The organism is Kitasatospora sp. YST-16 (genome assembly GCF_026802215.1).
GTDB classification, from domain to species: Bacteria; Actinomycetota; Actinomycetes; order Streptomycetales; family Streptomycetaceae; genus Kitasatospora; species Kitasatospora cineracea.
The window spans coordinates 5,920,063-6,032,564 of sequence record NZ_CP113837.1 but is presented as its reverse complement, the minus strand read 5'-3'; the positions used below and the strand labels follow the sequence as shown (position 1 = coordinate 6,032,564).

The window sequence follows — 112,502 nt, the reverse complement described above, 5'->3', positions numbered from 1 at the left end:
TCCTGGACGTCAACGCGGGCAACGACCTGGCCCGGATGTCCGGCGACAGCCCGGCGATCGAGGCCGCGGCCCGCCCGCTGATCAAGCAGATCCTGGACAGCACCCCGATCGTCGGCAGCGGCGGCAGCCTGTACGTGCACACCGCCTACCAGGCCACCACCTACGACAACGGCCAGTGCGGGTACTACGGCACCTGCAACCTCCCCGCCAAGCTCGCCGACGCCGTCCTGCCCAACGTCCTGGTCTGCGACAACAAGACGCTGCGCGCCCAGGCCCTGACGGTGGCCCAGCTCCAGCCGGTCTGCGACAGCCTGCGCGGCGAGGACGCCTTCTTCCACAACCTGGTCAAGGACAACGGCCCGGTGCCGAACCAGTACGGCAAGACCCTGGTCATGCCGGTGTTCGCCAGCTCCGCCGACTACCAGACCTACTCGTGGGCGATCTACGGCAACTCCACCGACAACGGCGGCCAGACCGTCATGGACGTCACCGACCCGAACAACCAGCCGGTGTGCGTGATGTACCAGAAGTCGTGGAACGACGACTTCGCGGGCAACGTGTGGAACCTCAACCACGAGTACACCCACTACCTCGACAACATCTACGACATGAAGGGCGACTTCGCCGCCGAGACCTCCGTCCCGGACATCTGGTGGATCGAGGGCGTCGCCGAGTACCAGTCGTACGCCTACCGGGGCGTCACCGACACCCAGGCGATGGCCGAGGCCGCCAAGCACACCTACAAGCTGTCGACGGTCTTCCAGAACACCTACGGCAACTCGGACTCCACCCGGGTCTACCCGTGGGGCTACCTCGCCGTCCGCTACATGGTCGAGAAGCACCCGGCGGACGTCCACACCATGCTCGGGCACTTCCGCACCGGCGACTACCAAGGCGGCTACGCGGTCTACAACGGCCTCGGCACCTCCTACGACGCCGACTTCGACGCCTGGCTGACCCGGTGCGCGGGCGGCGACTGCTTCGCCACCGGCCCGACCGCGCTGTTCGACCAGTCCGTGAACGGCGCCACCGTCACCCTGACCGACCGCTCCGTGGTCACCAACTCCCCGGCGCAGATCACCGGTTGGCACTGGACCTTCGGCGACGGCTCCTCCTCCGACGAGCGCAACCCCGCGCACACCTACGCCAAGGCCGGCACCTACACCGTCGCGCTGACCGTCACCGACGCCAACGGCCGCTCCACCGCCACCCCCGCCTCGGTCACCACCACCGTCGACGGCGGCAGCGGCCCCGTCGTCCTGCCGCTCTGCACCGACCAGCGCACCGACGCGATGGGCCAGAACTGCCGCCGCACCGGCCGGGCCCGCACCGCGGGCGGCATCGACTACCTGTACGTCTACCTGCCCGCCGGGACCAGCACCCTCAAGGTCACCACCAGCGGCGGCACCGGCACCGCGTACCTGTACTACAACGACGCCACCTGGGCCTCCCCGAGCGCCTTCACCGCCTCCTCCACCAACCCGGGCACCACCCAGTCCGTCACCGTCACCAACCCCGCGGCCGGCTACCGCTACCTGAGCCTGTACGCGGCCACCGACTTCTCGGACGTCACCGTCAGCACCCAGTTCTGACCCACCGTCCCCCACCGCCCGGGGCAGTCGCGGCCACCCGCCACGACTGCCCCTCCGGCGTGTTCGCCTGCGTTCGCCTGCGTTCGCCTGCGTTCACCCGGCCAGGCGGCACACCGCGTCCGCCCGCAGTTCGGCGGACTCCAGCGGGCTGTCACGCAGTTCGGCCAGCCGGTCGGCGAGCCGACCGCCGCCGGGGGCCCAGCCGGTGGCGGCGGCCCAGGGTTCGGCGACGGCGGTGACCAGGTCGACCACCGGGTCCTTGACGTCGGCGTAGGTGTCGAGGTCGGCGACGGCTTCGGCGAGCAGCTGCTTGAACCGGGCGTAGCCGGGCACCGCCTCGGGGTGGGCCCGGAACCAGTCGCGGAACAGCAGCGCGAGCCGCTCGTTGGGCGAGCCCAGCAGCCGCACGTGCAGGTTGCAGTCCGGCCCGGCGGCCGGGTCGCGGCGCAGCCACAGCCGTTTCGCCCACCGCGCGGGGTCGTCGTCGCTCCCGGCCGGGACGTGGTCGTGCCGGTGCGGCGAGCGGCGGAACCCGAGCGCGGTGAGCGGCCCGTCGAAGTCCCGCCCGACGGCGTCCAGGTCCGCGACGCCGATCTGCACGTCCAGCACCGGTTTGGCGGCCAGGCCGGGGACGGCGGTGCTCCCGATGTGCTCGACCCGGACCGCCGCGGGGCCGAGCGCGGCGCGCAGGTCCGCGATGAGCGCGGCCGCCCGGCGGGGCCAGTCGGGATCGTGCGGGAGGACCAGGACGACGGGGTGCGGGGCGGTGGACATTCCGCCGAGTGTAGGTGCGCGGTGGCGGCGGGGCGCCCGTTCTGCCTCTGTCACGACCCGTCCTGAGCCTTGCGCGTCCCGGCGGGCCGTTCGCGGCTCAGAAGGCGTGGCTGCCGAAGCGGCCCCAGGCGACGACGACGGCGAGGGCGAACAGGACCAGGTTGACCGGGAGGGACTTGGCCTCGCCGCGGCGCAGGTGGACGGCGGCGGCGCCGACCATGGTGACGGCCAGGCCGGTGGCGGCCCACGGGACGAGGACGGGGGCGATGTCGGTGGCGGCGGGGAGGATCAGGCCGAGGGCGCCGAGGACCTGGGTGGCGCCGAGGGCCTTGATCGCGCCGGGCGGGACGTCGGCGGCCCAGCCCATGCCGGAGGCGACCAGCTTCTCCCGGGGCTGGGAGAGCTTCATCAGGCCGGAGGCGGTGAAGGCCAGGGCCAGGACGGCGGCGATGATCCACAGGGTGATGTTCATCAGGTGCTTCTCTGCTCGATGACTTGAATGTTCAACCAGAAGGTAGGCGGGGATGACTTGAAAGGTCAAGTCATTCGACGGCCGACCCAGGTTGAACATTCAAGTCAAACCCGGCGTTTTCGGTCGACCGCCCCCGTACCATGGCCCCCATGAGCACCGATGAACCCCGCTGGCTGGACGCCGAGGAGCAGGAGACCTGGCTGGCCCTGGCCGCCCTGCTCGTGCGCTTCCCGGCCGCCCTGGACGCCCAGTTGCAGCGCGACGCCGGCCTGTCGCACTTCGAGTACCAGGTCCTCGCCGGGCTCTCCATGACCACCGGGCGCACCCTGCGGATGAGCGACCTCGCGGAGTTCGCCGCCTGCTCGCTCTCCCGCCTCTCGCACACCGCCAAGCGCCTGGAGGGCAAGGGCTGGCTGCGCCGCACCCCCGACCCCGAGGACGGCCGCTACACCCTGGCGGTGCTGACCGAGGAGGGCTGGGAGAAGGTCCGGGCCACCGCCCCCGGCCACGTCGCCGAGGTGCACCGCCTGCTCTTCGACCCGCTCACCAGGGCCCAGTACGGCCAGCTGAAGTCGATCAGCCGCCGGGTCAACGACGCGATCGGCCCGGGCCGGGCCTGCCCGCCCGGCCACGGCGCCTGAGCTTGTTGTTCAACCTCGCAGGTCGAGTGACCTGCGAGGTCAAACAACAAGCTGAGACGGGACAGCACTGGTCAAACTTCGGTGGGACGGGTCAGCTGTCCTTTGCCAAGTGACCTTGACCGATTGACAAGCGATCTTGACCGATAGCCGCGCGCCAGGTGCGGGAGCGACGGTGCCCCGTCCCGGAGCCGAGCGGCTCACTCTGCAGCAGGAGACGAAGAAGGCCCAGCGGGACCACGAGCGGCTGCTCAATCACACGACCGAGGTCGAAGCCGCTTCCGAGGACATCCGGCACGCGCCCGCGTACGGCGGCGACGCCGTCCACGCCCGCGACCACCACCGCGCCCTGCCCGTCGCGGCCACCACCCTGCCGCTGCTGTGCCACCACGGGGCCGGCGCCCCGCCCTGGTACCGCTTCGGCCGCCGCGACTGACACACCCTCACCGACGTGCTCGGCCTCAAGTATCTGCAAACTGAAAGAGTTTCAGCCATAAGGCGGCCACGATCGGCCTGCGGGCCAGCTGCTGGTACTGCCATTTTGTGAGGATAAATCGCCAAAATCGGCTGGGATGGCGCCATCGAAACAAGCCATGCCACCAGTTGATCATTTTCACTAAAGATTGACTGCCTTTGAGTTTCGAGTGAATGATCGGTCTGCGTGACCAACCGTCAGGTCCGGCGGCCGACTTCGTGTGTGCACTACCGGACCGGGCTATGGAGAGCCCACCGAACGGCGGGTCCTGCGCACTCACCCATCCATCGTCCAAGGGCTGGATCTCTCATGTCGACTACGCACGTCCTCTCCCGTGCCCTGGCCGTCACAGCCGCCGCCGGCCTCGTCGCCGGCATACTCACTGCTGCGCCGGCCTTCGCCGCCGATTCGGCCGCACCGCCGTCCGCAGCCGCCATCGCGGCCAAGGACAAGGGCGGAGCCGGTCAAGGTCGGTCCGTCGCACCCTCCCAGCTGGCCGCCAGCACCCAGATCAGCCGGAGCGAAGTGATCAACCGCGCCGCATCGTGGGTCGGTCTCGGCCTCGAGTACAGCTGGGACAACACTTACCAGGGATACCGCACGGACTGCTCCGGCTACGCCTCGATGGCCTGGCACCTCGGCACTCCCGGACTTGACACCACCAGCTTCGTTCCGAACGGTGTCGCGTCCTGGATCAGCAAGGCGGAACTGAAGCCCGGCGACGCCCTGCTCAACGACGCGGCTGGGGCCTTGGGGCACATCGTCATCTTCGCCGGTTGGACGGACTCCTCGCAGTCTTCCTACGACGCCTACGAGTTCACCGGCTCGGGCGTGCAACACCGGGCCATCCCGTACCCGTATTTCTCGGGCCACGGCACCTTCAAGCCGGTCCGCAACAACAGCATCGTCGACGATGTGACCACGACTGGTGACGAGCCGGTGGCCGGGAACTGGGATGCCGGCAACGGCAGCCCGGCCGGGAACGTCGGCGTCTTCCGCCCTTCGACCGGGCAGTTCCATCTGCGCATGGACGACGGCAGCCTCAAGATCCTCGACTGGGGCCAGGCAGGAGACATCCCCGTCTCCGCGAACTGGGACGGCGCGGGCCCCGACAACATCGGCGTCTTCCGCCCCTCGACCGGGCAGTTCCATCTGCGCATGGACGACGGCAGCCTCAAGATCCTCGACTGGGGCCAGGCAGGAGATCTCCCCGTCGCCGGGAACTGGGATGCCGGCAACGGTGCCCCCGCCGGGAACGTCGGCGTCTTCCGCCCTTCGACCGGACAGTTCCACCTGCGCATGGACGACGGCAGCCTCAAGATCCTCGACTGGGGCCAGGCAGGCGACATCCCCGTCTCCGGCAACTGGGACGGCGCGGGCCCCGACAACATCGGCGTCTTCCGCCCCTCGACCGGGCAGTTCCACCTGCGCATGGACGACGGCAGCCTCAAGATCCTCGACTGGGGCCAGGCAGGAGACCTCCCCGTCTCCGCCAACTTCGACGGCGGCAACGGCGCCCCCGCCGGGAACATCGGCATCTGGCGCCCCTCCACCGGCCAGTTCCACCTCCGCAACGACGACGGCTCTCTCACCGTCCTCGACTGGGGCCAGCCAAGGTAACGACTTCTCCGGGGTGCGGTGGACCGCCGCACCCCGGCACTCGCGGCAGACGACCCAGAATCGGCCCATCTTCGAACTGAATCAGGGACACCCATAGCATGAACCGCATCGCGCGACCTCGCCTCACAGCCATAGCCGTCGCCACCGCGCTGGCCTCCGCCATCCTCGCCGCCGCACCGGCTGTCCATGCCGAGGGGACCGATCTTTCCGACCCGGCTGCGGTGACGCTCCTGGCCGACTACTCCTGCGGATCTGTCAGCGGCAGTGACAACGTCATCGCCGCGCGGCTCAGCCCCGCGCTCACCGGTTCGCTCAACAACTACCTGACCGCTTACCGGGTGTCCTGCGCCCGTGCGATCATCAATGCCGTACAGTCCCGTGGCTTGTCCCATCGGGCCGCTGTCATCGCCGTCACCACCTCCATCGTCGAGACCACCCTGCGAAACGTCCCCGGCGGTGACCTGGACAGTGTCGGCCTCTTCCAGCAACGCGACAGCTGGGGGTCCTTCGACCAGCGGATGGACCCGACCTGGTCGACCAACGCCTTCCTCAACCAGATGCTCAAGGTGAGCAACTGGCAGACCATGCCGGTCGGTGACGTCTGCCAGGCCGTCCAGATATCCGCCTACCCCACCCGGTACCAGGCCCAGGCTCAGGACGCCGAACAGATCGTCGACGCGGTCCTTGCCGACACCACGACTGGTGACGAGCCGGTGGCCGGGAACTGGGATGCCGGCAACGGCAGCCCGGCCGGGAACGTCGGCGTCTTCCGCCCTTCGACCGGGCAGTTCCATCTGCGCATGGACGACGGCAGCCTCAAGATCCTCGACTGGGGCCAGGCAGGCGACATCCCCGTCTCCGCGAACTGGGACGGCGCGGGCCCCGACAACATCGGCGTCTTCCGCCCCTCGACCGGGCAGTTCCATCTGCGCATGGACGACGGCAGCCTCAAGATCCTCGACTGGGGCCAGGCAGGAGATCTCCCCGTCGCCGGGAACTGGGATGCCGGCAACGGTGCCCCCGCCGGGAACATCGGCGTCTTCCGCCCTTCGACCGGACAGTTCCACCTGCGCATGGACGACGGCAGCCTCAAGATCCTCGACTGGGGCCAGGCAGGCGACATCCCCGTCTCCGGCAACTGGGACGGCGCGGGCCCCGACAACATCGGCGTCTTCCGCCCCTCGACCGGACAGTTCCACCTGCGCATGGACGACGGCAGCCTCAAGATCCTCGACTGGGGCCAGGCAGGAGACCTCCCCGTCTCCGCCAACTTCGACGGCGGCAACGGCGCCCCCGCCGGGAACATCGGCATCTGGCGCCCCTCCACCGGCCAGTTCCACCTCCGCAACGACGACGGCTCTCTCACCGTCCTCGACTGGGGCCAGCCAAGGTAACGGGCCGTACGGTCAGCCGATGCGGTCCTCGCCCGGTGCCTCCCCCACGTGAGCGCCGGGCGAGGACTTCCTCAGGCGTTCGGCTGCGGCATCCACCTCCGGTGCACCAACCTTCGCGGCGACCTCCGCGAACCACGCGATCTCGGCATCCAAATCCAGGCCGTCCGCCTTCAACCGGCACCGCTCGCTGGACTGGATTTCGCTCCCCGACAGTTCAGCCGCGACGGCATACGTCAGCAGCGCCGCCTCCACAGCGACGGTCAGCCGCTCGCCGGACAGGCCAACCGCACGCAGCTCCTCCTCAGCGGCCAGTGCATGGGCCGGGCCGAAATGACGCTCCAGGGCGAGCATGCTGTCCCTGATCTCGATCACCTGCCGGTAGAGCCGCAACCGGGGGTTGTGCCGCCGCACTTCCTCAGGCAGCGGCAACGCCACCTCGGGTGTCGCGTGCTGGAGTAGCTGCCAGAGGGGTGTGAGGCGCCGGACGTGTCGCGCGGCCGTGGTCTTCTCCCTGCGCTCCGCCACGGAAGGCCAGAGCACCGCCACGGCGAACAGCAGCATGGTGAACGCCAGCAGAACCTGCGTCGTACCTGCCACCGCCGCCGGTTCGCCGATGTTCCAACGCATCTGTCGTACCGTCAGGTAGTACGCGCGATGGGCCAAGTACACCACGCCAGTCACGGATGAGGCCCGCATCAGCCACAATGAGGTGCGCACTGGTCCGGGCGTTGCGTGTCGACCGTGGACCCAGCACAGGACTGCCGAGGCCGTCAAGCCAACCGCGGTATAAGCGGTGAGCACCATCCAGTACAGATAGCCGGCCCACGATCGGTCGCTGTATGTCAGAAGGTCGACATTTCCGTCCGGTCGCGGCATCACGGAAAAGGCAGCGGTGAGGGCGGCCGCGGCGAACGCCAACCCCGCCAGATTGAGTCTCGAAGTCCGGTCCTGCGAACGTCCCGTCATCGCCCTGACGAATTCCACCATGAGCGCGACGGCGGCCAGCCCGGACAGCTGGACCAATAGGTTGGTGCCACTGGCGATCCCGGTCGCGGCGTCGATCGCCCGGCGGATCCAGGGGACCCCGACCGTCATCGACACCGTCCAACTGGCCCACACACCCCACAACACGCGGGTACGCCTCGGCGCGTCCCGCAGCTTTCGCAGACTCCACAACGTGGGTATCCAGACCACCGGCAAGAGCGCCAGATCAATCGGTCGCATCCGTGTGCTCCCACTCGTAGGCGGCCGAGAAGGTCGCCATCACCAGGCTGAGTGTGTCCGCGCTCTCGCGCGACGCATGTGGCGACGCGGCCGGAGTGGTCGCGAAGTATTGCCACATCAACGAGGCGAGCAGCTCGGTCTCATGCTCCTGACTGGTCGTCGCCCGGGTACGTCCCCGCGTCAGCAGTCGGGCGGCCATCGCCGGGTCCAGGTCCGGGAAGAGCCGCCGCAGCCATTCGTCGTCAGGCTCACCGTGCTGGTGATGGTCGAGCAGCATATGTGCGAGCTCGTGGAGGATGATGTGGGTCTGATGGACCGGGCTGGTGCCGCTGGCGTAGTAGACGTGGTCCACATCGGCGAAGGCGATCCACACCCCGCAGACCCCCGAACGGCCAGGGTCCCGCCCGGACAGCGGCATCAGCTGCAGACACCGCCCGCGTTGCCGGGCCACTGCCTCGGCCAGGCTCTCGATCGTGAAAGGTCTCGGGGCATCCAGCTGCCCGATCAGCTCGTGACAGCGCGCACTGAACCGCCGCCACTCCCTTTGCTCCACACCCGCCCCCGTGTTCGCCCCCCGCCGCGTGAACAGTCGGCCACGCGTGCCCCAGAGGAGTCTAGACGGACGGTTGTTCGTACGGGGAGCCCGGCGCTTCCGCCTGCGAAGCCACCCCCGGGGGCTCTTTCCCGACCAGCCCGCTCCGCTCGATCAGCGACCGTACGGTGTCCACACCGTGCGTCGACATGGTCGCCACGGCCGCAGCGCGAAGTGCCACCGATCGGACGTCATTGGCCCGCATCGCGGCGATCAGCGCGAGCTGCGCCGCCACCCGGTCGGCTACCTCGTCATCGATGAAGTAGGCCTGCGGGACGCCGAAGAAGTCGCCCAGTGCCCGTAGCGTGCCGACTGTGGGATTGCCGGCCCGACCCTTGACAAGTGCCCACAGGCGCCCGGTTGAGAGCGTCGGGTCCCCGGGCTTCGCCGCTGCTCGAATACCGTCCACCACCTCGTTCAGGGTGTAGCGTCGACCGAACGGCTGAACGTACACGAACAGATACTCGAGCCGCTGCCCGAGCCGCTCCGCTTCAGGATCGTGCCTGTTCTCCTCTTCCGCTGCCGCCCCCTCCCGCTCGCTCATCCGTACCCCATCCCTTCGCGCGCCTGGCAGTGACCACCATATTGTCGACTGTCCCGAGTGCCCTGCGCTACAGCCGCTTTCCCGGGCGGCTGACGCTACCCTGGTACCCACCCCCCTCGGGGCCCGCACGCCGCTGGCTCCGCACCGGGGTGGGTGCGGGCCGCGCGGCGTCATTCGCCGCGGACCAAAATCGCCTGATGAGGCTTCGCAAAATCGGCTCCGAGCTTGACTCTGCCGGGGATCTTGGAGCTTCCCGGTGTGCTGGCCCGGCCAGTGGGCATGCTCGGGCTGATCGAAAACCGCGCAGTTGTCGAGGTGTCAGTCGTCGCTCCGTCCCCGTCCGGTGAGCAAGTCCCGTCCTTGACCGCGCAGATCGCACGGGCGAGCAACCCGGGTGGGACGACAGCGATGTGGGCAGAGACCGGTTGGACGGGCTGTGGCGCGACGAGGACTTCGCGGGCCGGTACTCGCGCGACGGACGCCCCGGTATCTCGCCTGCCCAGCTGGCCACCGTCAGCGTGCTGCAGTTCCTGCTCGGTCTGTCGGACCGGCAAGCGGCCGAGGCGGTGCGCTGCCGCATCGACTTCAAGTACGCGATGGCCATGGAACCGGACGATCCCGGCTTCCGTCACAGCGTGCTGGCCGACTTCCGCGAATGCCTGACCCTCGACGACCGAGCCGACCGGCTCCTCGATCTGGCCCTTGCACGCCTGAAGGAGACTGGACTCGTACGCGAGCGCACCACTCAGCGCACCGACTCCACCCACGTCCTGGCCGTGGTGCGCGCTCCGACCCGGCTGGAACTGGTCACCGAGGCCGTCCGCGCCGCGCTGGAGGAGGTGGTCCGGACTGCTTCGCACCTGCTGACCGGCCTGGTCGACGAGGACTGGGGGCGCCGCTACGGCCGCCCGGTCCGCCTGGGCAAGAACCCCACCCGGCCCAAGACCAGGATCCTCGCCGCCGGTGACGACGCCTGCCGCCTGCTGGAACACCTCCACCACCACGCACTGGCCTACCGGCCCGGCCCACAGGCCGAGGCCCTACGGCAGATCCTCGTGCAGCAGTACTACCGGGACACGGCGGGCCGCCTGCGCCGGCGCGCTGCCGACGACGGTGGCCTGCCGCCCTCCTCGGCAGCAATCGTTTCCCCCTACGACACCACGGCGCGCTACGTCCGCCACGGGCACATCATCAGCTGGAAGGGCTTCGCCGCGCACGTCACCGAGAAGTATGCCCCCGACAGCGTCAACGTCATCACGGACGTGGCCACCACCTCGGCCGCCACCAACGACGGCCAAGCCCTGCCAGGCATCCACACCCGCCTGGCACGCCGCGAACTGCTGCCCGCCGAACACCTGGTCGACGGCGGCTACACCTCCCTCGTCCACCTGGAACGAGCCGCCCGCGAACACCGGGTCACCGTCAGCGGGCCCCCTGCCGGGCAACCCCACCCGCCGGCACCGCAAGAACGAAGGGTTTCGACCGCGACGACTTCCACATCGACTTCGACCGCCGACAGGTCACCTGCCCGAACGGCCAGGTCAGTGCCAGCTGGCACGGCCCCTACCCGACCTCCTCTCCCACCGCGGCACCCCTGATCGTGGCACGGTTCACCAGGAGCCAGTGCCAGCCGTGCCCGGACCGCCCCCGCTGCACCACCTCCAGTGACGCCCGCAACGTGGGCTTCCCACCGCGAGAACTCCGTGACCTGCAAGTCCAGGTCCGAACGGAGCAGCAGACACCCGAGTGGAAGGCCCGTCACCGAGACCGCCGACCGCCTTCCAGACCTTCCTGGACGAGAACGACATCCCCCGGACGAAGTCCTGGCGCACCCTCGGCACTTGAGCCCGGTCATCCAAGATCCCCGACAGAGTCAAGCTCAGCCCCCGGCGCCCCGCGGGCCGGGCCCGGGGACCGGCGTGCCGGGGCGGGGGACTGCCCTGCCGGGGCGGGGGACTGCCCTGCCGGGGCGGGGGACTGCCGTGCCGGGGCGGGGCGGAGGTGCGGGATCATGCTCGGCATGACCCCCGTTCTGGTGTTCGGCCTGGCCGCGATGATCATGCTGCTGACGCGGCGGCGGCCCGGCGGCAGCGGGCCGGGACCGGCCGCGACGGAGGTGGCGGAGGCGGCGGGGTTCGACCCGGTGGCGCACGGGCTGGTCCCCTCGGCCGAGTTGGACCCGGGCCGGGCCGGGCCGCCGATGCGGCTGCTGCGGCGCAAGGAGCTGGAGGCACTGGCCGACTCCTGCCTGGCGGGCGGCTGGCGGGCCGCCGAGGCGTACGTGGCGGCGGCCGGGGAGGACTGGGACGAGCGCTGGTCCCGGCTGGACTTCCTGACCCGGGTGGCCGCCGAGCGGGGCGCCTGGCTGACCGCCTGGGAGGAGTCGGGGGCGTCCGCGTGCGCCGCCGCGACGGTCCGGGCCCGGCTGCTGGTGCAGCGGGCCTGGGAGGCGCGCGGCAGCGGCTTCCCGGCGCAGGTCGCGCCGGAGCGGATGGCCGCGTTCCGGGCCCAGCTGCCCGCGGCGTACGAACTGGCCCGCCGGGCCGCCGAGTCGGACCGGCGCGACCCCGGCCCCTGGGTGGTGATGATCACCGCGGCGCGCGGGATGCGGCTGCCCCGGCGCAAGTTCCGCGCCCTGTGGGCCGAGGTGACCGCCCGGGCCCCGCACCACGTCGGCGGGCACTGGCAGGCGATGCAGTACTGGTGCGCCAAGTGGCACGGCAGCGACGCGCTGATGCTGCGGTTCGCGGTGCGCGCCGTGCACACCGCCCCGGCCGGGTCGCCGCTGCCCGGGCTGTACCTCCAGGCGCTCACCGAACTGGAGTTGCGGCACGGCCCGCGCGGACTGCCCGGCGGCCGCCGCCACCGGGACCTGCTGCCCCGGGTCGCGGCCGCGCTGGACGGCTCCCCCGCGTCGAACGAGCAGGTGCCGCTGCTGCGCCACCTGCTGGCGCACTTCGCCCTGATGTCCCGGCAGCCCGCGCTGGCCCTGGAGCAGTTCCGCCGGATCGGCCCGTGGTGCGGCGCCCACCCCTGGTCGACCGCGCCCAACCCGGTCCGGGCCTTCGACCGCGCCCGGGCCCTGGCCGCGGCCCTGGCCGGCCCGGACGAAACGGACGACGGCCGAACGGCCGCGCAGCCCGCCTGAGCCACCCGGGCCGCCTGGGCCACCCGGGCCGAACGGGCCTCCGGCGCACCGCGATTCACCGGTATGTGTCATGGCGGAGGGGGTGGCGCGGCGGGATCCCGCCCCGTCCGGTGCGAGCGGCGACGAGTGCCGTGACCGCCCCCGGGTTCGGTCGTTATCCCCGAACGTGAGTGCCGACCCATGGGCCCCTATGGGCGTCCGAGACGAAACGATTCAGCAGGCTCCCATCTACGCACGGCTGGTGACCATCTGGCACCAGTCCGGCCGCACCGTGCCCGGCCGCCGGGACCACGAGTGGTCCCGGCTGGTCACCCCGCCCCGGTTCTCCGCCCACCCGGCACCCGAGCGCGAGCCCGAACGGGAGCGGGAACGGTTCTCCCCGCACCCGCCACCCGATCCGGCCCCTGATCCGGCCCCTGATCCGACGCCCGATCCGGCCCCCGGCCCGGCCCCTGATCCGATGCCAGCGGACGAAGCCACCGGGAACGCCGCCACCGCACCGAGTGCCACTGCACCGGGCGCCCTTGTACCGGACACACCGGCACCCGACACACCCGTGCCCGACACGCCCGCCGCTCTGTCCCTGTCCGCCGTCCCGTCCGACACCCCGCCCAGCACCCCGTCCGGCATCTCGCCCGACGCTCCGTCCGACATCCCGTCCGACATCCCGCTCAACACCCCGTCCGTCGTCCGTCCGAGGGAGGCCCGGTGACCCACCAGAACACCCCGCACACGTGGTTGCGGCGCAAGGGCGAGCCGGACTGCGTGCTGCTGCTGGACGTGACGGTGTCGCCGTGTCCGGGGCTGCGGGTCTCGGTGCCGGCCCGGCTGCGGTACTACCGGGCCGATCCGTACGCCGTGCACCTGGACTGCCACGTGGACCTGGAGGAGCCGATCACCTGGCTGTTCGCCCGCGAGTTGCTGGTGGTCGGGCTGGAGGGGTGGGCCGGGGTCGGGGACGTGACGATCCGGCGGTCGACGGCGGACGAGGACCTGCTGGCGATCGCGCTGAGCACGCCCGGGCAGACCGCGGTGCTGCACACCCCGGCGGGGCCGGTCCGGGAGTTCCTGGAGCTGAGCCACCGGCTGGTGCCGGTCGGGACCGAGCACCGGTACCTGGACACCGGGGGGATGCTGCGCCGGATCCTGGCGGAGGCCGGGGACCCGGAGAAATTCGAATAACACCGGGCCGATCAGACCGATCGTATTTCTGTCGGGTCATCACATTCCACGAGGTGCGGCCGCCGGGCGGCCACACCGGGAATAACTCCTTCGCCACCGAACGGAATCGGCCACCGCAGGACCGATTTCCGCCCCCGTCCGCCGAAAAGTCGGCGTTCGCCGGAAATCGGCAGGGACAATCGACGTCGCCCGTTATTCTGGGGCCAACCCCTTAGGTGGTTCGCACGAGGAGTCGCCGATGCCACACGCCCGCGGTCCGAACGTCGCACTGCGCGGCTGCATGGCGGAGGCCGGGTGGAACGGCCCCGCGCTGGCGGCCGCGTTGCAGAAGGTGGCCCGGGAGAGCGGCTTCAGCGTGGGCTACGACCGGACGACGGTGGCGCACTGGCTGTCGGGCACCCAACCCCGGCCGCCCGGGCCGCAGTTGCTGGAGGAGGCGTTCGCCCGGCGGCTGGGCCGCCCGGTCTCCCGCGGCGAACTCGGCCTCCAGCCGGCCGAGCGGGCCCCCGCCGAGGAACCGGACCACGAGCCGACCGACGCCTTGACGGGGCTGCGCCGGCTGCATTCCTGGCCGAGTTCCAGCGAACCGCCGGACGAGGCGTTCCAGCCCCCGCTGTTCCAGATCCGGATGCTGCCCTCCCCCCGCCCCCCGGTGAAACCGGCCGCGGGCCCGGCGCCCGGCCCGCCGCTGGTCCCGGCCGGCCGCCGCCCCGGCCCGGAGCGGGTGGGGGCGCGGCAGGTGGAGGCGGTGCGGGAGATGACGGCGTTCGGCGCCCGGCACTACGACGGGTACGGCGGGGCAATCGCCCGGAGCCTGCTGCTGGGCTACCTGCGCGACCACGTGCTGCCCTGGGCGAAGTCCCCGTCGGGAGACCGCCAGCACCGCGAACTGCTGGTCGCCGCGTCCCAGTTGGTCCGCCTGGTCGGACGGACGTACACCGACGACAACCGGCACGGGGAGGCCCAGCGGCACTACCGGCTGGCGTACCAGCTGGCCGCCGAGGCGCAGGACGGGCAGGCCCAGGCGATGGCGCTGCGCGACCAGAGCACCCAGGCCGGGGCGCTCGGGCACCAGGCGTACGCGGCCCGGCTGGCGGACGCGGCGGCCGAGCACCTGCCGGCGGACGCGGCCCCGGGCGTGCGGGCCTTCGTGCTGGCCCAGCAGGCGGTGGCGGCGGCCCGGCTGCGCCAGGCCGCCGAGGCGCTCAAGCACCTGGAGAGCGCGCAGCAGTGGGCCGGGCGGGCGGCCGCGGAGGGCGGCCCGCACCGCTACCCGGAGCCGGCCCTGCTGTACCAGGCCGCACAGGTGCACCGCTCGCTGCGGGCCACCGACCTGTCGCTGTCGTACCTGCGGGCCTCCCTGCGGGCCCGGCCGGCCGGCGAGCACCGGACGATCGGGGTGTCGCTGCTGCAGCTCGCCCACCTGGAGCTGGACGCGGGGAACATCCACCAGGCCCGGCGGGCGTACGCGAACTTCCGGGAGCGGCAGGACGCACTGCGCTCCCCGGCCACGACGCTGCAACTGACGCGCCTGGAGGGCCGGTTCGCCCGGCTGGGCGGGTAGCGCGCCCCGGCCCGGGCAGCCGGAGGTCCGGCCCGGCCGCGGGGTGAGGCGTCCGGGCCGGGTGCTTGGCGGGCGGGGCGCCGGGTGATCAATGGGGGCATGAACGATCCCTCGTACTACCCGCTGGTGTCGCCCGCTCCCCCGTCGCCGCCGTCCCCGGAGGCTCCGGCCGCGGCCCGCACCGCGGCCGTGCCCGCCGTCCCGGTGGCGGCGGCCGTCCCGGTGGCGGCAGCCGGCGGTGACGGGCCGTCGCCGGAACCGGCCCCGGCCCCGGGCCGGGCGGGGTACCCGGGCCGGGGCCGGCGGGAGCCCTCCCGGGGCGGGGAGGGGTTCCCGTGACACGTCCGGCAGACGTGCCCGGCAGACGTGCTCAGCAAGCACGTTCAACGGACGTGCTCAGCAGGCGCGTTCGTGCTCGCGCTCGTATTCGCGTTCGCGTTCGCGTTCGCGCTCGCGTTCGCGCTCGCCGAGGACGGGCACCCTGATCCGGCCGGTGGAGCGCACGGGGACGCGGCCGACGGGTGCGACGGGGCCGGTGGGGCGGACCCGGTAGCGGTTGAGGTGCTGGCGTTCGGCCTCGCGCAGCGGGCGGCTGCGCCGGGTCGCGGCGTCGGTCGGCACGGTGACCGTCCGGGCCTGGAAGACCATCTGCCCGCGCCGCCGGGCCTCGCAGGTGGTGCTGATCGAGGACCGGCCGAGCCGCTCCACCCAGATCTGCACGGGCAGCGGAGTGGGGCAGTGGTAGAGCGGGGAGCGGTAGTCGATCTCGTGCCGGGCGATCATGAACCCGTCCTCGAACAGGTCCTGCCCCTCGGTGTCGTCGTACAGCAGGCAGTAGACGGCCTCCTGGACGTACTGGAGCACCTTGAGGTTGTTGACGTGCCCGAAGGCGTCCATGTCGCCCCAGCGGGTGCGGCACATGTAGGTGTACAACGGTCAGCCGTCCGTTCGGTGCTCGGAGCGGAAGCCCAGGCTGCGGCGCAGGTATCCGTAGGCGTACGGGGAGCGGTGCAGGGCGGTGTCGTGGCCCTGTTCGTAGACCTCTGCGGCGGTGTCCAGGACGGCCCGGCCGAGGGCCCGCTCGGTGCGGCGGCAGAGTTTCTCCAGTTCGGCCAGCCGTTGGGCGGCGGGCAGCCCGGCGAGGGCGGCGCACTCCCTCTCCACGTGGTCGACCCCGTCTCGGTGTTCAGCCATCGATTCCTCGTTTCCGGTCGGCTCTGGTGCGCGGTTCACAGGCGCGGTTCACAGGAGGGTCCAGCAGGGAATTCGTCGTTGAGGGGGAAGGAGCAGCGGCCTCGTTGACGCTGAATGCCCTTCCGGTGATCAAACTCGATCAGGAACCAGCCGGAAACGGCGAATTGCGCGGTCTTCCGTTGAAGATCGCGCCTTTTCCGGTGGCTTTCAACGCCCGCCGCCGGACACCCTCAGCACACCCCCCGCGCACCCCCGTCCACCGCCGGGGACCGACCCGGACGGCGGACCTCAGCCGACCCGGACGGCGGACCTCAGCCGACCAGGGTCAGCCCGAGCACCGAGCCGGGCAGCGCGGCGACCACCAGCCCCTCGGGGGTGACCGCGAGGGTCCGGACGGCCGCACCGAGCCGGAGGTCCGCGCCGCGGTGCCGCTCGCCCCAGCGGCGCAGCCGCAGCAGGCCGTCCGACCAGGCGGCGGCCAGCAGCAGCCCGGCCGGGGTGGCGGCGAGGGCGACCGCGGTGACCGGCCAGGGGCGCCGGTCGACGGGGGCGGGCAGCGGCGGGCGGCCCGGCATCCAGGTCCACACCCGGCCGTCCTCGCCGCCGCTGGCGACCAGGGTGCCGCCGTCGGCCGCGGCCGCGCCCAGCGCGGTGACCGGGCCCTCGTGCAGCGGGACGTCGGGGCGGTGGGCGGTGCCGGTGGCGGTCTCCACGCAGTGGGTGAGGCCGTCCGGACCGCCGAACACCAGCACGCCCTCGTGCCCGGCGACGGCCGTGCACGCGCCGGGGAGCGCCGGGGCGCCGTCCGGGAGGGCGGGCGCGCCGCGGACGGCGAGCGGGCGCAGTTCGCCGGAGGCGTTGAGCAGCAGGGCGCCGCCGAACGGGGTCGAGGTCAGCGCCCGCGGGTGCGGCTCGACGTCCGCCCCTGCCCCTCCTGCGGTCAAGGGCTCGACGGGGCCGAGGAGTTGGCCGGTGGCGGGGTCGGCCAGGTGCAGTCCGGCGCCGTCGGTGAGCAGCAGGTGTCCGGCGTGCGGGCCGAGGCCGAGGGCGGCGGCGCACGGGCCGGTGGCGGGGAGGTGCTGCCAGACGGCGTGCCAGCGGGTGTCGGTCTGCCGGGCGAGGTCGGCGCAGTGCGCGGCGGCGGCGTCGTGGCGGCCGGTGAGGTGGGCGTGCAGGACGGCGGCCCGGTCGGCGGGGCGGGCGGTGGCGGCCCGGTCGGGGGCGGCCCGGCGCCAGGCCGCGGCGAGCGGGGTGGGGGGCAGTCCGGCGTCCTCGGCGTGCTGGAACGCGGCGGTGACGGTGGCGGGTTCGGCGTGCAGCAGCAGGTCGATCTCGTCGAGCATCGGGCTGCCCGGGTCGCCCGCGGAGGCGTGCCGGACCAGCAGGGCGAGGCGTTCGGGGTCGCTGGCGGCGAGGTCGGGGCCGCCGTCGGCGCGCACCGGGATGCCGCCGGCCACCTCCCACATCATCGCGGCGTGGTCGACCGGCGGGCTGTCGGCGGTCACCAGGTCGGCGAGCGGGGTGGGGCGCAGCCGCCAGCGGTCGGCCATCGGGGGCGGGGGCAGCAGGTCGGCGGCGGCGGCGACCCCGGCCGGGTCGGCGCCGGGGAGGGTGGCCCACAGTTCGGCGCTGAGCGGGCCGTCGGCCCCGGCCAGTGCGGTGAGGGCGGCGCGTTCGGCGTCGGGGACGGCCTGCCACCAGGCGGCGGCGAGCGCGGCGACCCGGTCGGCGGGCGGCAGGGCCGGGTCGGGGGCGGCGCCGGGGGTGCGGGCGGCGAGCTGGGCCAGGCCGGGGCTGGGGTGGGTGGCGGCCGGGTCGACGGGGTGGCCGGCCAGGCCCGCGCACCAGGCGGCGTACTGGGCGGGGTCGGTCCACTGCGGCTGGTCGAGGTCGAGGACGGCGCCGGTGGGGGCGGCGTCGGCGAGCAGGTCGGCGGCGGGGCCGTGGGCGGCCTCGACGACCAGCAGCAGCCAGGGCACCGACAGCAGCGGGACGAGCAGTTCGCGGGCCAGGCGCTCGGGGGTGCCGGGCAGCCGGGGGCCGCCGGCCCGGTCGAGGTCGGTGACCACGACGGTGCGGGGGGTGCCGTCCTGCAGCGCCTCCAACAGGTCGGCGGGCTCGCCCGCGGTCAGGCCGAGCAGGTCGGCCAGCCGGGCGGTGGCCGAACGGACCGTCAGCCCCTCGGCGTCCAGCAGTGCGTGGACCCGGCGGCCGGGCCGCGGGTGGTCGGGCGGGCAGGCGGCGGCCAGCCAGGTCAGCAGGTGGGTGCGGCCGCTGCCGGAGGACCCGGCGATCCGGCACAGCCGGGGCGCGCGGCCGTCCTCCAGCCAGGACAGCAGCGCCCGCCCGGCGGGCCGCCGCCCGGCCCCGAGCGGAGGCAGGCCGGGGGCGGGCGCGTCGGCGGGGACGTCGGCGGGGACCGGTTCGGGCAGCGGGCGGCCGTGGCGCGGGTTGGGACGGTAGGCACCGGGCCGGCCGGCCGTATCGGCGGGCGGGGTGCTGCCGCGGACGGCGTGCACCGGGATCCGCCCGGCCGGGTCGAGGCCCTCGTCCAGCAGGTACTGCCAGGCCGCCGGCCCGTCCGGCCCCCGGGTGCCCGCCTCCGCCCGGTCCGCGAGTCCGACGCCGGCGCGGTTGTCGCTGTCCACGTGTGCCTGTCCTTCGTGTCCGTCCCCGTCGGCCGTCCCCCTCGGCGGGCGCCCGGACGCAGCCGGGTGTTCCCCGGCTCGTCGCGGCACCGTCACTTCCGGCCGCGCACAGCGTACTTGAGGTGCGCGGACATTCGTTCGGGGGCGGTACACCGGTATGATCCCGGCCACGAGCGGCACGGCGACCACGGCGACCACGGCGACCACGGCGACCACGGCGGCAGGAGAGCCACGATGAGCGGGCACCCGGCACGGCCGGCGGACGAGGCGGCGTCACCTGCCCCTACCTCTACCCCTGCTCCTGCCCCTACCTCTGCCCCTGCCGCCGCCTCGGAGCGGGCGACGCGGGAGTACGCGGAGCACCGGGAGCTGCTCTTCGCCCTGGTCTACAACCTGCTCGGCAGCGTCGCCGACACCGAGGACGTCCTCCAGGACACCTGGCTGGCCTGGGCGGCCCGGACCGCCTCCCCCACGGCCGGGGCGGTCGAGCACCCGAAGGCGTACCTGGTGCGGATCGCGGTGAACCGGGCGCTGGCCCAGCAGGCCGCGGTCAGCCGGCGCCGCGAGACGTACGTCGGCCCGTGGCTGCCCGAGCCGCTGTTCGGCCCGGCGGCCGCGGCGGACGGCGGGACGGACGGCGCGGCGCAGGACGTGGCGCTCGCCGCCGAGCGGGCCGAGTCGGTGTCGATGGCGCTGCTGGTGGTGCTGGAGACGCTCTCGCCGCTGGAGCGCTCGGCGTTCGTCCTGCACGAGGTGTTCGGGTACAGCGGGGCGGAGATCGCCGTGATCCTGGGCCGCAACCCGGCCGCGGTACGGCAGTTGGTGAAACGGGCCCGCGAGCACGTCCGGGCCCGCCGCCCCCGCTACGAGGCCGCCCCGGACGTACGCCGCCGGGTCACCGAGCGCTTCCTGGCCGCCGCCCTCGGCGGCGACCTGGCCGCCCTCCTCGAACTCCTCGCCCCCGACGTCACCCTGGTCGGCGACGGCGGCGGCAAGGCCCCCGGCGGCCGGCGCCCGCTCACCGGCCGCGCCAAGGTCGCCCGCCTCCTGACCGCCCTCTCCGCCAGGCCCACCCCCGCCCTCCACCTCACCTGGCGCGACGTCAACGGCGCCCCCGCCGCCGTCCTCTCCGCCTTCGGCCGCCCCTTCGCCGTCCTCGTCCTGGACCTCGCCCCGGACGGCGACCTGGTCTCCGGCATCCACGCGGTCTCCAACCCCGACAAGCTCCGCGGCCTGGCCTGAACGGACAGACCTCTCAGCGGTACTGCGGGACGGCCCGCGCCGGGGCGTCCCGCCACGGCACGGCGCCCTCCGCCCTGACGGTGAGCCCGAACCGGCCCGGGCCCGGCCGGCCCCGGCCGTGCCACCAGGCGAGGGCCCGCTCCACGAGCTGCCAGAGCCGACGGGGCCCGGCCTGGTACACGACGGCCTCCGGCTCCCCGGCCCGCCGCACCGCCGCCGCCCACGACCGGTCGGCCAGACCGTAGCACCACACCACCGCGGTGCCGTCCTCCTGCCGGTGCACCAGGTGCGTCACGTCCGGTACCGCCAGCCCGACGACGAACCGCTGCACGGCCCAGCGGTCGCCGAGGTCGTCGGCGGTGAGCGCCGTGCGGTGCCGGACGTCGGCGCTGCCGGGGAACTCCGGCACGTACACGGCGTGTTCGGGGAACGCGAGGCGCTGGTCCCGCGCCTTCATGAACTCCACCAGCCCGGTGAAGCGCCCGCAGGCCGTGCCGTCCGGCCCCACCGCGAGCTTGACCACGGCGTCCAGCGGGCTGAAGTCCGTGCCCCAGGGCACGAGGACGACGCCGCCCGGCCGGGACTGCGCGATCCACGCCTGCGCGATCTCCCGGACGCCGTACGTCACGACGACCCGGTCGTACGGGGCGCCGTCAGGACCGCCGAACTTCCCGTCGCCGACCAGCAGTTGCGGCGCCAGAGCGGCCCGTTGCAGGTGGGCGGCCGCCAGCGCCGACACACCCCGGTCGCACTCGACGCTGACGACCTGCCGCGAACCGAGACGGTGCGCCAGCAGCCCCGTGTTCCAGCCGCAGCCCGTCCCCACGTCGAGCACCCGCAGTCCCGGCCGCACGTCGAGGTCGCGGAGCATCGACGCGACGACGCTCGGCATGCTGAGACTGCTGGTCGGCACCACGCCCGGTTCGGGCCCGCCGTGCGCACCGTCGTCCCACTGCGTCACCAACGGGACGTCGGCCTCCGTCGCGGCCCGCCAGGCCGCCGGGTCCGCGTCCCGGTCCACCAGCACGCTGCGGCCGCTCGCCATGTCGTGCGACCAGACCCGCGGCGGAGTGAACAGCGCACGCGGCACGGCGTCGAACGTGTCGACCCAGTCCGGGGACAGGTGCCCGGTCGAGAGCAGGAACCGCCCCGGTCCGAAGCCGGAGCGGCCCACCCCCTCCGTCTCCCGGAGGCCATCGGTCACTTCCGGTGCCCCCCGTTGCCGGGCGGCGCACTGCCGTCCGGCGACGGCGGGGCCGGAGGCGGCGGCGGTTGGATCGGCGCGGGGTTACCCCCGTGCCCGCCATCGGCGTCGAGCATGCGAACGACCTCCCTGCATCGGCGGAACCGGCAGCCGGACGGCCACCGGATTTCACGGTAGGGACGGCCGGGAGGGCGTTCTAGCCGGTTTCCCGTTCCCGCAAGAACTCGTCCCGGATGCCCTCGACCATGCTGCGCATGTCCTCCCCCGCCGAAGCAGCCGACGAGAACCCCTCGAACTTCCGCACGTAGAGCTCCACGTCCCGGGGATCGGTCACCACCAGTTCCGCGTGGACGGTTTCCACCGTCACCAACCTGTCGTCCCGGACGACGAACGAATGGCCTGGCACGTCCTCACGGAAACCGGCGAGCGGCACCACTCGCACATCGACGCCGGGCAACCTGGAAACGGAGACGATCCTGTCCAACTGTTCGGCCATCACCGCAGCCGGTACCAGGCCCCACCGGAGAACGGATTCCAGGATCACGAACTGCAGCGTCCTGGCCGGATCGTAGAGGACCACCTGCCGGTCGAGGCGGCCACGGACGGCACGGGACAGCTGTTCCTCCCCGAGGTCCCTCCTGGCGAACACCGCCCGCGCGAACTCCGGGGTCTGCAGGAGTCCGGGGACCAGGGACGTCTGGAAAACCCGCAGCAGCGTCGTGGTGCTGTCCATCGCCTTGATCTGCCGCTGCTTGCGGTGGTACCCCAACCGCCGGTACAGCCGCCAGGCCGTCGCCTCGGTCGCTTCCGCACGGGCGGCGGCCAGGTACTCGGCCTTCACCTCCTCCGACACTCCGATCGCGGTGAGGATCCGGTCCACGTCGGCGACGGACACTACCGTCCGCCCGTTCTCGATCTTGCTCAGTTTGCTCGCCGACATGACGGCGCCGCGGGCCACCGTCTTGGCCTCCTTGCCGGAAGCCTCCCGCAGCACCCGCAGCGCCGGTCCCAACTCCGACCTGTTCATTCGCCGAACTCGGCCCACCAATCGGCGAACGGCACGGCCTGCGCGAGTGCCGCGTCCCGGTACGCCTCGAACTCCGGGGCGCGGTCTCCCCCGTAGAAGTCGGCTCCCAGGTATCCGCCGGCGCCGTCGTAGTTCATGACCGCGACCTCCTCGCCGTCGAAGAGCCAGAAGTCGGGCACGCCCCGAAGCGGGTTCTCCCGTTCAGTGGTGTCGAGGATGAAGAACTCTTCCCCGGCCGCCATGTTGCGGCGGTATCCCCAGGACAGCTCGAAACGCAGGTAGTCGGTCAGCGGCCGCGACAGCACATGCACCCGGTACATCCTCCTACCGGAACGTACGGCCTCTCCGACCGTGGTCACCCAGGAGGAGTTCCGGTACTCCTCGGGCTGCTCCTCGCCCGCCAGGAACGCCCGGTAAGCCTCCACGCCACCGGACCTGCTGTAGTCGTCCAGGGCTTCCAGCCGGAACGCTTCGCTCCTGAACCCGGCGAACATGTCACCGAGGGTCTTAGACGAGCCGATCACGGACCGCCTTCCGGATCAGCTCCACGGGAATCTCCACCATGGTTTCGTGCCCGGGGATTTCGCGGCCGTGGTCGGTGATCCGCTCCCCCTGCACGGCCAGCGTTCCCCGGTCCGTGCGGTAGAGCGTAGGACAGTCGCCCTCGTCGCACGAGCTCAGCAGTACTTCCAACCTCACAGTCGTCCCCCCTCGTTGACGGATGCCGCACTCGATGTTTCCGACCCGGCGGTCACAGGGTCAAGGCCCCTCGCTTTCCGGAACTGGAAACCGCCCCGGCCGGGGAGGGCGCACGCCCCCGGCTCCTGGGGCGTGCCGGGATTGACGGGTTGTCGGATTTTTTCGCAACGAGGTGTGGGGTTCCAGGTGGGCAGTTACGATCTGCGGCAGTTCAGACCAGTGCCTCGGCTTGTTGGAGTGGGTGAACCAGCTTGCGAATCAACACACTTGATCCTTCGTCAAGTCCGCTTGCGGCCTTCGGCTGGCAGTTGCGCGAGCTGCGCAAGCGGGCGCGCCTCAGCCAGGACGAGCTGGGGGCCCTGGTCAGGTACACCGGCGCCTACATCTCGTTGATCGAGAACGGGAAGCGGGTGCCGCCCGCCGGGTTCGCCCGGGCCGCGGACCAGGCGCTCGGCGGCATGGGGACGTTGGAGAGCACCTGGTTCCTGCTGGGGCACACCACGCTGGTGGAGGGTTTCCCGGAGTACATCGTGCTGGAGGCGAAGGCCCGGTTGATCCGGCACTTCAAGACGGATCTGGTCCCGGGGCTGGCGCAGACCGAGGAGTACGCCTCGGCGGTGGAGGCGGGCTACGTGGCGCGCGGCAGCATCACCGCGGAGCAGGCGGAGGAGCGGGTGCGGGTCATCCTGGTCCGGCAGGCTCCGATCGAGCAGCCGGACGGGCCCCGGCTGCACCTCGTGCTGGACGAGAGCTGTCTGCGGTCCGTGATCGGCGGCCCGCAGGTGATGGCCCGGCAGCTCGACCACCTGTTGGCCCTGGTGGACCACCCGAAGGTGGTGCTCCAGGTGATGCCGTTCGAGCGGAGCTCGCTCCGGCCCTTCGTCCACCCGATGACGCTGCTGAACATGCCGGACCACGAGCGGCTGGGGTATGCCGAGACGTCTCAACGCGGTTATCTGACAAGGGATCCCGACATCGTGGCCGACTGGGCGACGAATTACGATCTCCTCCAGGTGGAGGCCCTGTCCCAGGCGGACTCGGCGGCCATGATCCGCAAGATCCGGAAGGGGTTCCAGCATGGTGACCGGTCCCAGCACCGCGGCGCTGCGCGCCGCCGCATGGCACAAGTCCAGCTACAGCGGGGGCGGCGGCGATTGCGTCGAGGTGACGCGTGACTTCGAGGCCGCCCACGGCCTGGTCTTCGTCCGCGACAGCAAGAACCCCGCGGGTCCGGCACTCGGCCTCGCCCCCGCCGTGTGGCGGGAGTTCACGGCGGCCGTCGCACGCGGGGTCTTCGGGGAGGTCTGAGCCCGGCGGAGGTCTGAGCCCGGCGGCCCCGGAAGGGAACGCCCACCGCTCCCCGGGGGTCCGGGTCTCCGGGGAGCGGTGGGCGTTCGTTTCCGAGGCCGGGGCCGGGGCCGGTCGCGGGTTACCCGACGGTGGCGGGTTCGGGCTCCGGGGCCGGGCGGTCCTTGGGCGACCGCGTTCCGAAGGCGCTGACCAGCGCCGCGCCCAGGGCCGCGGCGAACGGCACCCACAGCGCGGCCTGGTACCCGTCGAGGCGTGCGGCGGCCGCATCCGACGCGGTGGCGGCGACGTCGACCGCGGCGGCCGCCGAGAGGCCGAGTGCCGCGCCGAACTGGAACGCGGTGTAGAGGAGCCCGCCGGCCAGCCCCTGTTCCTCCTCCTCGACCCCCTCCGTCGCCGCGATGGTCAGCGGACCGTACGTCAGGGCGAAGGCGACACCGAGCAGCAGCAGGCTCGGGAGCATCGCGAGGTAGGTCCAGTCGGCGCCGACCGGCAGGAAGAGCGCGTACGAGAGGGCGGCGAGGACCAGGCCGCCGAAGATCAGGCGGGCGTTGCCGAAGCGGTCGACCAGCTTGGGGACGACGGTCGGCGAGAGGACCGCGTCGACGCCGATGACGATCATCGCGAAGCTGGTCTGCAGGGTGGACCAGCCGCGCAGTTCCTGGAGGTAGAGGACGACCAGGAACTGGAAGCCGAAGAATCCGGCGGCGAAGAGCAGGGCGGTGAGGTTGGCCCGGACCAGGGCGGCGCTGCGGAGGACGCCGAGCCGGACCAGGGGCGCGGCCGCGCGGCGTTCGACGGCGACGAAGGCGGCGAGGGCGGCCAGGCCCGCGCCCAGGGTGAGGGTGGTCGCCAGGGCCGAGGCGTGGCCCGCCCGTTCGACGCCCAGGACCAGGAGCAGGACGGCCGCGGTGACGGTCAGGCCGCCGGCCAGGTCGAGGCGCTGTCCGGTCCGGTCGGGGCGCGGCGACTTCGGTACGGAGGCCAGCGCGCCGGCCAGGATCAGCGCGGAGAGGACCACCGGCGCGAAGAACACCCACCGCCAGTCGGCCGAGGCGAGCAGCCCGCCCGCCACCAGGCCGACCGAGAAGCCGCCGGCGGCCGTGCCGGAGTAGAGGAGCAGGGCCCGGTTGCGGCGCGGGCCCTCCGCGAAGCCGGTGGTGATGACGGAGAGCCCGGCCGGGGTCATGAAGGCCGCCGCGGCGCCGGTCACGAACCGGGCGGCGATCAGCTGCCAGCCCTCGGAGGCCAGTCCGCCGAGTCCGGAGAAGACCAGGAACACCGCGAGCCAGCCGACGAACATCCGGCGCCGCCCGAAGAGGTCCGCCGCCCGGCCGCCGATCAGCATGAAGCCGCCGTAGCCGAGGACGTAGGCGCTCATCACCCACTGCAGCGTGCCGGTGGACAGGCCGAGGTCCGCGCGGATGACGGGCAGCGCCACGTTCAGCATGGCGACGTCGATGCCCTCCAGGAAGATCGCGCCGCACAGGACGAGCAGCATGGCCCGTTCCCGGGTGCTGAGGGCGGCGGGTGGCGCCTCGGTCGTACGCATGGCAGGTCAACTCCTGTCGGTGGGAGGGGAGATGGAGGAGTGCCGCCCGTCGGGCGGCCGCTCGTCCACCTTCGGCCAGGGGGCGCGGACGGAACAACGGCGAAGATCTGGACGTTCGTTCAGCGGGGCTTACCGATCCGGCTCATCCGGGAGGACCGATGGAACGCGACGAGGTCGAGTGCTTCCTCCTGCTCGCCGAGGAGCTGCACTTCGGCCGCACCGCCGAGCGGATGGGGCTCTCCCGCGCCCGGGTCAGCCAGCTGGTCCAGCGTCTCGAACGGCGGGTCGGGGCCCCGCTGTTCGTCCGCACCAGCCGCCGCGTCGCCCTGTCGGCGATCGGCCGCCGGCTGCGCGCCGACCTCGAACCGCACCACCGCGCGATGGACGCCGCCCTGGCGCGCGCCGTCGCCACCGCGCGCGGCATCGACACCGTCCTGCACGTCGGCTTCGCCAACCCGCTCACCGGCGAGCTCGTGATGCGGGCGACGCAGGCGCTGCGGGGCAGCCACCCCGGCCTCGCGGTGGAGATCTGCGAGGTGCCGATGGCCGATCCGTACGGGCGGCTGCGCGACGGCGGGTTCGACGTCCAGCTCCAGGAGCTCCCGGTCCGGGAGGACGACCTGGGCGGCGGCTCGGCCCTCCTCACCGAGGGGCGCGTCCTCGCGGTGCCGTCCGCGCACCCGCTCGCCGTCCGCGGCACCGTCTCGCTGGAGGACCTCGCCGACGTCCCGCTGCTCACGGTCGAGGGCGAGCTGCCCGCCCACCTGCGGGAGCACTACGCCCCCGCCCGCACCCCGAGCGGCCGGCCCATCGACCCCGGCCCCGCCGTGACCCAGTTGCAGGAGGCCCTGGTGCTGGTCGCCGGCGGCCGGGGCGCCCTGCTCACCGCCGCGCACACGGCGGCCTACTTCGCCCGGCCGGGCGTCGCGTACGTTCCCGTCGCCGACGCGCAGCCGGTCGGCTACGGCCTGGTCTGGCGCGCCGGGAACACCACCGGCGCCCTGGACGCCTTCGCGGGCGCGGCCCGCGCGGCGGCGCGGGAGATGGCGCGGGAGGCCCCGCGGACGGCGGCGCCGGTGTGAGCCCCGGCCGGCCCCGCCGGGCCTACCAGGCGCGGCGGGGCGGGGCCGGGTCGCGGAGGTGGGCGACCAGGGCGCGGCGCAGCTCGCGGTCGTGGTCGGTCTCGACCGGGAGGTCGAGTTGGACGATGTCGACGCCGGCGGCGCGCAGCAGGTTGATCCGGGCGGCGACGGTGGCCGGGGAGCCGGTGTGGGCGCCGGCGAGGGAGCGGCGGATGTAGGCGGCGACCTGCGCGGGGTCGGTGGCGGGGTCGGCGGTGCCGCGTCCGCGGTCGCGGTCGAGGGCGACGGCGTCCAGGTAGCGGGGGGCGTCGGGGCCGGAGGTCAGGCGCAGGGCGTCGCGGCGCAGGCGGCGCAGGTGCTGCTGGGCGGCGGTGTCGGTGTCGGCGAGGACGACGGTGACGTGCCGCCAGATCCGCAGGGTGCGGCCGTGCCGGGCGGCGGCGGCGCGGGCCTGGGCGATCCGCAGCCGGGTGTCGGGGAGCGGGCGGGGCGGGACGGCGTAGACCTGGGCGTAGCGGGCGGCGAGGTCGACGCCGGCCGGGGAGGAGCCGCCGAAGGAGAGCAGTTCGCTGCCGGGGGCGGGGCGCAGGCCGCTGCGGGCGGCGCGGACGGTGTAGTACTCGCCGTGGTGGTCGAGGTCGTCCTCGGCGGCGAGGTAGCGGGTGAGCAGCGAGAGGTACTCGTCGGCGCGGCGGTAGCGTTCGGCCTTGGGGAGGGTGTCGCCGTCGCGGGCGACGTCGGCGTCGCTGGAGCCGATGATCAGGTGGGCGCTGATCCGGCCGCCGGAGAGCCGGTCGAGGGTGGCCAGGGTGCGGGCGGCGGCGGTGGGTGCGGTGGTGCCGATGCGGTGGGCGGCGGCGATCCGCAGCCGGGTGGTGGCGGCCAGCGCCCAGCCGGCGACGGCCCACGGGTCGGGCCAGGACGAGGACTGGACGACGAGCGCCGAGTCGAGTCCGTCCTCTTCCAACTCCCGTGCGGTGCGGGCGATGTGGGCGGGGTCGGCGGTGCGTTCGCGCGGGTCGGGGGCCCAGCGCAGGGCCTGGCGTTCGGCGGGGGTGCGGCCGGCCACGGGGGCGGCGCGGACGCCGCCGCGCAGTTCGAGCTCCATCGGGTCAACTCCGTTGCGGGCGTGGGGTGGTGGGCGGGCCGCCGGGCGGCGGCGGCCCGCCCGGGGACAGTCGGCGGGGCTGCTCACCGGGCGGCGGGGCCGAGCCGGGCGAGGGTGTCGAGCAGCCGGGTGCGGCTGGTGAACACCTCGGGCGGCAGCGAGACGTACAGCTGGATGGCGGTGACGCCGGGCTGCTGGTAGCGCAGGATCTGCTCCCGGCACTCCTCGGGGGAGCCGTGCAGGAACAGCGCGTCGACCACCTCGTCGGGCAGGGCGCGCTGGGCGCCCTCGTGGTCGCCGTCGGCCCAGCGCTTGTGCGTCTCGGCGAGCAACTCGCCGTTGCCGAGCCACTGGTGGAACTTGCGGTAGGGCTCGCGGTTGAGGATCCAGGCCAGGAAGGGGCGGCTGGCCCGGTGCGCGTACGCGGTGTCCTCGGTGGGGCAGACGAACACCTTGACGACGAGTTCCTTGCCGGGCGGCTGCGGGCCGACCGCGTCCAGCACCTTGGGCAGGTCCTGGGCGCGCAGCAGGTTGGTGATGGCGCCGTCCCCCTCGGTGAAGCCGAGCCGGAGCATGCCGGGGCGCAGCGCGCCGAGGATGACCTTGACCGGGTCGGCGGGCGGGTGGGGCAGCCGGTAGCCGGTGATCGAGAAGGTGTCGAAGTCCCCGGCGACGTGCTCGCCGCGCAGCGCGGCGGTGAGGAAGCGCAGCACGTCCCGGGTGCGCTTGAACGGCTCGTCGAACGGGATGCCGTTGATGTCGGTGACGTGCGCGGGCACCGAGGCGCCGATGCCCAGCAGGACGCCGCCGGTGGAGAGTTGGGCCAGGGTGGCGGCGGTCTGGGCGAGCACGGCGGGCCCGCGGGTGTGCACCGGGACGATGCCGGTGGCGATCCGCAGGTGCGGGGCCCAGGCGGCGGTGGCGGCCAGCGGGGTGAAGGCGTCGGTGCCGCCGCCCTCGGCGCTCCACACGTCGCCGTAGCCGAGGTCGGGGAGCCGCTCGACCAGGAAGCGGTGCCGGTCGATGGTCAGTCCGGGCAGCGGCAGGGTGATGCCCCAGGCGGGCGTGGGCGCGGTGGGGTGGGCGGTCGGGTGGGCGGTGGTCATCGGGGGCCTTTCTGCGCTGCCGGTCGGGTGCGGGTGGTCACTTGCCGACCGACACGGTGGTGAGGTCGAGGAACCAGGACTGCGGCTGGACGAGTCCGTGGACGGTGGGCGCGAGGGCGCGCGGGTTGCGGTCGTTGACCACGAACAGCCAGGGGGCGTCCTCGGTGACCTGGCGCAGCGCGGTGCGGTAGGCGGCCTGCCGGGCCCCCTGGTCGGGGTCGGCGGCGGCGGTGGCGATCAGCTGGTCGACCTTGGGGCTGGCGTAGTGGCCGGTCCAGAACGGGCTCTTGGAGCCGATGAACAGCGGCAGCAGCGCCTCGGACTGGAACAGCGTGGTGGACTGGGCGATCGCGTCGGAGCCGAGCGCGACCTCGCCCTTGGCCTCGGCGCCGATCAGGGTGGTCCAGTCGGTGGTGCGGATCTCGACCTTGATGCCGACGGCCGCCAGGTCGCGCTGCAGGGCCTCGGTGATCGGCACCGGCAGCAGGTTGCCGGAGCCGCCGGTGGGCACCGTCACCGAGGTGGCGAAGCCGTTCGGGTAGCCGGCTTCGGCGAGCAACTGCTTGGCCTTGGCCGGGTCGTGGCCGTACCGGTCGTCGGCCGGGTCGTAGGCGGCGGTGGCGCGCGGCGCGGCCTGGAACGCCGGGTCGGCGGTGCCGTGCAGCAGGTCGGTGGCGATGGCCTGCCGGTCGATGGCGTAGTTGGCGGCCTGCCGGACCCGGGCGTCCGCCCACGGGCCCTTGGTGGTGTCCAGGATCCAGTACCAGAGGTGGTCGTAGCTGTTGGAGAGGATCTGCGCGCCGGCCGCCTTCAGGCCGTCCAGGTCGTCGGGGTTCGGGTACTCGATCCAGTTGACGCCGCCGGAGCGCAGCGCGGCGGTGCGGGCGGCCGGGTCGGGCAGCGCCTTGACGACGAGGCGCTCCAGCTTGGGGGCGCCGCGCCAGTAGTCCTTGTTGGCGGCCAGTTCGACCTGCTGGCCCTCGGTCTGCGAGACGAAGCCGAACGGGCCGGTGCCGACGGGGTGCTGGGAGAAGTCGGCGGTGCCGGTCTTGCGGACGGCGGTGGGGCTGGCGATCAGCACGTGCGCCAGGTCCTCGGGGAAGTGGCCGTTCGGGCCGGTGGTGACGAGTTCGACGTGGGTGTCGTCGGTCTTGCGGTAGGAGGCGATGTCGCCGGCGTACTCCTTGGCGGCGGCGCCCAGCGCGTCGGTGTACTCCGGGCTGGACTTGTCGAGGTAGCGGTGCAGGTTGAACAGCACCGCGTCGGCGTCGAAGGGCGTGCCGTCCTGGAACTTGACGCCCTTGCGCAGCGCGAACGTCCAGGTGACCTTGTCCGGGGCGACCTGCCAGGACTCGGCGAGCGCGCCGGTGACCTGCGGCGGCTTGTCGGTGTCCTTGAGCAGCTCGTAGCGGGTCAGGCCCTCGTAGATCTGGAAGCTCAGCAGGCGCTTGCCCTCGAAGCCGGCGCCGCCGATCACGGTGTCCAGGTTCGGGAGCTTGCCGGTCGCGCCGATCACCAGCGTCCCGCCGCCGGCGCCCGCGGCGTCGCCGCCCGCGGGGGTGGAGGCGCAGCCGGTGGCCGCCAGCAGGACGGCGGCGGCCACCGTGGCGGCGGCTCTGGAGCGGCGGGGGGCGTGCTCGGTCATGTCGGGTCCTCGTTCTCGTCGTTCGGTTCGGCGCTGTGCGCGGCGTTGCGAAGGGTCTTGGTGGTGCGGAGGGTGACGTGCGGGCCGGAGGCGTCCAGCAGGGCGCGGGTGTAGGGGTGGTCCGGGGCGGTCCACAGGTGCTCGGTGCGGCCCTGCTCGACCACCCGGCCGGTGCGCAGCACCAGCGTGCGGTGCGCGAAACGGGCCACCGCGGCGAGGTCGTGGGAGACGAACAGGTAGGCGGTGCCGGTGCGTTCGCGCAGCTCGGTCAGCAGGTCGAGGAGGCGTTCCTGGGTGTCGCGGTCCAGCGCGGAGGTCGGCTCGTCGCACACCACCAGGGCCGGTCCGGTCGCCAACGCCCGTGCCACCGCGACGCGTTGCAGCTGGCCGCCGGACAGTTCGCGCGGGAAGCGGCGGGCCAGCTCCGGTGCCAGGCCCACCCGACGGAACAACTCGGCGGTGCGGTCGGCGCGGTCGCGCCGCGGGACGCCGTGGGCGCGCAGCGCGAAGCCGACGGCCTCGCCGGAGCGCAGCGCCGGGTTCAGCGAACCGCGCGGGTGCTGCGGCACGAACTGCAGCCTGGCCCGGACGTCCCGGTCGGCCCTGGCCCGCAGGCGGGCGGGGTCGCGGCCCTCGAAGGAGACCGTGCCCGCGTCGGGGCGCACCAGTCCGAGCGCGAGCCGGGCCAGCGTCGACTTCCCGGACCCGGACTCGCCGACCAGTGCGACGCTCTCGCCCGCGTGCACCTCCAGGGTGACGTCGGTGACCGCGGGGCGGTGGGCGTAGCTCTTGGAGACGGCGTCGAGCCGCAGCAGGGCGCTCATCGGGAGGACTCCCTCGGGGGGACGGCCAGGGGCGCGGGGTGCGGCGGTTCGGGGGCGGGGTGCGGCGTCGGCTCGGAGTTGCCGTCCCGGCCGGAAGCAGCACGGGCTTTCCGCCGGGCTCCGACCGGCAGCAGCACGGACTCGCCGTTCCCCGAGCCCCTGGCGGGGCTCTCCGGCCGTGGCCCGGGGCCGCCGTTGCCCGGTCCCCTGGCGGGGCTCTCCGGCCGTAGTCCCGGTGCCCCGGCGGGGCTGCTGCTCTCCGGCACCAGCAGTTCCTCGGCCGGGCCGGTCGCGGTGAGGCGGCCGTGGGCGAGGACGGCGACGGTGCCGCCGATGCGGGCGGCGGCGGCGAGGTCGTGGGTGACGAGGAGGAGGGCGAGGCCGCGTTCGGTGCGCAGGGCGGTGAAGAGGTCGAGGACGCGGGCCCGGACGAGGGTGTCGAGGGCGGTGGTGGGTTCGTCGGCGATCAGGAGTTCGGGGCCGCCGGCCATGGCGAGGGCGAGGGCGGCGCGTTGGCGCAGGCCGCCGGAGAGTTCGTGCGGGTGGGCGTGGGCGGCGCGTTCGGGGTCGGGGAGGCCGGCGGCGGCGAGCAGCGGGAGGGCGGCGGCGCGGGCGGCCCGGCGGGTGCCGGCGAGGCCGTGCACGCGCAGGACTTCGACGAGTTGGGCGCCGATCCGGCGCAGCGGGTCGAGGGTGGCGGAGGGGTCCTGCGGGACGTAGCCGATGCGGCGGCCGCGGATCCGGGTCCAGTCGCGTTCGGTGCGGCCGAGCAGTTCGGTGCCGTCGAGGCGGATCGAGCCGCGGACGGTGCCGGTGCGCGGGGTGAGGCCGAGGACGGCCCGGGCCAGGGTGGTCTTGCCGCTGCCGGACTCGCCGAGCAGGACCAGGGCCGCTCCGGCGGCGAGGCGGAGGTCGACGCCGTCGAGGGCCCGGACGCCGCCGGGGTGTTCGACCGTCAGTCCTTCGACCGTCAGCAGGCTGCTGCCGCTCACCGGGCGGCCTCCGTTCCGGCGCCGAGGCGGGTCCGCAGGCTCTCGCCGAGGGTGTTGAAGGCCACCGAGACGGCGAGGATCACCAGGGCGGGGAGGGCGGCGAGCCAGGGGTGGGTGAACAGGGCGGGGCGCAGTTCGTCGAGCATGGCGCCCCACTCGGGGGCGGGCGGGGCGACGCCGAGGCCGAGGAAGGACAGGCCGGCGGCGTAGACCACGGCGAGGCCGACCAGCGAGGTCGCGTAGACCAGGACCACGGGGGCGACCACGGGCAGCACCTGGCGGAGGATCAGGGCGGGGCGGGTCGCGCCGGAGACGGTCGCGGCCTCCAGGTACTCGGCGGCCCGGATCCGGCGGGTCTCGGTGAACGCGACCCGGGCGACGGCCGGGGTCAGCACCACCGACAGGGCCAGCACGGTGGCGCCGGGGCCGGGGGTGAGCAGGGTGGCGACGGCGATGGCGAGCAGCACACCGGGGAAGGCGTACAGCACGTCCAGGCCGCGCAGCAGGGCCTGTTCGGTGGCGCGGCCGGCCAGCGCGGCGGTGATGCCGATCAGCGCACCGGCCAGGGCGGCGACGGCGACCGGGAGCAGTCCGGCGACGAGCGAGGGGCGGGCGGCCCAGAGCAGGCGGCTGAGCAGGTCGCGGCCCTGGCTGTCGGTGCCGAGCGGGTGGCCGGGGGCGCCGGGGTCGAGCAGCCGGTCGGCGAGGTGTCCGGCGGTGGGGTCGGCGGGGGCGAGCAGCGGCGCGGCGAGGGCCAGCAGGACGGGCAGCAGGGCCCCGGCGGCGGCCAGCGCCGTGCCGGGGGCCCGCCGGACGGCGCCGAGGGCGCGTCCCGCGGTGGTCGTGGTGGTGGTCGTCATCGCGGGTCAGCTCCGCACTCGGGGGTCGATCGCGGCGTGGGCGGCGTCGACCAGCAGGTTGACGCCGACGAAGGCGGTGGCGACGAGCAGCACGCCGCCCTGCACGAGGGGCAGGTCGCGGGCGGTGAGCGCGTCGTACAGCAGGCGGCCGAGGCCGGGGCGGGCGAACAGGGTCTCGACGAAGACCACGCCCTCCAGCAGGTAGGCGAGTTGCAGGCCGCCGATGGTGAGCAGTGCGGGCGAGGCGTTGTGCGCGCAGTGCCGCAGGACGGCGGCGCGGCCGAGGCCGCGGGCGCGCAGGCCGTCGGCGAGGTCGGAGCCCAGGACGGTGGTGAGCGCGGCGCGGTGGACCCGGGCGGTGAGGCCGAGCGGGACGAGGGCGGCGGCGGTGGCGGGCAGCACCAGGTGGCGCAGCTGGTCGGCGGGGCCGCCGCCGGTGAAGGCGTCCTGGGTGCCGCTCGCGGGCAGCAGGTGCCAGTGCACGGCGAACACGGCGGTGAGCAGCAGGGCGACCGAGTACTGCGGCGCGGAGACGGCGAGGGTGGCGGCGGCGCCGGTGAGGCGCTTGGTCCAGCCGTGCGGGCGCAGCGCGCCGAGGGTGCCCAGCAGGACGCCGCCGGCCAGCACGAGCGCGAAGGCGGCGCCGGCCAGCACCAGGGTCTGGCCGAGGGCGGGCAGCAGCAGGTCGGCGACGGGGCGCTGGGTGGAGACGGAGGTGCCGAGGTCGCCGGTGAGGGCGTGGCCGAGCCAGTCGAGGTAGCGGACGGGCAGCGGCCGATCGAGGCCGATCCGTTCGGCGAGGGCCTGCCGGGCCTCGGCGGGCGCGCCGGGGCCGAGGAACGCGGTGACGGGGTCGCCGGGGACGAGCGCGACGGTGGCGAACACGACGACGCTCACGCCGAGCAGCGTGGGGACGGCGAGCAGCAGGCGCCGCCGCAGGAAACGGGTCACGGGGCGGCCGGGTCGGCGGTGGCGGCCGGGTCGGCGGTGGCGGCGGGCATGGTGCGGGGTCCTCCGGTTCGGACGGCGGGGGCGCGGCCGGCGCCGCCCGGGGCTTGTCCGGACCGAGGCTCGCGGACGGTGCGCGGGGCAGCCAGCCAGGCGTTCGTGCTGTTACCCGTGGTCATAGGAGCGGGGGTGCCGGGTGGTGCGGTGGGGGCGATGTCCGGGCGGTGGACCGTCCTTGACCGTCCCTCAACGGCGGAAATAGGATTTCCCTATGGCTTATCGGCGGACCGACTTCACCCTCTGGGGAATCGGCGGCTCGTGGCACCGCAGGTGCTTCGACGAGACGTGTCGCCCCGGCACGGTGCGCCGCCCCCGGCCCTGACCCGGCCCCCGGCGCCCCGCCCGCCCTCCGCGGGGTCGGCGCCCGTCCGCGTACCGCCGCCGATCCCCCGCTCCGCGCCTCCGCCGCCTCCGAGGGGACCGATCCGCCATGCACCCGCACCCCGCCACGCCCTCCCGCCGGGAGGCCCCGTGCCCGCGCTGACCCGCGGCTCCGCCCGGGTACTGCGCCACCGCGCGCACCCGCAGGACGCCCTGCACACCGAGATCGACAACCCGCTGGACCTACTGGCCGGCCACCAGCTGCTCACCGACGCCGCCCGCACCGCCCCCGAACCGGCCTGCGCCTGCGGCCACCCGCTCTGCCCCACCGGCCCCGCCCACCGCACCGCCGCCACCCGGGTCTTCCTGGTCGAACGGAACCCGGTGGTCAGCGCCGGACTGCGCAGCGTCCTGACCACCGCCGCCGACCTCGCCGTGATCGGCTCCGCCACCGACCCGGCGCACGCCGTCCGCTCGGTCCACCGCGCCCGCCCCGACCTGGTCCTGCTCGGACGCGGCACCGACCTCGACACCGACCTGGCCGCCGTCGCCGCCCTGCGCCGCCCCGACGGGGCGCCCGACGCCCGGGTCCTGCTGCTGCGCCGGGCCGAGACCACCACCGAGGCCAGCCGCATCCTGCTGGCGGGCGCCAGCGGCGGCTTCCCGCTCGACCTGCCCCCCGAACGGATCGTCGACGCCGTCCGCCTCGCCGCCGCCGGCGGCACCCTCTTCCTCCCCGCGCCCACCCCCGTCCGCCCGCACCCCACCCCCGCCCCCACCGAACGGCCGCTCGACCAGACCGGCCTGACCGACCGCGAACGCGAGGTCCTCGCCCAACTCGCCCTCGGCCTCAGCAACGCGGAGATCGGCCGCCGCCTCGCCCTCGCCGAAGCCACCGTCAAGAAGCACCTCACCCAGGCCATGCGCAAGACCGGCCAGTCCGACCGCCTCCGCGCCGCCCTCTACGCCGTCCGCCACGGCCTGGCCGGCTGACCACCCCCCGCCCGCTCCGGCCCACCCGGCGGGGCCGATCGGACCGGAGCGACGGTCAACCCCCTTGCTGCCGGTGCTACTTGCTCAGCCAGGCGGCACCGGCGGCCCGACGGCCGGGCTCGGTCGTCTCCCGGGACACCGACTCGCAGCAGCGGGCGGAGAACCGACTACCCCCGGACCCCCACAGCTACTTGCCCAGCCGGGCCGCATTGGCCTCCTGCCGGCGGTCGGCCATCTCCCGGAGGACCGACTCGCAGCAGCGGGCGGCGAACCGACTACCCCCGAACCCCCACAACTACTTGCCCAACCGAGCCGCATTGACCGCCCGCCGGTCGAAAGCCTCCTGTCGGCGGTCGGCCATCTCCCGGAGGGCGGACTTGCGGTCGCGGGCGGCGAGCCGGTCGAGGTAGAGGCGGCCGTGGAGGTGGTCGGTCTCGTGCTGGAGGCAGCGGGCGAAGTAGCCGTGGCCCTCGATGACCAGGGGGTTGCCGTGCTGGTCCTGGCCGCGGACGACGGCGTGGTCGGGGCGGGCGAGGGTGCGGTAGGGGCCGGGGACGGAGAGGCAGCCCTCCGGTTCCTCCAGGAGGCGGCGGCCGGCGGCGGGGGTCTCGTCGAGGACGGGGTTGGCGATGTGGCCGACGTGCCGGACGCCCCAGTCGTCGGTGATGTCCCAGACGAACAGCCGCAGGTCGACGTCGACCTGGTTGGCGGCGAGCCCGGCGCCCTCCGCGGTGTGGTTGGTGGCGAACATGTCGTCGATCAGCCGGGCCAGTTCGGGGGTCCCGAAGCCGGTGACGGGACGGCAGGGCCGGTGCAGGACCTCCTCGCCGACGACGGTGATCCGGCGCACCGCTCCGCGCTCGGTCTCGGGGGCGAGCGCCGGGTACGCGTCCACGGGAACGCCCTGCACCCGGACCCGGCGGTCCGGCGGGGTGGCGGCCATTCGGGGTGTCCTCTCACTGGCCCGTCCGACTGACGGCTTGTCAGCGGCTTTGCAAAGTAGCACGCTTTGCAAAGTGACCGAAGAGAAGAACAGCCCCGCCCCGGAGCGGGTCCGCCGCCCGCTGCCCGACCACCCGGTGCGCCTCGCCCTGTTGGACCTGCTCGCCGAGACGGGCACCGCGACCGCCACCGGGGCCGCCGCCCGGCTGGGGCTCAGCTCGGGGCTGTGCTCCTTCCACCTGCGGCAGCTGGCCCGCTACGGCCTGGTCGAGGAGGTCCCGGCCCGGGCCGGCCGGTCCCGTCCCTGGCGGCTGCGCTGGGGCTCCCCCGACCAGCCGCCCGCACACCCCGGCCCCGCACCCGGCCCCGAACCCGCGCCCGCACCCGAACCCGCGCCCGCGCCCGTCGCGCACCGCGCCGACCCGCTCACCGCCGTCCTGCACCTCACTCCCGGCGAGGCCAACGAACTGGCCGACACCGTACGGGAGTTGTTCGACTCCTACGCCCGCCGCACCCCGCCCCCGGCGGGTGCCGTGCCGTACGCGGTCGCCGCCCGGGTGCTGCCGCTGCTGCCCGGCTGAGGGGCGCCCCGGGGCGGCGTCCGGGGGCGACGAAGGTCGCCCCCGGGGTAGCCGTTCGGGGCTTCTGGGGGCGGGTGGCGGGTCCTTAGCGTGGCTGGCAGGAAGGCACCTGCGGGCCGGGCGGAGGGAGAACACCTGATGGGCGTCGACGGGGCGGGCGCGGGGCGGCGGCGGGTGGTGGTGCTGCCGGTGGGGGCGGTGGACGGCGGGGCCGAGTGGGGCCGTTCGCCGTACCGGTCGATGTCGGAGGCGGACCGGTCCGCGCTGTGGCGCCAGCGCCTGCACGAGGCCGAGGCCGGGCTGACCCGCTACCTGGTCTCGCTGGACGACCAGCCGCAGCTGGCGGAGTGGTTCGCGCTGCAGGGCGAGATCTTCGCCGACCTGCCGGAGGAGTCCGCGCCGTCCGCGCAGTGGCAGCGGCTGTTCTTCCGCGGCCAGGCGCTGATGGAGCGCTTCCTGGTGCGCCGCTACGGCGAGCAGGTGCTGGAGGCGTGGGCGGCGTCCAACGCCGAGGTGCACCGCACCGTCGAGCCGGACCACGGCCGGGGCGCGGCGGACCCGATCCACCGGATCGCCCGGCAGGCCGAACTGTACGGCTCCGAGTACGAGTTCGACGACGAACGGCCGCCCGGACGGGAGCGGGCCGAGCTGACGATCACGCACTGCGCGATCTGGGACTACCGGGAGCAGGCCCGGCGCAGCGGCGTGACGATCACGCTGACCTCGCCGTGCACGTACTGCACCCACGCGCTGTCGGCGAACATCCGCGCCAAGGGCTTCCGTCCGGCGTACCGGCTGCAGTCCGGTCCGACCGGCCACGGCTGCCACTGGGAGGCGAGCGCCGCGACCGAAGGCACCGAGGAAGGGACGGGGACGCGCTGATGTGCGGAGTGACCGGATGGCTGGACTGGGCGGACGACCTGCGGCTGCGCGCCGACACCGTCCGCCGGATGACCGGGACGCTGATCTGCCGCGGCCCGGACGCCGACGGGGTGTGGCTGTCGCGGCACGCGGCGCTCGGCCACACCCGGCTGGCGGTGATCGACCTGGACGGCGGCCTGCAGCCGTTCGCGGACGCCGAGCCCGCCGGGGCGGTGCTGGCGTACAACGGCGAGCTGTACAACTCCCGTGAGCTGCGCGCCGAGTTGGAGGCGCACGGGCACGTGTTCCGGACCCGCTCGGACACCGAGGTGGTGCTCCGCGCCCACCTGCAGTGGGGGCACCGGGCGCCGGCCCGGTTCAACGGGATCTACGCGTACGCGCTGTGGGACGCCCGGCGGGAGGAACTCCTGCTGGTGCGCGACCACTTGGGCATCAAGCCGCTGTACTGGCACCGGCACGCCGACGGGGTGCTGTTCGGCTCCGAGCCCAAGGCGGTGCTGGCGAACCCGCTGCTGCCCGCCGAGTTGGACGCCGAGGGCGTCGCCGAGCTGTTCGCGCTGCCCGCCGCGCCCAGCGCCGGGCACGGCCTGTTCCACGGCCTGCACGAGGTCCGCCCCGGCCACCTTGTGCTCGCCACCCGGCACGCGGTGCGCGAACTGCGGTACTGGCGACTGGAGTCGGCCCCGCACACCGACGACGAGCCGACCACCCGGGCGCGGGTGCGGGAGCTGCTCGCCGACGCGGTGGAGCGCCAACTGGCCAGCGACGTCCCGCTGTGCACCCTGCTGTCCGGCGGCGTCGACTCCTCCGCGATCACCGCGCTGGCCGCCGCCGCCCGGGAACGCCAGGGCCAGGGCAAGATCACCAGCTTCTCGGTGGACTTCCCCGGCAGCGCCGACCGCGCCCCCGACGCCTGGCGCACCAGCCAGGACGCCCCGTACGTGCGGGCCGCCGCCGAGCACATCGGCACCGTCCACACCAGCGTGCTGATCCCCGACGACGACCTGCTGGACGCCCGCGACGCGGTGCTGCGGGCCCGCGACCGGCCCGGCTGGGGCGAGATGGACGCCTCGCTGCACCTGCTCTTCCGCGAGGTGCGCCGCCGCTCCACCGTCGCGCTGTCCGGCGAGGCCGCCGACGAGGTGTTCGGCGGCTACCCCTACTTCCACGACGCCCCGGCGCTCGCCTCCGGCACCTTCCCCTGGCTGCACGGCCGCACCACGCCGGCCGCGCTGCTGCGCCCGGAGGTGCGCGCCGAGGTCCGGCCCGCCGAGTACACCGAGGCCGCCTACCGGGCCTCGCTGGCCTCGGTGCCGCGGCTGGCCGGGGAGGACCCGGCGGACGCGAAGGTCCGGGAGACCTTCCACCTGGCGCTGACCCGCTGGCTGCCGCCGCTGCTGGACCGGGTCGACCGGGTGTCGATGTCGGTCGGCCTGGAGGTGCGCGTGCCGTTCTGCGACCACCGCCTGGTGGAGTACCTGTGGAACGTGCCGTGGGCGCTCAAGTCGCCCGGCGGCCGCGCCAAGGGCCTGCTGCGCGACGCCGTGCGCGACCTGCTGCCGCCGCAGGTCACCGACCGCCCCAAGTCCGGCTACCCGTCGACCCCCGCGGTCCGCTACACCGAGGTGCTGACCGCCCGGGCCCACGAGCTGCTCGCCGACCCGGCCGCCCCGGTCTTCGACCTGGTCGACCGCGGGCTGGTCCGCCGCCACCTCGCCGAGGGCCGCCCGCTGCCCAGCCCGCGCACCGCCCCGAACCCGGTCGGCGGCCTCGACCACCTGGTGCAGGTCGACGAGTGGCTGCGCGCCTACAAGGTGGCCCTGCGGTGAGCGCGCCCGTGCGGAGCGCGGTCACCGCGGACGCGCTGCGGGCCGCCGCCCGGCGCTGGCCGACCGGGGTCGCGGTGCTCACCGCCCGCTGGGGCGGGGAGGAGTACGCCAAGACGGTGTCCTCCTTCGCCACCCTCTCGCTCGACCCGCCGCTGATCGGCGTCGCGGTCTCCGCGCGCAGCCCGCTGGCCGCCGCCGTGCACGACTCCGGGCGGTTCGCCGTCAGCGTCCTGACGGATCGTCAGGAACCGCTGGCCCGGCGCTTCGCCACCCCGGGCGCGGGCCGCGCGGCCGGCCCGCTCCCCGACCTGCCGGTGCACGCCGGAGCGGCCGGCGCCCTGGTCCCGGCCGGCTGCGCGGCCTGGTTCGACGCCCGCCTGCACGCCGAACTCCCGGTCGGCGACCACGTGCTGCTGGTCGGCCGGGTGACGGCGGCCGGCGAGGACGGGGCCGACGCCCGCCCCCTGCTGCACCACGCGGCCCGCTACCGGCTGCTCGGCCCCGAGACCCCGTCCGCTACCTCAACCCACTTCCCTACCAGAGGAGTCGGCGCATGACCCTGCTGTCCCCGACGCCCCGCGGCCTGCTCACCGGCGACCGCTACCGGGCCGAACTCGACGACGGCCGCGAGCTGTACCTGGACGGGCAGCGGATCGCCGATCCGGCGTCGCACCCGGCCTTCCGGCCGGCCGCCGACGAGCTGGCCCGGCTGCTGGACCTGCAACACGAGCCCGAGCACCGCGAGTTGCTGACCTGGAAGGACCCGGAGAGCGGGCTGCGGCTGGCCCGGGCCTACCAACCGCCCACCACGCTGGAGGAGTTGCGGGTGCAGCGGCGCAGTGCCGAGTTCTGGCACGCCCAGGCGCTCGGCCAGCAGGGGCGCTCGCCCGCGTTCATGGCCTCGATCGCGGTGGGGGTGTACGACTTCCGGCACCGGCTGGCCACCGCCGACCCCCGGTTCGGGGCCAACGCCGAAGCCTGGTACCGGTACTGCGCGCAGAACGACCTGGTGCTGTCGCACGCGCTGGGCGACCCGCAGATCGACCGCTCGGCGAGTCCGCTGGACGATCCGGACCTGGCGCTGCGGGTGCTGGAGGAGAACGAGCGGGGCATCGTGGTGCGCGGCGCCAAGCAGCTGACCACGCTGGCGCCGCTGGCGCACGAGGTGCTGGTGTACCTGTCGGCGTCGTTCACCGACAACCGGGCCGAGAAGTTCGTGGTCTGGTTCGCGCTGCCGCTGAACGCGCCGGGCCTGATCACGCTGGCCCGCGAGCCGCTCGGCACCGCCCCGTGGGGCCACGGCCACCCGATCGGGGCCCGGTACGACGAGCAGGACGCGATGCTGTTCTTCGACGACGTGCTGGTGCCCTGGGAGCGGGTGTTCCTGCTGCGCGACGCCGCCCTGGCCCGCGAGGGCCTGGGCCGGATCAACGCCTGGAGCGCCTACGTCGGCCACATCCGCTACCGGGAGCGGCTGCGCACCCTGCTGGCCACCGCCACCCTGCTCGCCGAGTCGATCGGCGTCGACTCCTTCCGCAACATCCAGGAGGACCTGGGCCGGCTGGCCGGGTACGCCGAGCTGACCGGCTACTTCCTGGACGCCGCCGAGAACCGCGGCGCGCCCACCGACGCCGGGCTGTTCGCGCCCGGCGACACCTTCGCCTCCCGGGTGTGGTCGGCCGAGGTCGCGGGCGAGGCGGTCGACATCGTCCGCCGGATCGGCGCCTCCGGCCTGCTGATGCAGCCCTCCCCCGGCGACCTCGCCCACCCGAGGCTGCGCCCGCACCTGGAGCGCTACATGCGCGGCCGCGGCACCGACGTGGAGCGCAAGTCCCGGCTGTTCCGGCTCGCCTGGGAACTGACCGGCGACGGCTTCGGCCAGCGCCAGGACCTGTACGAGTACGTCCACCGCGGCGACCTGGCCCGCAACCGGATCACCGTCTACCACCGCCACGACCAGTCCGAGGCCCGGGCCCGACTGCTCGCCCTGCTCGACACCCCCGACACCCCAGACACCACCGACACCCCCGGCACCGATGACCAGGAGGCCCGCGCGTGAGCCCGTCCGCCGTCGAGATCCAGGCCCGCACCCTCGCCGGGTACGCCGACGCCAGCCGCCTGCGCCAGGTCCAGGACCGCGACTGGGTGCTGGACCGGGTCACCGGCAGCCCCGAGACGCTGATCGACCTCGGCAGCGGCATCGGCCAGCTGCTGGAGAGCGCCCTGGAGCGCTTCCCCTCGCTGCGGCTGGCCGTCGGCCTGGAGCGCTCCGAGCACCGGATCGCCGAGGCCGGCCGCCGCCTCGCCCCGTACGGGGAGCGGGCCGAGCTGCACCGGGCCGACCTGACCGCGCCCGAGCCGCTGCCGCACCGCGCCCAGGTGATCACCCAGACCTCGGTGCTGCACTGGCTGTACCCGGTCGAGGACCGGGTCTTCGCCTGGGTCGCCGCCCACCTCGCCCCCGGCGGGCGCTTCCTGCTCACCACCTACCACCCCGCCCGCGACGCCCACGGCCTGGGCGGCGAGGACGAGTTGGTGCGCGAGGCGCTCGCCGCGCTCGGCACCCCCGCCGCGGACGTGCCCGCGCTGCTCGCCGCGCACGGCGTGCTGCCGATCGCCACCCGCACCCGCACCGTCGACGACCTGCTGACCGTCCTCGCCCCGTACCTGGAGGTCGCCGGGCACGCCGAGCGGGACGCGGTGGTCACCGTGGAGTCCGCCGAGCAGTACGAGCACTTCCACGCCGCGACCTTCGGCGACTACTACGCGCAGGTGCTGCCCGAGGAGCGCCGCGCCGACTTCTACCGGGCCGTCGGCGCGGCCGCCTGGCGGCGGCAGTCCGAACGCGGGCACGTCAGCCACATGCCCGTTCGGCGCTGGGAGTTGACGGCACGTGAGGAGTTTGTTGCAGGATCCGGAACCGGCCCGCTCCCGGCCTAACCTGGAACCGACGTACCCCGGGAACCACCCGCGACGAGGAGCGAGCACCGTGTCCACCCCCGCCACCGGCCAGGAACTCGGCGCGTTCCTGCGCGCCCACCGCGAACTCCTCCAGCCCGCCGACGTCGGACTCACCGCCACCGCCCGGCGGCGCACCCCCGGGCTGCGCCGCGAGGAGGTCGCCTCGCTGTCCGGCGTCGGCCTCGCCTGGTACACCTGGCTCGAACAGGGCCGCGTCACCGCCTCCCGGCAGGTCCTGGAGGCGGTGGCGCGGGCCCTGCGGCTGGACGCGGCGGGCCTGCGGCACGCGATGCGGCTGGCCGGCTACCACGAGCCCGTCCCCGCCGACACCGACCGCACCGCCGCCGGGCGGCTGGCCGACGCCGTCCGCCCGGTGCTCGACTCCTGGCCGGCCAGCCCGGCCGTGCTGCTCGACCGGCACTTCGACCTGCTGGCCTGGAACGCCGCCTGGTCGGCGCTGTGGGGCGCCCCCGAGACCGTCCCCGCCGACCGGCGCAACCTGATGTGGCTGATGGCCGTCGACCACCGCCTGCGCGGCGTCCTGCACGACTGGGAGCCGCTCGCCATGAACGTCTTCCAGCACTTCCGCGCCCAGGCCGGCCCCGCCCTCGCCGACCCGCGCACCGGCGAGCTCTACCGCCGCCTGGAGAGCGACGCCCCCGAGCTGCGCCACTGGTGGGGCTGCCACTCGGTCGCCGAACTCACCGCCCGCACCGTCCTGGTGGAGCCCCCCGGCCTCGGCCCGGTCCGGCTCACCCTCAGCTCCTTCCACCCCGTCGACGACCCCTCCGCGCTGGTGCTGCTCTTCACCCCGTCCACCCCCGCCGACGCGGCCCGGATGACCGAGCTGGCAGCCGCGGGGGCGGACCGCGGGTCCGAACTGCTGGCGGCCGGGGCCGCCCGCTGAGCCTCAGCCCACCAGCGCCGCGCCCAGCGTCGACGCCTTCAACCCGAAGACCTCGCGCAGGTCGCCGTCGTCCACCACGAACGGCCGCTCCGCCATGTAGCCCAGCTCGGCGAACTCCCGCCACAGCGGGTCGCCGAACGCCAGCAGTGCCAACTCCCGTTCGGTGAGCTGCTCCAGGCGCGGCTCGGGCGCCCCGTGCAGGGCGGCCAGCGCGGTCGCCGCCTCCCGCACGGTCGTGCTGACCACCGGGGCGTGCCAGGCCCGCCCCCAGGCCCGGTCGTCGCGGGCGACCGCGACCAGCGCCGCCGCGACGTCCTCGGTGTACGAGAAGGAGTGCGCCGCGTCCGGATTGCCGTGCACCAGGGCGAGTTCGCCCTCCAGCACCCGGGGCGCCACCAGCAGCGTGAACGGCGAGACCGCTCCCGCGCCCAGGTACTGCCCGGCCCGCACCTCGGTGACCCGCAGCCGCCCCTCGGCGTGCGCCCGCTCGGCCCGCCGCCACAACTCGGCCCGCACCCGCCCCTTGCGGGTGCGCGCTTCCAGCGGGGTCCGCTCGGTCACCGGCCCGGCGGTCGGCCCGTAGCCGTACAGGTTGCCGAGCATCACGTAGTCGGCCCCGGCCCGCTCGGTCGCCGCCAGGATCGAGTCGAACAGCGGCGGCAGGGTCTGCGGCCAGGTGTGGTAGGGGGTCATCGCGGCGTTGAAGACGGTGTCCGCCCCGGCCAGCACCTCGGCCAACTCCCCGGTGCGGCCCGCGTCCAGGGCGATCCGCTCGATGCCCGGGTGCTCGGGCCCGCCGCCGCCGCGGGTCACCAGGCGGACCCGCTCGCCGCGCTCGGCCAACCGCCTGGCGGTCGCGGTCCCGGTCGCGCCCGCTCCGATGACGACTGCTCCGGCCATGGTGGTGCCTCCTTGCTCTGCTGGGGAACGTGGTCGCGGGGGCCCTCCGCCCGGCCAACTCTGCCCTGCGGCAAGGGGGTAGGGTCAGTGGCCCGATAGCCACGGAGTCCAAGGATCCAGCCATGCACCGCGTCGCCGTCCTGGCCGTCCCGCCCGTCAAGCCCTTCGATCTGTCCATGCCCTCGGTGCTGTTCGACGCCGCGGTCGAGGACGGCCGCCCCTGCTACACCGTCACGGTCTGCACGCCCGTGCCCGGCGTGCTGCCCGGCCACGGCGGCCTCGACGTCGTCGTCCGGCACGGCCTGGAGGCGGTCGCCGCCGCCGACACCGTCGTCGTCCCCTCCACCGCCAGCCGCCACGACGCCGACCCGGCCGCGCTGGACGCCCTGCGGGAGGCCGCCGCCGCGGGCAAGCGGATCGCCTCGATCTGCACCGGCGCCTTCGTCCTCGCCCAGGCCGGACTGCTGGACGGCCGCACCGCCACCACCCACTGGGCCCTCGCCGACGAACTGCAACGCGCCTTCCCCGCCGTCCGGGTGGATGCCGACCGGCTCTTCGCCGAGGACGGCCGGATCGTCACCGGCGCGGGCTCGGCCGCCGGCCTCGACCTGTGCCTGCACCTGATCGCCACCGACCACGGCGCGGCCGTCGCCAACCGGGCCGCCCGCGCCGCCGTCGTCACCCCCGTCCGCCAGGGCGGCCAGGCCCAGTTCGTCAGCACCCCGCTGCCCGCCCGCACCGACTCCCCGCTCGACGCCGCCCGCGTCTGGGCCCTGCAGCACCTCGACCGGCCGCTCTCCCTCGCCGACCTCGCCGCCCGGGCCCGCACCAGCGTGCGGACCCTGACCCGCCGCTTCACCGCCGAGACCGGCCTGACCCCCTTCCAGTGGCTGCTCCAGCAGCGCCTGCTGCGCGCCCGCGAACTCCTGGAGACCACCGACCTCACCGTCGACCAGGTCGCCGACCGCAGCGGCCTCGGCTCCGGCGAGTCCCTCCGCCAGCACCTGGGCCGCCACCTCGGCATGACCCCGGCCGCCTACCGCAACGCCTTCCGGCACCCCGACCGCGCCCGGGCAGCGCACCGGTGATCCGGATCGAGGCCCGGCCCGCCGGAACGGGCGCGGCCGCGGAGCCGGGACCCGCGAAGCGGCCGCCCCCCGGTAGCGGCTCCGGGGGGTGACCGCGGCGGGGACGCGCTCAGGCGGGGCGGGACGGTTCGTTCGCCCTGACCCGGCGGCCGACCCGGACCGCTCCGGCCAGGGCGGCCGCGCCGGCGAGCGGGGCGAGGCAGGCTCCCCCGTACAGGGCCACCACGGGCGACCGCTGCGAGCTGTCCGCGGCCGCGAGCACGAGGTTCGTCAGCCAGGGCAGGACGGCGAGGAGCACCCCGGCGGCCCGGAACCCGTCGAGGCGGCGCCCGGACAGGCGCAGCAGCAGGAGCACGGCGACCACCGTGCACTGCCAGAGCGTGAGCGTGCTGGCGCGCGACAGGAGCAGGGTGCCGAGCAGCGGGACCTCGTAGTGGAGCACCGCGATCATCGGGACCGCGATGCCCAGCGCGAGGGCGGCGGCCTCCCGCCTGCCCCGCGCCGTGGCGTCCACCAGGCCGGTCGGCGCGAGGAGGAGCAGCGCGCCGACGATCGCCGGGACGGCCGTGCAGTAGACCTGCCACAGGCTGTGCACCGGCTCCCGGAGTTGGAGGCCGATGCTGGTGAGCGCGGCGAGTGCCCCGGTGGTCCGGGCCGCCCGCCAGCGGCCCGCGAGGGCGAACGCGAGCGCAAGGAGCCAGGGCAGGCTGTCGGCCAGCAGCACGACCGCCGACGCGACGGCGTTGCCGAGGCCGAGAGCGGGGAACGGGTAGCGGATCCGGTGGACCGCCAGCAGGCCGAGGGCCACCGCGGCCGGGACGGCGACCAGGGCGGCGGCGTAGGGCACGCCGACGGCGGCGCACCACACGGCGGTGGCGAGGCCGGCGATCACGGAGGTGACCAGGTCGCCGAGCATGTAGCGGCCGGTACGGATGAGGATCTCCTCGGTGAGCTCGCGGGCCTGTGGGCGCCGTCCGGTTGCCCCGTCGCACCGGGTCGAAGCACACCGGGGGCGCTCGGTGCGCAGTCGGTCGGCCGGGCAGTAGGCCGCGGCGGGGGCGGGGCGCGGACGCGGCCGGGCCCCGGACTCCGTCACCCGCGAGGGGTGTTCGGTGTCCGGGGCCCGGGGCCTGCTCGGCCGGGCGGGCGGCTCAGCGCCGGAAGGCGTCCTTGACGTTCTCCCCGGCCTGCTTGAGGTCGCCCTTGGCCTGTTCGGTCCGGCCCTCCGCCTCCAGGCGCTCGTTGCCGACGGCCTTGCCGACGTTCTTCTTGACGGCGCCCTTGATCTTCTCGCCGGTGTTCTCGGCCTTGTCACCCATCGCCATGTCCGCCTCCTGGCTGTCGGTTCCTCGCTGACGGACGGTCGGCTGCCCCGGATCCGCCGGAAGATTCCCCCGAATGTCCGGCCCGGCCCCGGGCAGCAGAGGCCGTGACAATCGAGTCCCGGGAGGTCGTCGTGGTTCCCCTGCTGCTGGTCCTGCTCCTCGCCCTGCTGCTGTTCGGCGCCGGTTTCGCGGTGAAGATCCTCTGGCTGGTCGCCGTGGTCGTCCTGGTGTTCTGGCTGATCGGCTTCGCGGCCCGCGGCACGCACCCCTCCGGCGGTCGGCACCGCTGGTACCGCTGGTGACCGGTCTCCGGACCGCCGACGACCAGGGGCCCGCCGTCACCCGGCGGGCCCCTGGTCGTCCCTCCCCCCGCTCAGGGGTGTCGTCCTTCCCCCTGCTCAGGCGTTCTGCTGCTCAGCGTTCTGCTTCAGGCCGCGCGACACCAGCCAGGCGCCCGCCGCCGCGGCCAGGGCCAGGCCGGTGCCGATCAGCAGGGCGCCGTGGGTGACGTCGGAGAACGCGCCGACCGCCCACGCGCCCAGGCCGGTGCCCGCGTACATGGTCGAGGTCAGCCAGGCGCTGGAGGTGGCGCGGTGGGCGGGGGCGACGCTGCCGGCCAGGGTCTGCTGGTCGGTGACGAAGGCCCCGCTCGCGGTGAACCAGACCAACACGCCCAGCAGGGACAGCGGCAGGCCCGGGGCGCTGGTGGCGAGGGCGATGCCCGCGGCCAGCAGCAGGCCCCAGAGGGCGAGCAGCGGCAGGTCGGTGCGGCCCGCGCCGCGGGCCTTGTCGCCGAGGCGTCCGCCGATCAGCGAACCGGCCACGCTGCCCGCGCCGACCAGGACGCCGACCAGGCCGAGGGCCTGCACCGACAGGTCGAAGCGGCGGTCGAGGACCGCGCCGAGGAAGGTGTACGCGCCCAGGTTGGCCGCGTTGAAGACGGTGTTGACCAGCAGCGCGCGCCGCAGCACCGGGTCGCGCCAGCCGGCCAGGATCGCCCGGACGGCCCCGCCCGCCGCCGCGCTGCCCTGCGCGGGGGCAACCTGCCGGGTGAGCAGGGCGATCGCCGCGAAGGTGCCGATGGCGAGCGCCCAGAACGCGGCCCGCCAGCCCGCCGCCCCGGCCAGCACGCCGCCCAGCGGCACGCCGACCACCTGGCCGGTGGAGAACAGCGCCATGCCGAGCCCGAGGGCGCGGCCTCGCACCGCCTCGGGGGCGGTCTCGGCGATGTGCGCCCAGATCGCCGGTCCGGCGGCCGCGGCGGCCAGACCGGCCAGGGCGCGGGAGAGCACCAGCAGGGTGAGGTCGGTGGAGAGCGCGGCCGCCGCGTTGGACAGCACGAACAGCAGCCCGCCCGCGAGCAGGGTGCGGCGGCGGCCGAACCGGTCGCTGAGCAGGCCGAGGAACGGGGCGAAGACCGCGTACACCAGCACGTAGGCGGTGACGGTGGAGGCGGCGGCGGCCTCGGTGGAGCCGATCGACTCGGCGATGGTCGGCAGCAGCGGCGAGACCAGGAAGGTCTCGGTGCCGAACAGGAACAGCAGCGCGAACACCCCGGCGTAGCGCAGCGGCCGCAGTGCCTCCGGGGCTGGCACCGTCTTGTCGGTGCGTTCGGTCAGGTCGGAGACGTCGCTCACGGCGACCACCACCTCGTCCGGTCGTCGGATCGCGCGGCGCGTCCTCGGACCGCGGACGCGTTCGGCCGCGCGCGGGGAACAGGGGCGTCCGATGCGGCCATCGTGGGCGGCGGGCCGCGGACGCAGCCAGACAGGCGTTTGTCCTGTGACCGGGGCTCACACCCTGACGGGCCGTCAGCGTGTGCGCGGTGTGATCGGGTCGCGGCAGGGATAGAAGGGCTGCATGCGCTTTGTTCCGGAGTCGGTGGCCGCGGTGGTGCGTCGCGGAGCCAGGGATGCGTTCGTCGTGCAGTCGGTGCGGGCCACCGTCGCGGCGACGCTGTCGTACGTGGTGGCGACCTGGCTGAGCAGTGAACCGGTGCCGCTGACCGCGCCGCTGACGGCGCTGCTGGTGGTGCAGGTGACGGTGTACTCGACGCTGACCACCAGCATCCGGCGGGTCAACTCGGTGGTCGTCGGGGTGCTGATCGCCATCGGCTTCTCCACCGTGGTGGGGCTGTCCTGGTGGAGCCTGGGGCTGATCATCCTGGCCTCGCTGGTGGTCGGCCGGTTCGTCCGGGTCGACGAGTTCGTCCAGGAGGTGGCGATCAGCGCGATGCTGATCCTCGGCGTCTCGCAGGTCACCACCCAGGCCTGGGACCGGGTGCTGGAGACGGTGATCGGCGCAAGCGTCGGCCTGCTGTTCAACCTGGTGATAGCGCCCCCGGTGTGGATCGACACGGCCGGCGAGTCGATCGAGGACCTGGCCCGCCGGGCCCGCCACCTGCTGCTCGGCCTGGCCGAGGAGCTCGGCCGCCCCGTCCCGGTCGAACGGGCCGCCGAACGGCTGTACGAGGCGCGGCGGTTGGACCAGGCGATCGCCGAGGTCGACGGGGCGCTGCGGCAGGCCGAGGACAGCCTGCGGCTGAACCCGCGGATCAGCGAGGGCCTGCTCTCCCGACTGGTGCTGCGCACCGGGCTGGACACCCTGGAGATCTGCGTGGTCGTCATCCGGGTGATCGCCCGTTCGCTCACCGACCTGGCCAAGCGGCGCGGCCCGGGCGAACGGCTCTTCCCCGACGACGTCGCGGTGGCCCTGGAGGAGCTGTTCGGGCACGTCGGCGGGGCCCTGGTGAGCTTCGCGGTGCTGGTCACCACCCAGGTCAGCCGCAACGCCGAGGAGGCCGAGCAGCGGCTGGCCGCCGAACTCGCCGCCGCCTGGTCCTGCCGGGAGAACGTCGCCCAACTGCTGCTCCGCCGCGTCCAGGAGAGCCCGGAAGCCTGGCAGTTGCACGGTTCGCTGCTCGCCGAGGTCGACCGCATCCTCGACGAGCTCGACCTCGAACACCGCGGCCGCCGCCTGATGGAGGAGCTCGACCGCGCCTCCGTCGCCAACCGCGACCGCTTCTCCCGCTTCTCCCGCCTGCGCCGCCTGGCCCGCGGCGAACGCCTGCGCCCCCGCCGCCTGCGCCCCCGCCGGAAGGCCGCCTGACGGCGGGGCCGCCGTTGGGCCGCCGGGGGGAAACGTCGTACCGGTTCGGGTGTGTTGCGGCGAGCGCCCGAACGGCGCCGAGGACTCTCGGGAGGGTGCCGGCAGCGCGCCGGCCGTCCCCCCGCCCCTCTCCCCCGGAGCTCCCATGGCCCCCACCCCTGCCGGACGGCACCTGCTGTCCCTGCGCGCCGCCGCCCTCGCCGGCGCCGCCGTGCTGCCGCTGGCCGCGTTCGCCGCCCCCGCGTACGCCGCGCCCGGCGACAACGGCGACGTGAAGATCCACGAGGTCGGCACCCCGACGGACGACCAGAGGGACCAGCCGAAGGTCTGCTCCTTCTACCTGGACGCCTTCGACTTCGACACCGTCCAGCAGGTGACCTGGCACATCGACCAGCAGCCGCCGACCGGCACCGCCACGAACCTGCGGACCGGGCAGATCACGCTGGTCACCGGCCACGGCTTCACCCCGCCGGTGCTGCCGCAACTGCCGGACGGCCACTACGAGTTGTTCTGGAACTTCGCGGGCGAGAACGGCGCCGCCAAGCACAAGGTGTTCACGGTCGACTGCGCGGGCGTCGGCACCAGCCCCTCCCCGTCGCCGGCCGGCGGCGGCACCTCGCCGTCCCCGTCCCCCTCCTCGTCCACCTCCCCGTCGCCCGGCACCTCGCCCTCCGGCCCGGGCGGCTCCGGCGGGCCGAGCGCGGGCGGGCCCGGGCGGACGCCGCAGGGCGGGGTCGCGGCCGGGGCCGGCGGGTCCTCGCGGGACTGGAACCCGGCGGAGGTCACGGTCGGCGCCGCCCTGGTCGCCGGGGCCGGCTACCTGGTCGTGCGCCGGCGCCGCCGTTCCCGCCGTTGAGCCGGACCGCGCGTCGGCGCGCCCGCGGTGCCGCCCTGTTGCGGGTCGGCACCGCGGGCGCCGCCCTGCTGTGCGGCGTCTGGCTGGTGGACGACGGGCTGACCACCAGCCGGCCCCCGGCACCCGCCCCGCCGGAGACCGTCACCTCCACCGCGGCCCCCGCCCCGCCCGCTCCCGGCCCCGCCGCGAGCCCCGCGGTCACCCCGGACACCGCCGCGCTCGCCCCCTCCGACCCGACCCGGCTGCGGATCCCGTCGATCTCAGTGGACGCCTCGTTCACCCCGCTCGGCCTGGACGCCTCCGGCGCCCTCGGCACCCCGCCGCTCGGCCGCCCCGACCTGGTCGGCTGGTACCGGGACGCCCCCGCGCCCGGCACGGACGGCACCGCCGTCGTGGTCGGCCACGTCGACGACCGGCACGGCCCGGGCGTGCTGTACCGGCTGGGGCTGCTGCGCCCCGGCCTGACCATCGCCGTCACCCGGCAGGACCGCCGCACCGCGACCTTCACCGTGGACGCGGTGCGCTCCTACCCGAAGAGCGCCTTCCCGTCCGGGGAGGTGTACGCGCCGACCGGCCGGGCCGAACTGCGGGTCATCACCTGCGGCGGCCACTACGACCGGCACACCGGCTACGACTCCAACACCGTGGTGTACGCCCACCTGACCTCCGCCACCTGACGCCCGGCACCTGGCGTCCACTGCCTGACGCACCGTCAACCGGCCCGCCCCCGGCGGGCCTCGGCCGCCAGGGCCGCCGCCGCGAGCAGGGCCGCCGACAGGGCGGCGACCAGCAGCGGGTGCGGGCCGTCCGGGTGTCCGGCGGTGCGGGCCGCGCCCATGAAGTCCACCGCCGCGACCCGGTTGACCAGCAGGTACCACAGCGGCAGGTAGAGCGCCTGGAACAGCCGGTGGCCGCGGCTGACCACCCCGAGCGCGAGGGCCAGCGAGGGCACCAGCAGCGGCCCGCCGAGCCAGTGGGCGGCCCCGGCGCCGTCGCCCGCGGCGAGCATCCGCAGCAGCGGGGCGAGCCCGGTGAGCGCGGTCAGCAGGACGCCCGCCGCCCACTCGGCCAGCAGCCGCCGGCGCGGCGCCGGGTGCGCGCCGAGCAGTTCGGCCAGCCCGTGCTCGGCCTGCTGGGAGCCCAGCCGGGACCACAGCAGCACCGGCCACAGCCACAGCACCGGCAGCAGCAGCCCGCCCACCGCCCGCTCGGGCACCGCGAACACGGCGGCGGACAGCCCCGCGACCACCGTCCACCAGGTGCGCGGCACGCCCTGCACCAGGATCCGCGCCTCCCCCGCCAGCAGCCGCCCGAACGCCCCGGCCCGCACCGGAACGGTGCCCGGAAGCCACATGAACTCCCGTTCCTTCCAGGGTAGTTGCTCTTCCACCTTCCCCTCCGCCGCCTTCGGGCGCCCCGCGGTCCGGTCGAAGCGGCCGAACCAGAGCGCGGGCAGCACGGCGGCCGCGGCGGCCAGCAGGAACAGCGCCAGCCGGGCCAGCAGGAAGCCGCCGGTGAGCGGTGCGCCGTCCCAGCGGAAGGGGTGCAGCGGGTGCTCGGTCTCGGTCAGTCCGATGCTGAACCCGCCCTGGTCGTAGGCGAGTTGCTGCTCCTCCAGGGCCCGCCGCAGGGACGGCACCGCGTGCTGCACGCCGAGGCCGCCGAACGGCGCGTGCGCGGACTGGCCGCCGATGGCGATCAGCAGCGCCGGCCCGAACCAGAGCACGTTGCCGAACCCGGCCCGCAGCGGCGGGACGGTCTCGAACAGCACGGCCGCCGCGGCCGCCACCGCCAGCACCGGCAGCGCGATCAGCAGGAACGGCGCCAGCAGCGCGACCGGGTCGACGGAGCGGTCCTCGCCGGCCAGCAGCTGCCGCACCAGCGCGGTGCCCGCCAGCACCCCCAGCATCGAAGCCAGCACCAGCAGGTTGGAGAGGAACTTCGCCGCCAGGTACCCGGCGGAGCGCAGCGGCGTGGCCGCCAGCACCTGCCCGACCCCGGTGGTGTCGTCCCGGACGATCGCGCCGCGCACCACGTAGAACCCGCCGACGGTCAGCCACAGTGCCCCGGCCAGCGCGGTCGCGGTGCCGACCCAGGCGCTGTTGTACACGCCCCGGTTGCCGCCCACGTCGATGACGCCCCAGCGGCTGTCGGCGTCCGGCACCGCCAGCCGCCCCAGGCCGACGGCGGCCAGCAGCGTCACCGCGTACACCGGGCGGCGCACCCGTTCCCGGAAGTCCCCGACGGCCAGCCCGGTCAGCGTGCGCACCGTCACCGCCCCGCCCCCGGCCGGACGGTGTCCAGGTAGACGTCCTCCAGGTCCGGCCGCACCGGCACGGCGGCCGCGGCCGGCGGGCCGGACGCCAGCAGCCGCAGCCGGACGCCCTCGGTGGTGCGGACGGTGCGCCCGACCCGCCAACGCGCCTGCCAGGCCGGCACGTCCGCCACCGGGACGGTCAACTCCCACACTCCGCCGTCGAGTTCGCGCAGCAGCCGCTCCGGGGCGCCCAGCCGCAGCAGGCGGCCGCCGGCCAGCACGGCGATCGTGTCGGCCGTCGACTCGACGTCGGAGACGATGTGGGTGGAGAGCAGCACGGCCCGCTCGGCGGCGAGTTCGCCGAGCAGGTTGCGCAGCCGGACCCGCTCCTCCGGGTCCAGCCCGGCGGTCGGCTCGTCCACCACCAGCACCTTCGGGTCGGCGAGCAGCGCCTGCGCGATGCCGACCCGGCGGAGCATGCCGCCCGAGTAGCCGCGCAGCGGGCGGCGGACGGCCTCGGTCAGGTTGAGCAGTTCGAGCAGCTCGTCGGTGCGGGCCCGGGCGGAGCGTGCCGAGAGGCCCTTGGTGGCGGCCAGGTAGGCCAGGAACTCGCGCGCCGTCAGGTTCGGGTAGACGCCGAAGTCCTGCGGCAGGTAGCCGAGTTCGCGGCGCAGCCGGTCGGGGGAGGCGACCGCGTCGACGCCCCGGTAGTGCAGCGTGCCGGTGCTCGGCCGGGTGACGGTGGCCAGGATCCGCAGCAGCGAGGACTTGCCCGCGCCGTTCGGCCCGAGCAGGCCGAGCAGCCCCGGCCCGATCGTCAGCCCGACCCCGTCCAGGGCCCGCTTGCCGCCCCGGTAGACCTTGCCGACCCCGGCCAGCTCGATCACCGGCGCCCCCTCCCGCCGCGCGCCGTGCGCCTTCCACCCGCCCCCGCCCCTGCTGCTGCCCCTGTTGCTGTCCCTGCTGCTGTCCCCGGCCTCGGGACGTCCTCGGTCCACCGGTTCCTCCGGTCCGTTGCGGTCGCTCACGCCCCGAGCCTCGCCGATCCGGGACGGCCCGCCATCTGCCGTTCGGCAGATATCCGCCCGGTAGCCGGGGTCTGCCCGGTAACGGGGGCCCGGGGCGGGCGCGCGCAACGGAAGGCGGTGCCACCCTGGGAGCGGTGGCACCGCCTTCCGGCGTGTCCGTCCGGTCAGCCCGTGGTGCAGGCCAGGGTCGGAGCGGCGTTGGTGCCGCTGTAGTTGGCGTTGAAGCCGAAGTTGGTGGTGCCGCCCGCCGGGACGGAGCCGTTGTAGGCGGCGTTGTTCACCGTGACGACCTTGCCGGACTGGGTGTAGGTGCCGCTCCAGAGGTTGGTGACCGTCTGGTTGCCGGCGTAGGTCATGGTGACCTTCCAGCTGTTGGTGGCGGTGGAGCCGTTGTTCTTGACGGTCACCGCGCCGGTGAAGCCGGAGCCCCAGTCGGACGCGTTGGCGTAGGTCGCGGTGCAGCCGCTGCCGCCGCCGGTGGTGCCGCTCGGGCTGGGCGACGGGGACGGCGAGGGGCTGGTGCCGCCGGTCGGGGAGGGCGACGGGCTGCCGGTGCCGCCGGTCCCGTGGCTGACCGTGATGTTGGAGTTGCCGCTGCTGCCGTAGCCTTCGGTGGCCAGGATCTGGTAGTTCGGGGTGCCGAGGTTCAGGCCGGCCTTCGCCCACGCGTTGAAGAAGGTGGACACGGTGATGGTGCCGCCGGTGCGCTTCGCCTGGCGGATCGCCCAGAACTGCGTGAAGTTCGAGTGGTCGCCCTCGATGGACGGGGCGTCGGTGCGCTGCGTCGAGTACAGGTCGTAGGTGCTGCCGTCGCTGACCACCGAGCCCAGCTTGGTGGCGCCCGAACTCGGGTTGTAGTTCCCGTAGTTGTCGACGATGTAGTACTCGATAAGCGGGTTGGTGGTCCACCCGTACAGCGACAGGTAGCAGTTGCCGTTGCAGTTCCAGGTGCCCGAGTAGGTCACGGGGTCGGTCCCGCCCGGGTTCCAGCCCTTGCCGGCGACGAAGTTGGTGACGTTGTTCCACGTGGTGCTGTACTGGCCGCCGGCGCCCAGGGTCATGGACGCCTGGCCGCTGTTCTGGCTCCAGAACGAGTAGAAGTACCCGTTGTCGGTGCCGGTGCTGTTCGACGAGATGGTCGTGTCGGCGTTCGCGACGGCGGGGACGACGAGGACGGCCGCGAGGGCCACGGCAAGGATGCGTGCCTTGCTGACGAGCCGGGAGAGGCGGCCGCCTCGGGTGGGACGGATGGGCTTCACGGGCCTGCTTCCTCTTCGGTGGGGGACGGACGGAAGGGCGCGCCGCGGCCGGGGTGGCGGCCGGGCCGGATCGGCAGTCGTGAGGGCCTGCCGTTGGCGATGATGCTGGCCCGCACCTGTCGGAGTGTCAACACTTTCGACACGCGTGCGAAACAATGCCGGACGGCCGGGATTCCCGCAATGGAGCATATCCGCAGCTCACCGGCCACCGCCGGGAACCGAGACATCCACCCCGCCCGCCCGACAGAGGCGAGCCGCCATGAAAGCTTGCAAGGGGGACAACCCGAAGAGGGTATCTTTCTCGAAAATTTCGAGACTGTGATCGATCGCTGTGCCGGTCGAACCGAGCCCGACCCCCGGCGCCGGGGCGCTGCGGATACGAACGGGTGATTTTGGGCGGTCCGGCGCGGGGGCCGGTCGCGGACGGCGGGGCCTTGTCCGGCAAGGGATCTGACGGCGTGTCCGGTGACACGGGGTGGCCGACACGGGGAGTGACGCCTGACCACGTTGCGTGTCCGATGTGTGGTGATGTGGGCCCGCCCCGGGTACTCCCAGCCCGGACCGAACTGGAGGAACCATGTCCCGAACTGCCAAGGCCAAGGGCATCGTCGCGCTCGCCGTGGGCGCCGCCGCCGTGGTCGCCGGTGTTCCCGCGCTGGCCGGTGCGGCCACCACCGACACCCACCGCGCCGCGCCGCCCACCGTCACCATCGACTTCACCGGCACCAACTCGGCGTCCGGCGCGGCCAACGCGATCGGTGCGGGCTTCGGCGGCACCGCCACGGCCAAGGACAGCACCGGCGCACAGGTCGCCACCGTCTACGACCAGTGCACCAAGGACGCGATCTCGGTCGACTCCGCGACCGCCTTCTGCACCGCCGACCTGGTCTTCACCGGCGGCGACCAGGTCACCTTCACCGCGGTCGTCCCGATCGACAACCCGCTGACCGCCAAGTACCCGAAGAACTTCGACGGCGTCGTCACCGGCGGCACCGGCGCCTACAAGGGCCTCACCGGCGCCGTCCACATCAGCAACACCGCCACCGCCGTCTACCAGCTCAGCTGGGACGCCTGACCCCCGGGCCCGGCCGTCGGGCCCGCGCCACGGCCCGCGGAGGCGAGAGCCTCCGCGGGCCGTGGCAGGTCGAGCGGGAGTCAGACGGCGGGGAGGGACGTCAGTGCGTGGCGGCGGTCATCGCTGCGGCGTGGGCGGCGAACAGGTGGGCGGTGGTACGGGTGGGGTTGGCGGGGTCGTTGTTCCACATGACGCGGTGGCCGTCGTAGTCGGGGTAGAACGAGCCGTCGTCGACGCGGGAGGTGAGCAGCCAGAACTGGTCGCCGGCCGCGCCGGAGGCGAGCGCGGCGTCGGTCCACGCCTTGTAGGCGGCGTCGCGGGCGGTGGTGTCGGCGATGTCGCGGCCGGCGTCGATCTGCAGGCCGAACTCCTCGATGACGACGGGCTTTCCGAGGGTGCGGCCGTCGGCGAGGTGGTCGGTGATCCAGCGGGTGCCCCAGCCTGTGGCGTCGGTGCCGGGCTTTTTGCCGCTGGTCTCGCCCCAGTTCTGCGGGTAGACGTGCACGGTGCCGTAGTCGACGGCGGGCAGGGCGGTGAGCTTGAGCCAGTCGTTGCCCTCGTAGTTCGAGTACGGGTAGTCGGCTTCGTTCGCCCGCCCGTAGAAGCCCTCGTCGCCGACGGCGAGCAACTGCCGCGGGGCCAGCGACTTCACGTACGTGCTCATCTCGCGGGCCCAACCCAGCAGGGTGGCAACGGACTTGTCGCTGCGGCAGCGCGGCTCGTTGGCCAGTTCCCAGGCCATGACGGTGGGGTCGTCGGCGTAGCGCAGGCCGGTGTAGCGGTTGCGGCGCTGGATCACGTGCTTGGCCCAGGACCGGTACGCCTTGCGGCAGTTGGCGTCGGTGTAGAACTTGTCGTGGTTGACGCCGTCGCCGTAGGAGTCGTCGGCCAGGCCGAGGAACCAGGACACGTACTGCTGCATGCCGCCGTAGTCGGGCCAGTTGTTGACCAGCGGGAGCACGAGGCGCAGGCCGAGCTGCCCGGCCTTCTGGACGGCGTAGTCGAGGCTGTCGAAGGCGGCCTCGTCGTAGCTGAACGGCTTGGGCTGCAGGGCCCGGTAGGAGTGGCCGTCGCCGTCGGCGAACGCCCAGGCGCGGATCACGGTCAGGCCCATCGCGGCGGCGTCGTTCAGCACCGCGTCGATCATGTAGTGCGACTGCTGGTGCAGGTAGTAGCAGTTGGTCCCGCCGAACCGGAACGCCCGCCCGTCCAGGCGCAGTTCACCGCCGCGCGCGGTCACGAAGGAGCGGCGGTCGCGGCCGGAGCCGTCCTGGCCGCCACCGCCCTGACCGTTGGAGCCCTGGCCGTTGGAGCCCTGGGCGTCCTGGCCGGCGGCGAAGGCGGTGCTGCCGAGCAGCGGGGTGGCGGCGAGGCCGAGGGCGGCCGCGCCGAGCAGGTGGCGGCGGCTGGTGGTGCGGGGCTGGTCGTTCACGTGCGTCCTCCGGACATGCGGGTGGGGTGGGGGTGGCGCCTGGGGGGGATCGTGAAGTCCCGGGTGCGGCCCGGCCGGTGGGGTTCCGGCCGGGCCGCGGGGTGGGTGGCGGTGGCCGTGCCGCTCGGTCGACTCGACCGGTGCGGTCAACCCGACTGGTACGGTCAGCCGTTGACGGTCTTCTGGGCCTCGGACCACTTCTTGTTGAGCTCGGCGAAGTAGCTGTCGCGGTCGCCGGGGGCCGCGCCGCGGGCGATGTCGACGAGCTTCTGCCGGTAGTCCGGGGCGTCGAGGTTGATCTCCGCGCCCTTGTCGATCTTCTTGACGACGGCGGACTTGTCCTGCTTCTGCCCGATCAGCTGCACCCCGTTGTCGGTGAACGGCTTGAGCGTGGCGGGCAGTTCGGAGCCCTTGACCGAGGAGATGCCTTGCTCGGCCTGCGCCGCACCGGACTTGGCGATGTACCAGTCCAGCCAGGCCCGCGCGGCCTCCTGGTTCTTGGAGTGCTTGTTGATCGCGTACTTGTAGTCCGGCTGCAGGACGCTGCACAGCTTCCCGGAGGTGGACGGGAACGGCATGTAGCCGATGTCGTCCGGGTTCGCACCGGCCTTGGTGGCCGCGTCGCGCATCTGGGAGACCGACCACGAGCCCAGGTACATCGCGCCGACCTTGCCGGTGCCCAGCATCACCTTCGACTGGTCCCAGTTGGTGGTGGTCGGGTCGTCCTCGGACAGCTTCTGGTTGACGATCGCGTACACCAGGCTGTCGACGGTGTTCAGGTCGCCGCCGGCCGCCCACGGCTGCGCGGTGGTGGCGAGCTTGTCCTTGGCGCCCTCGTCGCAGGACGGCGAGCCGATCGCGTCCGTCCACTGCCGCAGCGGCCAGCCGTCGTGGTAGTTCGTGTAGTACGGCACCGCCTGCCCCCTGGCCTTGATCGCCTTCAGGTCGGCCAGGAACTCGTCGGGCGTCTTCGGCCAGGCGGTGACGCCGGCGTCGGCCCACACCTTCTTGTTGTAGACGAAGCCGGTCACCGTGCCGAAGTTGGCGATGCCGTAGACCTTGCTGTCGACCGTCGCGTAGTCGGTCCACTGGTAGGACTTCGACAGCTCCTCCGAAGACCCCAGCGAGGAGAAGAAGTTGGGGAACTGCGCGATCGACAGGTCCGAGGGGATCGGCAGCACGTCACCGTAGTTCTCGGTGTTCATGCGGATCTTGACTTCGCCCTCGTAGTCCTTCATCCCCTCGAACTTCACCTTGACGTTCGGGTAGACCTTGTTGAACTCGGCGGCGTACTTGTCCAGCGTCCCGTCACCGAGCTGGTCGGTGCGGTTGGTCAGCACCGTGATCGAACCGGTGACCTTCGTCGGGTCCGCGTTCACCGACGGCGCAGCGGACACCCCACCGCCACCCCCACTGCTACACGCAGTGAGCACCACCATGGAAGCGGCCGCGACGGCCGGCCATCCTCTGCGCATCTCGCTCATCCTTCACGCTGATCTTCATTGGCTCGTGGAAGCAGCGACCGGCGACCGCAGGCGGCGCTCCGGGCTGTTGGACGCTTAACGTAGACGTCACATCCCGGCCATGTCCATAGACCGGTCAACACTGAAATACAGCGGTTTTGAAGGCATAAGGCGCCACAGAACTAAAACTTTACTTAACTTGATGACGGATTAGTCTCGTTATCGGACTGCGACCGCGCACCACTGGACAACGTTGTCAAAGCAAGCCAGAATCCACCCCGAGGCTAGTAACACTGCGTCACGATCCCGAGCGATCCCGAGCGATCCCGGACGATCCCGGGCGCGCAAAAGCCGCGGTCCCGCCCCCGGACGGACAGGGGCGGGACCGCGGCCGGGGGTGTGTCAGACCGTCCGGGTGAGGCGGTCGGCGAGGAGCTTGGCGAAGCGGGCCGGGTCGGCGAGGTCGCCGCCCTCGGCCAGCAGGGCGGTGCCGTAGAGGAGTTCGGCGCTCTCGGCGAGCGAGGGGTCCTCGGGGCGCTCCTCGTGGGCGGTGCGCAGGGCGGCGACCAGCGGGTGGTCGGGGTTGAGTTCGAGGATGCGGCGGGCGGGCGGGACGTCCTGGCCCATCGCCCGGTACATCTTCTCCAGGGTCGGGGTCAGGCCGTCGGCGTCGCTGACCAGGCAGGCCGGCGAGTTGGTCAGCCGGGTGGTGAGGCGGACGTCCTTGACGTCGGCGAGCGCCCCGCCCAGCCAGCCCAGCAGCGGCGCGTAGGAGCCGGCGTGCTCCGCGGGGACGTCCTCGGCGGGGAGGTCGACGGCGCCGCGGGCGACCGAGGCGAACTCCTTGCCCTCGTACGGGGGGACGCCCTCGACCCAGATCTCGTCCACCGGGTCGGTGAGCAGCAGCACCTCGTAGCCCTTGGCCCGGAACGCCTCCAGGTGCGGGGAGTTCTCGACCTGGGCGCGGCTCTCGCCGGTCATGTAGTAGATCTTGTCCTGGCCGTCCTGCATCCGGGCCAGGTAGCCGGCCAGCGAGGTCGGCTCCTCGCCCGCGGTGCTGGCGAAGGAGGCGACGTCGAGGATGGCCTTGCGGTCCTCGGCCGGGTCGAGCAGGCCCTCCTTGACGGCGGGGCCGAACTCCCGCCAGAAGGTGCGGTACTTGTCCGCGTCGCCGGTCATCATCTCCTTGACCGTGGCCATCACCTTCTTGGCCAGGCGGCGGCGGATCAGCTGGATGTGCCGGTCCTGCTGGAGGATCTCGCGGGAGATGTTCAGCGAGAGGTCGGCGGCGTCCACCACGCCCTTGACGAAGCGCAGGTGGTCGGGGAGCAGCTCGCGGCTGTCCTCCATGATGAACACCCGCTTGACGTACAGCTGGACGCCGTGGCGGCCGTCGCGCTGGAACAGGTCGTGCGGGCGGCGGGCCGGGATGAACAGCAGCGCCTCGTACTCGAAGGTGCCCTCGGCCCGCAGGCTGACGGTCTCCAGCGGGTCGGTCCAGTCGTGCGCGATGTGCCGGTAGAACTCCCGGTACTCCTCGTCCGCGACCTCGGCGCGCGGGCGGGCCCAGAGCGCCTTCATCGAGTTGAGGGTCAGCTCGCCGGCGCCGTCCGGTCCGGCGGTGCGGATCGGGAAGGCGATGAAGTCGGAGTAGCGCTTGACGATCCGCCGGATCGTCGCGGTGTCGGTGTAGTCGTGCAGGCCGTCCTCGCCGTCCTCGGGGCGCAGGTGGACGGTGACCGCGGTGCCCTCGGGGGCGTCCTCGACGGTCTCGACGGTGTAGGTGCCCTCGCCGGCCGACTCCCAGCGGGTGCCGGTGGGCTCGCCGGCCTTGCGGGTCAGCAGGGTGACCTTGTCGGCCACCATGAAGGTCGAGTAGAAGCCGACGCCGAACTGGCCGATCAGCTCGGCGGGTTCCTTGCTCTCGCGCAGCCGGCGCAGGGTCTCGGCGGTGCCGGAGCGGGCGATGGTGCCGATCAGCGCGACGACCTCGTCGCGGGTCATGCCGATGCCGTTGTCCCGGACGGTCAGCGTGCGGGCCTCCGGGTCGGTGTCGACGGAGATGTGCAGGTCGTCGGCGCGCAGCCGCTCCTCGGTGAGGCCGGCCAGCCGCCGCTTGTCCAGGGCGTCCGACGCGTTGGAGATCAGCTCGCGCAGGAAGACGTCCTTGTTCGAGTAGATCGAGTGGACCATCAGCTGCAGCAGTTGCCGCGCCTCGGCCTGGAACTCCAGCGTCTCGGTGCTCATGGGATCCTTTTCGCTCGGGGTGACGGTGCGGGTACGGGAGCACGCGCTCCGTGGCAATCTGGCACACCGGCGGCGGCCCGGACAAACGCCGACGGAGGAGCGCCGCCCCCGGGCCCGGTCCGGCCCGGCCGTGCCGGACGGGGCCTACCCGGACCGCCGGCGCGCGAGGTGGACGACGATGTCGGCGGTGATCCCGACCGTCTCCGGCAGGACGCCCGCGACCGCGTCGTACGCCTGCTGCCGCCCGGGCTCCGGCAGTTGGAGGTACGCCGAGACGGTCGACAGGTAGCCGAGGTAGTCGCGGGCGCTCATCGTCAGGCGCCGCTCGACGACGGCCTGCCGGACGTCGGCGAACAGCGGGGACCGCTGCAGCTCCGTCCCCGGCCACTGCAGTGGCGCGCCGGGAGCGGTCCCGTCGGGGGACGGTACGTCGTCGTTCGCCAGGAACGGCGCCCGGGCCGCGCGCACCGACTCCTCGACGGCCGGGTCGGCCAGTTGGACCGGGCCGCCGAACGAGGCGAATACGCCGCCCGGTTCCAGCAGCGCGGCCACCCTCGGCCACCGCCCCTCCGGGCGGGTCCAGTGCAGGGCCGCCGCCGCGTACACCAGGTCGTGGGGCCCGCACGGCCGCAGGTCCTCGAACGCGGCCCGCACGGTCGTCACGTGCGCGGGCGCGGTCCTGCCCAGCTCGGCCAGCATGGCGGCGTCGGGCTCCGTCGCCGTGACCGCGACCCCGCGCCCGGCGAACAGCCGGGTCGCCTTGCCCGTCCCCGCCCCGATCTCCAGCGCCGTCCGGACCGGCCGGCCCGCGTACGCCGCCACCAGGTCGAAGAGCTCTTCGGGGTACCCCGGCCGGAACCTCTCGTAGGCCTGCGCGATCGCGCCGAAACTCAGTGCACGGGTGGACATGCCGAGCATCCTGGCACGACCGGAGCGGACCGCGCCCGGCATTGACCCGGCGGCGCGGCCCTCCACGGAACAGCGGCGCCGGGGCCGGGCCCGGAGGACGGCCGGAGCCAGGCCGGGGGCCGGGGCCTGCGGTCAGGCGTGGGCGGCCTGGGGTCGGGCTGGCGGTCAGGCGTGGGCGGCCGCGCACTCCGGGTGGCCCCAGCTGCCGCCGACCTTGCCGATCGTCTCGCCCTTGCCGTAGGAGCGCCCGCACGGGCAGCGGCCGGGGAACTTCGCGGCCAGCGTCCGGCCACCGCCGCCGCCCGAACTCCGCCTGGCCGCACCGCCGTTGGCTCCTCCGGAGGCGCTGCCGGACGACGTGGAGGAGCCGGACGCGGACGCGGTGCGGCGGGCGCGCGGGGCCGGGGCGGTCACCGGGTCGGGCACCGGCAGGTCGGCGGCGGTGCCGGCGGCGGCCTGCTGGGTGCGGGCGGCGTCGCTGGCGGCCTTGTCGGCGATGGCGTTCAGCGGGTCGCCGTCCACCTGGTGGGCGGGCACGTAGACGAACGCGACGTCCCGGTCGGTGAGCAGCGCGTCGATCCGCTGGATCAGCTCCTGGTTGGCGACCGGCTTGCCCGCGGCGGTCTTCCAGCCGTTGCGCTTCCAGCCGTGCAGCCACTTGGTGACCGCGTCCCGGGTGTAGGTGCTGTCCAGCCGGACCTCCAGCGGCAGCGCCGGGTCGGTGGCCTCCAGCAGCCGTTGCAGGGCCGTCAACTCCCCGACGTTGTTGGTGTTCCGGCCCAGCGGACCGGCCTCCCAGCGCTGCGGGGCGCCGTTCCCGTCGGCGACCACGAAGGCCCACCCGGCCGGCCCCGGATTGCCCTTGGCCGCTCCGTCGCAGGCGGCGATGACTCGTTCAACCATCCCCCGATCATGCCAGCCCCCGCCCACGACCCCCGACCGGCGGCCGCGGCGACCGCTACGACGGCCGCTGCGGCGACAGGTCGGACGGCAGGTCGTAGGGCAGGTCGGAGGCGTCCCGGTGCCGGGCGCTGCCCCACTTCCCGGAGTCGCGCCGCTCGCCGGTCCCCCGGGCCGCCGCCGCGCCGCCGGAGCCGGACGACGAATCCGACGTCCGGGACTGAATACGTGCCCCGCCGTACCCTGCCCTCCCCTTGCCGGGGGGCCGAGGCGGAGCTTTCTCCGTTGGTGCCTGTTACCCGAGATAGGGCGCCGTCCGCCCTTCCAGGAAGTGCTGGAGCCGCAGCCGCTGGGTGTGGTGCATCGGCAGGTCGGCGAAGTCGCCCGGCGCCACGAACCGGAGGTCGGTCGACTCGTCGGAGATCCGGAGTTCCCCGCCGGTGATGCGCGCGGTGAAGCAGACGTTGAACTGCTGCCGCACCTCGCCGTCCGAGTAGGCGATCACATGCCGGGGGTCGGTGTACGTACCGACCAGTCCGGTGATCTCCACATCGAGGCCGGTCTCCTCGCGGACCTCCCGGACGGCTGATCCCGGAAGCGACTCGCCGAGATCCATCGCACCGCCCGGCAGCGCGTACAGACCGTTGTCGGTCCGCCGCTGGAGCAGGACGCGCCCCTCGCTGTCGGTCACCACTGCGGACGCCGCCACCACCAACCTGTTCGGCTCGGGCGCGTCGGGGTCGTCGTAGAACTCGGTGCGTGCCATGTGATCAGCTCTCCTTCACCGGCAGGGCGACGTTCCACACTGCGTCGAAGCTGGCAGCCCCGGTGGCGCTGCCCACCACCCATGCCCCTGCTGCGGCTCACGGCTCGGAAACAGTCGAGCCTCGTCATCCGTGCCCCGGAACCGATACCCGGCCGCCTTGTGCGCTAGCCGAGCAACTGTCCGTCGCGCATGAGGCAGGGGCGCTCGTTCTCCAATGCCCGCATTGCAGCGCGGAACCGTGGCACCAGTCGTGCCCGTAGCAGCCGTTCGGCCTTGTGGGAACTGACCATGGCTACCTCGGTCAGCTCCGCATCGTGAGGGCGGAGCGAGTACATCTCGGCATCCGGGATCGTTCCGCCGTCGAGGATGAATGCCAGTTGGTCGTCCCAAGGCCCATGGGGAGGTACCCACTCCACTACCAGTAGACCGCAGGGGACGATGTCCAGGCCGAGTTCTTCCCGCAGTTCCCGGCGGGCGGTGTCGTCAGGGGCTTCATTGGCTTCTGACATTCCTCCGGGCAAGTCCCAATCAGGCTTGTAGGCAGGGTTCACCACCAGTACCCTCCCGCGGGTGTCGCGGATGAGCAGGTCCACCGCAACGCGTTTCCGTGCTTGTCGGGCGTTGCCTTCTGCGAGGTAGGCGGTCCACGCCTCGGGGTCATCAGGTGTCGGTGCGGCGGTCCCCACGGCCAGATCCTTCCGTCGGCGGCAAGATGTCAGCCAGCAGCAGCGCGCGCGTCCGGCGTGCCTGGTCGAAGTGCACCAGGTAATCGCGAACCGGCCCGTGCGCCGCGTGTGGCACCAGTGCATCACGGAAACCGTCCAACTGGTGAACAACCCGTACTGAGCCGAGAGTTGGACTGGTCGACAACAACTCGACCCCCACCTGCAATGCGGCTTCCAACTCCCCGCGCCGAACGTATACCGATGCAAGCGTGGTTCTGCTGAGCGCAAGGGACCTCGTACGGCCGCACTCCCGCAGGTGTACCGCCCGTTCCGCATGGCGTAGCGCGTCGTCGTACCGGCCCAAGTCAGCGAACGTCAGCGCCGACTCGCTTGCCAATGCCGCCTGGTCGAAAGGGCTCAGCCACGGGTGCGTATCGTCCGCTGCTGCGCCAAGGGCCTCACCTGCCTGGTCCAGTGCTCGGGCAGCGGGGCCAAGCTGTCCAAGCGCCGCAAGGGCGCGGGCATGCATGCTGTGGAGTCGTGCGGTGAGACCGGGCAGGTGCGGCCCGCCGTGAGCAAGTCGCATGCCCGATAGGGCCCAATGTGCGGCCTGCTGGGGATCGCCGGTTTGCAGGGACAGATGGCTGCTGCTGGCAGCCACGTGCGCGGCGAAAGCCGTGTCACCCGATGTCTGCGCAAGAGGGAGCGCTGTTGCGAAATGCCGTGCTGCCAGGTGGTCCTGACCGGAGTCGTGGGCCATCCAACCCGCCATCTCGGTCAGCGCTGCCGCAGCACCGAAAACCACGGGCCCGCTCCCGCTCAGCAGCCGGGGAGCCACACTGTCGGACAGGTGCCGCACAACGGCGTTGTACAGGCGCCCGCCTCCGCTGGTGCGGTCAGCCGCACGAAACGCATCCATGGCCGCCAAGTCGTCTGCGTCGGCCGGCACTTCTGGCGGCAGCGCCACGTACACGGGTTGGGCGGTCGGCTCCCACGGGCGCGAGGCCAGGCCGAGCAGAGCCCCCGGAATGCCGAAGGCATCGGCAAGTTGCTCGAACATCGCCAGCTTCTCAACACGGACTTTGCCCTTGGCGTAGTCGTAAAAGCGGCCTTGCGAGACGCCGGCAGCAGCAGCGAGACGGCGCGTACTGATGCCTCGCTTGTGCAGCAGATCGAACAGGGCGCCGATGTCGCGCGCTCGCAGGATGGCACGCATTCGCTCATCCCCAAGTAGCCCCGCCACCACATCGCGCGGGTCGGGCTGCCGATGGTCCACTGCTTCGCTCCCCGAAGAATGAACCCCGATCGTACGCCCACATCCAGTGGTCGGACTCCAACTCGGAGTCACCACCCTGGAGTCCCCGGCCCTCCCGTACCCGTCGTTGAATCACGGGGGCAGGAAAAACTGCCGATCACCGGCCGAGAGGCACTGCATGCGTGCCGGGCCGCCGATCGGCGAGGGTCTTCAGGTATTGAACTCTCATACAAGGAGCGGAAGTTGGAGAAGCATGGCTTGCGCAGCCAGGTGTTACCGCAGCAGAGCGGGGATCCGGCCCGGTACCTGATCGGTGAGTGCCGGTGGCGGAGTGCGGGTGTTTCGGTGCTGGTGGTCAGCGAGGACGGTGCGGTCCTACTGGTGCGGCCGGTCGGAGAGGAGTACCCGGTGCTGCCCGGGGTGCGGGTCGGGCCGGGTGAGCAGCTTGCGGAGGCCGCCGCGCGGGTGCTGCGGGAGTTGGTCGGGCTGGGCGGTGTGCCGACGTGTTCGCTGGGGCCGGGCTGGGCGGCGGAGGATGACGGGGAGGTGCACTTCGTGTGCGACGGCGGCACGGTCGACTCCGGGGAGGTCTTCACCCACCCGGTTCCGGAGGGGGCGTGGGAGACGGTGGACCGGATCCTGTGGGTGCCCTCGGAGGAGCTGGGTCACGCGGTGCACCCGGAGGCCATCGCCCATTTCCGTGCCGCCCTTGACGCCCGCGAGCGCGACTACCGCTTCCCCCTCCCGTCGTTGTCCGTCGCCGAACCGACGGACGCCGTACCGCTCGCTGCGGGGAGGTGAGGGGGATGGCTCCCGCACCCGGGCACCCGATCACGTCCTACGTGCTGTGCACCGACCCCGCGTCGCGTCTGCTGATCGTGCAGGCGGCCGGGGTCGGGACGTGGCATCTGCCGGGCGGTGTGGTCGCGTTGGGCGAGTCACCGCTGGATGCCGCCCGTCGTGAGGTGCGCGAGGAACTCGGCCTGGCGCTCGACCTGCTGCCCGACGACCTGTTCGGCGTCGAGTGGGCGCAGGCCCGCCGCGGGGGTGCCCGGGACCGGGTGGTGTTCCTGTGGTCCGGGCCGATGCTCAGCGCGGCCGACACCGACCGCATCGCGCTGGAGCGGCGGGAGTTGGCGGCGTGGCGCTGGGCCGACCGGGACGAGGCCCGCCGGCTGCTGCACCCTGCGGTCGCCGCTCGGATCCGGGCGCCTCTCCAGTGGCCCGGAAGCGTTACCTATCAAGAGACCCGACCCGAAAGGACGGCCCGCCATGACGACGGCCGAGTACCCCGCCAGGACGCTGCGGATCGGCACCCGTAGTTCGCCGCTCGCCCTCGCGCAGGTGGACATGGTGATCGCGGCCCTGCGGGAGCACGTCCCCGACCTGGCGCCCGAGGTGGTGCCGGTGACGACCGAAGCGGACTTGTGGCAGGGCGACTTGGCGCAGCTCGGCGGCAAGGGGCTGTACACCAAGCAGATCGACGCCATGCTGCAAGCGGGCGCGGTGGACATGGCCGTGCACTGCGTGAAGGACGTGCCCGGCGACGTGCCGCTGCCCAAGGGTCTGGTCTTCGCGGCGTACCTGGAGCGGCCGGACGTGCGGGACGTGCTGCTGTTCCCCGAGGGGTCCGGATACCGCACGCTGGCCGACCTGCCGCCGGGCGCGGTCGTCCTGTCGTCGGCCGTCCGTCGCAAGGCGCAGATCCTGCGGGCCCGCCCCGATCTCAAGGTGGTGCGGGTGCGCGGCGCGGTCGGCAGCCGGTTGGAGAAGCTGGACGGCGTGAAGAAGATCGACGTCCACGCGGACGGCATGATCCTCGCGGCGGCCGGACTCGCCCGACTCGGCATCGACCGGCCCGGCTACGTGCTCGACATGGACGAGATGCTGCCCGCCGTCGGCGCGGGCGTGCTCGGGCTGGAGTGCCGACAGGAGGACCACGCCACGGCGGCACTGCTGGAGAAGATCAACCACCCGAGGACACAGCGGGAGGTGACCGCGGAGCGCGTGCTGCTGCACAACCTGCGCGGCCACTGCAACAGCCCCATCGCCGGGTACTGCACCACCGAACCGGACGGGCAACTGTCGCTGCGCGGCATGGTGTTCGACCGCGAGGGCAGCAAGTTCGCCAACGCGATGATGTGGAACGAACACCGCCAGGACCCCGCCACCCTCGGAGCCCGCGTCGCCGCCGAACTCCTCCGCCAGGGCGCACGCGAGATCATCGCCGGTATCCCGCACTGAACAACGGCACACCGGCCCCGTCCGCACGAACAGGAGCGGACGGGGCCTCAGCCGTTCCCGGGCCGCTTCCCGCGGAACGACGAAGGAGCCCCGGCCCACGATCGAGGACCACGGCGACCGGGTCGCCGTGGTCAGTGCGCACGACCCCTGGGAGTTCGCCCGCCTCTCCTCCTGAACTCCGTTGGCCCGGAACGGAGTTCAGGAGTCGGTGCGGCGGCGCAGGAAGCCGGTGGCGAGGACGCCCACCAGTACCAGGGCCGCGTTGACCAGGACGGCGAGCGCGACGCCGTCCAGTACCGCCGGGGCGGACGGGTGGGCGCCGGCCCGGGCGGCCACGATCGCGCTCATCACCGGGGTGCCCATGGTGATGCCGATCTGCTGGGTCATGGTGGCCAGGCCGGTGGCCAGGCCCTGCTCGCGGTCGGGCAGGCCGGAGGTCGCGGTGACCATGAAGCCGACGATCACGAACATGTTGCCGACGCCGCCGACGAAGGTCGCCACCAGCAGCAGCCCCAGCGAGGAGTGGCCCTGGCCGAGCAGCAGCAGGGCGGCGGTCGCCGCGGCCTGCACCAGGCCGCCGGTCACCAGGGTGGCGCGGGTGCCGGTGGCGGCGATCAGCCGGGCGGCGGTGGCGCCGCCGAGCACGGTGCCCAGGCCCAGGACGCCGAAGGACAGGCCCGCCGCGAGGGCCGAGAAGTCCAGCACCTCCTGCAGGTAGAGGGTCAGCAGGAAGACCAGCGAAGTCTCGGTCAGGAAGGCGATCAGCCCGGCCAGGTTGCCCCACACCACGCTGCGCCGCCGCAGCACCGACAGCGGCACCAGCGGCGCCGCCGCCCGCCGCTCCACCGCCCCGAACACCAGCAGCAGCACGGCGCCCAGGGCCAGCGCGCCCAGCGCGAGCGGGTCGGCCCAGCCGGCCAGCCCGGCCCGGGTCAGGCCGTAGACCAGGGCGAGCAGGCCCAGGGTGACGGAGAGCGCGCCGGGCAGGTCCAGCTTCGGGCGGACGTCCGGGCGGCTCTCCCGGATCACCCCCGGGGCGGCCAGCAGCACCCCGAGCGCCACCGGCACGTTGACGAAGAACGCCCAGCGCCAGGACAGCAGGTCGGTGAGCACCCCGCCGAGGACCGCGCCCGCGGTGAACCCCGCCGACATCAGCGCCCCGTTCAGGCCCAGCGCCCGCTCGCGCAGCGGCCCCTCCGGGAACGAGGTGGTCAGCAGCGCCAGCCCCGCCGGGGTGACCGCCGCCGTGGCCAGGCCCTGCGCGACCCGGGCCGCGATCAGCACCCCGGGGCCGGTGGCCAGGCCGCCCACCAGCGAGGACACCCCCAGCACGGCCAGGCCGACCAGGAACAGCCGCCGCCGGCCGAACAGGTCGGCGACCCGCCCGAACAGCAGCGTGAACCCGGCCGCGGACAGCGCGAACGCCGTCCCGATCCACTGCAGTTCGCCCAGCGGGAAGCCGAGGCCCGCGCCGATCGCGGGCAGTGCCACGTTCAGGATCGAGAAGTCCACCGCCAGCATGAACTGGGCGACCAGCAGGACCAGCAGGACGATCCGCTGACGCTTCGTCAGTTTCGTTGCAGTGGTGGATGGTTGGGGCTTCGTCGCTTCGGCCGTCGCCATGGCGGGCCTCCCTCTCGTCGGGTTCTGCGGTGACGAGAAGGAGCCTGCACCGGCCCGGACGGCCCACCCAGACCCCTGCGGAAGGTAGCACCGGCAGGGATACCCGGCGGCGGTCACACCGGCGCCCCGCCCGGGCAGACTGGAGGGCATGGAGACCACGACCGCACTCGGCGAGTTCCTGCGCACCCGGCGCGCCCAACTGCGCCCCGAGGACGCGGGGCTCACCCCGTACCCGGGGCGCCGGCGGGTGCCCGGGCTGCGCCGCGAGGAGCTCGCCCTGCTCGCCGGGGTCAGCGCCACCTACTACACCCGGCTCGAACAGGGCCACAGCGCCAACGCCTCCGACGGCGTCCTCGACGCCCTCGCCCGCGCCCTGCGGCTGACCGGCGACGAACGCGCCCACCTCTACGACCTGGCCCGCCCCGCCCGCCCCGGCCGCGCTCCGCAGCACCGGCCCGCCAAGGCCCGGCCCGCGACCAGGCAGCTGATCGACGCGATGCCGCAGGTACCCGCCGCGGTGCTGGACCGCGGCAACGACGTACTGGCCTGGAACGCCCTCGGCCACGCCCTGCTGGCCGGCCACCTCGACCCGACCGCCCCCGACCGGCCCGCCGACCGCCCCAACCTGACCAGGCTGCTCTTCCTCGACCCGCACACCCGCGAACTGCACGCCCGCTGGGAGGAGGACGCCAGGACCGCCGTCGCCGCGCTCCGGCTCGCCGTCGGCCGCTACCCCGAGGACCGCCGACTCGCCCAGCTGGTCGGCCAACTCACCATCCAGAGCCCGGAGTTCGCCGCGATGTGGGCCCGCCACCCGGTCCGCGACTGCGCCGTCGGCAGCAAGTCCTTCCGGCACCCGCTGGTCGGCCCGCTGGAGCTCCAGTTCGAGAGCCTCCCGCTCTCCGACGGCACCACCCACCGCCTCCTGCTGTACAGCGCCGCCCCCGACAGCCCGTCCGCCGCCGCCCTCGCCCTGCTCACGGGGACGCTCGGGACGGGGACGCTCGGGACGGGGACATTCGAGACGGGAACGCTCGGCGCAGGGACGCTCGGGACGGAGCGGGCGGCAGAAATCCCGGTCGGCCGGGAGTAGCGGAAACCGCGACGGCGGCCGTTCCCCGGGTGGGGCGGCCGCCGTCTGCGGTGCGGCGGGAGGGTCAGCCGATCCAGCCGTGGCTCTTGGCGAGCTGCAGCATGGCCGAGCGGACCTGGAGGATCTGGGTGCCGGTCAGCGAGGGGGCCGACTCGAGGAGGGCCTCGGTGACGTCGTCGAGGTAGTCGTCGGCGGCGAGCTGCTCGTCGTCGTCCACGGCGGTGCGCACTACGCGGTCGGCGGACGGGCCGGCCGGGGCGTTCAGTTCCGCGCCCGGGGCGAGCTGGACCGAGGAGGCCTTGGGACCGCGGTCGCCGTCCTCGATCTCGAAGACCACCGCCAGGCCCGTGCGAATGTAGGACTCCGGGATCAGCAGGTCGTTGACGTGCAGGAACACGTCCTCCCCGCCCTTGTCCGGAGCGATGAACCCGTAACCCCGCGAACTGTCGAACCGCACCACGCGACCGGCAACCATGCCAACCCCCAAAAAAAACACCTTCCGGGCCCCTTGCCCGCAACCTGGGCCCGAGAATAGCCCTGTCCGCGCGGGCAAGGCGAACCCGCCGTTCGGAAGCCGGCAAGCGCGGTGTCACCGCCCGGCCGCCGGGGCAGCACCCCGCGCGGGTGCCACCTTCACCGGTGCGCGTGCTTCACCGGTGCGCGTGCGATGACGGTGGTGGTGGCAGCACCCCGTGCGGTCGCCGCGGCGCGGCAGCGGTCGTCACTCGCCCTGTCCGGCGCTGCCCACCGGGCCGATCTCCACCGGGTCGCCGCTGCCGTCTCCGGCGGGCAGCGAACCGGCGCCCGGCCAGGGCAGGGTGACCGAGTGGGTCTCGTCCGGCGGGGTCACGACCAGGCCGGTGATCCGGACGCCGGTGCCGCCCGTGTTGTTGGGCGGGTAGCTGATGCCGAAGTACGTCGACTTGCCGGCCTTCAGGACCGTCGACACGACCGGCTCGCCGGAGCGCTGCGCGGACAGCGTGCCCTCCCGGGCCTGCAGGTCGACGCCCGCGTACCCGGAGATCGTGCAGTCCTTGCCGCTGTGGTTCTTCAGTTCGACCACCACGGTGTTCTTGGCGTCGCCGGTGATGGTGTGGTCCGCGGCGGTGACGGTCAGGTCCGCGGTCAGGCACTTGGCGGCCTTCCCGGCCGCCGTGCCGCCCGTCGCCGCGCCGGTCGACGTCGTACCGCCCTTCGGCGTGCCGCCCTTGCTCTGGCCCGCGCTCGGGGTGGCGACGGGTGCGACCGGGGCGGGGGTGGAGGCGGCCGAGGTGGTCGGGGCGGCCTGCGTACCGGTGTCCGTGCCGTCGTCCTGGCAGGCCGTGAGCGTGAGGGCGGCCGCGACGGTCAGGGTGGCGAAGGCGAGCTTGCGGACGCGCATGGCGGTCTCCTCTGGGTGGGGCGGTGGTACCGGCTGGTCTACACAGCTCAGGACCCCCCGCCGTCCCGAACCGTTGCGCCCGCGCCGCCACCAGGACAGTGCTGTGACACACCCGCCCGCGAACCCCCACCACGCCGGTCGGCGCCACCCCCCTGACCTGCGCCGATCCCATCCCGAGCCCCGCCCCGCACCCCCTCCGGCCCCGCTGCGCCCGCCGGTACGGACCCGTGACCGGAAGGCACTTGACCCTGGAACAGTTGACTTCGGAACAGCTGACGCCAGGTCATCGGGCCCTCAGGCCATCGGGTCGTCGGGTCGTCAGGTCGTCGGGTCGTCGGATCGGGGCCGGGCAGGAGCTACGGCGCCCTCCCCCGGAAGGGACGGTCCGCCCCGGAGGGGCTTCAGTCCTCGCGGGGGGCGCTCATGTCACCGGTGGCGGGGATGCCCTCGGCGAGGCCGTAGCGCAGCAGGACGGTGCCGCGGGGGCTGGCGGCGGGCGGTTCGAGCAGGGTGACGTTGGTGGGGACGGCTCCCCCGTCGAAGACCTTCTTGCCGGTGCCCAGGACGATCGGGTGGACCCACAGGTCGAGGCGGTCGTAGAGCTTCTCCCGCAGCAGGGTCTGCACCAGGTCGAGGCTGCCGACCACCGTCACCTGCTGGTGCCGCTCGCGCAGTTCGCGCACCGCGGCGGGCAGGTCCGGCCCGAGCAGCTCGGACCCGGCCCAGGTCAGCTCGGGCTTGCCGCGGGAGGCGACGTACTTCGGGATGCGGTTGAAGCGCTCCGCGAAGGGGTTGTCCCCGGCCTGCGGCCAGTAGGCGGCGAAGATGTCGTAGGTGCGGCGGCCGAGCAGCAGCGCGTCGGTGCCCTCGTAGGCGGCGTCGACCTGCGCGCCGGAGACGTCGTCGATCAGCGGGGCCTGCCAGCCGCCGAAGGCGAAGCCCGTCGGGTCCTCCTCGGGTCCGCCGGGCGCCTGCCCGACCAGGTCGAGGGTGGTGAACAGTTCGATGTGGACGAAGCCCATGGCGTACTCCCGGGGAAGTGGGTCGGTGGTCCGGTCATGAGTGCAGACGGACCGGGACGGGCGAACTCATCGCTCCCCCGCCCGCGAATCCTCCGTGTCCACGGATCCTCCGCGCCCGCGAATCCTCCGCGCCCCGGTGCCCCGCACTCCGATCCTCCGGCCCGCAGACCGGTCCGCGCACGCCCCGGCGCCCGCCACCGCCCGGGCCGGTCCGGTTCAGTCCGCTGCGCGGACGTCCTCGACCGCCTCCCGCACCCCGGGGTCCGGGTCGGCCGCGAGGGCGTCGAGCAGGTCGGCGGTGCCGGGAGTGGACCAGCGGGCGACCGCCCACACCAGCTCCCGGCGGACCCGGGGATCGGGGTGGGCGGCCAGCGGGGCCAGCGCCGGGACCGGGCCGCGGCGGCGCGTCCCGAACCAGTGCAGCGCGTCGAGCAGCGCCCGCGGGTCGCCCGGGTCCCCGGCCGCCGCGATCCGGCCGAGCAGCACCGGGACGGGCGGCGGCGGCCCGTCCAGCGGGTGCGGCAGCCGCTCACGCAGCCGGCGCCCGCCGTACTCGCCGCGCACCCGGCAGCCGAAGCAGGTGCAGGGGCGGGTGCCGTGCGAGCCCGGCCAGTAGCGCCAGCCGGTGACCTGCGGGGCGCTGCGGATCCGGTGCACCTCGCCGGGCCGCACCGCCCGCGGCACGAACACCTCCCAGCCCTGCGGATCGTCCCGCCCGGCGATCAGCCGCACCGCCTCCACGGCCGACACCGGCCGGTGGCCGTCCCGCCGCCGCCCCGCATAGTGCCCGGCCAGCACCGGCTGCCCGTCGTCCAACCGCACCTGCACGGCCACCATCCCGCCCCGGGTGCCGCGCCGCGCCAGTTCGCGCAGCCACTGGTGCGTCAGCGTGTACGAGGGCAGCACCGGGAAGCAGTACACCCCGCGCTCCCCGCCCGGCCCCCGGCTGTCCGCCCGGATCCCGGAACGCCGGATGCGCGCCGCGCCGGCCGCCGAGGTCAGGTGCACGAACATCGCCATGACCGAGCATGCTACGAGCCGGTAGCCTTCCGGGCTCGGACTTTTTCGGCGCACGGACGGGGAGCGGGCATGAGCGGGGACGGGCTGTCGTTGGAGCGCGGGTTGTCGCTGGAGGACGGACGTGAGGTAGTGCTGCGCCTACCGGACGGAGCGGCGGCGGGGGCACCCGTGGTGCTGCTGCTGCAGCCGTTCGGGGCGTGGGACCGGGACGCCTCGCTGCCCGCCGAGGTGTCGGGGAACGGACCGGTGCGGCTGTTCGCCGACCTGGGGGCGGCGCTGGCCGGGGCCGGGTACGCGGCGGCCTCGTTCGACACCAGGTTCGTCACCGAGGACCGCCGCGGCGGGGCGGGCTCGCCCCGGTTCACCTTCACCGGCCTGGTGGACGACGCGGTCCGGGCGGTGGAACTGCTGCGGGCGCACCCCGGGGTGGACGGCGGGCGGGTGGTGCTGCTGGGCGTGTCGATGGGGACGGACGTCGCGCTGGCCGCGGCCGAACGGCTGGGCGGCGAGACCCTGGCGGTGCTGGTCGCGCCGTGCTCCGAGGCCCGCCCGGTGCTCCAGCGCCACCTGGGCCTGGACCGGCGGCTGGAGTGGCTGCTGGCCGGCGGCTTCACCGGCCCGGACGGCACCGTCGACCTGGCCGCCGCGCGGCGCGACGTGCCGGGGCGCAGCGGCTGGTGGGAGGAGTTCGACCTGCCGGAGCGCCTCGGGTCCCGCGTCGACCCCGAGGTGCTGCACGCCGAGCTGACCTGGGAGTACGACGCGTGGGAGCGCGGGGCGCTGGACGGCGCCGACGACTCGGCCCCCGCCTCGTTCTGGCGGGACTGGTACGCCCAGCCCGCCCCGTACCGCCGGCTGGCCGGGCTGCGCGGCCGGGTCGCGGTGCACGTGGGCGCCGAGGACTGGACGACGCCGCCCCGACAGGCGCACCTGCTGCACCGGGCGGCGACGGCGTACGGGCTGCGGTCGCGGCTGACGGTCCATCCGGGCCTGGGGCACCTGCTGTCGCCCCGCTCGGCGGCGGGGCTGCGCACGTACGGGCCGTTCGACCCGGGGTTCCTGCGGGACGTGGTGGGGTCGGTGGCGGAGGTGCTGGGCGGCGGCCCGCAGTCCGGCTGAGCGGGCTGCTGCTGCCGCCGCCGCTGCCGGGGCGGCCGGACTCCGCCCGCGATGGATCCGGCTCCGGTCGGCGGTCACCGCCGGGCCGGGGCCCGCCCCGGCCGGCCGCCGTTCACCGCCCGCCCCGGACCGGGTGCGGCCGGCCGCCGTTCACTGCCCGCTCCGGACCGGGTGCGGCCAGCCGGGGACGTTCCGCACGTGGACGCGGTCGTCGCACCAGGCGCACTCCCACTCGCCGAGGTCGATGTCGTAGGCGAGGCGGCCGCAGTGCACCGGGATCGGCTGGCCGCCCAGGAAGGTGGTCCCCCAGTCGGCGCGCGGCGGGGTCGGGTTCGTTCGGGTGTCGGTCATGGGAGTCAGCGTGGCAGGGCGCACTGACGGCGGGTCAGGTGCGCGGCGGTCCCGGCGGCCGGCGGTGCAGTCCGACCGGCGGTGTAGTCCGGTCGGTGGGAGTTGTGGTGACACATTTCACCGTTCGCACGGTTCTGCCGGAGGGGGTCGGGAGTCTAGGTTCCTGCGACCAGGGGCATGAGTCCCCTTCGATCGCGGAACCCGTCCGGCACCACCTCCTCCGACGAGAGAGAACGAGCGATGTCTGGATACGACTCCTCCGTCCGCCCGCCCCAACAGGTCGGCGTGGTCGCCGAGTCCGTGCCCGGGGAGACCCGGGTCGCGGCGACCCCGGCGACGGTGCGCGGGCTGCTGGCCCTGGGGTACGGCGTGGTCGTCGAGTCGGGGGCCGGTGCGGCGTCCGGGTTCGACGACGCGGCGTACGAGGCGGCGGGGGCCGCCGTCGGGGACGCCTGGGCGGCCGAGGTGGTACTGAAGGTGAACGCGCCGTCGACGGCCGAGGTCGGGCGGCTGCGCGAAGGGGCCGTGCTGGTGGGCCTGTTGGCGCCCGCGCAGCACCCCGAGCTGCTGGCGGCGCTGGCCGGCCGCGGGGTGACGGCGCTGTCGCTGGACGCGGTGCCGCGGATCTCCCGGGCGCAGTCGATGGACGTGCTCAGCTCGATGGCCAACATCGCCGGGTACCGGGCGGTGATCGAGGCGGCGCACGCCTTCGGCCGGTTCTTCACCGGGCAGGTCACCGCGGCGGGCAAGGTGCCGCCGGCGAAGGTGCTGGTGGCGGGCGCGGGCGTGGCCGGGCTGGCCGCGATCGGCGCCGCGTCCAGCCTCGGCGCGATCGTCCGGGCCACCGACCCGAGGCCCGAAGTCGCGGACCAGGTACGGTCGTTGGGCGGCGAGTACCTGGCCGTGGAGGCGGCCCAGGAGGCGAGCGCCGACGGGTACGCGAAGGCCACCTCGGCGGACTACGACCGGGCCGCGGCCGCGCTGTACCGGGCCCAGGCCGCGGACGTGGACATCGTGGTCACCACCGCGCTGATCCCCGGCCGGCCCGCGCCGAAGCTGCTGACCGCCGAGGACGTGGCGGCGATGAAGCCCGGCAGCGTGGTGGTCGACATGGCGGCCGCGCAGGGCGGCAACGTGGCGGGCACGGTGGCGGGCCGCACCGTCGTCACCGACAACGGCGTGACCCTGATCGGCTACACCGACCTGGCGTCCCGGCTGCCCGCGCAGGCCTCCCAGCTGTTCGGCACCAACCTGGTCAACCTGCTGAAGCTGCTCACCCCCGGCAAGGACGGGCGGTTGACGATCGACTTCGAGGACGTGGTGCAGCGCGCCGTGACGGTGGTCCGCGACGGCGCGACCACCTGGCCGCCCCCGCCGGTCGCCGTCTCCGCGGCGCCCGCCGCTCCCCGGCCCCGGCCCCGGCGCCCGCGCCGGAGCCCGCCCGGCTCACCCCGGCCGTCCGGACCGGCCTGATCGGCGCCGGAATGCTCGCGCTGTTCCTGCTGATCGCCTTCGCCCCGGCCCAACTCGCCGAGAACTTCACGGTGTTCGCGCTGGCCGTGGTGATCGGCTACTACGTGATCGGGAAGGTCCACCACGCCCTGCACACGCCGCTGATGTCGGTGACCAACGCGATCTCCGGGATCGTGGTGATCGGCGCGCTGCTGCAGATCGGGCACGGCGGCGTCCTGGTCACCGTGCTGTCCTTCGTGGCGATCCTGCTGACCAGCGTCAACATCTTCGGCGGTTTCGCCGTCACCCGCCGCATGCTGAGCATGTTCTCGAAAGGCTGAGCCGAGATGACGTCCCTCACCGCCGCGCACGCCGCGGACCTGGTCGCCGCCCTGCTGTTCATCCTCAGCCTGGCCGGACTCTCCCAGCACCGCACCTCCCGGGCCGGCGTCGCCTACGGCATCGCCGGCATGGCCCTGGCGCTGGCCGCCACCGTCGTGGTCGCCTCCCGCTCGATCAGCGCGGGCGCCGTCGCGCTGATCCTGCTCGCCATGGCACTGGGCGCCGCGATCGGCCTGTGGCGGGCCCGCCGGGTCGAGATGACCCAGATGCCGGAGCTGATCGCCGTCCTGCACAGCTTCGTCGGCCTGGCCGCCGTCCTGGTCGGCTGGAACAGCTACCTGGAGGTGGAGCGGCACGGTGCCGCCCAGAGCGCCGTCGCCGCCGACCTGCTGACCATCCACCACGCCGAGGTGTTCATCGGCATCTTCATCGGCGCGGTCACCTTCACCGGCTCGGTCGTCGCCTACCTGAAGCTCTCTGCCAAGATCGCCTCCCGCCCGCTCGTGCTGCCCGGCAAGAACGCCCTCAACCTGGGCGCGCTCGGCGCGTTCGCCGCGCTGACCGCCTGGTTCACCGCCTCCCCCGGCCTCGGCCTGATGGTCGCCGTCACCGTGCTGGCCCTGCTGCTCGGCTGGCACCTGGTCGCCTCGATCGGCGGCGGCGACATGCCGGTGGTGGTCTCCATGCTCAACAGCTACTCGGGCTGGGCGGCGGCCGCCGCGGGCTTCCTGCTCGACAACAACCTGCTGATCGTCACCGGCGCGCTGGTCGGCTCCTCCGGCGCCTACCTCTCGTACATCATGTGCAAGGCGATGAACCGCTCGTTCCTGTCCGTCATCGCGGGCGGCTTCGGCATCGAGGCGCCCGCGAGCGGCGACGCCGAACAGGGCGAGCACCACGAGATCCGGGCCCGGGAGGCCGCCGAACTCCTCGCCGCCGCCAAGTCCGTCATCATCACCCCCGGCTACGGCATGGCCGTCGCCCAGGCCCAGCACCCCGTCGCCGACCTCACCCGCCGCCTGCGCGAGCGCGGCGTCGAGGTCCGCTTCGGCGTCCACCCGGTGGCCGGCCGCCTGCCCGGCCACATGAACGTGCTGCTCGCCGAGGCCAAGGTCCCCTACGACATCGTCCTGGAGATGGACGAGATCAACGACGACTTCGCCGACACCTCCGTCGTCCTGGTCATCGGCGCCAACGACACCGTCAACCCCGCCGCCCTCGACGACCCGGCCAGCCCGATCGCCGGCATGCCCGTCCTCAAGGTCTGGGAGGCCGAACGCGTCATCGTCTTCAAGCGCTCGATGGCCTCCGGCTACGCGGGCGTCCAGAACCCGCTCTTCTTCCGCGACAACACCGACATGCTCTTCGGCGACGCCAAGCAGAGCGTCGACCAGATCCTCCAGTCCCTCGACGCCCCCGACCCGGCCCTCGCCTGACCCCGGCCCCTGGCCCCACCCCGGAGGTGGGGCCAGGCCCACCCGGGAGTGGGGGCAGGCGCATGTCGGGCCGGGCGGCCGCTCCGTAGCGTCGGGGGTGTCAGCAGGACGGCACCAGCGGAGGAGTCCGGAGTCATGGCGGTCAGTGGGGGCGGGAGCCGTAGCGGGGACGTGTTCGGCACCGTGCGGATGTGGGTGGACCTGTTCGGGGCGGTCGGGGCGGTGGTGCTGGGGACGGTCGCCGCGGTGGCGGTGGCCGGGCTGCCGACCACGCCCTTCATGTGGGTGCGCGGGGCGGTGCTGCTCCTGCTGGTGGTGCTGCTGCGCCGGTACGTGGCGCGGGCCCGGGGCGGGGACGGGCGGGCCCGGGAGCGGTTGCGGAAGATGTCGACGGTGCTGCCGTTCGCGGTGGTCGGGGTCGACCTGCTGCCGGGGCTGTGCCCGGCCTGGTACGCGGTGCTGCAGGGGCTGTCGGTACTGGCGCTGGTGCCGGTCGCCGTGCTGACCCGCCGCGGGAGGTGAGCGCGGTGGGAGGATCGACCGCGACGGAGGGGGCGGGGACGGTGGCGAACGGGGTGCCGGGCCGGATCGTGGTGGGGCTGTGGCGGTGCGCGGTGCTGACCGCGCTGACCTGCCTGCCGGTGCTGGTGGCCGGGCCGGTGGCGTGGGCGGGCGGCTCGCTGGCGTACTCCTGGTCGGCGGGGATGACGGCGGCGCTGCCGCTGCGGGCGCTGGCGGTGGGCGGGGAGACGCTGCTGGTGCTGCTGTGGACGGGGGTGGCGCTGTGGACGGTGCACCCGTTCACCAGCCGCCCGCTGGCCGGGGCGGCCCGCCGCCGCGCGGCCCGCTGGCTGGGCCTGGAACTGGCGGTGGCGTACCGCAGGACCAGGCCGGTGGTCCGGATGGCGACCGGTTTCTGGTGGGACGGGCACGAGTACCACCGCTCCGAGCGGGAGGCCCGCCGCCGGGCCGCGGTGCACGCCCGGTACCACGACCCGCAACTGCACTGGGACGGGGTGTGGCTGCTGGGCGCGGCCGTCACGGTGCTGCCCGCCGCCGCGCTGCCGCTGCTCGCGCTGCTGCTCGGCGCGCTGCTGACGGCCGCTCACCCCGGGTACGGGCTGCTGCTGGTGGCGGCGGGGGCGGCGGCCGCGCCGTTCGGCTGGCGGGCGCTCGGCCCGGTCGGGCGCCGCCTGCTGGGACCGGTGGCGTCCACCCGGCTGGGCTGGCGGGTGGCCGAACTGGAGGCGATCCGGGCCGACCTGACGCAGACCCAGGCCGCCGAGCTGGAGCGGATCGAGCGCGGCCTGCACGACGGCGCGCAGGCCCGGCTGGTCGCGCTGGGCATGTCGATGGGCGCCGCCGAGCACCTGGTGGACCGCGACCCGGCGGCCGCCAAGCGGCTGCTCGCCGAGGCCCGGTCCGCCTCCGCGGGCGCGCTGGACGAACTGCGCGCGCTGGTGCGCGGCATCAACCCGCCGGTGCTGGTCGAGCGCGGCCTGGTCGACGCCGTCCGGGCGCTGGCCCTGGACGCCGCGGTGGAGGCCGAGGTGGTCAGCCGGGTGCCGGCCCGGCCGGAGCGGCCGGTCGAGGCGGCGCTCTACTTCGCCGTCGCCGAGCTGCTGACCAACGCCGCCAAGCACGCCCGCGCCACCCGCGTCCTGGTCGAACTCCACTACGAGGGGCGGACGCTGACTGCTACCGTCAGCGACGACGGGGTCGGCGGGGCGGCCGCCGCGCCCGGCTCGGGGCTGAGCGGCCTGGAGCGCCGGGCGGCGGCCTTCGGCGGCCGGCTCGACGTCGACAGCCCCGTCGGGGGACCCACTCGGATCACTGTGGCGGTGCCGTGCGAGTTGTCGTAGCCGAGGACCTGTTCCTGCTCCGGGACGGGATGGTGCGCCTGGTCGAGGCGTTCGGCCACACCGTGGTCGCGGCCGTCGACAACGGCCCGGCCGCCCTGGCGGCGCTGCTGGAGCACCGGCCGGACGTCGCGGTGGTCGACGTCCGGCTGCCGCCGGCCTTCTCCGACGAGGGCCTGCAGGCCGCGCTGGCCGCCCGCCGGGCGGTGCCGGGGCTGCCGGTGCTGATCCTCTCCCAGCACGTCGAGCAGCTGTACGCCCGCGAGCTGCTCGCCGACGGGCACGGCGGCATCGGCTACCAGCTCAAGGACCGGGTGCTGGACGCCGGGCAGTTCATGGACGCCGTCCAGCGGGTCGCCGACGGCGGCACCGCGCTGGACCCGACCGTGGTCGCCAAGCTGCTGGGCCGCCCGCTGCGCGCCGACCCGCTGGCCGCCCTCACCGAGCGGGAGCGCTCGGTGCTGGCGCTGATGGCCGAGGGCCTGTCCAACGCGGCGATCGCCGCCCGGCTGTTCCTCTCCGAGGGCTCGGTCGGCAAGTACACCACCGCGATCTTCGGCAAGCTCGGACTGGTCGGCGACGAGGACACCAACCGCCGGGTCCGGGCCGTCCTCGCCTACCTGGACGCCGGCCGCGCCGCGTAGCGGCGGTCGGGCGCCGCCGGACCGGCCTCCGGGCCCGGGCGGGTCACTTCGGGACGGCGGCGGGCCAGTCGGCCTTGACCACGGCGAGGGCGGTGACCAGCTCCTGCTGGGTGGGGAAGGACGTGGTGCCCTCGACCGTCGGGAGCCGGTCGGCGAGGGCGCGGTCCAGGGTGCCCTCGTGGGCCATGACGTCCATCAGGACGGGGCGCGCGTAGTCCACGAGCCGCAGGTTCTGGCCCTCGTCGGAGATCAGGTACTCCTCCCACAGGCGGGCCGCGGCCGGGTGCGGGGCGTCCTTGTTGATGGCCTGCGCGTAGTACTGGGCGAAGCTGCCGTCGAAGGGGATGGACACCTTCCAGTCCACGCCCGCGGCCCGGAGCCCGTCGACGTGCTGGAGGTTGAGGAAGTCCCACTCCACGCTGATCGGGGTCTGGCCGGCGGCGATCGCGCCCACGCTGGAGTTGGCGTGGTTGAAGTTGCCGATCCGGTTGAGCTCGGCGAAGAAGTCGATGCCCGGCCGGATGTCGCCGAACGAGCCGCCGTTGGCGAGGGCGACCGCGTACACGGCGGCGAAGGCCGACCCGGCGCTGGTGGGCTCGCCGGTGAGCGCGACCATGCCCTTGTACTGCGGGTCGAGCAGTTCGGCGAAGGACTCCGGGCAGTTCTTCACCCGCTTCGCGTCGCAGCCGATGGCGACGAAGCCGCCGTAGCTGTTGTACCAGCGGGCCTTGTGGTCCTTCTGGAAGCCCGGGATCCGGTCGTAGCTCGCGGTGCGGTACGGGGCCAGCAGCCCCTGGTCCGCGGCGGACTGGGCGAAGGAGTCGCCGAGGTCGAGGACGTCGGGCGCCCGGCTCTGGCCGCGGTAGCGCTTCATGTCGTCGATCTCCTGCTGGCTGGAGCCCTCGGGGTTGTCGTTGACGACCTTGATCCCGTACTTCTTCGAGAAGCCGTCCATCAGTCCGCCGTAGTTCGCCCAGTGCGGCAGCAGGGTGGTCGTGTTGAGCTGGCCCTCGGCCTTCGCCTGCCGGATCAGTTCGTCCATCCCGCCCACCGCCAGGGCCGAGCCGGCCCGCGCCGCGGGGACGGGGCCGACGTCCCGCTGCCCGCAGGCGCCCAGTCCGGCGGCGGCGACGACCAGGCAGGCGGCGAACAGGGCGGCCCGGCTGCGGCGGACAACGGCCATGGTGCCTCCACGGTGCGCAAGCGGGCGGTCGGCCGCCGGGCGGGCCCGGGTCGTCACGTTCCGTGCCGGAATCCCGTTCGCGGTGACGCTGAGTTCATCCTACTCGTCGGCGTCCCACCCGTCGTCGTCCCACTCGCCGAGCAGCGCCTCCCCCAGCGCCTCCTCGCCCGGGGCTCCGCTGCCGTCGAGCGCCTGCGAGGACCAGATGGTCTTGCCGCGGGCCGAGTAGCGGGTCCCCCAGTGCCGGGCGTACCGGGCGACCAGGAAGAGGCCGCGGCCGCCCTCGTCGGTGTCCTTGGCCCGGCGGATGTGCGGGGCGGTGCTGCTCCCGTCGGAGACCTCGCAGATCAGGGTGCGGGTGTGCAGCAGCCGGACCCTGATCGGCTCCTTGCCGTAGCGGACGGCGTTGGTGATCAGCTCGCTGAGGATGAGCTCGCTGCCGAAGGAGACCTCGTCCAGGCCCCACTCCGCGAGCTTGCGGGCGCAGGCGTTGCGGACCGGGCCCACCGCCGCGGGGTCGCTCGGCACCTCCCACTCGGCCACCCGCTCCTGGTCGAGCAGCCTGGTCCGGGCGACCAGGAGGGCGATGTCGTCCTCCTGCCGGCCCGGTGGCAGACCGTCCAGCACGGCGGCGCAGACCTCCTCCGGCGACCGGTCCGGCCCGCTGACGGCGCGGCCCAGGGACTCCAGCGCGGTGTCCAGGTCGCGGGTGCGGCTGCCCAGCAGCCCGTCGGTGTAGAGCACCAGCCGGGAGCCCTCGGGCACCGTCACGGAGGCGGTCTCCACAGGCAGGCCGGCGCCCAGGCCCAGGGGCGGGGAGACCGGCGGGCGCAGGAAGACGACCTTCCCGTCGGGGTGCACCACGGCCGGCGGGGGGTGGCCCGCGGTCGCCGCGGTGACCTGCCCGGAGACGGCGTCGTAGATCACGTACAGGCAGGTGGCGCCGGTGATCGCGGGGACGTCGTCGGCGCCGCCGGGCGCGGAACCGGGACCGTCCGGGGCGTCGGGGCGGTCCGGGGTGTCGGGATCGTCCGGGGGGTCGCCGTCCGGGAGGTCCCCCTCGTCCTGGACGTCGATCCGGGCGACCAACTCGTCCAGGTGGCCGAGGAGTTCGTCCGGCGGCAGGTCGAGGGCGGAGAAGTTGTGGACGGCGACGCGCAGGCGGCCCATGGTGGCCGCGGCGTGCAGGCCGTGGCCGACCACGTCGCCGACCACCAGGGCGACCCGGGCGCCGGGCAGCGGGATGACGTCGAACCAGTCGCCGCCCGCGCCGGCCGGCGCGGGCAGGTAGCGGTGGGCCACCTCCAGCTCGTCCTGCTCCGGCAGGGCCCGGGGCATCAGGCTGCGCTGCAGGGTCACCGCCATGGTGTGCTCGCGGGTGTAGCGCCGGGCGTTGTCGATGCACGCGGCGGCCCGGCCGGCGACCTCCTCGGCGAAGGAGAGGTCCTCCCGGTCGAAGGGCGGGGAGTCGCCGGCCCGCCAGAAGTTCACCAGGCCCAGGACCGTTCCGCGGGCCTGCAGGGGCACCACCACCAGGGAGTGCAGGCCGGAGTCGAGGATCCGCCCGGCGCGCTCGGGGTCCTGGGCGCGCCAGCCGTCGGAGGCGGCGAGGTCCGGCTCCAGCACGGACCGCCCGCTGCCGATGCCGGCCGCCATCGGCGTGCTGTCCACGAAGTGGATCAGGCGGCCGACTGGGTACAGCGGGTGGTCCTCGGTGAGGCCGGCGACGGCCGTGCGGCGCAGTCCGGAGGCGTTCCCGTCCACCTCCTCCCCGTGCAGCACCGGGTCGCGCAGCTCGACGGTGACGACGTCGGCGAACCCCGGGACGGCGACCTGCGCCAGTTCCTCGGCGGTGCGGGTGACGTCCAGCGTCGAACCGATCCGCATCCCGGCGTCGTAGAGCAGCCGCAGCCGCTCCCTGGCCACCTCGACCCGCCCGGTCAGGGCCTGCAGCTCGGTGGTGTCGCGCAGGGTGACCACGTTGGCGCGGTGCACGCCGAAGGGCGTGGTGGACCGCTTGTTCAGGGCCAGCAGCCGGTCCCCGGCCTGGTGCACCTCGTCGTTGGCGATCCGGTCCGAGTCCAGCAGTTCGGCGGTGCGGGGGTCGAGGCCCAGGTCGCGGACGCGGCGCCCCTCCGCCTCCGCCCGCAGGCCGAGCAGGCGCCGGGCCTCGTCGTTGGCCAGCAGCAGGCGGCCGTCGCCCCCGATGATCAGCACGCCCTCGCGGACCGCGTGCAGGACGGCGTCGTGGTGCTCGTACATGCGGGTCATCCCGTCCGGTCCCAGGCCGTGGGTCTGGCGGCGCAGGCGGCGGCTGATCAGGGCCGTGCAGCCCGCGGCCAGCGCGACCGCGACGCCGGCGACGGCCAGGAACACGGGCAGCTGCCGGTCGACCGCGTGCTGCACCGACTCGACCGTGACCGGGGCCGACACGATGCCGACCACCTTGCCCGCGGCGTCCTCGACCGGCACGGCCGAGATCACCGAGGGGCCCAGCGCTCCCCGGAAGGTCCGGGTGAAGGCGTGGCCCTCGGCGGCCTGGGCGTACGGGCCGATGACGTGCTTGCCGATCTGCGACGGGTCGCTGTGGGTGAGGGTGATGCCGTCGAGCCTGTACACGATGAGGGCGTCGACGCCGGCCGCCTTCCTGGCCTCCTCGGCCAGCGGCTGCAGCGTCGCGGTCGGGTCGGGGCCCTCCAGGGCCTGCGGCAGCCCCGGGGCGTGCGCGAACGCCTGGGCGGCGGCGATCGAGCGGTGCCGGGCGTCGGCGGTGGTCTCCCGGCCGGTCTGCAGCACGACGGCCGCCAGCGCTCCGACGATCAGCAGCAGCACCAGCAGCAGCTGCAGGAGGAACATCTCCCGGGCGAAGCTGCGCGAGGCCCTCCGGCCCGGCGGGCGGGACGGCCGGTCCTGCGACGTGACCGACTTCGGCCTCATACACCCCATTAATCCCGCTCGGTGAGCATCTGGCAAGAAAATTCACCGAGGGTGACCGGGCACCCGGGCAGCGGGGAGGAGGGGCCGGGAGGAGAGCTCGTGGACGGCGCAGCCCGCCGCCTCGAAGCGGAGCGCGGTGGCGCGGGCCTGCTCGTCGTCGGGCGAGAAGACGAACGGGCCGGGGATCACCACGGCCGAGACGCGTCCGGCCGCGGCGGCGGCCAGCAGGGCGTCCAGGGCGGTCAGCGGGTCGTGCGGGTCGCGGCCGTTGTCCATGAACACGGTGGCCTCGCCCAGCCCGGCGTCCAGGGCGTAGCGGCTGAGCACGCCCCAGAAGTCCAGCAGGAGGCCGGCGTCGTGCGGGTGGCAGCGCAGGTAGATGGCGGTGGGGCGGCTGGCGGTCGGGCGGGTCCTGGCGTTCATGGCTGCTCGCCTCCGGGAGGTCCGGGCGGGGGCCGCGGGTCGGGCGTGCGGCCCGGGTGGGGCGTGGGCGGCGGGCCGGAGAGGCGGCCACCTCGGGCTCCGACGGCCGGCCGGGCGGGAGGGCCTCACCCGGCGGGACCGGCAGCGGGCGTCCGGAGGCATCGGGCCTGACGCGTCCGGACGCGGTGCCACGTATCCGACTCCTGCGGGAGCATCCGCGTCAAGGGGGAGAAAAGGGGCGATACCGGCTTGTGACGTCCGGCGGCGGCGGTGCCGTCGGGTGGCGGCGGTGCCGTCGGGTGGCGGCGGTCAGGAACCGCCCGGCCGGACCAGGCCGGTCTCGTAGGCGATGACCACGAGTTGGGCCCGGTCGCGGGCGCCGAGCTTGGTCATGGCGCGGTTGACGTGGGTCTTGGCGGTGAGCGGGGTGACGAACAGCCGCTCGGCGATGTCGTCGTTGGACAGGCCGGCCGCGACCAGCGCGACCACCTCCTGCTCGCGGGCGGTGAGCACGTCCAGCCGGGGCAGCGCGGCGCGCCGGCCCGGGTCGGGCTGGGCGAGGAAGCGGCCGATCAGGGCCTTGGTGGCGGCCGGGGAGAGCAGCGCGTCGCCGGCCGCCACGAGCCGGATGGCGTCCAGCAGTTCGGCCGGGTCGATGCCCTTGCCGAGGAAGCCGCTGGCCCCGGCGCGCAGCGCCTCGGCGACGTACTCGTCGTTCTCGAAGGTGGTCAGGACCAGGACCTTGACGCCGGCCAGGTCCTCGTCGGCGGTGATCAGCGCGGTCGCGGCGAGGCCGTCCAGGTCGGGCATCCGGATGTCCATCAGGACCAGGTCGGCGCGCAGGCTGCGGGCCAGCGCGACGGCCTCCCGGCCGGTGCCGGCCTCGCCGACCACCTCCAGGTCGGGGGCGGAGTCGATCAGCAGCCGGAAGGTGCCGCGCAGCAGCGCCTGGTCGTCGGCGAGCAGGACGCGGACGGTCATCGGTGGGTCCTCTCTCCAGCGGACGGTGGTGGACGGTGACGGGCGGCGGCGGCCGGTCACGCCCCGCAGCTCTTGCGGCCGCCGCCCGTGGGCAGCGGCAGGGCGGCGTGGACGCGGAAGCCGTGGCGGGGGCGGGGGCCCGCGGTGAGGGTGCCGCCGGCGGCGCGGGCGCGCTCGTGCATGCCGATCATGCCGTGCCCGGTGCCGTCGCCCGCCCCTCCCCCGTCCTGCGCGCCCTGCGCGCCGCGGCCGTCGTCCTCGACGGTGACCTGCAGCAGGCCGGGGGCGAAGTCGAGGCGGACCTTGGCGGTGGCGGGACCGGCGTGCTTGTGGGTGTTGGTGAGGGCCTCCTGGATGATCCGGTAGGCCGTCAGGTCGGTGATCGGCGGAAGCCCGTCGGGCTCTCCGGCGCGTTCCACGGCGACGTCCAGGCCGGAGTGCCGGAAGGCGTCGAGCAGGTCGTCGAGCCCGGCCAGGCCGGGGGCGGGTTCACGCGGCGCGGCCTGGTCGCCGCTGTGGCGCAACAGGCCGACGGTGGCGCGCAGTTCGTCGAGGGCGGCGCGGCTGGTGTCGCGGATGCGCTCCAGGGCCTGGTAGGCGTGCTCGGGGTCGGTGCGCATCAGGTGGTGGGCGACGCCCGCCTGGGCGTTGACCAGGGTGATGTGGTGGGCGACGACGTCGTGCAGCTCGCGGGCGATCCGCATCCGCTCCTCGGTGACCCGGCGGCGGGCCTCCTCCTCGCGGGTGCGTTCGGCGCGTTCGGCCCGTTCGACGGCGGAGGCGAGCAGTTCGCGGCGGCTGCGGACGGCGTCGCCGATCGCCACGGACAGGCAGGGCCAGGCGATCAGGCCGAGGTTCTGCGGGAGCTCCTCCAGGCCGGGGCGGACGATCAGCGCGGTGAGGGTGAGCGCGGCGGCGGCGCAGCAGCCGGTGCGCCAGGCGGTGCGCCGGTCGGTGCGGGTGGCGACGGCGTACAGGGCGACGCCGACGGCGAACATGGAGATCCCTAGCGTCTCCGGGCGCGGCCCGGGCGTGAACGGGATCAGCACCAGTTCGGCCACGCCGACCACGACGGTGGCCGCGGCCACCGGCACCGGCCACCGGCTGCGCACCAGCAGCGGCAGGCAGGAGCCGAGCAGGAACAGCAGGTACGCGGTGACCGAGGCGCCGCGGTGGTAGGCGGTGGCGGCCGTGACGGGCGCGGCGATCAGGAAGCAGGCCAGCGCCACCGCCACGTCGACGCGCCGCGGACGTCCGCCGCACCACCGCCTGAGCATCTCCGTCATTCGCACTCCTTCACCGTACGCAGTTCCGTGGCGCGCAGCGGGCCCGGCCGGGGTCGGTGACCGGCCGGGCCCCGCTGCGGGGAGGGGCAGGGGAGGGTCAGCGGCGGGCGTCCGCGAGTTCGGGTTCCCGGACGGGGGCCGGGTCGGGCTCGCCCTCGACCGAGACGTGCGGCAGCAGGCGGTCCAGCCAGCCGGGCAGCCACCAGTTCGCGGCGCCGAAGCGGTGCATCAGCGCCGGGACGAGCACCATCCGCAGCACCAGCACGTCGAGCAGGACGGCCAGGGCCAGGCCGAGCCCGAACTCGGCGATCATGCGCTGGCCGCCGAACAGGAAGGCGGCGAACACGCAGGCCATGATGACGGCGGCGGCGGTGATGACCTGGCCGGTCTCGCCGTGGCCGACCCGGACGGCGCGGTGGTTGTCGCGGGTGTGGGTCCACTCCTCGTGCATCCGGCTGATCAGGAAGACCTGGTAGTCCATCGAGAGGCCGAACAGGATGGCGATGATCATCACGGGGGCGAACGCCTCGACCGGCCCGGCCGCGCCCGCGCCGAGCGCCTCGGAGCCCCAGCCCCACTGGAAGACCGCGACGATCGCGCCGAACGCCACGCCCATGGTCAGCAGGTTCATCACCACGCCGATCAGCGGCACCAGCAGGCTGCGGAAGGCCACCATCATCAGCAGGCAGCCCAGGCCGACGATGATCGCGATGAACACCGGCAGCTTGCCGATCAGCACGTCCGCGAAGTCCGCGGCGGTCGCGGTGGCGCCGCCGACGTGCACCCGCAGGCCGGTGCCGGCCTCGGCGTCCGGGACGGTGTGCTCGCGCAGCTCGGTGATCAGGTCGGAGGTCTTCGCGGACTGCGGGGAGGTGGTGGGCACCACCTGGACGATGCCGACCCGCTGCCCGTCCTGCATCGGCGCGGCGGCGACCCGGGCGACGCCGTCCAGGCCCTTCAGCTCGGTGACCAGGGCGGTGAGCGCGGCCTTGTCGGCCGGCCCGGGGGCCTCGGCGACCAGCAGCAGCGGGCCGTTGGAGCCGGGGCCGAAGCCCTTCGCCATCAGGTCGTACGCCTGCCGGGAGGTGGTGGTCTTCGGGTTGTTGCCCGCGTCCGAGCTGCCCAGGCGCAGCGACAGCACCGGCAACGACACGGCGAGCATCAGCACCAGCGCGACCAGCGCCTTGCCGGTGGGCCGGGCCTGCACCCTGGCGGCCCAGCGCGGCCAGAACCCGGTGGTGTGCTCCTCGCCGGGGCCCTGCGCGGCCAGCCGGCGGCGCTGGGCGCGGGAGAGCACCCGCAGGCCCAGCATGCCGAGCAGCGCGGGCAGCAGGGTGATCGCGGCCAGCACGGTCAGCGCGACGGTGAGCGCGGCGGAGATCGCCATGCCGTTCAGGAAGCCCATGCCCAGGATCAGCATGCCGAGCAGCGCGATCACCACGGTCAGACCGGCGAACAGCACCGCCCGGCCGGAGGTGTTCAGCGCCTTCGCGGACGCCTCCTGGACGCTCAGGCCCGCCATCAGGCCCTTGCGGTGCCGGTTGACGATGAACAGCGCGTAGTCGATGCCGACGCCGAGGCCCACCAGCACGCCCAGGGTGGGCGCGACCGAGGCGATGCTCATGCCGTGGCTGAGCAGCCCGGTGCCGATCACGCCGGTGCCGACGCCCGCGACGGCGGTCAGGATCGGCAGCGCGGCGGCCCAGGCGGAGCGGAACACCAAGGTCATCACGACCAGCGCGGCAACGATGCCGATGATCTCGCTGAGGCCGCCCATCTCGGTCTCGGTGTTCTGCACGGCCTGCCCGCCCAGTTGGACGTCCAGGCCGTCGGTGCGGGCCTGCTTCGCCAGGTCGATCACGTGCTGGACGTCGGCCTTGGGGACGGCCCGCGCGTCGCCGGTGAAGACCACCTGCGCGTACGCGGTGGTGCCGTCGGCGCTGATCTGCTGGGCGCCGCGCTCGGTGTACGGGCCGGACACCGAGGCGACGGACGGGCTGTGCGCGATGGTGTCCAGCGCGGCGGTCATCCGCTCCTTGACCGCGGGGTCGTTCACCGTACCGGTCGCGGTGTGCCACACCACGGTGTCGGTGTCACCGGCCGCGGCGGGCATCTGCTCCTTCAGCAGTTCCAGCGCCCGGCTGGACTCGGTGGCGGGCATCGCCATGCTGTCGCTGTACTTCGTCCCGACGGCGCCGGAGGCCGCACCGAGCCCCACCAGCAGGCCGAGCCACAGCAGCACGGTGACGAGCCGGTGCCGATGGCACCAGCGGGCGAGAACGGACATGCGCGCTCCAGGATTCGGCCTTCTCCGGTCTCCTCCACCCTCCGCCGCGAGCCCGCCCGCCGTCGTCCCCCGCCCGCAGACACCCGCCGTACCGCACCCGCGGTACCCGCCCCCGCCCCCTACCGCACCCGCGGACGTCCGGGGACCGGTCCGGGCCGCTCCGCGGTGGCTCCGCCTACCGCGCGGCGGCCGGGGATCCGGGGCGTGCCGGGGATCCGGGGCGAGCCGGGGATCCGGGGCGAGCCGGGGATCCGGGGCGGGGACTGATCGGCGTGAGCACGCCGAGGCGGTCCTCGATCTCCTGGGCGGCGGCCAGGCACAGGTCTTCCCGGAACGCGCGCCCGACGACCTGCACGCCGGACGGCAGTCCGTCGCCGGTTCCGGTCGGTACGGCGACCGCGGGTACGCCCACGAAGCTGGTCACCGTGCACAGGCGCATGCCCGTGGCGACCCGTTCCCGCCCCGCTTCGTCGCGCGACTCCAGTCCCGGCTCGACGGGCGGCTCGGTGAACACCGGGCCGAGCAGCAGCGGGTACGCGTCGAGGAACTCCGCCCACGAGCGGCGGATGCCGAGCCAGGTCCCCATCAGTTTCGTGAGTTCGGCGGCGTCCGCGGGCGGAGTCTTCTCCATGGCCATCCGGATGAAGCGGTCCCCGCCTTCGCCGAGCAGTTTCCGCACCACCGGCCAGGTCGGCGCGAATTCGGTCACGGTGATCCGGCCGTACGCGTCGAGCGCCTCGTCCAGCCGCGGGACGTCCGCGACCTCCCGTACGTCGTACCCGGCGTCGCGCAACGCGTCCGCCGCCGCCGCGACGGCCGCGCGGACTACGGGGTGGACGCCGTGGCCTCCGGGGTCGGCGACGACCGCGACCTTGACCGGCCCCGGCAGCGGTTCCCCGTAGAGGGGCACGGGTACGGCCCGCGGGTCGCGCGGGTCGGTCCCGGCGAGCGCCTCGTACGCCAGCCGCAGGTCGGCGACCGTACGGGCCAGGGGCCCGTCGGTGACCAGCATCTGCGAGGCCGGCCCCGGGTCGTCGGGGCCGAGGACGCGGTGGTCGGCGGGGAACCGCCCGGTGGTCGGCTTCAGCCCCGTCACGCCGCAGAACGAGGCCGGGATCCGGACGGACCCGCCGGAATCGTTGCCGAGTCCGAGCGCGGCCATGCCGGTGGCGACGGCCGCTCCGTCACCGCCGCTGCTGCCGCCCGGGGTCCGGCTCCGGTCCCACGGGTTGACGGTGTCGCCGAACAGCTCGCTGCGGGTGTGCATCCCGGCCAGGACCAGGGTGGGCATGTTGCTGTGGCCGATCGGTACGGCTCCCGCCGCGCGGAGCCGGGCCACCGGGAGGGCGTCGGCCGGAGCCACCAGGTCGCGGAAGCGCGGCGTTCCGAACGTGGTCGGCACCCCTTCGACCGCGGTGGTCTCCTTCACCGTGAACGGCACGCCGGCCAGCGGCCCGAGCTCTTCGCCCACCGCTCGCCGCCGGTCCACGCGTGCCGCGGCCTCGCGGGCTCGCTCGGCCGTCACCTGCGTGACCGCGTTGATCTGCGGGTTGACCTCGGCAATGCGGTCCAGGTGGCTGTCGACCAGCTCGACCGCCGATATCTCCCCGCCTCGGACCGCCTCCGCCTGAGCGGCGGCCGTCATCGCCCACAGGGCGTCCTGCCTGATCATCGCGTCTCCCATCCCCGTCCCCGTCCCCGTCCCGTCCCCGTGCCGAAGTGCTCGTGGCCGACACCCTAACCCGGAACTGATACGATCGTATCGGAATAAGGAGGCTGCCCGAGCATGCCCAAGCAGGTGGACTACGAAAGCCGGCGCCGCCGGATCGCCGAGGCCGTCTGCCTCCTCGCCGACGAACACGGGCCGCAGGGAGTGAGCATGCGCGACGTCGCCGCCCGCGCGCAGGTCTCACTGGGCGCCGTCCAGCGCTGCTTCCGCAACAAGGAGGAGATGCTCCTCTTCGCCGTCGACCACGTCGGCGAACGCATCACCGAACGCGTGAGGACCCGCCTGACCGCGAGCCCGGCCCAGTCGGCCGCCACCGCTCTGGGCCACGCGGCCGACGAGATCGCCCTGCTCCGCGAAGAACACCGCGCCGAAGCACGGATCTGGCTCGCGTTCATCGCCCAGGCCGCCGTCAGCGAGTCACTCGCCGACCCCTTGAGAACCGGCTACACGGCCCTCCAGGACCTCCTTACCCGCCTCATCACCGAGGCCGCCGACAGCGGCTCGGCCGACGAACGCCCCACCCCACCCGACCCCCGGCGCGAGGCCCGCACCCTGCTCGCCCTCGCCGACGGCCTCACCACCCACGTACTCATCGGCCACTTGACCGCAGCGGAAGCCGAGGAAGTCCTGCACACGCACCTGACCGGCCTCTGGGAACGCCTCGGCACCACCACCCGCCCCCGAAAGACCGCCTGACACCCAGGGCACCCGTCGCCCCGCGCGTACCGCGCCCACTGCACCGAATCACCAGGGCCGGGGAGCTGCCACGGACACAGCGCGGAAGAACTCCGCCACACCGCCCGCCGCCACCCGACCACCACCGGCCTCAAGGCCGCCGGGCTCCGGCTCACCGCAGCCGGATTCGCGGACCGGATCCGCTCCGACCCGCAGACGGCCACCGACCACCACGACCACCACGGCGCTTGCGCGGCACTGCACAAGAACACCCTGTCCGGCCAGGGCCCGGCCCGTGCACAGGTCCGCCGCGACGGGGTCGGCGCGCTCCAGCAGCGCCGCGATACCGCACCTGCGCGCAGGGAACGCGCTCCGCCCCTACCGCACCCGCTCAGATGCCACCGAACTCCCCGCGCCCTGCCGCCGCCGCGAACGCACTCCACGCGGCGGGCGAAACCGCCAGGACGGGACCCTGCGGGTCCTTGCTGTCCCGCACCAGCACGACACCATGCGAACCGACCAGGTTCAGAGCGGGCTGGACGCAGTTCCCGCCGTTGCTGTCGCTGTACGAGCTGGACTTGAACCACGCAAGCCGCCGAAGCAGTTGGGTGTTGAAGTGGTGCACAGACATGGGTTGACCAGTCCTTTCCCGAATCGGGTGCGGCCCTCTCAGATTGCGCCGAACTCCCCGCGCCCGGCTGCCGCCGCGAACGCGCTCCAGGCGGCGGGCGAGACCGCCAGGACGGGACCCTGCGGGTCCTTGCTGTCCCGCACCAGCACGACGCCGTGCGAACCGGCCAGGTTCAGGGCCGGCTGAACGCAGTCTCCGCCGTTGCCGTCGCTGTACGAGCTGGACTTGAACCACGCGATCGGCCGAAGCACATCGGCGTTGGAACGCTGCACAGACATGGAATTGACCAGTCCTCTCCCAACTCGGTTGCAAACTTCCTCAGATACCGCCGAACTCCCCGCGCCCGGCCGCCACCGTAAACGCGCCCCAGGCGGCGGGCGAAACCGCCAGGACAGGGCCCTGCGAGTCCTTGCTGTCCCGCACCAGCACGACACCGTGCGAACCCGCCAGGTTCAGGGCCGGCTGGACGCAGTTCCCGCCGTTGCCGTCGCTGTACGAGCTGGACTTGAACCACGCAAGCGGCCGGAGCAGTTCGATGTTGAAGTGCTGCACAAACATGGAATTGACCAGTCCTTCCCGACTCGGTTGCAAACTTCCTCAGATGCCGCCGAACTCCCCGCGCCCGGCTGCCGCCGCGAACGCGCTCCACGCGTCGGGCGAAACCGCCAGGACAGGGCCCTGCGAGTCCTTGCTGTCCCGCACCAGCACGACACCGTGCGAACCCGCCAGGTTCAGGGCCGGCTGGACGCAGTCTCCGCCGTTGCCGTCGCTGTACGAGCTGGACTTGAACCACGCGATCGGCCGGAGCAGTTCGGTGTTGAAGTGCTGCGTGGACATGGGGTTGACCAGTCCTTTCATGACTCGGCGGATCAGCGCGGCCGAATCCGGAACGGAGAGCACGTGGCCGCGAAGCCAATCATAGGCGCGGGAGTAGTACCTGATCTCTTCCGGATCGGTGGTGAAGTGACCGGATGTCAGGCTCTCGGAGTAGAGGTGCTGGCGGCCGTCCGGCATGGTCAGCAGGGTGAACGAGGTACCGGCGGGCGCGCGTTCGCCGAGTTCCAGCGGAGCGACCTGGATCACGATGTTCGGCCGCCGCATCAAGGCCAACAGGTGGTCGAGCTGACGGTGCATCGCCTGCGGCCCGCCCACTACGCGCCGGATCACCGCTTCGTCGAGAACGACCGAGAGCAACGGCCCACCGTCGGCCAGGAAGCGGGCCTGGCGACTGATTCGGGCTGCGACCGCCGCCTCGATCCGGGCGGGAGTGGGATTGATCTGCCGCCACTTGAAGATCGCTGCCGCGTAACCGGGTTCCTGGCACGGGCCTGGGATGAGGCTGACCGAGTACCTCCGCACTTCCTCCGCCTGCGCCTCCCGCTCGGCGAACACCTGGAACCACTCGGGGTGCGCCACCTCCCGGTACCAGCCCACCCGTTCGTAGGCGTTGGTCAACAGCCCTTCCGCGCCGACGAGTTGGTCGATGCGACGGACCATCTCCACGGCCGGCACCCGTTCGCCCGACTCGAAGCGGCTGATGAGCGAGGGGTCGCAGTGCACCTCGCGGGCCAGCCCGGCCTTCTTGAGGCCGGCCTTCTCGCGCAGTTCCCCCAGCAGCCAGCCGAACGCGGCCGGGGTCATGTCCGTCGGGCTTCCGGTTGCTTCCCCCGTGCGACGCGCCAACCCCGCTCCCCAGTTCGATCATGACAGCTCGCCAGTGTCACGCCTCTCCGCCTGTTCACGGTACCGCTTTCTGCCGATGCTGGTGACGCACCGAGGAGAACACAGAGACAGGCGGTAACCGTCATGGGAAACTCCCTGCTCGACCGGCTGGAGCGGCAGGACCGGGCTTTCGCGCACAAGGTGCGCGACGGCCTCCGGGACGCCCTCGGCTCGGCGGGCCTCAGGCTGCCCTCGCTGGGGGTGGAGCGGAGCGTCACCGGCGCGCACCTGGTGCAGTTGGGCGGGGTCGCTCCGGAGGTGGCGAGCGAGTTGGCGACCCTGGTGTGGGCGGGCGCGCCCTACGTGCGGGCCGTGCGGGGCGGGGAGTTCGCTGAGATCGCCGGGGCCGTCCGGGCGTACGGGCAGGGGGAGTTGCTGGTCGACACGGGGACCGGGCGGCTGGGCGGGTTCTCCCACGTCGACGGGCTGGGCGCCCTGGTGCTGGTACCGGCGGACGGGGGCGCGCCCTGGTCGGTGGGCCGGGGCGCGGTGCGCCATGCCACCTGCGCGGATCTGGGCGCCGCCTCGTGAACGACGCTTTACGGCAACGGACTTGGGAGATCGCCGAGCAGCTCTCCCGGGCCGGCGGCGGCGGGGAGGCCCGGCTGACCACCATCGCCGACGGCTTCCGGATCGAACTCTCCATCATCCGGCCCGACGGACCCGACGACCCCCCGGCCGTCCTGGCCGCACTCGCCCTCGGCGACCGCTGGGGACACAGCTACTCCCCCGCCTTCCGCAACAACGGCGTCGCCCGCGAGATCGTCTGGAGCGAAGTCCACCACCCCGCACCTAAACCCGAACCCGAAAATACCTGAGCGCCCATCAACTTTCCGTCCCCATAAGGGTGTTCACCCGCCAGGCTGACCGCAAGGGACCGGGGACGATCGTGCAGGACGTCGCGGACGAGCCGGCGGGCGTGCTGCTCTCCTTCAGCGCGGACGTCCGGCTGCTGCCCCCGGACCGCTTCGAGCCCCTGCTGCGCGACGTCGAGGGCCTCGCGGTGACCGCCACCCTGGATGGCACCGCCCCCACCGGCATGTCCCCGGCCGTCCCCACCGGCGTGTCCCCGGCCGCTGCCGCGCCCTGATGCCGCCCGGGCAGGGCGACGGTCCGTCAGTTGTGTGGCCGATCATCGTACTCCGTTCGGCGAACGTTCAGGAAGCAGTCCCTGACCGCGTGGGGTCAAGTCCCTAAGGTCTCCTTCGGTTACGGAGGAAGGGACTCATGGACACACTCCTCGCGGTCCGGGCCCGGGGCGTCACCAAGCGGTTCGGTGACGTCATCGCGCTGGACGGGGTCGACCTGGAGGTCGCGCAGGGCCGGATCCACGGCCTGGTGGGGCCCAACGGGGCGGGCAAGACGACGCTGCTGGGGCTGCTGCTGGGGCTGGCGGCGGCCGACGGCGGCAGCCTGGAGATCCTGCGCACGCCGGTCGGCCGGGCCCAGGCCGCCCCCGAGGGGGTGGCCGGGTTCGTCGACGGGCCCGGTCTGTACCCGGCCCTGACGGCCCGGCAGAACCTGGCCGCGCTGGCCGCGCTGCGCGGCCGGGACCGGCGGGGCGCGGGCATCGACGAGGTGCTCGACCAGGTCGGGCTGACCGACGTCGCCGACGACCGGGCGGCCGGCTTCTCGCTGGGCATGCGCCAGCGCCTCGGGCTGGCCGCCGCGCTGCTCGCCCGGCCCCGGCTGCTGATCCTGGACGAGCCCTCCAACGGGCTGGACCCGGCGGGCAAGCGGCACGTGCACGGCGTGCTGGAGCGACTGGCGGACGACGGCACCGCCGTGGTGCTCTCCAGCCACCGGATGGACGACCTGGAGGCGCTCTGCTCCGAGGTCACCGTGCTGGCCACCGGCCGGGTGGTCTTCTCCGGCCCGCTGGGCGAACTGGCCGCCGCGAACCGCGAACTCGACTACCGGCTGCTCACCTCCGACCCGGCCGCGGCCCGCCGGATCGCGGCCGGCACCGACGGCGTCCGGACGCTCGGCGACGGGCCGGCGGCCCGGCTCCGGCCGGACGACGGCCGGCTGGTGCTGCGCGCCCCGCTGGACGCCCTGGACGCGCTGGTGGCGCGGCTGGTCCGGGAGGGCGTCGCGGTGCGCGAACTGGCGCCCGTGGTCTCGCCGTTGGAGGCCGCCTTCCTCGCCCTCACCGACCAGCAGCAGGAGGCGGGCCGATGACCGCGACCACTCCCCCGGCCACCGGAGCCGCGACCACCGCAGACACCGGGGTCGCGCCGCCCGCCGTGCCCGCGCCGTCCGCCGTCCGCCCGGTGCCGGTGGCCCGCGCCTACCGCTTCGAGCTGGTGAAGCTGGTCGCGCAGTGGCGGATCCGGCTGCTGGTGCTGGCCTGCTGGCTGGCGCCGGGGCTGTTCGTGGCCGCGGTGGGGCAGCAGAGCACGCTGCCCACCGACACCCTGTTCGGCCGCTGGATGCACGCCACCGGGTGGGCCGGGCCGCTGGTGGTGCTGGGGTTCGCGGGGAGCTGGGCGCTGCCGCTGCTGACCGCGGTGGTGGCCGGTGACGTGTTCGCCGCCGAGGACCGACTGGGCACCTGGCGGCACCTGCTGGTGGCGGTCCGCTCGCCGCGGCGGATCTTCGCCGCGAAGGCGCTGGCCAGCCTGACGGTGCTGGTGCTGCTGGTGGCGGGGCTGGCGGTGTCGGGCGCGGTCGGCGGGGTGCTGGCGATCGGCGACCACCCGCTGGTGGGCCTGGACGGGCACCTGCTGGCGCCCGGTGACGCCGCGCTGCGGGTGCTGCTGGCCTGGTTGTGCGCGCTGGCGCCGACGCTGGCGCTGGCCGGGATCGGCCTGCTGGGGTCGGTCGCGCTGGGGCGCTCCCCGATGGGGCTGCTGCTGCCCGCGGTGGTGGCGCTGGCGGTGCAGTTGGCGCAGATGATGCCGCTGCCGGTCGCGGTGCGGATGGCGCTGCCGGGCTACGCGTTCCTGTCCTGGAACGGGCTGTTCACCGGCCCGGTGCAGGCGGGTCCGCTGCTGATCGGGGTGGCGGTGTCGCTGGTGTGGGCGGTGGCGGCCACGGCGCTGGCCCGGCTGCTGTTCCTGCGGCGGGACTTCACCGGTCCGGGGCACGACGGGTCGGGCCGGCGGGCGCTGCTGCTGGGGGCGCTGCCGCTGGCCGGGCTGCTGGCGGCCACCGTCGGGGTGCTGGCGCCGCTGACCGGGGGCGCGGGCTCGGGCGTCGACCAGGACAAGGTGCAGCGCGCGGTGGCCACCGCGTTCGGGCACCTGTACCGGCTGCAGAGCGCCGAGTTGAACCGTCCGGACGTCACCGAGGAGCAGTTGGCGGTCGGCGCGTCCTGCGACAAGGGCAGCACCCTGGTCGAGCCGGAGGGGCCGGGCAACGACTGGCGCTGCACCGTCACCTGGCACCTGCCGGACGTGGCGGCCACCGGCACCGCGGTCTATCAGCTGGACGTCGCCCCCGACGGGCGGTTCGTCGCCGACGGCGACGGGCCGAAAGAGGTGAACGGCTACTTCCTGGTGCGCACCGCCACCGGCGACGCACCGAACCCGCTCTGGCAGTTCGACGGGAACGTCGAGCTGCTTCCGGCATCATCGAAGGGATAGCAGCATGCAGGTCACACGTCGCCGCGTCGGCGCCGAGCAGCAGCCGGCCGGGCTCCCCGGCCACCGTCCGCTCCGGGGGCGCAGCCGCCGCCGGACCCTGCTGACCGCCACCGCCACCGCGGTGGTGCTGGCGGCCGGCTCCGGGGTCGGCTTCGCCCAGGGCAGCCCGTTCGGCGAGAACCGGGTCGGCCAGGTCTACGAGCGGGGCCGGCTGGTCTCCGACAACCAGTACGTCGACCCGTACGGCGAGCGGCTGGTCATCGACAACGGCAAGATCATGTCGTCCACGGTGAGCCCGGACGGCAGCCACCTGGCGGCCGCAGTCGCCGACGGCGGCGCGGCGCTGGCGATCGTGGACGTGCGGAACTGGAAGGTGCAGCAGCTGGTCGGCAGCGCGGCCACCTCGGTGCCGCGGATCGGCAGCAACAGCGTGGGCCAGGAGGGCCCGACGTACTCGCCGGACGGGAAGCAGCTGTGGCTGGGGCAGCCCGACGGCTACACCCGGTTCGACGTGAACCCGGACGGCAGCGTCGCCAACCCGGTGGTCGTGAAGATCGCCAAGTCCGGTTCGCAGCAGGCCCTGGTGGCCGGGCTGGTGTTCTCCGCGGACGGCTCGACCGCGTACGCGGCGGTCAACGGCCAGAACCGGGTGGTGGCGATCGACACCGCGAGCGCCACCGTCAAGCAGAGCTGGGCGGTGGGCATCGCGCCGCGCGGCATCGCCCAGGCCGGCGGCAAGCTGTACGTCAGCAACGAGGGCGGCCGCCCGGCCAAGCCCGGCGAGAGCACCATCAACTCCTACGGCACCCAGGTCCCGGCCGACCCGGACACCGGCGCCACCACCACCGGCACGGTCAGCGTGATCGACCTGGCAGACCCGTCGGCGGCGCCGGCCAGTGTCGACGTCGGCCTGCACCCGACCGCGGTGTACGCCAAGAACGGCGCGGTGTTCGTCACCAACACCGCGACCAACAGCGTCTCGGTGATCGACACCCGCAACGACAAGGTCGTCCAGACCATCGCCACCCGGCCGTGGTCGGAGGCGTCGATCGGCTACGAGCCCAACGCGGTGACCCTCACCGACGACGGCCACCTGCTGGTGACGCTGGGCCGGGCCAACGCGGTCGCGGTGTACCGGTACGCGGGCCCGCAGGAGCCGGCGAGCTACGTCGGCCTGCTGCCGACCGACTACTTCCCCTCCGGGATCTCCTCCTCCGGCAAGGACGTCCTGGTCGCCAACACCCGCGGCATCGACGCCCGCCGCCCCACCGCGGCGGCCGGCCACGCCACCCACGACACCACCTCCAGCGTGGTGCGCTTCACGCTGCCCAGCGACAAGGAGATCCGCAAGCAGACCGCCAAGGTCTTCGCGCAGAACAACTGGACCCGCAACGCCGCCGAGGCCGCCACCGGCAAGAAGGCCAAGGCGGTGCCCGTCCCGGAGAAGATCGGCGACCCGTCGACCATCAAGCACGTCTTCCTGCTGGTCAAGGAGAACCGGACGTACGACCAGGTCTACGGCGACCTGCCGCAGGGCAACGGCGACGCCTCGCTGGCCCAGTTCGGCGCGAACGTGACGCCCAACCAGCACGCGCTGGCCGAGCAGTTCGGGCTCTACGACAACACGTACGACATCGGCACCAACTCCGCCGAGGGCCACAACTGGCTGATGCAGGCCGACAATCCGGAGTACACCGAGTCCTCGGCCGGCGAGTACCTGCGCAGCTACGACACCGAGGACGACTCGCTGGGCCACCAGGCCAGCGGCACCCTGTGGAGCGGCGTCCAGGCGGCCGGGCGCAGCGTGCGGGACTTCGGCGAGTTCCACCAGTTCCTGGCCAAGCCGGCCGGCGCGAGCTGGCAGAACCTGTACTGCGACACGAAGAACATGCAGGCCACCGGCGCCGGTTCGGCCTACCAGCTGGTCTCCTCCTCGCCGATCCCGTCGCTGAACAAGGTGTCGGTGCCGGCCTTCCCGAAGTTCGACACCAGCGTCCCGGACGTCTACCGGGCGCAGATCTGGAAGCAGGACTTCGAGCGGAACGGCCCGGCGAACCTGAACATGCTGTGGCTCTCCAGCGACCACACCGGCGGTCCGGCCAACGCCGCCGCCCAGGTCGCGGACAACGACCTGGCGGTCGGGCAGATCGTCGACGAGATCACCCACAGCCCGTACTGGAAGGACTCGGCGATCTTCGTCGTCGAGGACGACTCGCAGGCCGGCCTGGACCACGTCGACGGCCACCGGGCGCCGATCCAGATCATCAGCCCCTACGCGCAGCACGGGGCGGTGGACAGCCGCTACTACTCGCAGATCAACCTGGTCCGCACCATCGAGCAGATCCTCGGGGTCAAGCCGATGAACCAGAAGGACACCGCGGCCACCCCGATGACCGGCGCGTTCACCCGCACCCCCGACTACACGCCGTTCACCGCGCTGCCCAACCGGACCTCGCTGACCAACGGCCTGGCCACCGCGCCGTCCTGCGGTCTGGACGTCCCGGCCCCGCAGGCCGCGACCGCCGCCGCCGCGCCGACCGGGGCCGTCCCGGCGGCCGCCGCGGAGGTGGCCGCGAAGTGGTCGGAGTGGAAGAAGCAGCAGCGGCTGACCGGCACCGACGCGGCGCCGGACCGGGCCAACCCGGCCCAGATGAACCACCTCACCTGGTACGAGGCCCACGACTGGGCCACCCCGTACCCGGGCGAGCGGGCGGTCCTCGCCCCGGCGGACGTCCCGGGCGCCTACCTGCCCTCCGCGGAGCTCGACGGCTGACCCGTCCCCGCCCAGCCCCGTCCCCGCTCCGGTGGAACTGCCCGCCGCACCGTCCCAGGTGCGGCGGGCAGTTCCGTTCGGGCGGGCCTCGCCGTGCAGAGAGTAGGCGGCGGCCGCGCGCTCCGTCAATGAAAAGTACCGATATTCGATCGGAAACTCCTGCCGTCCGGACGCTCCGGCGTTTTCCCAGCCCATCCGGCCCGGGGCGACGGCAAACCTGACGATTCGTCCAACTTCTGCTGCGTGCAGCCTTATTGACTGGGGCGGATTTCCGGCACTAGCTTCTTGGAAGTTCGATCGAGATTTCGAAACTTTCGAAATATCTGACGTCCCTTCCCCACCCCCAGCACCCCCGCACCAAGGAGTTCGCTGTGAAGCTACGCCGTCAGCTCGCGGCCGCCGCCGCCACCGCCGCCGTCCTCATGCTCGTCCCGTCCGCGGTCGCGGCCGCCGGCGGGGAGAAGGGCCGGGCCGACGACTCGCTGCGGGCCCTGGGCGCGCGCCAGGACCTGCGGATCGGCACCGCCGTCGACGACGCCCACCTCGGCAGCGACGCCGCCTACACCAAGATCGTCGCCGACCAGTTCTCCGTCGTCACCGCGGAGAACGCCATGAAGTGGGAGTCCGTGGAGCCCGCCCGGGGCACCTACGACTGGGCCGCCGCCGACCGCCTGGTCCGCTTCGCCCAGCAGAACGACCAGAGCGTCCGCGGCCACACCCTGCTGTGGCACAACCAGCTGCCGTCCTGGCTCACCACCGGCGTCGCCGACGGCACCATCGGCACCGCCGAACTCCGCGACATCCTGCGCAAGCACGTCACCGACGAGGTCACCCGCTACCGCGGCAAGATCTGGCAGTGGGACGTCGCCAACGAGGTCTTCGCCAACTCCTGGGACCCCAACCCGCTGCCCAACGGCCTGAATGGCGACGACTTCTGGATCAAGAACCTGGGCGAGGGCGTCATCGCCGACGTCTTCCGCTGGGCCCACCAGGCCGACCCCAAGGCCCTGCTGTTCTACAACGACTACAACATCGCCGGACAGGACGGCACCAACGCCAAGTTCCAGGCCGTCCACGACTTCTTCGCCAAGCTCGTCGCCCAGGGCGTGCCCGTCAACGGCATCGGTGAGCAGGGCCACCTCGACACCCAGTACGGCTTCGACGCCCAGCGCTTCCAGGCCGACCTCCAGTCCTACGGCGACCTCGGCCTGAAGGTCGCCGTCACCGAGGCCGACGTGCGCACCTTCGTCAACAACTCGACCGAGCAGGTCCCGACCAGCCAACTGGCCGCCTTCGCCCAGCCGTTCGAGTTCTCCGAGATGCTCAAGGGCTGCCAGCTGGTCCGCCAGTGCATCTCGTTCACCGCCTGGGGCGTCTACGACGGCGACTCCTGGATCCCCGGCACCTTCGCCGGCACCGGCTACGGCCTGCTCTACGACGTGGACATGAAGCCGAAGCCCGCCTACTACGCCCTCCAGCAGGACCTCGCCCTCGCCGCGGGCAACGCCCGCCACAACGGCAAGTAACCCCCTCCCCCCCCCACCGACCGGCCCGCCGGAGCGCCCACCCCCACGGGGCGCCCGGCGGGCCCCTTCACGCCGGGCCGGGCTCCGGGCCGCCGGCCCCCGGCCGCAGGAGGTCCAGCGCGTCCAGGGCGAGGTAGGCCGCGGCGGTGTCGGTCAGCCCGCCCCTGCGGAGCACGCGGGTGCGGAACTCCTCCAGGGGAAGGGTGACGACCTCGATGAACTCGGTGCGTTCCGGGGCCGGTTCGGCGACCTTGACGCAGTCGGTGGCGAAGAAGGCGAAGCGCCGGGCGTCGGAGTAGGCGTCGTGCCAGTACGGTCCGGCCGCGCGGACCTCGCCCCGGTAGCCGGTCTCCTCCAGCAGTTCCCGGGCGACGGCGTCCAGCGCCTCCTCGCCGGGTTCGAGGAAGCCGCCCGGCAGCTCGTGGAGCACGCGGTCGGGTCCCGGGCGGTACTGGCGGGCGAGGACGACGCGGCGGTCGGGGGTGAGGGCGAGCACCGCACCGGCCGGGCGCTCGCGCTTGAGGTAGAACTCCTCCCTCCGCCCGTCGGGCAGCACGTAGTCGACGCGTTCCACGGACCGGCCGAACCTGCTGAAGACGGTGGTGCGTTCGGTCGCGTGCCACGGGGCGGTGGTGTCGGTCATGCCCGGACTGTACGGCGCCGGGCGGTCCCTCGTCGCCGGTGGCCGCGGTCCGCGCGGCTGGAGCGCGCCCGGCCGCGGCCCTCCGGGGAGTTCGGGGAGGGACGCGGCCGGGGTGGTGGTGCGGGTGGAGAGGGGTCAGGCGGTGCGGAAGGCCGCGTGGAGGTGGCGGGTGTGGTCGAGGGTGCGGGTCGGACCGTCCAGGTGGACGGTGGCGGTGAGGCGGGGGTCGGTGCTGGAGGCGGCGATCCGCAGTTCCAGGGCGCCGGGTTCGACGGTCCGGCGGCCGTCGCGGCCGGTGAAGGAGGCGAGGTCGGCGGGGACGGTGATCTCGACGCGGGTGTGCTCGCCCGCGTCCAGGGCGATCCGGCGGTAGCCGATCAGGCGCTGCACCGGCTGGACGACGCTGGCGACCGGGTCGTGCAGGTAGAGCTGGACGGTCTCGCTGCCGGCCCGGTCGCCGGTGTTGCGCAGGGTGAAGGAGAGGGTGAACGCGCCGTCGGTGGGGGCGAGTTCGTTCTCCACGGCCAGCTCGCTCCAGTCGAAGGAGGTGTAGCCGATGCCGTGCCCGAAGCCGAACGCCGGGGTCGGGTCGGTGCTGGAGACCTCGCTGGGCCCGGCGAGGCGGGCGGCCAGGTAGGTGGAGGGCTGCACGCCCGGGCGGGCCGGGATGCTGACGGGGAGCCGGCCGGACGGGTTGACCCGGCCGCTGAGCACGGCGGCGACCGCCTCGGTCCCGGCCTCGCCGGGGAAGAAGGTCTGCACCAGGGCGGCCGCCTCGGTGACGGCGCGGCCCAGCGCGTAGGGACGCCCGGCCAGCAGCACCGGGACGACGGGCTTGCCGGTGTCCAGCAGCGCGTCGAGCAACTGCCGCTGCACGCCGGGGAGTTCGAGCAGCTCCACGTCGCAGCCCTCGCCGCTGGTGCCGCGCCCGAACAGGCCGGCCCGGTCGCCGAGCGCCACGATCACCACGTCGGCCCGGCGGGCGGTCTCGAGCGCCTCGGCGAACCCGGAGGTGTCGGTGCTGTCGATGCCCGACCCGGCCGCCGTCCAGATCTCGCTGCCGGGGAACTCGGCCGCCAACGCCTGGCGCAGCGTGGGCAGTTCGATGCCGACCGGGGTGTCCGGGTGCTGGCTGCCGACGTGCACGGGGAAGGCGTAGCAGCCGAGCACCGAGGTCGGGGTGTCCGCGTTGGGACCGATCAGCGCGATCCGGCGCGGGGCGCGCAGCGGCAGGGTGCCGTCGTTGCTGAGCAGCACCACGGCCCGTTCGGCGATCTCCCGGGCCAGCTGCCGGTTCTCCGGCCGGTCCAGGTCGACGGTGCCGCGCAGCGCCCGCGGGTCGTCCAGCGGCCGGCCGGCCAGCACGGCGGGGACGGCCTGCCAGTCCTCGTCGAGCAGGCCGAGTTCGGCCTTCTGGGTCAGCACCCGGCGCAGCGCCCGGTCGATCAGCGCCTCGGGGACGGTGCCGTCCTGGACGGCCCGCAGCAGCGGTTCGCCGAAGGTCTTGACGGTGGGCAGTTCCACGTCGACGCCGCTGTCCAGGGCGAGGGCGGCGGCCTGCGCCCAGTCCCCGGCGACGCCGTGCAGCAGCTTGAGGAAGGCGATGCCGAAGTAGTCGGCGACCACCGTCCCGTCGAAGCCCCAGGTGTCGCGCAGCAGCCCGGTGAGCAGTTCGCCGTCGGCGGCCGAGGGGACGCCGTCGGTGTCGGTGTAGGCGTGCATGACCGAGCGCGGGCGGCCCTCGCGGACGGCCATCTCGAACGGCGGCAGGATGACGTCGGCGCGCTCGCGGGCGCCCATCCCGACCGGGGCGAGGTTGCGTCCGGCGCGGGAGGCGGAGTACCCGGCGAAGTGCTTGAGGGTGGCGACGATGCCCGCGGACTCCAGGCCCTGCACGTAGGCGGTGGCCACCGTGCCGACCAGGTACGGGTCCTCGCCGATGGTCTCCTCGACCCGGCCCCAGCGGGCGTCGCGGACCACGTCCAGGACGGGCGCCAGGCCCTGGTGGACGCCGACCGAGCGCATGTCGCGGCCGATCGCGGCGGCCATCTCGCGGACCAGGTCGGGGTCGAAGGTGGCGCCCCAGGACAGCGGCACCGGGTAGGCGGTGGCGCCCCAGGCGGCGAAGCCGGCCAGGCACTCCTCGTGGGCGAGGGCGGGGATGCCGAACCGGTTGGCGGCGGCGATCCGCTGCTGGCTGCGGGCCAGCGAGAGCGCGCCGAGCGCCGGGTCGACCGGGACGGTGCCGAACGGGCGGGTCAGCTGGCCCAGGCCGTTCGGGAGCAGGTCGTCGAGGTCGGGCGGCTCCTCCATGTCGTGCTGGTGCGGGGCGACGTCGCCGCCCTCGTCGGAGGCGCCGACCCAGAGGCCGACCAGCTGGCCGAGCTTCTCGGGGAGCGTCATCTCGGCGATCAGGGCGTCCGCGCGCTCCGCCGGGGTCAGCGTGCGGTCGCGCCAGCGGGAGGCGGAGGGGGCGGTGGGTGCGGCCGGGTTCGTCTCGGCGGCCAGTTCGGCGGTCATTTCGGCGGTCACTTTCCTCCGACGCCCATGAGGCCCTGGACCAAGGCGCGACGGGCGAACAGGTAGACGATGAAGATCGGGAGCATCGACAGCACGACGGCGCTGAGCAGGCCGGGCACGTCGACGCCGTGCTCGGTCTGGAAGTTGTACAGGCCGAGGGTGATGACCTTGGTGCTCTCCGACTGGGTGAGGATCAGCGGGAACAGGAAGCCGTTCCACGCCTGGAGCGCCGAGAAGACCACGATGGAGGACAGGCCGCCCTTGGACAGCGGCACGACCATCTGCCAGAACACCCGCCAGGGGGTGGCACCGTCCATCGCCATGGCCTCGTACAGCTCGTTGCTGATGTCGCGCATCGCACCGGTCAGCACCAGCGTGCACACCGGCAGGCAGAACGCCGCGGTGGGCAGGATGATGCCGATCAGGTGGTCGTACAGTCCGGCCTTGCTGATCACGTAGAACATCGGCACGATCACGGCCTGGGCGGGGATCGCCAGGCCCAGCAGGAAGATCCGGAAGACCGTGCTGATGGTCCTGCCCTGGGCCCGGACGATCGCGTAGGCCAGCGGGGGCACGACGATCAGCACGATGGCGACCACGCTCACCGTGACGATCACGGTGTTGAGGAAGTCCTGGCCGAAGCCGTTGGAGAAGTCGTCGACGTAGTTCTTGAGGGTCAGGTGCTCGGGGAAGCTGAGCGGGCCCTCGGAGGAGTAGCTGGAGCGGGTGCGGAACGTCGAGATCAGCAGGACGTACAGCGGGAAGCCGACGACGACCAGCCAGACCAGCGAGCCGAGCCCGGCGAGGTAGTTGGGACGCCTGCGCATCACAGTCCCTCCGTCGTGCCGCGCATCTTGTCGTAGCCGGAGAGCCGGACGACGGCGAGCGAGATCAGGGTGGCGACCACCACGAGGACCAGCGCGATGGCCGAGCCGGAGCCGAAGTCGAAGCTCTTGAAGGCCTGCTGGTACATGTAGAAGGCGCTGTTGGTGGTGTCGGTGCCCGGGCCGCCCTGGGTCAGGATCAGCACGGTGTCGAAGGTGGTGAGGCCGCCGACCAGCATCAGGATCACCGAGGTGATCATGGTGTTGCGCAGCTGCGGCAGGGTGATGTGCAGGAACTGCCGGACCTTGCCGGCGCCGTCGATGGACGCGGCCTGGTAGAGCACCTGCGGGATCGCCCGGGCGCCGCCCTGGTAGAGCAGGGCGTGCATCGGCGTCCACTGCCACATGCCGACGAAGGTCAGCACGGCGATGGCGCCGCTCTGCGAGCCCATCAGGTTGCCGTCCCCGAACAGCCACTGCATCTGCGAGGGGACGCCGAAGTTGGGGTCGAGGATGGCCCGCCAGACCACCGAGATCGCGGTGGCGGACAGCAGCAGCGGGATGAAGAAGACCGCGGACAGCACGGCCCGGTTGCGCTGGTGCCCGGCCGCCCACACGCCCAGCAGGATGCTGACCGGGGTCTGCACCACGACGCCGGCCACGGTGAGCACCAGGGTGAGCCAGATGCTCTGGGTCATCACCGGGTCGTGCAGCAGCTTGGTCCAGTTGTCCAGGCCGTTGAAGGTGGGGGCGCCCACGCCGTCCCAGCTGGTGAAGGACAGCACCGCGACCAGCACCAGCGGCAGGAGCGCGAACAGCAGGAAGAAGACGGTCGCGGGAACCGCCCAGACCAGGCCCGGGCGGGTCACCCCGACACCGGCCCGGCGTCCGGCGCGCGCGCTGCGGCCGGACCCGGACCCGAGGGAGGAAGTACTCATGGAGTTTCGTCTCAGGAGGCGGGCAAGGCCTGCATGGCCTTGATGAAGCCGTCCACGTCGAGCTTGCCGTTGAAGAACTGCTGCACGGCGGTGTGGATGGGCGTGGTGGCGGCCGGCGGGTACGCCTGGTCCCAGGAGAGCTGGAACGACGGGGCGGCCTTGACCAGGTTGTACTGGTACTTCGAGTACTCGGGGCTGGCCGAGGTGTCGAGGAACTGCTCGGTGTTGGTGGTGGTCGGCAGGTTGCCGATGGCCAGCTGGGCCTTCACGAACTCGTCGGAGTACATGAGCTTGAGGAACTCGGCGGCTTCCTTGGGGTGCTTGGTCTTCTTCAGCACCGAGTAGAAGTTGTTGGTGTTGCCGACCACGTCCGCCGGGTCGCCCTTGCCGCCGGCCACGGCCGGGAAGTTGCTGTAGCCGAGGTCGTTCTTGGCGAAGTCCGGGTTGGCGTCCTGCTGGGTGGCGTACGCCCAGGAGCCCATCAGCTCGAACGCGGCCTTGCCCTTGGCCAGCAGCGCCGGGGAGCCGCCGTCGGTGAACTTCACCGAGTCGAAGTTGGAGCCGAACGCGCCCGCGTCGACCAGCTGCTTGAGCATGCCCAGCGCCTTCTTCGACTCCGGGCTCTCCCAGGCGGTCTTGTCGCCGGACAGCGCCTTCTGGAACAGGTCGGGGCCGGCCACCCGGTCGAAGACGTACTCGTACCACATCAGGGTCGGCCACTGGTCGCCGCCGCCGAGCGCGAACGGGGTGACGCCCTTGCCCTTGAGGACGGTCACGGCGTTGAGCAGCTCGTCCCAGGTCTTCGGGACGCTCAGGCCTGCGTCGGCCAGCACCTTCTTGTTGTTGAACAGCAGCACCGGCTGGGTGCCGCGCATCGGGATGCCGTACGACTTGCCGTCGATCACCGCGGTGTTGAACACCGAGGGGAGGAAGTTGCTCTTCAGGCCCGGGTCCGAGGCGATCATGTCGTCCAGCGGGAGCAGCAGGTCCGCCTTGACGTAGGGCTGGATGCTGCCGCCGCCCCAGTTGAAGAAGATGTCCGGGGCCTGCGGGGTGTTGATGACGGTGTTCAGCTTGGACTGGTAGTCGGCGCCGGGGATGGTGTCCAGCACGACCTTGACCTTCGAGGTCTTGTTGAAGGTCTCGACGATCTGCTTCTCGACCTTGTTGCTGGCGTCGCCGTAGACCAGCACGTGGATGGTGTTGGAGCCGCCCGCGGCGGTGGAACCGCTGCTGCAGGCCGTCACGCCCACCGTCGCCAGGGAAAGGCCGAGGGCCACCGCGAAAGCGCGTCTCTTCATCGGAGAGTCTCCTAAAGTTTCGAGCCAAGTCCCGAAATAACTGCCTGGCCCGGACGCTAAGTTGCGAGCATGTTGCGGGTCAACCCCTCGTACCGAGGGTTACTGAAGCGTGATCCGGGGCTGGACCCGCACCGCCCGTGCCCTATGCTGCGTCCATGGAAAAGGGCGATGAACTGGGACGAGTCACCCTCGCGGACGTCGCGAGAGAGGCCGAGGTCTCCGTTTCGACGGTTTCGAAGGTTCTCAACGGACGTACCGACGTCTCGGCGTCCACCCGCGGCCGGGTCGAGCGGGTCCTGCGCGAGCACGACTACCAGCGCGCCGCCCGCAACGGCGGCGAGGCGCCGCTGATCGAGATCGTCTTCCACGAGCTCGACAGCCTCTGGGCGATGGAACTCCTGCGCGGCGTCGAGACCGTGGCCAACGAGCACGGCGCCGCCGTGGTGGTCGCCCACAGCGGCTCCCGGCACGCCCCCGGACCCGGCTGGATCGACGCGGTGCTGCGCCGCCGGCCGCTCGGCGTGGTGCTGGTCTTCTCCAGCCTCCCGCCCGAGCTCAAGCGCCAACTCCGGGCCCGCTCCATACCGTTCGTCATCATCGACCCGGCCGGCAACCCCGACCCGGACATCCCCTCGGTCGGCTCCGCCAACTGGGCCGGCGGCCTCGCCGCCACCCGGCACCTGATCGAGCTCGGCCACCGCCGGATCGCCATCGTCACCGGCCCCGAGGACACCCTCTGCTCGCTGGCCCGGCTCGACGGCTACCGCTCGGCCATGTCGATGGCCGGCCTCGACATCGACCCCGCGCTGATCGCCTTCGGCGACTTCCACGCCGAGGGCGGACTCGCCCGCGCCAAGCAGCTGTTGGAGCTGCCCGACCGGCCCACCGCGATCTTCGCCGGCAGCGACCTGCAGGCCCTCGGCGTGATGGAGGCCGCCCGGGTCTGCGGCCTGCGGGTGCCCGAGGACCTCTCCGTGGTCGGCTACGACGACCTGGACATCGCCCAGTGGACCAGCCCCGCGCTGACCACCATCCGCCAGCCGCTGCGCGAGATGGCCGAGCAGGCCACCCGGCTGATCCTCGCCCTGCGCAGCGGCGAGGCCACCGCCGCCCCCACCCGCCTCGAACTCTCCACCACCCTGGTGGTGCGCTCCAGCACGGTGGCGCCCGGGCCCGCGGCGTCCTGAGCCGGGGCGTCCTGAGCCTGGGCGGGACGGGCCTCGGCGTCCTGAGCGGGGGCGGGACGGGCCTCGGCGCCCCAGCCGGGGCAGCTGTTCGAAACTTTCGACACTTCCCGCCCCTTGCCTCGCTGACCTCGGCGGACTAATTTGTAGCTTGCCATTGCAAATGGGAACGGCCGTACGCCGGGCGCCCCGCACCGACCCCCTGGGGGTGCACCGATGACGACCACCGACCCGACCGGCCCGACCGGAACCGACCCGACCGGCACCGGCCCGCTGACCAACTGGGCGGGGAACCTCGCCTTCGGCGCCCGCGCCGTCCACCGGCCCCGCAGCGTGGACGAGCTGCGCGAACTGGTCCGCCGCAGCGACCGCGTCCGGGCGCTGGGCAGCGGGCACTCGTTCAGTCCGGTCGCCGACACCGAGGGCGACCTGGTCCGGCTCGACGGCCTGCCCACCCGGATCGAGATCGCCCCCGACGCCCGCAGCGTCACCGTCTCCGCCGCCACCCGCCACGCCGAACTCGCCACCGCCCTGCACGCGGCCGGCCTGGCCCTGGAGAACCTGGCCTCGCTGCCGCACATCTCGGTGGCCGGCGCCACCGCGACCGGCACCCACGGCTCGGGCGACACCCGCCGCTCGCTCGCCGCCGCCGTCCGCTCCCTGGAGGTCGTCGGCGCCGACGGCGAACTGCGCACCACCGCCCACCCCGGCGCCATCGTCCACCTGGGCGCGCTCGGCATCGTCACCGCGCTCACCCTGGACGTGGTGCCCGCCTTCGACGTCCGGCAGTACGTCCACACCGGGCTCGCGCTCGCCGACTACGCCGCGCACCGGGACGAGATCCACGCCGCCGGGTACAGCGTCAGCCTGTTCACCGACTGGGGCTCGGACACCGGCCGGGTCTGGGTCAAGCAGCTCGACGACGGCACCCCGCCCGCCGCCGTCCCCGGCGCGCGGCCCGCCGCCCACCCCGAACACCCGGTGCCCGGCATGCCCGCCGCCACCTGCACCCCGCAGCTGGGCGTCCCCGGCCCCTGGCACCAGCGACTGCCGCACTTCCGCCCCGAGTTCACCCCCAGCAGCGGCGCCGAGCTCCAGT

General features: G+C 73.7%; 106 protein-coding genes and 2 pseudogenes (2 of these 108 only partly in view). 49 read left to right on the top strand and 59 right to left on the bottom strand.

Translation table 11 applies throughout. From position 1 onward, the window contains the following. Positions 1–1,592 carry the 3' portion of a collagenase gene (locus tag OU787_RS27315; RefSeq protein WP_268660929.1) on the top strand. The gene continues 1,054 nt to the left of window position 1, outside the view, so only the last 1,592 of its 2,646 coding nucleotides appear in the window; its start codon lies off the left edge, out of view; it ends in the stop codon at positions 1,590–1,592. A 93-nt stretch (positions 1,593–1,685) separates the two neighbouring features. On the opposite strand, the gene OU787_RS27310 is transcribed toward OU787_RS27315, so the two are convergent. Together OU787_RS27310 and OU787_RS27305 are read right to left on the bottom strand one after the other, a co-directional pair. Beyond that, complete coding sequence (locus OU787_RS27310) at positions 1,686–2,366, bottom strand: GrpB family protein (RefSeq protein ID WP_268660928.1); 681 nt, start codon at positions 2,364–2,366, stop codon at positions 1,686–1,688. A 97-nt stretch (positions 2,367–2,463) separates the two neighbouring features. Continuing rightward, positions 2,464–2,838, bottom strand: a complete 375-nt coding sequence (locus OU787_RS27305; protein WP_268660927.1) for a DoxX family protein — start codon at positions 2,836–2,838, stop codon at positions 2,464–2,466. A 149-nt stretch (positions 2,839–2,987) separates the two neighbouring features. Here OU787_RS27305 and OU787_RS27300 point away from each other — a divergent pair, with 149 nt between their 5' ends. The 4 genes from OU787_RS27300 to OU787_RS27285 all read left to right on the top strand — a co-directional run bounded on the left by OU787_RS27300 (position 2,988) and on the right by OU787_RS27285 (position 6,965). Then, positions 2,988–3,479: a MarR family winged helix-turn-helix transcriptional regulator gene (locus OU787_RS27300; RefSeq protein ID WP_268660926.1), complete on the top strand. Its 492-nt coding sequence runs from the start codon at positions 2,988–2,990 to the stop codon at positions 3,477–3,479. 172 nt (positions 3,480–3,651) lie between these two features. Further along, positions 3,652–3,912 (top strand): hypothetical protein, encoded by a 261-nt coding sequence (locus OU787_RS27295; protein WP_030464430.1) that lies wholly within the window; start codon positions 3,652–3,654, stop codon positions 3,910–3,912. Between the two features lie 348 nt (positions 3,913–4,260). Next, entirely contained in the window at positions 4,261–5,571 is a 1,311-nt protein-coding gene (locus tag OU787_RS27290; RefSeq protein WP_268660925.1) for a hypothetical protein, read from the top strand. A 98-nt stretch (positions 5,572–5,669) separates the two neighbouring features. Next, on the top strand, positions 5,670–6,965 hold the full coding sequence (locus OU787_RS27285; protein WP_268660924.1) for a hypothetical protein: 1,296 nt from the start codon (positions 5,670–5,672) through the stop codon (positions 6,963–6,965). 12 nt (positions 6,966–6,977) lie between these two features. Here OU787_RS27285 and OU787_RS27280 read toward each other — a convergent pair whose 3' ends face one another. The 3 genes from OU787_RS27280 to OU787_RS27270 all read right to left on the bottom strand — a co-directional run bounded on the left by OU787_RS27280 (position 6,978) and on the right by OU787_RS27270 (position 9,325). Beyond that, positions 6,978–8,189, bottom strand: a complete 1,212-nt coding sequence (locus OU787_RS27280) for an MAB_1171c family putative transporter (RefSeq protein WP_030462736.1) — start codon at positions 8,187–8,189, stop codon at positions 6,978–6,980. After that, positions 8,176–8,742, bottom strand: coding sequence for a hypothetical protein (locus OU787_RS27275; protein ID WP_030462735.1), 567 nt, complete (start codon positions 8,740–8,742; stop codon positions 8,176–8,178). Before OU787_RS27275 ends, OU787_RS27280 begins: the two co-directional genes overlap by 14 nt. 61 nt (positions 8,743–8,803) lie before the next feature. Next, positions 8,804–9,325, bottom strand: a complete 522-nt coding sequence (locus tag OU787_RS27270; protein WP_268660923.1) for a hypothetical protein — start codon at positions 9,323–9,325, stop codon at positions 8,804–8,806. 410 nt (positions 9,326–9,735) lie between these two features. Here OU787_RS27270 and OU787_RS27265 point away from each other — a divergent pair, with 410 nt between their 5' ends. The 6 genes and pseudogenes from OU787_RS27265 (at position 9,736) to OU787_RS27240 (ending at position 15,219) form a co-directional block, all read left to right on the top strand. After that, positions 9,736–10,923, top strand: coding sequence for a transposase (locus OU787_RS27265; RefSeq protein ID WP_268660922.1), 1,188 nt, complete (start codon positions 9,736–9,738; stop codon positions 10,921–10,923). Continuing rightward, a pseudogene (locus OU787_RS27260) lies at positions 10,824–11,039 on the top strand (transposase); the annotation flags it as partial. The gene OU787_RS27265 and the pseudogene OU787_RS27260, both read left to right, overlap by 100 nt. A 306-nt stretch (positions 11,040–11,345) precedes the next feature. Further along, positions 11,346–12,473, top strand: coding sequence for a hypothetical protein (locus OU787_RS27255; RefSeq protein WP_268660921.1), 1,128 nt, complete (start codon positions 11,346–11,348; stop codon positions 12,471–12,473). Between the two features lie 556 nt (positions 12,474–13,029). After that, on the top strand, positions 13,030–13,185 hold the full coding sequence (locus OU787_RS27250) for a hypothetical protein (RefSeq protein WP_268660920.1): 156 nt from the start codon (positions 13,030–13,032) through the stop codon (positions 13,183–13,185). After that, the gene (locus tag OU787_RS27245; RefSeq protein WP_051817469.1) at positions 13,182–13,655 is read left to right on the top strand and encodes an SsgA family sporulation/cell division regulator; all 474 of its coding nucleotides are present in this window, start codon (positions 13,182–13,184) and stop codon (positions 13,653–13,655) included. The genes OU787_RS27250 and OU787_RS27245 overlap by 4 nt, the downstream gene beginning before the upstream one ends. Positions 13,656–13,893: 238 nt before the next feature. After that, entirely contained in the window at positions 13,894–15,219 is a 1,326-nt protein-coding gene (locus OU787_RS27240) for a hypothetical protein (protein WP_268660919.1), read from the top strand. Positions 15,220–15,615: 396 nt separating this feature from the next. Here the strand turns inward: OU787_RS27240 and OU787_RS27235 are convergent, their stop codons facing one another. The 3 genes from OU787_RS27235 to OU787_RS27225 form a co-directional block, all read right to left on the bottom strand. Next, on the bottom strand, positions 15,616–16,152 hold the full coding sequence (locus OU787_RS27235) for an acyl-CoA thioesterase (protein WP_268660918.1): 537 nt from the start codon (positions 16,150–16,152) through the stop codon (positions 15,616–15,618). Positions 16,153–16,155: 3 nt separating this feature from the next. Further along, positions 16,156–16,413, bottom strand: a complete 258-nt coding sequence (locus tag OU787_RS27230) for a hypothetical protein (RefSeq protein WP_123562220.1) — start codon at positions 16,411–16,413, stop codon at positions 16,156–16,158. Positions 16,414–16,724: 311 nt separating this feature from the next. Beyond that, complete coding sequence (locus tag OU787_RS27225) at positions 16,725–19,061, bottom strand: hypothetical protein (protein WP_268660917.1); 2,337 nt, start codon at positions 19,059–19,061, stop codon at positions 16,725–16,727. Positions 19,062–19,295: 234 nt separating this feature from the next. Here OU787_RS27225 and OU787_RS27220 point away from each other — a divergent pair, with 234 nt between their 5' ends. Next, on the top strand, positions 19,296–20,303 hold the full coding sequence (locus tag OU787_RS27220; RefSeq protein WP_268660916.1) for a sigma-70 family RNA polymerase sigma factor: 1,008 nt from the start codon (positions 19,296–19,298) through the stop codon (positions 20,301–20,303). Between the two features lie 13 nt (positions 20,304–20,316). On the opposite strand, the gene OU787_RS27215 is transcribed toward OU787_RS27220, so the two are convergent. From OU787_RS27215 to OU787_RS27200, 4 genes are all read right to left on the bottom strand, one after another. Further along, the gene (locus OU787_RS27215; protein ID WP_268660915.1) at positions 20,317–21,507 is read right to left on the bottom strand and encodes an rRNA adenine N-6-methyltransferase family protein; all 1,191 of its coding nucleotides are present in this window, start codon (positions 21,505–21,507) and stop codon (positions 20,317–20,319) included. 196 nt (positions 21,508–21,703) lie between these two features. Further along, complete coding sequence (locus OU787_RS27210) at positions 21,704–22,534, bottom strand: helix-turn-helix domain-containing protein (RefSeq protein WP_035956720.1); 831 nt, start codon at positions 22,532–22,534, stop codon at positions 21,704–21,706. After that, entirely contained in the window at positions 22,531–23,058 is a 528-nt protein-coding gene (locus OU787_RS27205; RefSeq protein ID WP_107066648.1) for a DUF6879 family protein, read from the bottom strand. The genes OU787_RS27210 and OU787_RS27205 overlap by 4 nt, the downstream gene beginning before the upstream one ends. Next, positions 23,042–23,227, bottom strand: a complete 186-nt coding sequence (locus OU787_RS27200) for a hypothetical protein (protein WP_442788666.1) — start codon at positions 23,225–23,227, stop codon at positions 23,042–23,044. Before OU787_RS27200 ends, OU787_RS27205 begins: the two co-directional genes overlap by 17 nt. A 257-nt stretch (positions 23,228–23,484) precedes the next feature. Between OU787_RS27200 and OU787_RS27195 the strand changes: the two genes are divergently transcribed. Together OU787_RS27195 and OU787_RS34650 are read left to right on the top strand one after the other, a co-directional pair. After that, positions 23,485–24,408, top strand: coding sequence for a helix-turn-helix domain-containing protein (locus OU787_RS27195; protein ID WP_268660914.1), 924 nt, complete (start codon positions 23,485–23,487; stop codon positions 24,406–24,408). After that, positions 24,398–24,541: a DUF397 domain-containing protein gene (locus OU787_RS34650; RefSeq protein ID WP_327059426.1), complete on the top strand. Its 144-nt coding sequence runs from the start codon at positions 24,398–24,400 to the stop codon at positions 24,539–24,541. Before OU787_RS27195 ends, OU787_RS34650 begins: the two co-directional genes overlap by 11 nt. A 121-nt stretch (positions 24,542–24,662) precedes the next feature. Here OU787_RS34650 and OU787_RS27185 read toward each other — a convergent pair whose 3' ends face one another. After that, on the bottom strand, positions 24,663–26,093 hold the full coding sequence (locus OU787_RS27185) for an MFS transporter (protein WP_268660912.1): 1,431 nt from the start codon (positions 26,091–26,093) through the stop codon (positions 24,663–24,665). A 158-nt stretch (positions 26,094–26,251) separates the two neighbouring features. Between OU787_RS27185 and OU787_RS27180 the strand changes: the two genes are divergently transcribed. Continuing rightward, a complete protein-coding gene (locus OU787_RS27180) occupies positions 26,252–27,175 on the top strand; it encodes a LysR family transcriptional regulator (protein WP_268660911.1) in 924 nt (307 codons plus the stop codon). Between the two features lie 22 nt (positions 27,176–27,197). Here the strand turns inward: OU787_RS27180 and OU787_RS27175 are convergent, their stop codons facing one another. The 8 genes from OU787_RS27175 to OU787_RS27140 form a co-directional block, all read right to left on the bottom strand. Continuing rightward, positions 27,198–28,283, bottom strand: coding sequence for an LLM class flavin-dependent oxidoreductase (locus OU787_RS27175; RefSeq protein WP_268660910.1), 1,086 nt, complete (start codon positions 28,281–28,283; stop codon positions 27,198–27,200). A gap of 83 nt (positions 28,284–28,366) precedes the next feature. Beyond that, positions 28,367–29,389: an LLM class F420-dependent oxidoreductase gene (locus tag OU787_RS27170; protein ID WP_268660909.1), complete on the bottom strand. Its 1,023-nt coding sequence runs from the start codon at positions 29,387–29,389 to the stop codon at positions 28,367–28,369. 37 nt (positions 29,390–29,426) lie between these two features. Continuing rightward, positions 29,427–31,034 carry an ABC transporter substrate-binding protein gene (locus OU787_RS27165; RefSeq protein WP_268660908.1) on the bottom strand — a complete coding sequence of 536 codons (1,608 nt, stop codon included), beginning with the start codon at positions 31,032–31,034 and terminating at the stop codon, positions 29,427–29,429. Beyond that, complete coding sequence (locus OU787_RS27160) at positions 31,031–31,858, bottom strand: ABC transporter ATP-binding protein (RefSeq protein ID WP_268660907.1); 828 nt, start codon at positions 31,856–31,858, stop codon at positions 31,031–31,033. The genes OU787_RS27165 and OU787_RS27160 overlap by 4 nt, the downstream gene beginning before the upstream one ends. Continuing rightward, positions 31,855–32,850 carry an ATP-binding cassette domain-containing protein gene (locus tag OU787_RS27155; RefSeq protein ID WP_268660906.1) on the bottom strand — a complete coding sequence of 332 codons (996 nt, stop codon included), beginning with the start codon at positions 32,848–32,850 and terminating at the stop codon, positions 31,855–31,857. Before OU787_RS27155 ends, OU787_RS27160 begins: the two co-directional genes overlap by 4 nt. Further along, the gene (locus OU787_RS27150; RefSeq protein ID WP_268660905.1) at positions 32,847–33,710 is read right to left on the bottom strand and encodes an ABC transporter permease; all 864 of its coding nucleotides are present in this window, start codon (positions 33,708–33,710) and stop codon (positions 32,847–32,849) included. The genes OU787_RS27155 and OU787_RS27150 overlap by 4 nt, the downstream gene beginning before the upstream one ends. A gap of 6 nt (positions 33,711–33,716) precedes the next feature. Then, complete coding sequence (locus OU787_RS27145; protein ID WP_030462711.1) at positions 33,717–34,661, bottom strand: ABC transporter permease; 945 nt, start codon at positions 34,659–34,661, stop codon at positions 33,717–33,719. Beyond that, positions 34,658–34,837: a hypothetical protein gene (locus OU787_RS27140; RefSeq protein ID WP_157852502.1), complete on the bottom strand. Its 180-nt coding sequence runs from the start codon at positions 34,835–34,837 to the stop codon at positions 34,658–34,660. The genes OU787_RS27145 and OU787_RS27140 overlap by 4 nt, the downstream gene beginning before the upstream one ends. A 352-nt stretch (positions 34,838–35,189) precedes the next feature. Here OU787_RS27140 and OU787_RS27135 point away from each other — a divergent pair, with 352 nt between their 5' ends. Further along, positions 35,190–36,032, top strand: a complete 843-nt coding sequence (locus tag OU787_RS27135) for a LuxR C-terminal-related transcriptional regulator (protein WP_268660904.1) — start codon at positions 35,190–35,192, stop codon at positions 36,030–36,032. Positions 36,033–36,327: 295 nt separating this feature from the next. On the opposite strand, the gene def is transcribed toward OU787_RS27135, so the two are convergent. Further along, positions 36,328–36,975: a peptide deformylase gene (gene def / locus OU787_RS27130; protein WP_268660903.1), complete on the bottom strand. Its 648-nt coding sequence runs from the start codon at positions 36,973–36,975 to the stop codon at positions 36,328–36,330. Positions 36,976–37,048: 73 nt separating this feature from the next. Here def and OU787_RS27125 point away from each other — a divergent pair, with 73 nt between their 5' ends. The 7 genes from OU787_RS27125 (at position 37,049) to OU787_RS27095 (ending at position 44,134) form a co-directional block, all read left to right on the top strand. Continuing rightward, positions 37,049–37,555: a winged helix-turn-helix domain-containing protein gene (locus OU787_RS27125; protein ID WP_268660902.1), complete on the top strand. Its 507-nt coding sequence runs from the start codon at positions 37,049–37,051 to the stop codon at positions 37,553–37,555. A gap of 138 nt (positions 37,556–37,693) precedes the next feature. Then, on the top strand, positions 37,694–38,437 hold the full coding sequence (locus OU787_RS27120) for a hypothetical protein (protein WP_268660901.1): 744 nt from the start codon (positions 37,694–37,696) through the stop codon (positions 38,435–38,437). After that, a complete protein-coding gene (asnB, locus tag OU787_RS27115; protein ID WP_268660900.1) occupies positions 38,437–40,266 on the top strand; it encodes an asparagine synthase (glutamine-hydrolyzing) in 1,830 nt (609 codons plus the stop codon). Before OU787_RS27120 ends, asnB begins: the two co-directional genes overlap by 1 nt. Further along, positions 40,263–40,823 carry a flavin reductase family protein gene (locus OU787_RS27110; RefSeq protein ID WP_268660899.1) on the top strand — a complete coding sequence of 187 codons (561 nt, stop codon included), beginning with the start codon at positions 40,263–40,265 and terminating at the stop codon, positions 40,821–40,823. Before asnB ends, OU787_RS27110 begins: the two co-directional genes overlap by 4 nt. Then, positions 40,820–42,325, top strand: coding sequence for a 4-hydroxyphenylacetate 3-hydroxylase N-terminal domain-containing protein (locus OU787_RS27105; RefSeq protein ID WP_268660898.1), 1,506 nt, complete (start codon positions 40,820–40,822; stop codon positions 42,323–42,325). The genes OU787_RS27110 and OU787_RS27105 overlap by 4 nt, the downstream gene beginning before the upstream one ends. Continuing rightward, positions 42,322–43,206: a class I SAM-dependent methyltransferase gene (locus tag OU787_RS27100; protein ID WP_051817081.1), complete on the top strand. Its 885-nt coding sequence runs from the start codon at positions 42,322–42,324 to the stop codon at positions 43,204–43,206. Before OU787_RS27105 ends, OU787_RS27100 begins: the two co-directional genes overlap by 4 nt. Before the next feature lie 49 nt (positions 43,207–43,255). Beyond that, positions 43,256–44,134 (top strand): helix-turn-helix domain-containing protein, encoded by an 879-nt coding sequence (locus tag OU787_RS27095; RefSeq protein WP_051817082.1) that lies wholly within the window; start codon positions 43,256–43,258, stop codon positions 44,132–44,134. A gap of 3 nt (positions 44,135–44,137) precedes the next feature. On the opposite strand, the gene OU787_RS27090 is transcribed toward OU787_RS27095, so the two are convergent. After that, positions 44,138–45,034 carry an NAD-dependent epimerase/dehydratase family protein gene (locus OU787_RS27090; protein WP_268660897.1) on the bottom strand — a complete coding sequence of 299 codons (897 nt, stop codon included), beginning with the start codon at positions 45,032–45,034 and terminating at the stop codon, positions 44,138–44,140. A 122-nt stretch (positions 45,035–45,156) separates the two neighbouring features. Between OU787_RS27090 and OU787_RS27085 the strand changes: the two genes are divergently transcribed. Continuing rightward, a complete protein-coding gene (locus tag OU787_RS27085) occupies positions 45,157–46,122 on the top strand; it encodes a GlxA family transcriptional regulator (protein WP_030460942.1) in 966 nt (321 codons plus the stop codon). 109 nt (positions 46,123–46,231) lie between these two features. On the opposite strand, the gene OU787_RS27080 is transcribed toward OU787_RS27085, so the two are convergent. Continuing rightward, positions 46,232–47,218, bottom strand: a complete 987-nt coding sequence (locus OU787_RS27080) for a hypothetical protein (RefSeq protein WP_268660896.1) — start codon at positions 47,216–47,218, stop codon at positions 46,232–46,234. A gap of 55 nt (positions 47,219–47,273) precedes the next feature. Then, complete coding sequence (locus OU787_RS27075) at positions 47,274–47,447, bottom strand: CsbD family protein (RefSeq protein WP_030460946.1); 174 nt, start codon at positions 47,445–47,447, stop codon at positions 47,274–47,276. A 131-nt stretch (positions 47,448–47,578) separates the two neighbouring features. Here OU787_RS27075 and OU787_RS27070 point away from each other — a divergent pair, with 131 nt between their 5' ends. Further along, entirely contained in the window at positions 47,579–47,749 is a 171-nt protein-coding gene (locus OU787_RS27070; protein ID WP_268661934.1) for a hydrophobic protein, read from the top strand. 96 nt (positions 47,750–47,845) lie between these two features. Here OU787_RS27070 and OU787_RS27065 read toward each other — a convergent pair whose 3' ends face one another. Further along, positions 47,846–49,084 carry an MFS transporter gene (locus OU787_RS27065; protein WP_268660895.1) on the bottom strand — a complete coding sequence of 413 codons (1,239 nt, stop codon included), beginning with the start codon at positions 49,082–49,084 and terminating at the stop codon, positions 47,846–47,848. A 223-nt stretch (positions 49,085–49,307) separates the two neighbouring features. Between OU787_RS27065 and OU787_RS27060 the strand changes: the two genes are divergently transcribed. From OU787_RS27060 to OU787_RS27050, 3 genes are all read left to right on the top strand, one after another. Continuing rightward, positions 49,308–50,555 (top strand): FUSC family protein, encoded by a 1,248-nt coding sequence (locus OU787_RS27060; protein WP_268660894.1) that lies wholly within the window; start codon positions 49,308–49,310, stop codon positions 50,553–50,555. A 145-nt stretch (positions 50,556–50,700) separates the two neighbouring features. After that, positions 50,701–51,411 carry a hypothetical protein gene (locus tag OU787_RS27055; protein WP_268660893.1) on the top strand — a complete coding sequence of 237 codons (711 nt, stop codon included), beginning with the start codon at positions 50,701–50,703 and terminating at the stop codon, positions 51,409–51,411. A 38-nt stretch (positions 51,412–51,449) separates the two neighbouring features. After that, positions 51,450–52,088 (top strand): class F sortase, encoded by a 639-nt coding sequence (locus tag OU787_RS27050; RefSeq protein ID WP_268660892.1) that lies wholly within the window; start codon positions 51,450–51,452, stop codon positions 52,086–52,088. 35 nt (positions 52,089–52,123) lie between these two features. On the opposite strand, the gene OU787_RS27045 is transcribed toward OU787_RS27050, so the two are convergent. The 3 genes from OU787_RS27045 to OU787_RS27035 all read right to left on the bottom strand — a co-directional run bounded on the left by OU787_RS27045 (position 52,124) and on the right by OU787_RS27035 (position 55,955). Continuing rightward, positions 52,124–53,686: a hypothetical protein gene (locus OU787_RS27045; RefSeq protein WP_268660891.1), complete on the bottom strand. Its 1,563-nt coding sequence runs from the start codon at positions 53,684–53,686 to the stop codon at positions 52,124–52,126. Further along, positions 53,683–54,555: an ATP-binding cassette domain-containing protein gene (locus OU787_RS27040; RefSeq protein ID WP_268660890.1), complete on the bottom strand. Its 873-nt coding sequence runs from the start codon at positions 54,553–54,555 to the stop codon at positions 53,683–53,685. Before OU787_RS27040 ends, OU787_RS27045 begins: the two co-directional genes overlap by 4 nt. 305 nt (positions 54,556–54,860) lie before the next feature. Continuing rightward, a complete protein-coding gene (locus OU787_RS27035) occupies positions 54,861–55,955 on the bottom strand; it encodes a glycoside hydrolase family 11 protein (protein WP_327059424.1) in 1,095 nt (364 codons plus the stop codon). 577 nt (positions 55,956–56,532) lie between these two features. Between OU787_RS27035 and OU787_RS27030 the strand changes: the two genes are divergently transcribed. Continuing rightward, the gene (locus tag OU787_RS27030) at positions 56,533–57,030 is read left to right on the top strand and encodes a hypothetical protein (protein WP_268660889.1); all 498 of its coding nucleotides are present in this window, start codon (positions 56,533–56,535) and stop codon (positions 57,028–57,030) included. A 100-nt stretch (positions 57,031–57,130) separates the two neighbouring features. On the opposite strand, the gene OU787_RS27025 is transcribed toward OU787_RS27030, so the two are convergent. The 8 genes from OU787_RS27025 to OU787_RS26990 all read right to left on the bottom strand — a co-directional run bounded on the left by OU787_RS27025 (position 57,131) and on the right by OU787_RS26990 (position 66,628). Beyond that, entirely contained in the window at positions 57,131–58,462 is a 1,332-nt protein-coding gene (locus OU787_RS27025) for a glycoside hydrolase 5 family protein (protein WP_268660888.1), read from the bottom strand. A 164-nt stretch (positions 58,463–58,626) separates the two neighbouring features. After that, positions 58,627–59,937 (bottom strand): extracellular solute-binding protein, encoded by a 1,311-nt coding sequence (locus tag OU787_RS27020; protein WP_268661932.1) that lies wholly within the window; start codon positions 59,935–59,937, stop codon positions 58,627–58,629. Positions 59,938–60,327: 390 nt separating this feature from the next. Beyond that, a complete protein-coding gene (gene htpG, locus OU787_RS27015) occupies positions 60,328–62,172 on the bottom strand; it encodes a molecular chaperone HtpG (RefSeq protein ID WP_268660887.1) in 1,845 nt (614 codons plus the stop codon). Positions 62,173–62,316: 144 nt separating this feature from the next. Continuing rightward, on the bottom strand, positions 62,317–63,081 hold the full coding sequence (locus OU787_RS27010) for a class I SAM-dependent methyltransferase (protein ID WP_030458645.1): 765 nt from the start codon (positions 63,079–63,081) through the stop codon (positions 62,317–62,319). Positions 63,082–63,246: 165 nt separating this feature from the next. Further along, positions 63,247–63,984: a ribonuclease H family protein gene (locus tag OU787_RS27005; RefSeq protein ID WP_268660886.1), complete on the bottom strand. Its 738-nt coding sequence runs from the start codon at positions 63,982–63,984 to the stop codon at positions 63,247–63,249. Positions 63,985–64,276: 292 nt separating this feature from the next. Then, positions 64,277–64,747 carry an NUDIX domain-containing protein gene (locus OU787_RS27000; RefSeq protein ID WP_268660885.1) on the bottom strand — a complete coding sequence of 157 codons (471 nt, stop codon included), beginning with the start codon at positions 64,745–64,747 and terminating at the stop codon, positions 64,277–64,279. Positions 64,748–64,911: 164 nt separating this feature from the next. Continuing rightward, a complete protein-coding gene (locus OU787_RS26995) occupies positions 64,912–65,433 on the bottom strand; it encodes an NUDIX domain-containing protein (RefSeq protein WP_268660884.1) in 522 nt (173 codons plus the stop codon). Continuing rightward, positions 65,408–66,628 carry an XRE family transcriptional regulator gene (locus OU787_RS26990; RefSeq protein ID WP_268660883.1) on the bottom strand — a complete coding sequence of 407 codons (1,221 nt, stop codon included), beginning with the start codon at positions 66,626–66,628 and terminating at the stop codon, positions 65,408–65,410. Before OU787_RS26990 ends, OU787_RS26995 begins: the two co-directional genes overlap by 26 nt. A gap of 51 nt (positions 66,629–66,679) precedes the next feature. Here OU787_RS26990 and OU787_RS26985 point away from each other — a divergent pair, with 51 nt between their 5' ends. The 3 genes from OU787_RS26985 to hemC are packed head-to-tail and all read left to right on the top strand — an operon-like array spanning position 66,680 to position 68,911. Continuing rightward, complete coding sequence (locus tag OU787_RS26985) at positions 66,680–67,468, top strand: NUDIX hydrolase (protein WP_327059423.1); 789 nt, start codon at positions 66,680–66,682, stop codon at positions 67,466–67,468. 5 nt (positions 67,469–67,473) lie between these two features. Further along, complete coding sequence (locus tag OU787_RS26980) at positions 67,474–67,989, top strand: NUDIX domain-containing protein (protein WP_268660881.1); 516 nt, start codon at positions 67,474–67,476, stop codon at positions 67,987–67,989. Then, complete coding sequence (gene hemC / locus OU787_RS26975) at positions 67,940–68,911, top strand: hydroxymethylbilane synthase (RefSeq protein WP_268660880.1); 972 nt, start codon at positions 67,940–67,942, stop codon at positions 68,909–68,911. The genes OU787_RS26980 and hemC overlap by 50 nt, the downstream gene beginning before the upstream one ends. 198 nt (positions 68,912–69,109) lie before the next feature. On the opposite strand, the gene OU787_RS26970 is transcribed toward hemC, so the two are convergent. Next, complete coding sequence (locus OU787_RS26970) at positions 69,110–70,534, bottom strand: MFS transporter (RefSeq protein WP_268660879.1); 1,425 nt, start codon at positions 70,532–70,534, stop codon at positions 69,110–69,112. Between the two features lie 148 nt (positions 70,535–70,682). On the opposite strand from OU787_RS26970, the gene OU787_RS26965 reads away from it, so the two are divergent. Next, the gene (locus OU787_RS26965) at positions 70,683–71,627 is read left to right on the top strand and encodes a helix-turn-helix domain-containing protein (protein WP_268660878.1); all 945 of its coding nucleotides are present in this window, start codon (positions 70,683–70,685) and stop codon (positions 71,625–71,627) included. Between the two features lie 64 nt (positions 71,628–71,691). On the opposite strand, the gene OU787_RS26960 is transcribed toward OU787_RS26965, so the two are convergent. The 4 genes from OU787_RS26960 to OU787_RS26945 all read right to left on the bottom strand — a co-directional run bounded on the left by OU787_RS26960 (position 71,692) and on the right by OU787_RS26945 (position 75,050). Then, positions 71,692–72,102 carry a cold-shock protein gene (locus OU787_RS26960; protein WP_030458651.1) on the bottom strand — a complete coding sequence of 137 codons (411 nt, stop codon included), beginning with the start codon at positions 72,100–72,102 and terminating at the stop codon, positions 71,692–71,694. A gap of 246 nt (positions 72,103–72,348) precedes the next feature. Further along, entirely contained in the window at positions 72,349–73,008 is a 660-nt protein-coding gene (locus OU787_RS26955; RefSeq protein ID WP_268660877.1) for a DUF4232 domain-containing protein, read from the bottom strand. 401 nt (positions 73,009–73,409) lie between these two features. After that, positions 73,410–74,030 (bottom strand): dihydrofolate reductase family protein, encoded by a 621-nt coding sequence (locus tag OU787_RS26950; protein WP_268660876.1) that lies wholly within the window; start codon positions 74,028–74,030, stop codon positions 73,410–73,412. A gap of 216 nt (positions 74,031–74,246) precedes the next feature. Then, complete coding sequence (locus tag OU787_RS26945; protein WP_268660875.1) at positions 74,247–75,050, bottom strand: HEAT repeat domain-containing protein; 804 nt, start codon at positions 75,048–75,050, stop codon at positions 74,247–74,249. A 69-nt stretch (positions 75,051–75,119) separates the two neighbouring features. Between OU787_RS26945 and OU787_RS26940 the strand changes: the two genes are divergently transcribed. Further along, positions 75,120–76,169 carry an alpha/beta hydrolase family protein gene (locus OU787_RS26940; protein ID WP_268660874.1) on the top strand — a complete coding sequence of 350 codons (1,050 nt, stop codon included), beginning with the start codon at positions 75,120–75,122 and terminating at the stop codon, positions 76,167–76,169. A gap of 150 nt (positions 76,170–76,319) precedes the next feature. On the opposite strand, the gene OU787_RS26935 is transcribed toward OU787_RS26940, so the two are convergent. Beyond that, positions 76,320–76,520, bottom strand: a complete 201-nt coding sequence (locus tag OU787_RS26935) for a hypothetical protein (RefSeq protein WP_268660873.1) — start codon at positions 76,518–76,520, stop codon at positions 76,320–76,322. Between the two features lie 240 nt (positions 76,521–76,760). Here OU787_RS26935 and OU787_RS26930 point away from each other — a divergent pair. The 5 genes and pseudogenes from OU787_RS26930 to OU787_RS26910 all read left to right on the top strand — a co-directional run bounded on the left by OU787_RS26930 (position 76,761) and on the right by OU787_RS26910 (position 82,253). Continuing rightward, positions 76,761–78,313 (top strand): annotated as a pseudogene (locus OU787_RS26930) (Re/Si-specific NAD(P)(+) transhydrogenase subunit alpha). Positions 78,314–78,319: 6 nt separating this feature from the next. Then, on the top strand, positions 78,320–79,750 hold the full coding sequence (pntB, locus tag OU787_RS26925; RefSeq protein WP_268660872.1) for a Re/Si-specific NAD(P)(+) transhydrogenase subunit beta: 1,431 nt from the start codon (positions 78,320–78,322) through the stop codon (positions 79,748–79,750). Between the two features lie 135 nt (positions 79,751–79,885). Further along, positions 79,886–80,272, top strand: a complete 387-nt coding sequence (locus OU787_RS26920) for a hypothetical protein (protein WP_268660871.1) — start codon at positions 79,886–79,888, stop codon at positions 80,270–80,272. Between the two features lie 5 nt (positions 80,273–80,277). Continuing rightward, entirely contained in the window at positions 80,278–81,612 is a 1,335-nt protein-coding gene (locus OU787_RS26915) for a sensor histidine kinase (RefSeq protein WP_268660870.1), read from the top strand. Next, positions 81,597–82,253, top strand: coding sequence for a response regulator transcription factor (locus OU787_RS26910; RefSeq protein WP_268660869.1), 657 nt, complete (start codon positions 81,597–81,599; stop codon positions 82,251–82,253). Before OU787_RS26915 ends, OU787_RS26910 begins: the two co-directional genes overlap by 16 nt. A gap of 43 nt (positions 82,254–82,296) precedes the next feature. On the opposite strand, the gene OU787_RS26905 is transcribed toward OU787_RS26910, so the two are convergent. The 7 genes from OU787_RS26905 to OU787_RS26875 all read right to left on the bottom strand — a co-directional run bounded on the left by OU787_RS26905 (position 82,297) and on the right by OU787_RS26875 (position 93,022). Then, a complete protein-coding gene (locus OU787_RS26905) occupies positions 82,297–83,436 on the bottom strand; it encodes an ABC transporter substrate-binding protein (RefSeq protein ID WP_268660868.1) in 1,140 nt (379 codons plus the stop codon). 99 nt (positions 83,437–83,535) lie between these two features. Continuing rightward, positions 83,536–86,292: a SpoIIE family protein phosphatase/ATP-binding protein gene (locus tag OU787_RS26900; protein ID WP_268660867.1), complete on the bottom strand. Its 2,757-nt coding sequence runs from the start codon at positions 86,290–86,292 to the stop codon at positions 83,536–83,538. 123 nt (positions 86,293–86,415) lie between these two features. Then, positions 86,416–86,796 (bottom strand): hypothetical protein, encoded by a 381-nt coding sequence (locus OU787_RS26895; protein ID WP_030458664.1) that lies wholly within the window; start codon positions 86,794–86,796, stop codon positions 86,416–86,418. Between the two features lie 309 nt (positions 86,797–87,105). After that, positions 87,106–87,777: a response regulator gene (locus OU787_RS26890; RefSeq protein WP_030458665.1), complete on the bottom strand. Its 672-nt coding sequence runs from the start codon at positions 87,775–87,777 to the stop codon at positions 87,106–87,108. 56 nt (positions 87,778–87,833) lie between these two features. After that, the gene (locus tag OU787_RS26885) at positions 87,834–89,054 is read right to left on the bottom strand and encodes a sensor histidine kinase (protein ID WP_442788655.1); all 1,221 of its coding nucleotides are present in this window, start codon (positions 89,052–89,054) and stop codon (positions 87,834–87,836) included. Positions 89,055–89,160: 106 nt separating this feature from the next. Then, entirely contained in the window at positions 89,161–91,350 is a 2,190-nt protein-coding gene (locus tag OU787_RS26880) for an MMPL family transporter (protein ID WP_030458667.1), read from the bottom strand. Between the two features lie 175 nt (positions 91,351–91,525). Beyond that, positions 91,526–93,022 (bottom strand): amidase, encoded by a 1,497-nt coding sequence (locus tag OU787_RS26875; RefSeq protein WP_268660865.1) that lies wholly within the window; start codon positions 93,020–93,022, stop codon positions 91,526–91,528. A 114-nt stretch (positions 93,023–93,136) separates the two neighbouring features. Here OU787_RS26875 and OU787_RS26870 point away from each other — a divergent pair, with 114 nt between their 5' ends. Next, complete coding sequence (locus OU787_RS26870; protein ID WP_030458669.1) at positions 93,137–93,775, top strand: TetR/AcrR family transcriptional regulator; 639 nt, start codon at positions 93,137–93,139, stop codon at positions 93,773–93,775. 370 nt (positions 93,776–94,145) lie between these two features. Here OU787_RS26870 and OU787_RS26865 read toward each other — a convergent pair whose 3' ends face one another. Genes OU787_RS26865 through OU787_RS26850 form a run of 4 tightly spaced genes read right to left on the bottom strand, consistent with a single transcriptional unit; the run spans position 94,146 to position 96,026 of the window. After that, positions 94,146–94,385, bottom strand: coding sequence for a DUF397 domain-containing protein (locus tag OU787_RS26865; RefSeq protein WP_268660864.1), 240 nt, complete (start codon positions 94,383–94,385; stop codon positions 94,146–94,148). A gap of 38 nt (positions 94,386–94,423) precedes the next feature. Then, a complete protein-coding gene (locus tag OU787_RS26860; protein ID WP_268660863.1) occupies positions 94,424–94,663 on the bottom strand; it encodes a DUF397 domain-containing protein in 240 nt (79 codons plus the stop codon). 40 nt (positions 94,664–94,703) lie between these two features. Further along, the gene (locus tag OU787_RS26855; protein WP_268660862.1) at positions 94,704–94,943 is read right to left on the bottom strand and encodes a DUF397 domain-containing protein; all 240 of its coding nucleotides are present in this window, start codon (positions 94,941–94,943) and stop codon (positions 94,704–94,706) included. Positions 94,944–94,982: 39 nt separating this feature from the next. Further along, positions 94,983–96,026 carry a Scr1 family TA system antitoxin-like transcriptional regulator gene (locus tag OU787_RS26850; protein ID WP_268660861.1) on the bottom strand — a complete coding sequence of 348 codons (1,044 nt, stop codon included), beginning with the start codon at positions 96,024–96,026 and terminating at the stop codon, positions 94,983–94,985. 165 nt (positions 96,027–96,191) lie between these two features. Here OU787_RS26850 and OU787_RS26845 point away from each other — a divergent pair, with 165 nt between their 5' ends. The 7 genes from OU787_RS26845 to OU787_RS26815 all read left to right on the top strand — a co-directional run bounded on the left by OU787_RS26845 (position 96,192) and on the right by OU787_RS26815 (position 103,993). Next, entirely contained in the window at positions 96,192–96,638 is a 447-nt protein-coding gene (locus tag OU787_RS26845; protein WP_268660860.1) for a hypothetical protein, read from the top strand. Further along, entirely contained in the window at positions 96,635–96,925 is a 291-nt protein-coding gene (locus tag OU787_RS26840; RefSeq protein WP_268660859.1) for a hypothetical protein, read from the top strand. The genes OU787_RS26845 and OU787_RS26840 overlap by 4 nt, the downstream gene beginning before the upstream one ends. Positions 96,926–96,996: 71 nt before the next feature. Further along, positions 96,997–97,197 (top strand): hypothetical protein, encoded by a 201-nt coding sequence (locus OU787_RS26835; protein WP_268660858.1) that lies wholly within the window; start codon positions 96,997–96,999, stop codon positions 97,195–97,197. A 137-nt stretch (positions 97,198–97,334) separates the two neighbouring features. After that, positions 97,335–98,288 (top strand): ABC transporter ATP-binding protein, encoded by a 954-nt coding sequence (locus tag OU787_RS26830; RefSeq protein ID WP_268660857.1) that lies wholly within the window; start codon positions 97,335–97,337, stop codon positions 98,286–98,288. Beyond that, positions 98,285–99,694 carry an ABC transporter permease gene (locus tag OU787_RS26825; RefSeq protein WP_268660856.1) on the top strand — a complete coding sequence of 470 codons (1,410 nt, stop codon included), beginning with the start codon at positions 98,285–98,287 and terminating at the stop codon, positions 99,692–99,694. The genes OU787_RS26830 and OU787_RS26825 overlap by 4 nt, the downstream gene beginning before the upstream one ends. A gap of 4 nt (positions 99,695–99,698) precedes the next feature. Beyond that, the gene (locus tag OU787_RS26820) at positions 99,699–102,467 is read left to right on the top strand and encodes a bifunctional YncE family protein/alkaline phosphatase family protein (protein WP_268660855.1); all 2,769 of its coding nucleotides are present in this window, start codon (positions 99,699–99,701) and stop codon (positions 102,465–102,467) included. Positions 102,468–102,838: 371 nt separating this feature from the next. Continuing rightward, the gene (locus OU787_RS26815) at positions 102,839–103,993 is read left to right on the top strand and encodes an endo-1,4-beta-xylanase (protein WP_268660854.1); all 1,155 of its coding nucleotides are present in this window, start codon (positions 102,839–102,841) and stop codon (positions 103,991–103,993) included. Positions 103,994–104,060: 67 nt separating this feature from the next. Here OU787_RS26815 and OU787_RS26810 read toward each other — a convergent pair whose 3' ends face one another. The 5 genes from OU787_RS26810 to OU787_RS26790 form a co-directional block, all read right to left on the bottom strand. Then, the gene (locus OU787_RS26810) at positions 104,061–104,636 is read right to left on the bottom strand and encodes an NUDIX hydrolase (RefSeq protein ID WP_268660853.1); all 576 of its coding nucleotides are present in this window, start codon (positions 104,634–104,636) and stop codon (positions 104,061–104,063) included. A gap of 135 nt (positions 104,637–104,771) precedes the next feature. Beyond that, the gene (locus OU787_RS26805) at positions 104,772–107,156 is read right to left on the bottom strand and encodes a glycoside hydrolase family 3 N-terminal domain-containing protein (protein ID WP_268661931.1); all 2,385 of its coding nucleotides are present in this window, start codon (positions 107,154–107,156) and stop codon (positions 104,772–104,774) included. Between the two features lie 8 nt (positions 107,157–107,164). Next, positions 107,165–107,983, bottom strand: coding sequence for a carbohydrate ABC transporter permease (locus tag OU787_RS26800; RefSeq protein ID WP_268660852.1), 819 nt, complete (start codon positions 107,981–107,983; stop codon positions 107,165–107,167). Beyond that, the gene (locus tag OU787_RS26795; RefSeq protein WP_030458682.1) at positions 107,983–108,918 is read right to left on the bottom strand and encodes a carbohydrate ABC transporter permease; all 936 of its coding nucleotides are present in this window, start codon (positions 108,916–108,918) and stop codon (positions 107,983–107,985) included. Before OU787_RS26795 ends, OU787_RS26800 begins: the two co-directional genes overlap by 1 nt. Before the next feature lie 11 nt (positions 108,919–108,929). Continuing rightward, the gene (locus OU787_RS26790) at positions 108,930–110,219 is read right to left on the bottom strand and encodes an ABC transporter substrate-binding protein (protein ID WP_268660851.1); all 1,290 of its coding nucleotides are present in this window, start codon (positions 110,217–110,219) and stop codon (positions 108,930–108,932) included. 155 nt (positions 110,220–110,374) lie between these two features. Here OU787_RS26790 and OU787_RS26785 point away from each other — a divergent pair, with 155 nt between their 5' ends. Both OU787_RS26785 and OU787_RS26780 read left to right on the top strand, forming a co-directional pair. Then, the gene (locus tag OU787_RS26785; RefSeq protein ID WP_030458684.1) at positions 110,375–111,406 is read left to right on the top strand and encodes a LacI family DNA-binding transcriptional regulator; all 1,032 of its coding nucleotides are present in this window, start codon (positions 110,375–110,377) and stop codon (positions 111,404–111,406) included. Positions 111,407–111,619: 213 nt separating this feature from the next. Next, positions 111,620–112,502 carry the 5' portion of an FAD-binding protein gene (locus OU787_RS26780; protein ID WP_268660850.1) on the top strand. 392 nt of this gene lie beyond the right edge of the window, so the window shows 883 of its 1,275 coding nt (coding positions 1–883); the start codon lies at positions 111,620–111,622; the stop codon falls past the right edge of the window.

Bases quoted from the DNA above. Each gene is read 5' to 3' on its own strand.
- OU787_RS27310 (WP_268660928.1), bottom strand. From the start codon at position 2,366: ATGTCCACCGCCCCGCACCCCGTCGTCCTGGTCCTCCCGCACGATCCC.
- OU787_RS27305 (WP_268660927.1), bottom strand. From the start codon at position 2,838: ATGAACATCACCCTGTGGATCATCGCCGCCGTCCTGGCCCTGGCCTTC.
- OU787_RS27300 (WP_268660926.1), top strand. From the start codon at position 2,988: ATGAGCACCGATGAACCCCGCTGGCTGGACGCCGAGGAGCAGGAGACC.
- OU787_RS27290 (WP_268660925.1), top strand. From the start codon at position 4,261: ATGTCGACTACGCACGTCCTCTCCCGTGCCCTGGCCGTCACAGCCGCC.
- OU787_RS27285 (WP_268660924.1), top strand. From the start codon at position 5,670: ATGAACCGCATCGCGCGACCTCGCCTCACAGCCATAGCCGTCGCCACC.
- OU787_RS27280 (WP_030462736.1), bottom strand. From the start codon at position 8,189: ATGCGACCGATTGATCTGGCGCTCTTGCCGGTGGTCTGGATACCCACG.
- OU787_RS27270 (WP_268660923.1), bottom strand. From the start codon at position 9,325: ATGAGCGAGCGGGAGGGGGCGGCAGCGGAAGAGGAGAACAGGCACGAT.
- OU787_RS27255 (WP_268660921.1), top strand. From the start codon at position 11,346: ATGACCCCCGTTCTGGTGTTCGGCCTGGCCGCGATGATCATGCTGCTG.
- OU787_RS27240 (WP_268660919.1), top strand. From the start codon at position 13,894: ATGCCACACGCCCGCGGTCCGAACGTCGCACTGCGCGGCTGCATGGCG.
- OU787_RS27230 (WP_123562220.1), bottom strand. From the start codon at position 16,413: ATGGCTGAACACCGAGACGGGGTCGACCACGTGGAGAGGGAGTGCGCC.
- OU787_RS27220 (WP_268660916.1), top strand. From the start codon at position 19,296: ATGAGCGGGCACCCGGCACGGCCGGCGGACGAGGCGGCGTCACCTGCC.
- OU787_RS27210 (WP_035956720.1), bottom strand. From the start codon at position 22,534: ATGAACAGGTCGGAGTTGGGACCGGCGCTGCGGGTGCTGCGGGAGGCT.
- OU787_RS27185 (WP_268660912.1), bottom strand. From the start codon at position 26,093: ATGCGTACGACCGAGGCGCCACCCGCCGCCCTCAGCACCCGGGAACGG.
- OU787_RS27180 (WP_268660911.1), top strand. From the start codon at position 26,252: ATGGAACGCGACGAGGTCGAGTGCTTCCTCCTGCTCGCCGAGGAGCTG.
- OU787_RS27175 (WP_268660910.1), bottom strand. From the start codon at position 28,283: ATGGAGCTCGAACTGCGCGGCGGCGTCCGCGCCGCCCCCGTGGCCGGC.
- OU787_RS27170 (WP_268660909.1), bottom strand. From the start codon at position 29,389: ATGACCACCGCCCACCCGACCGCCCACCCCACCGCGCCCACGCCCGCC.
- OU787_RS27165 (WP_268660908.1), bottom strand. From the start codon at position 31,034: ATGACCGAGCACGCCCCCCGCCGCTCCAGAGCCGCCGCCACGGTGGCC.
- OU787_RS27160 (WP_268660907.1), bottom strand. From the start codon at position 31,858: ATGAGCGCCCTGCTGCGGCTCGACGCCGTCTCCAAGAGCTACGCCCAC.
- OU787_RS27150 (WP_268660905.1), bottom strand. From the start codon at position 33,710: ATGACGACCACCACCACGACCACCGCGGGACGCGCCCTCGGCGCCGTC.
- OU787_RS27140 (WP_157852502.1), bottom strand. From the start codon at position 34,837: ATGACCACGGGTAACAGCACGAACGCCTGGCTGGCTGCCCCGCGCACC.
- def (WP_268660903.1), bottom strand. From the start codon at position 36,975: ATGGCCGCCACCCCGCCGGACCGCCGGGTCCGGGTGCAGGGCGTTCCC.
- OU787_RS27120 (WP_268660901.1), top strand. From the start codon at position 37,694: ATGGGCGTCGACGGGGCGGGCGCGGGGCGGCGGCGGGTGGTGGTGCTG.
- asnB (WP_268660900.1), top strand. From the start codon at position 38,437: ATGTGCGGAGTGACCGGATGGCTGGACTGGGCGGACGACCTGCGGCTG.
- OU787_RS27105 (WP_268660898.1), top strand. From the start codon at position 40,820: ATGACCCTGCTGTCCCCGACGCCCCGCGGCCTGCTCACCGGCGACCGC.
- OU787_RS27090 (WP_268660897.1), bottom strand. From the start codon at position 45,034: ATGGCCGGAGCAGTCGTCATCGGAGCGGGCGCGACCGGGACCGCGACC.
- OU787_RS27085 (WP_030460942.1), top strand. From the start codon at position 45,157: ATGCACCGCGTCGCCGTCCTGGCCGTCCCGCCCGTCAAGCCCTTCGAT.
- OU787_RS27075 (WP_030460946.1), bottom strand. From the start codon at position 47,447: ATGGCGATGGGTGACAAGGCCGAGAACACCGGCGAGAAGATCAAGGGC.
- OU787_RS27060 (WP_268660894.1), top strand. From the start codon at position 49,308: ATGCGCTTTGTTCCGGAGTCGGTGGCCGCGGTGGTGCGTCGCGGAGCC.
- OU787_RS27055 (WP_268660893.1), top strand. From the start codon at position 50,701: ATGGCCCCCACCCCTGCCGGACGGCACCTGCTGTCCCTGCGCGCCGCC.
- OU787_RS27030 (WP_268660889.1), top strand. From the start codon at position 56,533: ATGTCCCGAACTGCCAAGGCCAAGGGCATCGTCGCGCTCGCCGTGGGC.
- OU787_RS27020 (WP_268661932.1), bottom strand. From the start codon at position 59,937: ATGCGCAGAGGATGGCCGGCCGTCGCGGCCGCTTCCATGGTGGTGCTC.
- htpG (WP_268660887.1), bottom strand. From the start codon at position 62,172: ATGAGCACCGAGACGCTGGAGTTCCAGGCCGAGGCGCGGCAACTGCTG.
- OU787_RS27010 (WP_030458645.1), bottom strand. From the start codon at position 63,081: ATGTCCACCCGTGCACTGAGTTTCGGCGCGATCGCGCAGGCCTACGAG.
- OU787_RS27005 (WP_268660886.1), bottom strand. From the start codon at position 63,984: ATGGTTGAACGAGTCATCGCCGCCTGCGACGGAGCGGCCAAGGGCAAT.
- OU787_RS27000 (WP_268660885.1), bottom strand. From the start codon at position 64,747: ATGGCACGCACCGAGTTCTACGACGACCCCGACGCGCCCGAGCCGAAC.
- OU787_RS26990 (WP_268660883.1), bottom strand. From the start codon at position 66,628: ATGCGTGCCATCCTGCGAGCGCGCGACATCGGCGCCCTGTTCGATCTG.
- OU787_RS26985 (WP_327059423.1), top strand. From the start codon at position 66,680: ATGGTCCACTGCTTCGCTCCCCGAAGAATGAACCCCGATCGTACGCCC.
- OU787_RS26980 (WP_268660881.1), top strand. From the start codon at position 67,474: ATGGCTCCCGCACCCGGGCACCCGATCACGTCCTACGTGCTGTGCACC.
- hemC (WP_268660880.1), top strand. From the start codon at position 67,940: ATGACGACGGCCGAGTACCCCGCCAGGACGCTGCGGATCGGCACCCGT.
- OU787_RS26970 (WP_268660879.1), bottom strand. From the start codon at position 70,534: ATGGCGACGGCCGAAGCGACGAAGCCCCAACCATCCACCACTGCAACG.
- OU787_RS26965 (WP_268660878.1), top strand. From the start codon at position 70,683: ATGGAGACCACGACCGCACTCGGCGAGTTCCTGCGCACCCGGCGCGCC.
- OU787_RS26960 (WP_030458651.1), bottom strand. From the start codon at position 72,102: ATGGTTGCCGGTCGCGTGGTGCGGTTCGACAGTTCGCGGGGTTACGGG.
- OU787_RS26955 (WP_268660877.1), bottom strand. From the start codon at position 73,008: ATGCGCGTCCGCAAGCTCGCCTTCGCCACCCTGACCGTCGCGGCCGCC.
- OU787_RS26950 (WP_268660876.1), bottom strand. From the start codon at position 74,030: ATGGGCTTCGTCCACATCGAACTGTTCACCACCCTCGACCTGGTCGGG.
- OU787_RS26945 (WP_268660875.1), bottom strand. From the start codon at position 75,050: ATGGCGATGTTCGTGCACCTGACCTCGGCGGCCGGCGCGGCGCGCATC.
- OU787_RS26940 (WP_268660874.1), top strand. From the start codon at position 75,120: ATGAGCGGGGACGGGCTGTCGTTGGAGCGCGGGTTGTCGCTGGAGGAC.
- OU787_RS26935 (WP_268660873.1), bottom strand. From the start codon at position 76,520: ATGACCGACACCCGAACGAACCCGACCCCGCCGCGCGCCGACTGGGGG.
- pntB (WP_268660872.1), top strand. From the start codon at position 78,320: ATGACGTCCCTCACCGCCGCGCACGCCGCGGACCTGGTCGCCGCCCTG.
- OU787_RS26920 (WP_268660871.1), top strand. From the start codon at position 79,886: ATGGCGGTCAGTGGGGGCGGGAGCCGTAGCGGGGACGTGTTCGGCACC.
- OU787_RS26905 (WP_268660868.1), bottom strand. From the start codon at position 83,436: ATGGCCGTTGTCCGCCGCAGCCGGGCCGCCCTGTTCGCCGCCTGCCTG.
- OU787_RS26900 (WP_268660867.1), bottom strand. From the start codon at position 86,292: ATGTTCCTCCTGCAGCTGCTGCTGGTGCTGCTGCTGATCGTCGGAGCG.
- OU787_RS26895 (WP_030458664.1), bottom strand. From the start codon at position 86,796: ATGAACGCCAGGACCCGCCCGACCGCCAGCCGCCCCACCGCCATCTAC.
- OU787_RS26890 (WP_030458665.1), bottom strand. From the start codon at position 87,777: ATGACCGTCCGCGTCCTGCTCGCCGACGACCAGGCGCTGCTGCGCGGC.
- OU787_RS26885 (WP_442788655.1), bottom strand. From the start codon at position 89,054: ATGCTCAGGCGGTGGTGCGGCGGACGTCCGCGGCGCGTCGACGTGGCG.
- OU787_RS26880 (WP_030458667.1), bottom strand. From the start codon at position 91,350: ATGTCCGTTCTCGCCCGCTGGTGCCATCGGCACCGGCTCGTCACCGTG.
- OU787_RS26875 (WP_268660865.1), bottom strand. From the start codon at position 93,022: ATGATCAGGCAGGACGCCCTGTGGGCGATGACGGCCGCCGCTCAGGCG.
- OU787_RS26870 (WP_030458669.1), top strand. From the start codon at position 93,137: ATGCCCAAGCAGGTGGACTACGAAAGCCGGCGCCGCCGGATCGCCGAG.
- OU787_RS26865 (WP_268660864.1), bottom strand. From the start codon at position 94,385: ATGTCTGTGCACCACTTCAACACCCAACTGCTTCGGCGGCTTGCGTGG.
- OU787_RS26860 (WP_268660863.1), bottom strand. From the start codon at position 94,663: ATGTCTGTGCAGCGTTCCAACGCCGATGTGCTTCGGCCGATCGCGTGG.
- OU787_RS26855 (WP_268660862.1), bottom strand. From the start codon at position 94,943: ATGTTTGTGCAGCACTTCAACATCGAACTGCTCCGGCCGCTTGCGTGG.
- OU787_RS26850 (WP_268660861.1), bottom strand. From the start codon at position 96,026: ATGACCCCGGCCGCGTTCGGCTGGCTGCTGGGGGAACTGCGCGAGAAG.
- OU787_RS26845 (WP_268660860.1), top strand. From the start codon at position 96,192: ATGGGAAACTCCCTGCTCGACCGGCTGGAGCGGCAGGACCGGGCTTTC.
- OU787_RS26830 (WP_268660857.1), top strand. From the start codon at position 97,335: ATGGACACACTCCTCGCGGTCCGGGCCCGGGGCGTCACCAAGCGGTTC.
- OU787_RS26825 (WP_268660856.1), top strand. From the start codon at position 98,285: ATGACCGCGACCACTCCCCCGGCCACCGGAGCCGCGACCACCGCAGAC.
- OU787_RS26820 (WP_268660855.1), top strand. From the start codon at position 99,699: ATGCAGGTCACACGTCGCCGCGTCGGCGCCGAGCAGCAGCCGGCCGGG.
- OU787_RS26810 (WP_268660853.1), bottom strand. From the start codon at position 104,636: ATGACCGACACCACCGCCCCGTGGCACGCGACCGAACGCACCACCGTC.
- OU787_RS26805 (WP_268661931.1), bottom strand. From the start codon at position 107,156: ATGACCGCCGAACTGGCCGCCGAGACGAACCCGGCCGCACCCACCGCC.
- OU787_RS26800 (WP_268660852.1), bottom strand. From the start codon at position 107,983: ATGCGCAGGCGTCCCAACTACCTCGCCGGGCTCGGCTCGCTGGTCTGG.
- OU787_RS26795 (WP_030458682.1), bottom strand. From the start codon at position 108,918: ATGAGTACTTCCTCCCTCGGGTCCGGGTCCGGCCGCAGCGCGCGCGCC.
- OU787_RS26790 (WP_268660851.1), bottom strand. From the start codon at position 110,219: ATGAAGAGACGCGCTTTCGCGGTGGCCCTCGGCCTTTCCCTGGCGACG.
- OU787_RS26785 (WP_030458684.1), top strand. From the start codon at position 110,375: ATGGAAAAGGGCGATGAACTGGGACGAGTCACCCTCGCGGACGTCGCG.